Below are 110,379 nucleotides of genomic sequence, written 5' to 3'. Positions count from 1 at the left end.
AACCTGGGCTTCCTGCGGGTTCTGCGCGTGCTCAGGCTGCTCAGGACCTTCCGGCTGGCCGAACGCCTGGACCGGGCGACCGCTGGGCTGGACGTGAACACCCGCATCGTGCGCGCGGCCGCCAACCTCGCCGCGTTCATCTTCGTGGTCACCAGCCTCGTCTGGGTGTGGGAGCATGATCGCAACGACGCTCTGAACACCTACGTGGACGCGCTCTATTTCACGATCACCACGCTGACGACCACGGGATACGGCGACATCACCCTGACCGACCGCGTGGGTCGTCTGATGACCATCGTCATCATGCTGTTCGGGGTCGGCCTGTTCCTGCGGCTGCTGCAGGCGCTGTGGCAGCCCAACAAGGTCGAACAGCCCTGCGCCACCTGCGGGCTGAAGCTGCACGACCGTGACGCGAGCCACTGCAAGCATTGCGGCGACACGATCTATATCGAGACCGAGGGCGATACCTGACCGGCCCCGCGGTGCCGCCCGCTTTGTTCACCCCGAAATGATCTGGGGCCGTCCGGCCCGGCGCCATAACCGCGCGTCCTGCACCGGGGTCTATCACCGCACAACGAAAAAGGGCCGCGCACCGCGCGGCCCTTTCGGATTTCGGATGGGTGGTCCTTACAGCTTCTGAAGGAGCGCGTTCACCGACTCCTTGGCGTCGCCGTAGAACATGCGCGTGTTCTCCTTGAAGAACAGCGGGTTCTCGATGCCGGAATAGCCGGTGCCCGAGCCGCGCTTGGACACGAAGACCTGGTTGGCTTCCCAAACGTGAAGCACCGGCATCCCCGCGATGGGCGAGTTCGGGTCGTCGTTGGCCGCCGGGTTCACGATGTCGTTCGAGCCGATGACGATCACCACGTCGGTGTCTTTGAAGTCCTCGTTGATCTCGTCCATTTCCAGCACGATGTCGTAGGGCACCTTGGCCTCGGCCAGCAGCACGTTCATGTGCCCCGGCAGACGGCCCGCCACCGGGTGGATGGCGAAGCGAACGTTCTTGCCCTGGTCGCGCAGCTTGGTGGTCAGCTCGCTCACCGCCTGCTGGGCCTGGGCCACCGCCATGCCGTAGCCCGGCACGATGATGACGCTGTCGGCTTCCTTCAGGGCGTCGGCCACGCCGTCGGCCTGGATGGCCACCATCTCGCCTTCGACCTCCTGCTGGGGGCCGCCCGCGCCGCCGAAGCCGCCCAGGATGACGCTGACGAAGTTGCGGTTCATGGCCTTGCACATGATGTAGCTGAGGATCGCACCGGACGAACCCACAAGCGCGCCCACGACGATCAGCAGGTCATTGCCCAGGCTGAAGCCGATGGCCGCCGCCGCCCAGCCGGAATAGCTGTTCAGCATCGACACCACGACCGGCATGTCGGCCCCGCCGATGCCCATGATCAGGTGGTAGCCGATGAAAAGCGCAGCCACGGTCAGGATCAAAAGCGGGAAGAACCCGCCGCCGCCCAGGTACCAGAACAGGCACAGAAGCGAGAGCGCGGCAGCGCCGGCGTTCAGCATGTGACCGCCGGGCAGCTTGGTCGCGGCGGTGTTCACCCGGCCCGCCAGCTTGCCGTAGGCGATGACCGAGCCGGTGAAGGTCACCGCACCGATCCAGATGCCCAGCGCCAGCTCGACCCGCAGGATGTTGACCTCGACCGCCGTTTTCTTGGCAACGATCTCGGCGAAGCCGCGGAAGCCGTCTGCCACCGCCTGCGCCGCATCGCCCAGCGGCCCGTAGGTCGGCTGCGGGAAAGCCACGCCGGCCTCGGCGAAGGCGGCCGCCACGCGGCCGATCTCGATATGGGCGTTCAGGCCCACGAAGACCGCCGCAAGACCCACCAGCGAGTGCATGGCCGCCACGAGTTCGGGCATCTGGGTCATCTGCACGCGCTTGGCCAGCACCATGCCGATGGCCGCCCCGCCCGCGATCAGGATCAGGGACAGCAGCCACAGGCCGGAGCCGGGGCCGAAGAACGTCGCCAGAACGGCGATGGCCATGCCGATGACGCCGTACCAGATGGCGCGCTTGGCGCTTTCCTGGTCCTTCAGGCCGCCAAGCGACAGGATGAACAGGACGGCTGCGACGACATAGGCCGCGGTCGTGAATCCGTATTCCATTGCGCGCGCCCCCTTAAGACTTCTGGAACATGGCAAGCATCCGGCGTGTCACCAGGAAGCCGCCGAAGATGTTGATACCGGCCATGAACACCGCCAGCGCGGCGAGGATCGTGACCAGGATCGAGCTCGACCCGATCTGGGCCAGCGCGCCCAGGATGATGATGGACGAGATCGCGTTGGTCACCGCCATGAGCGGCGTGTGCAGGCTGTGCGCGACGCCCCAGATCACCTGGAAGCCCACGAAGCACGACAGCGCGAAGACGATGAAGTGCTGCATGAAGGACGCGGGCGCGATGGTGCCCAGCAAAAGCACCAGCACGGTTCCGACGGCCAGCAGGCCGACCTGTTGCTGGGTCTGCTTGCGGAAGGCGGCAGTCTCGGCGGCGGCCTTCTCTTCCTTCGTGGGCTCTTTCTTCTTTTCCTGCTTGGGCTTGGCAGGGGACGGGTTCTCGCGCTTGGGGGGTGGCCAGGTCACCTCGCCCTTGTGGGTGATGGTGCTGTCGCGGATCACCTGGTCGTCCATGTCGTGGACGATCTGGCCGTCCTTCTCGGGCGTCAGGTCCGCCATCATGTGGCGCACGTTCGTCGCGTAAAGCGTCGAGGACTGCTTGGCCATCCGGCTGGGGAAGTCGGTGTAGCCGATGATGGTGACGCCGTTGTCGGTGACGATCTTCTCGTCCTTGACGGTCATCTTGCAGTTGCCGCCCTTCTCGGCGGCCAGGTCGACGATGACGGATCCCGGCTTCATGGCCTTGACCATGTCCTCGGTCCAGAGCTCGGGCGCCTCGCGGTTGGGGATCAGCGCCGTGGTGATGACGATGTCGATCTCGGGCGCCTGCTCGCGGAACAGGGCCAGCTGCTTCTCGCGGAACTCGGGGCTGGAGGGGGCTGCGTAGCCGCCTTCGCCCACGCCCTCGGTGTCCTCGAAATCGAGGAACAGGAACTCGGCGCCCATGGATTCGATCTGCTCGGCCGTCTCGGGCCGCACGTCGAAGGCGCGTACGATGGCGCCCAGCGACGTGGCGGTGCCCAGCGCAGCCAGGCCGGCCACACCGGCGCCGACCACCAGGATCTTCGCCGGCGGCACCTTGCCCGCCGCCGTGACTTGGCCGGTCAGGAAGCGGCCAAAGTTGTTCGCGGCCTCGATCACGGCGCGGTAGCCGGCGATATTGGCCATGGACGACAGAGCGTCCATCTTCTGGGCGCGGCTGATGCGCGGCACCATGTCCATGGCGATGAGCGTGGCGCCCTTCGCGGCGGCCTTCTTCATCAGCTCTTCGTTCTCTGCGGGGTAGAAGAAGCTGATGAGCGTCTGCCCCTCGCGCAGCATCTCGACCTCTTCTTCCGAGGGCGGACGCACCTTGGCGACGACATCGGCGGCGTCGAACACTGCCTTGGCGCTGTCCAGCACCTCGACCCCCGCGTCGCGATAGACGTCGTCGGCGAAATCGGCCTTGGCGCCGGCGCCCGACTGGATGACGCACTCATGCCCAAGCTTTTGAAGTTGTTCGGCCGAGGCCGGCGACAGGGCGACACGCGCCTCGCTTGGCTGGTGTTCCGTAATGACACCGAATTTCATCGCGGCCCTCTCCTTCTCGTGATCGAAAAACGAACTCCGAACCTGACTATAGCGTGCGCCGGGTCAAGGCAACGCCCCGGCGGCGACGCTTTCAGATCCAGCGACGGGTGCCGGCCGCCCAGGCTTGGAACGCATCGCCGAAAGCAGCGGCAAGGCGGTCTTCCTCGGCGCGGATGAACCGCCAGGTGACGATCGCCACGAAGAGGGGCACCAGGATCACCCCCCAGACCGCGCCGGTCCACGCGACGGCCCCCGTCAGAACCAGCGCATCGCCCAGGTAAATGGGGTTGCGCGACACGCGGAACGGCCCGCCCGTGACCAGCGCGGCGGGCGCTTGGTGGGGGATGGGGGTGGTCCGGGCCGCCACCATGACCGCGACCGCCCAGGCCATCAGCAGAAGGCCCGCGACGATCAGGGCGGTGCCCAGCACGTCCCAGACGCGGCCCGTGACCTGCGGCCCCGTATCGCGTCCCAGCCAGAGCGCGGTCAAATGTCCCGCCAGCCAGACCGGGGGAATGTCGATCCATTTCAATCCCATCTTGCGCCCTTTCCCGGCCTTCGCCACTTTGTCGGCGATTTCACGGGAGGGATCCATGACTGATCTGAACGGGCGGCACGCGGTCGTCACCGGCGGCGGCAGCGGCATCGGGCTTGCCATCGCGCGCGCGCTGGCAGGGGCAGGCGCCGCAGTCACCATCACCGGCCGCCGCGAGGCCGCGCTGCGCGACGCGGCCGCGGCGACACCGGGTCTGCACCCGCTGGTCATGGACGTCACCGACGAGGCATCGGTCGTCGACGGATTCGCCGCCGCCGTGGCCGCCCGCGGCCCTGTCTCGATCTGCGTGGCCAATGCGGGCATCGCCGAGGGACGCAACCTGGCCAAGATGGACCTAGCCTTCTGGCGCAAGATCCTGTCCACCAACCTCGACGGCGCGTTCCTGACCCTGCGCGAGGCGATGAAGTCGATGCACGACCAGGACTGGGGCCGGGTCATCGCGGTCAGCTCGATCGCGGGGGTGCGGGGCCTCAAGGGCGCGCCGGCCTACACCGCGTCCAAGCACGGCGTGATCGGCCTGATCCGGGGCCTGAGCGAGGATTACATGCGCAGCCCCATCACGTTCAACGCCATCTGTCCCGGCTATGTCGATACCGATATCGTCACCCGCAACACCGCCGAGATCTCGGCCCGCGCCGGGCTGAGCGAGGAGGAGGCGCGGCAGACCATGATCCGCGCCAACCGCCACAAGCGCCTGATCGACGCGGACGAGATCGCGGCGGCCGCCCTTTGGCTGTGCGATCCACGCTCGGGCAGCGTCAACGGCCAGTGCATCGAGATCAGCGGGGGCCAGACGTGACCACCGATTTCGCCCTGACCCGCAGTTATTTCGAACTGCCGGAAGGTGTCGCCTACCTCGACGGCAATTCGCTGGGACCCTTGCCCAAGGCGGTGACCGGCACGCTGGACACCACGCTGCGCAAGGAATGGGGGCGCATGGCCATCGGCGGGTGGAACCGCGCCGGCTGGATGGAAATGCCCGCGCGCCTGGGCGACCGGATCGGCGCGCTGATCGGGGCCGCACCGGGCACCGTGACACTGGGCGACACCTTGTCGATCAAGGTCTACCAGGCGCTGTCGGCCGCGATCCAGATGCGGCCCGGCCGGCGCAAGATCCTGAGCGATTCCGGCAACTTCCCCAGCGATCTTTACATGGCGCAGGGCCTGATCGACGCGCTTGACCGCGATCTGGAACTGGTGGTCGTCGATCCCGAGGACGTGCGCGATCACCTGTCCGAGGATGTCGCCGCGCTGATGCTGACCGAGGTGGACTATCGCACCGGGCGGCGCCACGACATGGCGGCGCTGACCGAGGCCGCCCATGCCGACGGGATCGTCACGATCTGGGACCTTGCCCATTCGGCGGGTGCTCTGCCGGTAGACGTGGCCGGCTGCAAGACCGAGTTCGCGGTCGGCTGCACCTACAAATACCTGAACTCCGGCCCCGGCGGCCCGGCCTTCATCTACGCCCGGCCCGACATCGCCGACGGGATCCGCCCGGCGCTGGCGGGATGGCTGGGCCACGACGCGCCCTTCGCCTTCGAGCCCGACTATCGCCCCGCGCCCGGCATCGCGCGCATGCGGGTGGGCACGCCGCCGATCCTGCAGATGGCCGCGCTGGACGCCGCGCTGGACGTGTGGGACGAGGTCGACATGGACGACCTGCGGGCCCGCGCGCTGGAACTGGGCGACCGGCTGATCGACGGGGTCGCCGCCGCCTGCCCCGAGCTGGTTCTGGCCACGCCGCGCGACCCCGCCCATCGCGGCAGCCAGGTCAGCTTTCGCCACCCGGACGGCTACGCGATCATGCAGGCGCTGATCGCGCGGGGCGTCGTCGGCGATTTCCGCGCGCCCGACATTTTGCGTTTCGGGATCACGCCCCTTTACATCGGCGAGGGCGAGATCGACCGCGCCGTGGAGATCCTGTCCGATATCATGGCGCGGAAATCCTATGACCGCCCCGAATTCCGGACCCGCAACGCGGTGACCTGACCGCGCTCAGCGCCGCAGCGTCGTGCCGCGCCGTGGGCAGGTGACCGTCCCGGCGGCCGTGTCCCACGCCATGGGCCAGGTGCGCCGGCCACCATCCGGCAAAGGGGAATAGACCTCGACATGCAGGTGCGGGGCCGCGGAATAGCCGGTGTCGCCGGACAGCGCGAGCACTTCGCCCGCCGCCACAGGCTGCCCCACGCGCACCCGTGCGCTGTCCTGCGCAAGGTGGCCGTAAAGCGCGACGGTGCCGTCGTCGTGCAGGATCAGCACGCGGTTGTCCTGTCCCATCTGCGCGCGGTCCAGACCGCCCGCGCTGCGATCCATCCGCAGGCCCACCACCCGGCCCGCACGCGCGGCCAGCACCGGTGTGCCCTCGGGCAGCGCGAAATCCACCGCCTGCCCCGCCGCCCCGCGATGGGACATCCAACCGTCGCAGCCCTGGGCCACCTGGGCGCCGGGCAGATCGAACGGCAGGACATACAGCGCGACGGGATCGGGCCGGGCCGAGGGCGCGCCGTGAAGCCACCTGTAGTCGTAGCGCCAGTCGCCAGCGCCCCCGCCGGGCCAGCTGATCCGCGCGAGATCGGCGCGGCCCCCGGGCGGCAGAACCCCGCGGCCCGGCCCGGCGACTTCCGCGTCCGGGGCCGTCACCGTCACCGCCACGGTCAGCGGCGCGTGGCCCCCCCGGTTGACGGCGGCGATGGTGATCGCGCCCGCGTTTGTCTCGACCGAAAGGCAGAGCGGACCGTCGCACCGCTCGGCCGCGTCAACGCCCGGCGACACCGCGGCAATCGCCGCAACCACCGCCACGGCGCGAAAAAACCCGTGAACCGAACCGGCGCGTGGTAGGTTCCAACCATGACGCCGCCGTCGAAAGGATCCCACGGCATGAGATACGCCACGATCGCCGCGCTGTGGCTCGGCGGCGCCGCCATGGCGCAGGACACGTCCGAGGATATCATCGCGCTGGCCGAAGAGGCGGGCATCGGCGGGCTGGGCCTTGCCCCCTGCCGCGACGTGACCGGGCCCGAGAACGCGCCGCTTCTGGCGCAGGCGGGCGACTGGATGCTGGGCTACATGGCGGGCCGCATCGACGCGGGCGAGACGCTGGTCGAGGGCGAGCCGCTGTCGGCGGCCTCCAGCATCGACATCGTCACGTCCATCGCCACCTTCTGCGTGCAGAACCCCGACGCCACCGTGCTTGGCGCGGCACGGCGCTATGGGCAGCGCGTGTTCGGGACCGAGCCGGTGGATCGCCAGTTCGAGGACGCACCGTCCGAGGTGCCGCGGCCCGCGGCGCGCCCCGAAAGCATCGAGGAAGAGGCGGCCGAGGAAGAGACCGCGTCGGACGCGGACGACACCGAGGCGACCGAAGCGGCCGACGAGCCCGCCGCGGACTGACGCCACGGGCCGGCGGATCAGGCGATCCGGCGCAGCGGGTGCGGCCTGCGCCCTTCCGCCCAGGCGCGCACGGCGTCGCCGAACGCCTCGAACAGCGGGCGCGACACCGGGTCGGCGGCGGCGTTGTACTCGGGGTGCCACTGCACCGACAGCGTGAAACCCGGCGCGCCGTCGATATAGGCCGCCTCGCAGGTCCCATCGGGCGCGAAGCCGTCGATGACGAAGCGCGGACCCGCGTCGATCACACCCTGTCCGTGCAGGGTATTGGTCATCACCTCGCGCGATCCCAGCAGCCGGTGGAACGGCCCGCCCTCGCTGAAGCGAACGGTGTGGCGCAAGGCGAATTTCTCTTCGATGGTGCCGTCCGGCGGCATGCGGTGGTTGTCGCGGCCCGGAAGATCCCGGATCTCGGGGTGCAGGGTGCTGCCCATGGCGACCGCCACCTCCTGGAAGCCGCGGCAAATGGCGAAGAAGGGCTGGCCGGTCTCGACGCAGGCGCGCACCAGCGGCAGGGCGATGGCGTCGCGCGCCCGGTCGAAAGTACCATGCGCCTCGGTCTCGGGATGACCGTATTCGTCGGGGTGCACGTTGGGCCGCCCGCCGGTGAACAGGAAGCCGTCGCAGGTGGCCATGAGCTCCTCGACCGAGGTCAGGCGCGGGTCGGCCGGCACGATCAGCGGCACGGCCCCGGTCACGTTGGCGATGGCGTCGCTGTTCATCAGCCCGCCGCCGTGGATCTCGTAGCTGTCGTTGATCAGGTGATGATTGCCGATGATGCCGACCAGCGGACGCTTCATGGTGGGGCTCCTTTCGCGATGGCGTGTTCTAACAGAGCCATCGGAGCGATCCAAGCCGCCACCCTGTCGCGCCGCCGACCGAAACGGCAAACGCCCGGAAATTGAGCCTAGCTGGAGAAGTTTCGGCTGTCCTTGATCTGATCCCAGGCCCAGACGACCTCGCTCAGCTGTTCCTCGTGTCCGCGGTCGCCGCCGTTCATGTCCGGGTGCAGCACCTTGATGAGCGACTTGTAGGCCTTGCGGATCTCGGTCTTGGTCCAGTGATCCTTGGCCTCGAGAATCTCGATCGCGCGGCGCTCGGTGGGCGGCAGGCGGCGGGTCGTTCCGCCGGTGGTGGACTTGCCGGGGTTGCGGGTGGCGTTGTCGCCCAGCACCTGGTGGGGGTCGTCCACGCCCAGTCGCGCCCAGGCGCGCTGTTCGTCGGACTTGCGGCCGAAGGGCTTGGTCTTGCGGCCCCAGACGCGATCCTGGTCGACCTGGTCGGCGAATTCATCCTCGGTCGTGCCGTTGAAGAAGTTCCACTTTAGATTGTACTCGCGCACGTGTTCCTTGCAGAACCACAGGTACTCGTCGAGGTGATCCGGCGATTTGGGGGCGCGGTACTGGGCCGATTCTTCGCAGCCAGGGTGCTCGCAGACCCGGTTCGACGTCTCGAAGGCGCCCGACATCCCGCGCTTGCCGCGCGGGTTCTTTTTCTTCGCGGACGAAACCCTGATGTCGAAGCCGAAGGGATCGTTTTTCGCCATGACCGCTCCTTTCCAGCTCGGAGCAGAGATATTAGAGAAAGATCCGTCGAGGTGAAGAGGGGAGTGGCCCGGAAAATGGCAGTCGAAGATGAAATCCGCCTAAAACTTGAAGACGCCTTCGCGCCCCGCGCGCTGACGGTAAAGGACGACTCGGCGGCCCATGCGGGCCACGCGGGCGCGCCGGCCGGGGGTCAGAGCCATTTCAACGTGGTGATCCGTGCGGACGCCTTCGCCGACATGTCGCGCATCGCGCGGCACCGGGCCATCCATGCGGCGCTTGGCCGCGACCTGGTCGGCCGGATCCACGCCCTCGCGCTTGACGTGGACGGGTAACTCAGCCGCGGTCCGGCCCCGGGACGGGGTGCAGGTCGCCCTCGGGCGTGCGCTTGGCGCTCAGACCGCGTCCGCCCTGCGGCGCGCGGCTGTAGGGGGCCTGCGATATCTCGGTCGCCAGCGCCTCGGGCGTGTCGGGCTCGTTCCGGGCGACGGGATCGGCGCGGCGTGGCGCGGCCGTCTCGACCTCGGCCGCCGGGGCCTGTTCGGTTTCGACCCAGCGGCGGTAGACCAGAACGGTCACGGCCGAGACCGTGGGCTTGCGCAGCAGGCCGCGGCGCGCCTCGACGTTGAGGGTCTCACTGCGCTGAAATTCCCAGCCCGCCAGCCCCTCGGCATTCAGCGACTCCTCCATCGCCAGCGCAAAGCGCGCGTCGACGCCTTTTACGCCCTTCACGCGGGGGGCATCGGTCCGCGCGGGCACGACACGGTATTCGTAGTAGGACATCGGGCGGCACCTTTCGCGATCTGCTTGGCGCGTCTCTATCCAAGAACTGGGGCGCGCTGTCCAGACCCGGGACGTATGGGCGCAGGAACCTGCCGGTCGAACGGGACTTGTCCCGGCAACAGCCGAATTGGAGACACCCATGGCCTACAAGATCCTCGGGCTCGGGGCGCTGACCGCGCTTCTCGCCTGCCAGCCCGCACCGCCCGGATACGGCGTCGACCCGCAGAAACTGCCGGCGGAACGCGTCGCGTCGCCGTCCGACGGGTTCTACCACTCGGACGACTGAACCGGTCCACGGAACAACGGCCGACCACGCCGCATTGGGCCGGTAACGACAGACGACGAAAGGACTGAATTGATGACACGACTGATCCTCGCCCCTGCCGCCCTCGTGACCCTCCTGGCCGGCTGCATGAACGACCCGGTTCCGCTGAACGACGGCGACACCGTCCCGGTCGGCGAAGAGCTGGCATCGCCCAGTGACGGCATCGAGACCGAGTACAACTGATCGCCGGATCGCTTCGATCCATCCGGAAGGAACCATTCGGACGTTCGTTCGCTTAGGGGCGAAACGGAAAGGACAGTTTTATGACCCGTAGTTTGATGATTTTCGGCTTTCTCACGGCAACGCTCGCCGGTTGCATGAACGATCCGGTGCCCGCGAGCAGCGTGGTCGAGCCCGCTCCCGAGGAGCTTTCCGAGCCGACCGATGGCCTGATGAACGAGAACCAGGTCGAGTAATTCCGGGCTGCTGTCAGCCTGTTCGTGTTCTTTAACGAGTCGGGGCGCGCCACTTGGCGCGCCCTTTGTCTTTGCGCTCAGCCGTTCAGCTTCGTCGCCACGATCTGGTTGACCACCTTGGGGTTCGCCGTCCCGCCCGTGGCCTTCATCACCTGCCCCACGAACCAGCCCGCGAGCTTCGGGTTCGCCTGCGCCTTTTCGACCTGCGCGGGGTTTTCGGCCATGATCTTCTCGACCGCGGCTTCGATGGCGGCGGTGTCGGTGACCTGCTTGAGCCCGCGTTCGTCGACGATCTTCTCGGGGTCGCCGCCGTCGGTATAGACGATCTCGAACACGTCCTTGGCGGTCTTGCCCGAAATCTCGTCGGCCTTGATCATGCGGATGATCGCGGCCAGCTGCGCGGGCGCCACCGGGCTTTCGGTGATCGCGCGATCGTCTTTCTTCAGGCGACCGAACAGCTCGTTGATGACCCAGTTCGCGGCCAGCTTGCCGTCGCCCGCATCCTTGGCCACGGCCTCGAAATAGGCGGCATCGTCGACTTCGGCGGTCAGGACCGACGCGTCGTACTCGGTCATGCCGTAATCCAGCACGAAGCGCGCGCGCTTTTCGTCCGGCAGTTCGGGCAGCGACGCGGCGATGTCATCGACCCAGGCCTGCTCGATCTCCAGAGGCAGCAGGTCGGGGCACGGGAAATAGCGGTAGTCATGCGCCTCTTCCTTCGACCGCATGGACCGCGTCTCGCCCTTGTCGGGATCGTAAAGGCGTGTCTCCTGCACGACCGCGCCGCCATCCTCGATGATGGCGATCTGCCGGCGGGCCTCGTAGTCGATGGCCTGCTGGATGAAGCGCATGGAGTTCATGTTCTTGATCTCGCACCGCGTTCCGAGATGCGAGAAATCCTGCGTTTCCTGATACTTCTCGTAATCGCCCGGCCGGCAGACCGATACGTTGACGTCGGCGCGCAGGTTGCCGTTCTGCATGTTGCCGTCACAGGTCCCGAGATAGCGCAGGATCTGGCGCAGCTTGCCGACATAGGCGGCGGCCTCTTCCGGGCCACGGATGTCGGGGCGGCTGACGATCTCCATCAGCGCGACGCCGGTCCGGTTCAGGTCCACGAAGGACATGGTCGGGTCCATGTCGTGGATCGACTTGCCCGCGTCCTGTTCCAGGTGAATGCGCTCGATCCGCACCAGCCGCGCCACGCCGGGCGCCATGTCGACCAGCACTTCGCCCTCGCCCACGATGGGATGGTAAAGCTGGCTGATCTGGTAGCCCTGCGGCAGATCGGGATAGAAATAGTTCTTGCGATCGAAGGCCGAGCGCAGGTTGATCTCGGCCTTCAGACCCAGCCCCGTCTTCACGGCCAGCGCGACGCAGCCTTCGTTGATGACCGGCAGCATGCCCGGCATGCCCGCGTCCACGAAGGCGACGTTGCTGTTGGGCTCGGCCCCGAAGGCCGTCGAGGCGCCCGAAAACAGCTTGGCCTTGGACGCGACCTGGGCGTGAACCTCGAGCCCGATCACCAGTTCCCAGTCCTCCTTGGCGCCCTGGATCACCTTCGGCTTGGGGGTTTCGTATGTCAGGTCGAGCATGGGGGCCTCGTGGCATGGGTCGCGAAGTTGCGCCTGAATAGGCCCGGCGGCCCGGCGCGACAAGGCCCCGATGGGCGGGAAAGCGCCGTTCGCTGCACCGCAGCGTAGCCAGGTTGGGCCGAATCGGGCTAAGGGCGCCTCGATCAACAACCCAAGGGTTCCCGAGAATGTTGCGACACCTCGCCATTGTGATGTTTTTGCTACTACCGGCCTGTGCGCAGATCAGCGGCCAGCGCGAGGCCGAGCCGACCGCCGAGTTGCCGGTCACCCGGTGGGATTTCCGCCCCGAATCCGAGATCTGGACCCAAGCGACGCTTCAGGCCCTGACCGAGCACGGCGCCGCCCTGCCCGCGATGGTTCCCGCCGACTACGCCGAGTGGTGCCCCGAATACGCCGCGCAGACCCCCGAGAATCGCGCCGCTTTCTGGACCGGCCTGCTGTCGGCGCTGGCCAAGCACGAAAGCACCTGGCGGCCCGAGGCCGTTGGCGGCGGCGGGCTGTGGTACGGCCTGACGCAGATCGATCCGCGCACGGCGCGGGCCTATAACTGCGATGTCACCTCGGGACAGGCGCTGAAGGACGGCGCGGCCAACCTGCGCTGCGCGGTGCGGATCGCCGCCGCCCAGGTGTCCAAGCGTGGCACCATCAACCGTGGCATGCGAGACTGGGGTCCGTTCCATTCGGCCGCCAAGCGCGCCGAGATGGCCGCCTGGACCCGGGCGCAGCCCTATTGCCAGGCGCCCGAGCCCAAGGACCCCTTCACCAATCTTCTCGACCGGCTCTGAGCCCGGTCGGCAACCCCTTGCCGCGCCGCCCTTTTGTGCGGCGGCGCGGCGTGGACGGCGGCACCGAATAGGTTAGCTTGCCGATCATGCGCCTGATACTCGCCCTTCTCGTTGCCGCCCTCGTCCTGCCCGCCCGGGCCGAGACCGTCCGGCCGCTGGCCCGGCCGACATTCGACCCCATTCCCGTCACGCGCTGGGATCATCGGGACGAGGCCGGCCGCTGGAGCCGAGCCGCGTTGCAGGCGCTGCGCAACCACGGCGAGCCGCTGGTCGAGATGGAGCCCGAGGACATGGCGCGATGGTGCCCTGGCTATGCCGGCGCCCCGCCCGACGCGCGCCGCGCCTTCTGGGTGGGCTTCCTGTCGGCGCTGGCGCACTACGAATCCACCCACAAGCCGCGCGCCGTGGGCGGCGGCGGCAAGTGGTTCGGCCTGTTGCAGATCGCGCCCGCCACCGCACGCGGCTACGAGTGCCGCGCGGGCAGCGGCGAGGCGCTGAAGGATGGGCCGGCCAACCTGAGCTGCGCGATTCGAATCATGGCCGAAACCGTGCCGCGCGACGGCGTCATCCACGCCCGCGAGCCGCGCTGGAGCGGCGTTTCGGCGGATTGGGGCCCCATGCGGTCCAGCACCAAGCGGGCCGCGATGCGCAACTGGCTGCGCGGCCAGGACTATTGCCAATTGCATGTCAGCATGCGCCCCAGGCTGCGCCCGAAGCCGGATAGCCACATCATGGGGCCGATCCGTCCGGCGCTGCGCCCCGCCCCGCGGCTGGCGACTGCGGTGGGACCGACCGCCCCGCTCTGACGCTTAGGCCGAGCCGGGGCCGCTTCCGGCGCGGCTGAGCGCGAGGGGGCGGCGCGAGGCATCCAGCAGGCTGACCGACGGCGCATGCCGCCCGCCCAGCGCCAGGGTGGCGCGGCGCAGCATCTCGATCGCGGCCTCGGATTGCGCCGGCAGGGCATTGGGCGAGATCGGTTCGCCCACGGTGACGCGGAAGGGCTGGCGCGACTTGTTCAGCGTCTCGTGGAACAGGGTGATGTCCCGCAGCGACGGGTGGATCAGGTCGAACAGGTAGAACAGCGCCGAGTTGCGCGCACGGATGTTGATCGGAATGATCGGCACCTCGAACTTGCGCGCGATCATCGCCGCCGATGCCATCCAAGGGCGCTCGAACAGACGCAATCCCCGTCGCTTGGCCAAGCGGCCCGAGGGGAAGATGATGCCCAGCCGGTCTTCCTTCATGGCCCGCATCGTCCAGGCCATCGTCTCGCGCGCCTTGCCGTGGGTCCGCTTGTCGTGGCGCCATTCGACGGGCGCGATCATCGACTCGAGCTGGGGGACGACCTTCAGGATGTCCACGTTCGCGTAGAAGAAAAGGTCCGGGCGCAGGGGGCTGAGCAGATGGTGGAGAACGATGCCGTCCGCGATCCCGGTGGGGTGGTTGCACACCACCATGGCGGCACCGGCGCGGGGGATGTTGTGCTGACCGCTGATGCTGACATCGCGTGCCAGCAACCCGCCCATGCGATCCATGAGCGCGGGGCCCGACCAGGTCTCCATCTCCTCGGCAAGCGCGACGGTGCGGTCATAGCTCAGCATCCGGTTCAGCGCGGCGCGCGCCAGATCGACTCCGGGTCCGCCCCGGCCAAGCCAGGCCGCGCGTTCGAGGATTTGCTGGTCTATGCGCTCTTTCACGCCCATGAGATGCCACCCGACCTTAACGGTACCATGACAAATGGCCCGGCGGCGTCGCAATGACAACCGCCGGGCCCATTCCGGGTGGAATTCACGGGTTTACCGCCGATCGCGGCATACCGGCGTCAGGCGGCGTGATCGCGGGCATCGCCAGCCTCGACCGCCTCGATGATCGCGCGGCAGAACGCGTCCAGGTCACCGGGATTGCGCGACGTGATCAGGTTGCCGTCCTGCGCCACGGTTTCGTCCACGACCTCGGCGCCCGCGTTGCGCAGGTCGGTGCGGATCGACGGATACGCGGTCAGGCGCTTGCCCTTCACCAGGCCCGCTTCGATCAGCAGCCAGGGCGCGTGGCAGATGGCCGCCAGCGGCTTGCCGGACATGCCGAAGTCGCGGATGCGCGCGACGGCATCTTCGTTCAGGCGCAGCACGTCGGGGTTGATCTGGCCACCCGGCAGGACCACGGCGTCATAATCCGAGATGTTAGTCTCGGAGATCTTAACGTCGGCGGCGACCTTCTCGCCCCAGTCGGTCTCGTCCCAACCGGTGATGGCGTCGCCGTCGGGGGTGGCCACGTGTACCGTGGCGCCCGCCTCGGACAGTTGCTTCTTCGGCTCCATCAGCTCGGACTGCTCGAAGCCGTCCGAGGCGATGATGAGGATTTTCGCGGTGTCGATCTTGGGCATGTTTGCCTCCGTTCGCGTTCGTTTGAAACTTGTAAACAGAACGGATCCGACGGGCTGTGGTTCCAGCCGCAAAACGCCTCAATTCGCGCCCGCGCACAGAATCCTTTCGACCATCTCGGTGCTGTCGCGCGACAGGTTCGGCACCGCGCGGATCCGCTCCAGCGCCTCGCGGATCATGTCCTGCCGGTCGGCGTCGTATCGGCGCCACGTCTCGAACAGCGTGGTCATGCGCGCCGTGGTCTGCGGGTTCACCGGGTCGAGCTTGCACAACCACTGCGACACCAGCGCGTAGCCCCGACCGCTGGCGTCGTGGAAGGCAGCGTGGTTCATCCCCAGCGCGCCGATCACCGCGCGGAACCGGTTGGGGTTCTTCCAGTCGAAGGCGGGGTGATCGACCAGCGCCTCGGCCGCGTCCAGCGCCAGGTCCGCCGGTGCCGCGCTCACCTGCACCGAGAACCACTTGTCCAGCACCAGCCGGTCGTCCTGCCAGCGGTCATGGAACGCGGCGAGCGCGTCGTCCGCCGCGCCGATCTGGACCAGCGGAAGCAGCGCGCCCAGGCTGTCGGTCATGTTGTCCGCCGCATCGAACTGCGCGCGCGCCAGCGTGCCGCCGTCCAGCCGGCTGAGCAGGCCCAAAGCGGTGTTGCGCAGTGCGCGCCGCCCGGCCTGCGCGGCATCGGGGGCATAGGGCGACAGGTTCGCCAGCCCGCCATACAGATCGCTCAGCGGGTCTTTCAGCTCGGCCGCCCTGGCCTTCTGCATCCGGTCCCGCGCAGCGGCGATGGCGGCGGGGTCCGGCACCTGCCCGGCATCGGCCAGCCCCTGTGCCATGTCGTCGTCGCTGGGCAGGCCCAGCACCATGGCGCGGAACGAATGATCCAGCGTGTCGTCGGTCAGCACCGGGGCCAGCCCGGACAGGTAGGCCGGATCGGGCGCCGCGCCGTCCGTGATCATCCGCATCAGCGCGTCCTTGGCCAGGGCGCGCCCCGCCTCCCACTTGTTGAAGGGATCGGTGTCATGGGCCAGCAGCAAGGCGCGGTCCGCGTTGTCCAGGTCATGGCGCAGGATTACCGGCGCGGAGAATCCGCGCAGGACCGACGCCACCGCGTCATCGGTGCCGATGTCGAAGCTGGCGGTCTGATGCGCCTCGGTCAGCTCGACCAGGGTGGATGGCAGAACCTCGCGCCCGTCGCGGGCGATGGCGCCCACGACCACCGGGATGACCTGCGGCGCCTTGTCGGGCTGGCCGGGCGTCGCGGGCACCTCCTGCCGAAGGTGCAGCGTCAGCGTCCCGTCGGCCACGCGGCTGTCCACGGTGACACGCGGCGTGCCTGCCTGCGAATACCACAGCTTGAACTGGGACAGGTCGCGGCCGGTCGCATCCTCGAAGACGGTCAGCCAGTCCTCGATGGTGCAGGCCTGCCCGTCGTGGCGGTCGAAGTAGAGCGCCAGCGCGCGGTCATAGGACTCGTCGCCCACCAGCCGCTTGAGCATCCCGATGACCTCGGCGCCCTTCTCGTAGATGGTGGCGGTGTAGAAGTTGTTGATCTCGATATAGCTTTCGGGCCGCACCGGGTGCGCCAGCGGGCCGGCATCCTCGCGGAACTGGCGGGCGCGCAGCATCTGGACGTCCTCGATCCGCTTGACCGCGTGCGAGCGTTCGTCGCCCGAGAACTGCTGGTCGCGGAACACGGTAAGACCTTCCTTCAGGCACAGCTGGAACCAGTCGCGGCAGGTGATGCGGTTGCCGGTCCAGTTGTGGAAATACTCGTGCGCGATGATGGCCTCGATCCTGGCATAGTCGCCGTCGGTTGCCGTCTCGGGGCTGGCCAGGACGTAGCGGGCGTTGAAGATGTTCAGGCCCTTGTTCTCCATCGCGCCCATGTTGAAGTCGTCCACGGCGACCACGTTGAACACGTCGAGGTCGTAGGCGCGGCCGTATTTCTCCTCGTCCCAGCGCATCGACCGCTTCAGCGCGTCCATGGCATAGCCGCAGCGATCCTCGTCGCCCGGACGCACCCATATGTTCAGCGCAACGTCCCGCCCCTCCATCGTTTTGAAGCAATCGGAATGGGCGACAAGATCGCCCGCGACCAGCGCGAACAGGTAGCTGGGCTTGGGGTGCGGGTCGTGCCATTCGGCCCAGTCGGCGTCGCTGTCGCCCGGGTTGCCGTTCGACAGCCGCACCGGCAGGTCCGAGTTCACCCGTACGGAAAACGGCGCCATCACGTCGGGCCGGTCGGGGTAATAGGTGATCTTGCGAAAGCCCTCGGCCTCGCACTGGGTGCAGAACATCCCGTTCGAGATGTAGAGCCCATCCAGTTCGGTATTGGCCGACGGATCGATCTCGACCTCGCATTCCCACACGAAGGGCGCGTCGGGCGTATCGACCTCGAGCCCCGTGGGATCCACGCGCGGCGCGACCGGCGTGCCGTCGATGGCCGCCGAGATAAGCGTCAGCTTCTCGCCGTCCAGCCGCAGCGGGCCGGAGGGGCCGTCGGGATTCGGCCGGAACGCGATGCGCGACCGGACCCGCGTGGCCGAGGGGTGCAGGTCGAACGCCAGCGTGACCGTCTCCACCACGTGGCTGAAGGGGGCGTACTCGGCCAGGCGCACGGGGCGCGGCGCAGCGTCTTTCATTGTGGGCTCCTTGGATCCGGAAACATGGGAACGACTGGGCGCGCGGGACGTTGGGCAGTTTTGCCTGCATCCCGTGCGGGCCTGTTACTTATGGAAGAAGTCAAAGACATGTCTGCCCCCGATACTGACGTCAAGAAACAGCAACGTCGCCACAAGTTCCCCCTGGTCGGAATGGCGTGGATGGTCGTTTGGGCCGCCGTCCTGCTGATCGGGTTGATCGTCTATCTCAGCCTGAGCGGCAACGAGCCCGGCAACGAAACCCCCATCGACGAAGAATCCGCGACCGAGTAAGACCGCGTGGCCAAGGCCCGGTCGAAAGCGGATCTTCCGCAGAAAATCTGCGCGACCTGCGGCAGGCCATTTGCCTGGCGCAAGAAGTGGCGGCGCGACTGGGAGCAGGTTAAGTACTGCTCGGACCGCTGCCGGGGAGAAGCGAAACGCGCCCGCGCGACAGATGACAACGAATAGACGGAGGATACATGACGAACCGCATCCAGCGTGCCGAGCTTTCGGTGGCCGAAGACCTGGCGACTTTCGCCGAAAAGCACGCCCTGCCCGGGACGGGCGTCTCGCCCGATGATTTCTGGAAGGGCCTGTCGGACCTCGTTCACGACCTCGGCCCCAAGAACGCCGCGCTTCTCGAAACGCGTGAGAAAATGCAGGCGACGCTGGACGAGTGGCACCGCAGCAACCGCGGCAAGGTGACGGACCAGGCCGCCTACAAGGACATGCTGCGCGAGATCGGCTACCTGGTCGAGGAAGGTCCCGATTTCACCATCGGCACCGACAAGACCGACCCCGAGATCGCGGATGTCCCCGGCCCGCAGCTGGTCGTGCCGATCATGAACGCGCGCTATGCGCTGAACGCCGCGAACGCGCGGTGGGGCTCGCTCTACGATGCGCTTTACGGCACCGATGCCCCGGGCGACCTGCCGCAGGGCGGCGACTACGACCCCGAGCGGGGCAAGCGCGTCATCGCACGCGCCAAGCAGATCCTCGACGACGCCGCGCCGCTGGCCAGCGGCAGCCACGCGCAGCTCGTGGGCTACAAGATCGCCGAGCAGGGGCTCGAGGGCCTGTACCTGAACGACCAGGACTGGCGCGCCGCGGATGCCACGCGCAAGGATCCGAACAGCCGCCCGGCGGGCACCACCCCCGAGGTCGAGCACACGATCCCGCTGGCCGACCCGACGCAGTTCGTCGGCTACCGCGGCGACGCCGATGCGCCGACCTCGATCCTGCTGCGCAGGAATGGCCTGCATATCGAGATCGTGCTGGACCGCGACCACCAGATCGGCGCCAGCGACCCGGCCGGCGTGGCCGACATCCAGCTGGAATCGGCCATGTCCGCGATCATGGATTGCGAAGACAGCGTTGCCGCCGTTGACGCGCCCGACAAGGTGCTCGCCTACGGCAACTGGCTGGGCCTGATGAAGGGCGATCTGTCCGAGAAAGTCACCAAGGGCGGCAAGACCTTCACCCGCGTTCTCAACGACGACCGCGTCTTCACGGCGCCCCATGGCGGCGAGGTGCGGCTGAAGGGCCGCGCGCTGATGCTGGTGCGCAACGTGGGCCACCTGATGCGCAACCCCGCCATCCTCGACCGCAACGGCGACGAGGTGTTCGAGGGGCTGATGGACGCGGCCTTCACCACGCTGATCGCCATGCACGACCTGCAACGCGCGGGCGGCAACTCCGAGCACGGCTCGGTCTACGTGGTGAAACCCAAGATGCACGGGCCCGCCGAGGTCGCCTTCGCCGACGAGATTTTCACCCGGGTCGAGACGATGCTTGGCCTGCCCGCCAACACGGTGAAGCTGGGCATCATGGACGAAGAACGTCGCACCTCGGCCAATCTCAAGGAATGCATCCGCGCCGCCAGCGACCGGGTGGCCTTCATCAACACCGGGTTCCTCGACCGCACCGGCGACGAGATCCACACCTCGATGGAAGCCGGCCCCATGGTGCGCAAGGGCGAGATGAAGAACTCGGCCTGGATCAAGGCCTACGAGGATCGCAACGTCGATATCGGGCTGGCCTGCGGGCTGAAGGGTCGCGCGCAGATCGGCAAGGGGATGTGGGCCATGCCCGACCTCATGGCCGACATGCTGGAACAGAAGATCGGCCATCCCAAGGCGGGCGCCACCTGCGCCTGGGTCCCCTCGCCCACCGCCGCCACCCTGCACGCGCTGCATTACCACCAGGTCGATGTCCACGCGGTGCAGGACGACCTTGCCAAGGGCGGTCCGCGCGGCAGCCTGGACGATCTGCTGACCATCCCGCTGTCGGACGCCAACTGGTCCGAGGACGACATCACCTCCGAGATCGAGAACAACGCCCAGGGGATCCTCGGCTACGTCGTGCGCTGGGTCGACCAGGGCGTCGGCTGCTCGAAGGTGCCCGACATCCACGACGTGGGCCTGATGGAAGACCGCGCCACCTGCCGGATCTCGTCGCAGGCGCTGGCCAACTGGCTGCACCACGGCGTGGTCACCGAGGAGCGCGTCATGGACACGATGAAGAAGATGGCAAAGGTCGTGGATCGCCAGAACGAGGGCGACCCGAGCTACATTCCCATGGCGCCGTCCTACGACACCATCGCGTTCAAGGCCGCGTGCGACCTTGTGTTCAAGGGACGCGAACAGCCCGCGGGCTACACCGAGCCGGTGCTGCACGCCCGGCGGCTGGAACTGAAGGAGAGCCAGGCATGAGCATCACATCCGAACAGGCCCTGAAGGCCGTGACCGAAACCCTGACCGAGGGCGTGAGCCGCGGGCTGAAGCCGCTTTCGGCCATCGTGCTCGACGCGGGCGGCCATCCGCTGGCCTTCCAGCGGGCCGATGGCGCGTCGCCGGGCCGTTACGCCATCGCCCATGGCAAGGCCTACGGCGCGGTGATGCTGGGGATGACCGGGTCGGCCCAGATGAAGCGGGCCGAGGACCAGCACTATTTCATGACCGCCGCCAACGGCGTGTTCGGCGGCGCGGTTGTGCCGGTGCCGGGCGGGATCCTGATCCGCGATGATGCAGGTGCCGTGATCGGGGCGCTTGGCGTGACCGGCGACACGTCGGACAACGATGCCGAGGCCGGTCTGGCCGCGCTGAAGGCCGCCGGCCTGTCGGGCGAGGCCTGAGACGATACGGTCGGGGCGGCGCACGGCCGCCCCGCGCCGGGCTGTGTCAGCCCACCACCGGCGCGCCGTCACCCGCGGGCCGGAACACCATGGAAATGCCGTTGATGCAGTGCCGCTTGCCGGTCGGCGGGGGACCGTTGTCGAAGATATGGCCAAGGTGCGATCCGCAGCGATCGCAATGCACCTCGGTCCGGGTGCCTAACCAGCCGGGGTCGGGCTTGGTGGCCACGGCATTGTCCATCGCCTGGTAGAATGACGGCCAGCCGGTGCCGGAATCGAACTTCGTCTCGGACCGGTAGAGCGCCTGGTCGCAGCCCTTGCAGTGGTAGACGCCCTCGGCCGTGATCTCGTTCAGGGGCGAGGTATAGGCCCGCTCGGTTCCTTCCTCCCGCATGACCTCGTACTCGCGCGCGGTGAGCAGGTCGCGCCATTCGTCCGCCGAGCGGGTCACCTCGAAGGTGCCGTCGGATTGCGCGCATCCCGCGACCGGAACCAGGGCCATGGCCGCCGCCCCGCTGAGGAAATGTCGCCTGTGCATGTGTTCTCTCTCCCGCAAAACTCCTGCGGGTGTAACGTATAAGGTCCGGCGGCGGTTGCCTCGGGCCCTCGCGCAGGCGTGATCGGGCGTCAGCGCGGCGTCACCTCGGCCACGGCCAGGATCTCGCCGGTGGGTCCGACCTCGTCCGTCGACCCGCCGGGCGGCTCGACGCTGACGGCAAATCGGCCCTGCGGGATCCGCTGCCCCCAGAACGGGATCACCGGCACCGAAAGCGAGCCGTCATCGGGCAGCACGCCCACGGCGTGGGGCGGCTGGTCCTCGGTCAGAAGCCACAGTTGCAGCACCCGCCCCTCGGGCGCCTGCCCCGCGGCGCGGGTCACCGTCAGCTCGGCCGCGTCCGGGTCGTAGCTTGCCGTCACCAGCAGGTCCTCGCTTTCCGAGGTCACGTCGGCGGCGAAGCGCGGCCCCGGTTCGGGGCCCAGCAGCGGCGTGGCGACCATGAAGGCCAGCGCGACGGCGGCGGCAACGCCCGCACCGCCCAGCAGGCCCACGAGGAAACTGCGCCGCCGCCCGGCCGCGAACCGCGGCTCGCGCTTCGGCGCGCGGGGCGCCGTTTCGGCCGCCAGCCGCTGCCGCAGGCCGGCGGGCGGTGTCTCGGACGGGATCTCCTCGGCCATGGGCACCAGCCGCTCGGACCACTCGGCCACCAGCGCGCGGAAGGCGCCGTCGGTCCCGAGCCGCGTCTCGGCCGCGCTGCGCTCGGCCGGATCCAGCAGGTGCAGCACGTACTCGGCCGCAAGCACCTCGTCGGGGCGGTCGTTTTCCGGGCTGTCGCTGTCGTCGCGGCTCATCGGCTCAGGCACTCTCTCAGGCTTTGCAGGCTGCGGCGCAGCCAGGTTCTCATCGTGTTCAGCGGCACGTCGAAGCGCCGGGCCAAGTCGTTGTAGGACTGGCCGTCCAGGTAGGCCCCGCGCACCGCGTCGGCGCGCCGGGGATCGAGTTCACCGAGACACTCGGCGATCCGCCGCGCCTCGCCCGCCGCGATGGCCGACGCCTCGGGGCCGGGCCCCGACGCCGCCATCCGCTCCAGCGCGCTGTCGTCGTCGGTCGACGGCTTTCGGGCGCGCAGTCGGTCGATGGCGGCGTTGCGCGCCACCGTGATCAGCCACGTCATCGGGCTGAGCCCGTTGGCCGTGTAGCGGTCGGCGTTGCGCCAGACCTTCAGAAACACCTCCTGCAAAACGTCCTCGGCCTCGGCGCGGTCATTCAACACACGCAGGCACACACCGAAGAGTTTCGCACTGGTCGCGTCATAAAGAGACAAAAATGCCGTCCGGTCGCCCCCGGCCACCGAGAGGATCATGTCCTCGACATCTGAAATGCTGCGCGCCACGATCCGCCCTTGTTCCTCACCCGGTCATCCACTGCGGGACCGAGTTGAACAAATGCGCGGGGCGGTGACCAGAGCCAATCCCCGCGATCCCCTTTTCCTTGCGCGGGCGCAGGATATGTTGCACCACGCGCGCAACGCCGACCGCGGCCCCCGCACGCCCCCGACGAGAAGGATTTCCCATGCCCGACGGCAGCATTGACATCGACGCCAAGCCCACGCGCGAGATCTCGGTCCGCGAGGTTTTCGGCATCGACAGCGACATGAAGGTCCAAGGGTTCGACGACGCATCGGACCGGGTGCCCGATATCGACAGCACCTACCGCTTCGACCCCGACACGACCTTGGCCATCCTGGCCGGGTTCCAGTACAACCGCCGCGTCATGATCCAGGGCTATCACGGCACCGGCAAGTCCACCCATATCGAGCAGGTGGCGTCGCGGCTGAACTGGCCCTGCGTGCGCGTGAACCTGGACAGCCACATCAGCCGGATCGACCTGATCGGCAAGGACGCCATCAAGCTGCGCGACGGCAAGCAGGTCACCGAGTTCCAGGAAGGCATCCTGCCCTGGGCCCTGCGCAACCCCACCGCCATCGTGTTCGACGAGTACGACGCCGGCCGCGCCGACGTGATGTTCGTGATCCAGCGCGTCCTGGAAGTGGACGGCAAGCTGACGCTGCTGGACCAGAACAAGGTCCTGACGCCGCATCCCTATTTCCGCCTGTTCGCCACCGCCAACACGGTGGGCCTGGGCGACACGACCGGGCTGTACCACGGCACCCAGCAGATCAACCAGGGCCAGATGGACCGCTGGTCGCTTGTGGCGACGCTGAACTACCTGGACCACGATGCCGAGGTCGAGATCGTCCTGTCGAAGCTGCCGGGCTACGACTCCGACGACGGCCGCAGGACGGTCGGGCAGATGGTGACCGTGGCGGACCTGACCCGCACCGCGTTCATGAACGGCGACCTGTCCACGGTCATGTCGCCCCGGACGGTCATCGCCTGGGCGCAGAACGCCAACATCTTCAACGACGTGGGCTATGCCTTCCGGCTGTCCTTCCTCAACAAGTGCGACGAGCTGGAGCGCGAGACCGTGGCCGAGTTCTACCAGCGCTGCTTCGACGAGGAGTTGCCGGAAAGCGCCGCGTCGCTGAGCCTGGGCTGAGAACCGGCCCCGGGGCCGGTGCGAGAGGCGCCGCCTCTCGCGCTCTCCGAGGTATTTTTGGAAAGATGAAGGGGCGGACGCTTGGTGCCCTGCCCCGCACCTTCTAGATAAGGCGTATGAGCAAGCCACCCGACAATCCCTCCGATCCGTTCAAGAAGGCGCTGGCCGAGGCCACGCGCGTCCTGGCCGACGATCCCGAGATGGGCGTGACCTACTCGGTCGATCCGCCGGGCATGAACAATGACGGGCTGCGCCTGCCGCAGATCAGCCGCCGCATGACCCGCGACGAGGTCCTGCTGGCGCGCGGCACCGCGGACGGCTACGCGCTGCGCCGCCGGCACCACGACGCGGGGACCTTCAACCACTACGCGCCGCAGGGCCAGATGGCGCGCGACCTTTACGAGGCCATGGAGCATGCCCGCTGCGAGGCGGTGGGCGCCCGCACCATGCCCGGCACCGCGGGCAATATCGACGCGCGCATCGCGGTCGAGGCGTCGCGCAAGGGCTACGACAACGTGGGCGAGCGCGAGGAGGTGCCCCTGTCGGTCGCGGCCGGCTACCTGATCCGGCAGATGGCCACCGGGCGCGACCTGCCCGAGGGCGCCGAGCAGGCCGCCGGATTGTGGCGCGAGTTCTTCCAGGGACAGGCCGGCCCCACGCTGGAGGGGCTGCAGGGCAACCTGGCCGACCAGGCCGCCTTCGCCCGCATGGCACGCCAGATCATCGACGACCTGGGCTACGGCGACCAACTGGGCGATGACCCGGACGCCGAGGATACCGACGACGAGGCGACCCCCGAGGACGAGCCCCAGGACGGCGACGAGCCCGACAGCACCGGCGACGAGGACGAGGCCGACAGCCAGGAGGCGGACGCCGCCCAGAGCCAGGAGCAGACGCAGGACGCCGCCCAGGCCGAGATCTCGATGGACGACGAGGCCGACATGGAGTCGGGCGAGGAGCAGGAGGTGCCCGAGGGCGACGCCCCGACCGAGCCGCCGCCCCCGCCGCCCGTGTCCGAGGCCGATCCCGGCTACGAGGTGTTCGACCAGGCCCACGACGAGATCATCCGCGCGGAAGAGCTGGCCGAGCCGGCCGAGCTCGAACGCCTGCGCGCGTATCTCGACAAGCAGCTCGAGCCCATCAAGGGCGCTGTGGGGCGTCTGGCCAACAAGCTGCAGCGACGGCTTCAGGCCAAGCAGAACCGCAGCTGGGAGTTCGATCTCGAGGAAGGCACGCTCGACGCGGGACGCCTGGCGCGAGTCGTGGCCAACCCCACCACGCCGCTGAGCTTCAAGGTCGAGAAGGACACCGAGTTCCGCGACACGGTGGTGACCATCCTGCTGGACAACTCGGGCTCCATGCGCGGGCGGCCCATCAGCATCGCCGCGATCTGCGCAGACGTGCTGTCGCAGACACTGGAACGCTGCGACGTCAAGACCGAGGTGCTGGGCTTCACCACCCGCGCCTGGAAAGGCGGTCAGGCGCGCGAGGCATGGCTGAACGCCGGGCGGCCGCAGCGGCCCGGGCGCCTGAACGACCTGCGCCACATCATCTACAAGGGCGCGGACGCGCCGTGGCGGCGGGCGCGCACGAACCTTGGCCTGATGATGAAAGAAGGCCTGCTGAAGGAAAACATCGACGGCGAGGCGCTGGAATGGGCGCACAAGCGGCTGGTGCAGCGGCCCGAGGCGCGCAAGATCCTGATGGTGATCTCGGACGGGGCCCCTGTGGATGACAGCACGCTGTCGGTGAACCCCGCGAACTATCTCGAAAAACACCTGCGCGACGTGATCGCCATGGTCGAGCGGCGCAAGCAGGTCGAGCTGATCGCCATCGGCATCGGCCACGACGTGACCCGCTACTACAGCCGCGCGGTCACGATCACCGATGCCGAGCAGCTGGCCGGCGCCATGACCGAGCAGCTGGCCGGCTTGTTCGACAGCGACCCGCGCAAGCGGGCGCGCGTGCTGGGCATGAAGCACGCGGGGTGACGCGCCGGACGCGCGGAAAGGACTGGGATGTTTCAGGATTTCACCGTCACGGCGCGGCCCGAGCAGGGGCCGCCGAGATTGGCCGCGCTGCGAAAAACCATTTCGGAACAGGGGCTTGACGCATTCCTTGTGCCCCGGGCCGACGCGTACCAAGGCGAATATGTCTCTGACCGCGACGCGCGTTTGCAATGGCTGACGGGCTTTACCGGCTCGGCCGGGATCTGCGTCGTGACAGCCGAGCGTGCCGCGGTCTTCGCCGATGGCCGCTACACCCTCCAAGCCCGCGCGCAATGCGCCGACGACTTTGAAATCGTGGACTTTCCGGCTGAGCGGCCCGGCCCCTGGCTGGCAGATATCCTGCCCGAGTCGTCGGTCGTTGGTCTCGACCCGTGGCTGCACACCCGCGCCGAGGTCGAGGCGCTGGAAAGAGCGCTCGCCCCGCGCAACATCGCGCTGCGCCCTGTGGATAACCCTGTGGACGCGATCTGGGACGACCAGCCCGGCCCGCCTCTGGGGGCGGTTTCCGCCTATCCCGACGACCTGGCCGGGGCCACCCGCGCCGAGAAATGCGCGCGCATCGCCAAGGACCTGCGCGATGCCGGGCAGGACTGGGCGGTGCTGAGCCTGCCCGACTCGATCGCGTGGCTGCTGAACATCCGCGGCAGCGACATCCCCCGCATCCCGGTCGCCCATGGCTTCGCCCTGGTCGAGGCGGCGGGCGGCGCCGTCCGGCTGTTCATGGCACACGAAAAGCTGCGCGACGTGGAGATGGACGGTGTCGACGTGCTTCCGCCCGACGGGTTGGTCGCCGCGCTGGCCGCGCTCGACGGCGTGGTGCGGGTGGACCGGGACAGCGCGCCGCACGCCGTAGGCCTGGCGCTGGAAAACGCGGGCAGCCGCGTGGACTGGGCGCCCGATCCCTGCATGCTGCCCAAGGCCTGCAAGAGCGCGGCCGAGATCGCCGCCACGACCGAGGCGCACCTGCGCGATGGCGCGGCAATGTGCGCGTTCCTCGCCTGGCTGGAGGGGCGGCTCGACGGGGTCACGCAGGGCGAGACCCTCACCGAGATCGACGTGGCCACCGCGCTGGAAGGCTTCCGGCGCGCCACCAACGCGCTGCGCGATATCAGCTTCGACACCATCGCCGGCACCGGGCCGAACGGGTCGATCACCCATTACCGCGTGAATACCGAGAGCAACCGCGCGGTCGCGACGGGCGACCTGCTGCTGGTGGATTCGGGCGGGCAATACGTGGACGGCACCACCGACATCACCCGCACGGTGGCCGTGGGACCGCCCGACGCCGAGCAGGTGGCGGCGTTCACCAGGGTGCTGAAGGGCATGATCGCCGTGAGCCGGGCACGCTGGCCGCAGGGCCTTGCCGGTCGCGACCTCGACGCGCTGGCACGTGCGCCTCTCTGGATGGCGGGTCAGGATTACGGCCACGGTACGGGCCATGGCGTCGGCGTCTACCTGAGCGTTCACGAGGGGCCGCAGCGTCTGAGCCGGATGAGCGAGGAGCCGCTTCGGCCCGGCATGATCCTGTCGAACGAGCCGGGCTATTACCGTGCGGGCGCCTGGGGCATCCGGATCGAAAACCTGGTCGTGGTCCGCCCTGCCCCGCCCATCGACGGCGGTGACCCGGGGCGCGACATGCTGGACTTCGACACGCTGACCTGGGTGCCCATCGACCGCCGCCTGATCGACGCCGATGCCCTGTCGCCGGGCGAGCGGGCCTGGATCGATGACTACCACGCCGGCGTCTACGAGCGCTTGGCCCAGCGGGTCGAGCCCGGTGTGGCCGATTGGCTCCGGACGGCGACGGCCCCCCTCTGATCCGCGCGACGGGGCGGCGTTGTCAGACGCGAGGGATCTGCTAGGGTCCGCCCCAAGGAACACGAGGCAGGGAGGCGCGGCATGGCCGGCAACATGACCATCGAGACGGCAGAAGGCACCTGGGTCGTACGCGCGGGCGGCGCCGTGCTGGGCGAATCCGCCGACGCGCTGATCTTGCGCGAGGACGGCTACGAGGATGTCGTCTATTTCCCACGCGGCGACCTTGCCATGGCGTTTCTGGACCCCTCGGACAAGAAAACCACCTGCCCGCTGAAGGGCGAGGCGACGTATTTCCACATCCAGACCAAGAGCATGACGCTGAAGGACGCGGCGTGGAGCTATGAGACGCCGACCGAGGGTGCCGAGGCGATCGCCGGGCACCTCGCCTTCAAGGACGAGGGCGTGACGGTCGAGCAGCTGTAAGGTTTCGACAGGTCAGGAATGTTCCTCGGCCGCCGTGGCGGCCAGCGCGCGGTTGTAGGCGCGCAGGGCATCCACGTGGAACAGCGCGCCCAGCACCTCGGGCGGCTCGCCCTTGGCGCCGATCCGCACCACCGGCAGGAACAGGCGGCTGGTCTCCTCGAACAGCGGCATCGCCTCTTCCAGCGTGGCGTCGCCCTCGACGTGGACGCCGGCCTCGATCGCGTCCCAGATGTCCTTGCGCGGGGCCGCGTGGGGGTGATCGGGTCCGCGCATGACGTTCTGCACCCGGAACATGGACAGAAGGTAGGCCTGCGGCCCCTTGCTGAGATGGATGTTGCGGTTCTCCAGCTGGGTCAGGAAGAAACTGCGATCCACCAGCCGTGACGCCAGCGCGGTCGAGGTGCTGACCGCCACCATCACCGCCAGCCCGGTCTGCCAGTCGCCCGTCAGCTCGAACACGATCAACGTGGTCGAGATCGGCGCGCCCAGCACCGCCGCCGCCAAAGCCCCCATGCCCGCGAGCGCGTAGAGCGTTTCGGCCCCCGAGACATCCGGAAAGATGCTGGTGGCCACCAGCCCGAAGCCGAGGCCCGTCAGCGCGCCCAGCATGAGCGAGGGCGAGAAGACGCCGCCCCCCATGCGTCCCCCCATGGTGATGGCGACGGCGGCCGTCTTCACCACGGCCAGCACCATGACCTCGTGCAGCAGCAACTGCCCGGTCAGCGCCAGCGACGTGGTCTCGTAGCCCACGCCGATGATGGCGGGAAACTCGATGGCCAGCAGGCCCAGCAGCAGACCGGCCAGCATCGGGCGGCTCCAGCGTGGCAGGCCCAGCTTCTCGCGGCCTGTGCTGGCGACCCGGTCCGTCCAGAAGATCGCGTGCATCAGGATGACGGCGACCAGTCCGCAGACCAGCCCCAGCAGCAGGAAGGCGGGAAGCTCCTGGTAGAAGGTCAGCACCCCGTCCTCGATCAGCCTGAACTCGGTCACGTCGCCGAACTCCAGCCGGTTGATGACCGTTCCGGCCGCGCTGGCGATGACGATGGGTGCGAAGGCGTGCACCGCGAAGTGCCGCAACACGACCTCGAGCGCGAAAAGCGCCCCCGCGATGGGCGCGTTGAAACTGGCCGACACGGCGGCGGCCACGGCACAGCCCAGAAGGTCGCGCGCGGTGATCCCGTTGGCCCGGATCAGGTTGTTGACCCAGGTGGCGATGACGGCAGCCAGGTGCACCACCGGCCCTTCCCGGCCCGACGACCCGCCCGACCCCAGCGTGATGAGAGAAGACGCGGCGCTGGCCAGTCCCGCCTTTACCTCGACCCGTCCGTCGTAAAGCGCGGCCCCCTCAATCACGTCGGCAACCGAGCGCACGCGCCCGTCCTTGGTGAAGTGATTGAGGATCAGCCCCACCACCAGGCCGCCGCAGACCGGGTAGGCCACGATCAGGTACCACGGCAATTCCTGCGCGAAGCTGGTCAGCGCCGAGATGTCGTCGGTGCCGTAAAGCGTTGCCTGCAGCCAGTTGATGCCCTTGCGGAAGAACAGCGCGGCAAAGCCCGAGGCGACGCCGACGGCCAGCGCGATGAACCAGAACTGGATCTGGCCGGGACCGCGGTTGCGCAAGACCCGCCAGCCGTCACGGCAGGCGCTGAGCGTGGTCTGTGTCAACGACCAGTTCTGAGGCCCGCGGCCCGTCTCCATCTTCCCCACATCCCGGTTTGCCCCGCGGGGCCGGTGATGCATCTTTCCTAGGCGATACGCCCCCAAGGGAAAAGGCGATTTGCCCATGCAGGACCCGTCCGAGATGCCCCGTGCCTTTGCCGCCGCGTGGAACGCGCGCGATGCGGGCGCGCTGGCCGCCCTCTTCGCCGCGGATGCGGATTTCGTGAACGTGGTCGGGCTCTGGTGGCACGACCGCGAGGCGATCCGGGCGGCCCACGATTACGGGCTGCGGGGGATGTTCCGGAACTCGACTTTGAAGATTGGCCGGGTGAAGCACCGCGACCTCGGGGACGTGGCCGTGATCCACGCGCGCCTGCACCTGGCCGGGCAGGTCGCGCCGGATGGCAGCGCGGCGGACCGTCGGTCCACGGTCATCACCTTCGTGATGCACCGGCGGGATGGCGAATGGCTTTGCGTCGCGGCCCAGAACACCGATATCGTCCCCGGCGCCGAAAGCCACGTGGCCGGCGACGGCGTCCTCAGCCCCGCCGACTACCGCTAGCTGGCCGCCAGAAGGGCGCGCGCGGCGTCGCGCGCCGCTTCAGTGATGCTGTCGCCGGCCAGCATCCGCGCGATTTCGTCCACCCGGTCGCCGGTATCCAAAGGCACGACGCGCGAGGTCGTGATCCCGTCCGCCACGTCCTTGGCCACGCGCCAGTGGTGGCGCCCGAGAGCGGCCACCTGCGGCGAGTGGGTGACGACCAGCACCTGTCCGCCCGACGCCAGCGCGGCCAATCGGCGCCCCACCGCGTCGGCGGTCGCACCGCCCACGCCGCGGTCGATCTCGTCGAATATCAGGGTCAGGCCGCTGTCGGTGCCGGTCAGGCAGACCTTCAGCGCCAGCAGAAAGCGCGACAGCTCGCCCCCGGACGCGATCTTGCCCAGGGGACCCGCAGGCGCGCCGGGGTTGGTGGCGACGGTGAATTCCACGGCGTCCCGCCCCAGCGGGCCCGGCGTCGCATCGGAGAACCGCGTCTCGAACTGGGCGCGCTCCATCTTGAGCGGCGCAAGCTCGGCCGCCATGGCGCCGTCCAGCGCCGCGGCCGCCGCCTGCCGCGCCTGAGAAAGCGCGGTCGCGGCGGCGTCGTAGGCAGCGTCGGCTTCGGCAAGTTCTTTCTCGAGATCGGTGATGTCGTCGGCGCCGCCGTCCAGGGCGGACAGACGCTCGCGCAGGGTGTCACCAAGCTCGGGCAGCGCGTCGGGCAGGACGTTGTGCTTGCGGGCCAGGCCGCGGATCGCGAACAGCCGCTCCTCCACGGCCTCCAGCTCGCGCGGGTCGAACTCCAGCGTGTCCAGCGCTTCGGAGACGCCCTGCTCGGCCTCGGCCAGGGCATCCAGCGCGCGTGCCAGGGACTCGAGCGGGGCATCCAGCGCGCCGTCGGCCTGGGGCGCCGCGGCTTCCAGCCAGCGTTGCGCGTCGATCATCGGCCCCTCGGCGCCATCACCGCCAAGGGCCTGCAACGCACGCGTGATGTCGTCGCCGATGCGCTGGCCCGCCTGCATCTGGCGACGGCGCGCATCCAGCGTCGCATCCTCGCCCGCCTCGGGCGACAGCTTGTCGAATTCTTCGACCGCGTGTCGCAGGAAGTCCTCTTCCGCCCGGAGCGCATCCAGCCGTTCGCGCGCGGCCGCCAGCTGGCGCGCGATGTCCGCGCGGGCCCGCCACGCCGCGCGGGTGGTTTCCAGCAGGTCGGGCCGGTCGGCATAAGCGTCCAGAAGGGCGCGGTGCCCCTTCGGATCCAGCAGGCCCCGGTCGTCGTGCTGGCCGTGCAGCTCGACCAGCGTATCGCTCAGCCGGCGCAGCACATCGCCCGACACGCGGCGGTCGTTGATCCAGGCGGTCTTGCGGCCGTCCTGCGCGTTCACGCGGCGCAGGACCAGCTCGTCCTCGATCTCGATCCCGGCCTCGTCCAGCACGGCCCGGCCCGGGTGCCCGCTCGCCAGGTCGAAGACCGCCGTGACCTCGCCCCGCTCGGCGCCCTGGCGCACCAGGTCGGCCCGGCCGCGCCAGCCCAGAACGAAGCCGAGCGAATCCAGCAGGATCGACTTGCCCGCCCCGGTTTCGCCGGTCAGCACGTTGAGACCCGGCTGGAAATCGAGTTCCAGCCGGTCGATCAGAAGCATGTCGCGGATATCCAGGGCGCGCAGCATCGTCACTGTCCAGAAAGGTGAGGCGTGCGGTGGACTACAGCCACTCGCCGCGCACGACCTGGCGATAGACCGTCCGCAGCCACGAGTCGCCGCGCGGCTCGGGCGACAGGCCCTGCCCGGTCAGAAGGGAATAGGCATCGTCGTACCAGGGCGTCGACTGGTAGTTGTAGCCCAGGATCGCGCCCGCCGTCTGCGCCTCGTCTGTCAGGCCCAGCGACAGGTAGGATTCGACCAGCCGGAGCAACGCCTCGGGCGTGTGGGTTGTGGTCTGGAAATCCTCGACCACGACGCGGAACCGGTTCACGGCGGCGGCGAAATGATCGCGCTTGAGGTAGTAGCGCCCGATCTCCATTTCCTTGCCGGCCAGGTGGTCGAAGGCCAGGTCGAATTTCAGGATGGCCGAGCGGGCATATTCGCTGTCGGGATACTGTTCGATCACAACGCGCATGGCCTGGAGCGCCTGGAAGGTCAGCCCCTGGTCCCGGCCCACGTCGTCGATCTGGTCGTAGTAGCTCAGCGCCAGCAGGTATTGGGCGTAAGCCGCATCCTCACCGCCCGGGTAGAAATCCAGGTAGCGCTGCGCGGAATTGCGCGCCTCTTCGTAGTCGCGATCGCGGTGATAGGCGAAGGCCTGCATCACCAGCGCGCGCTTGGCCCATTCGGAATAGGGATAAAGCCGCTCGACCTCGCCGAAGAAGAGGGCCGCGTCCTCGGGGTCGTTATCCTCGAGCTCGAATTCGCCCCGCTTGTAGATCTCTTCGGCCGAGAAGCTTTCCAGCGGTTGATCGCGCGAGGTGAAGGCGTCGCCGCCGCAGCCCGCAAGAACCGCGCCAAGCCCCACCAAGCCAAGATATCGAGTGATCGCCATCATGCGTCGTGCAGCCCCTGCCCCCGGATGCGCGGTCGGAACGCGCCCTTTGGGCGATGGTCTAGCACAGAAAAATCCGGTGCAAAACGGGTAAGCACGGCCCCCGCTCCGGGCTGTGGCTTACGCGGCCAGCCGAACCAGGTCGCGCGGTCCCGCACCCGCCCCCGGAAGGCGCGCGGCAAGGGTGGCATCGGCCTCGACCAGCCGCGCGGCGCCGGGCCGCGCGAACAACGTGCGCAGCAGGGCATTGGTCATCGCGTGGCCCGAGCGCACGCCGGTATAGCGGCCCAGGATCGGCGCGCCGGCCAGCGCCAGGTCGCCCAGCGCGTCCAGCATCTTGTGGCGCACGGCCTCGTCCTTGTGGCGCAGGCCGCCGGGGCTGAGCACGTCGGCGCCGTCGACGACCACCGCGTTTTCCAGAGTCCCGCCAAGGGCAAGACCGCGCGCGCGCATGGCGTCCACGTCCGCCTGGCGGCAGAAGGTCCGGCTGTCGGCCAGTTCGCGGACGAACGCGCCGTTGGCGATGCGCAGGCACTTGTCCTGGCGGCCGATGGCGGCGTCGGTGAAATCGATGTGGAAGTCGATCTCGAAATCGTCGCTGGGCTCCAGCCGGGCCCAGGCGGGACCGTTGCGCACCTCGACCGTCTCGAGGATCCGCAGCGCCATGACCGGCGCGTCGAACCGCTCCAGCCCCGTCTCGAGGATGGCGGCGACGAAAGGCGCGGACGAGCCGTCGAGGATCGGCAGCTCGGGACCGTCGACATCGATCGTCAGGTTGTGGATGCCGCAGCCGGCAACGGCGGCCATCACGTGCTCGACCGTCGAGACGTCGACGCGGTCGGCATTGACCAGACGGGTGCAGAGCTCGCCCTGCTCGACCTGTGCCCAATGGGCGGGGATCAGGGCGTTGCGGCCCGACACGTCGGTGCGGCGGAACCAGATGCCGAAATTCGCGGCGGCCGGGCGCAGGGTCATGCGCACGTTGCGGCCCGAATGCAGGCCCACGCCGTCGAAGCTGATCGCTTTTTTCAAAGTTGTCTGCATCTTGCCCCACTTTCGCCGGTATACCGGTCTCCGGTCAGTCTGACTTAGGCGCGGGGGCGGCGCCGCTCAATTCAAGCTTTGCAACGTTGGTGTAACAGCGGCATCCCCGGGTCGGCAGAATTTCGCCGAGAGGCGCTTGGGGCCACCCAAACACCTGTTTTCGAACGAAAAAGGGCCGGTCTGCACCGGCCCTTCGTTCACGAAATATTAGGCTTTTCAGTTCGCCTGGCGCCGCAGGAAGGCCGGGATTTCGATCCGGTCCTGGTCGTTCGGCGTCTCGTCCTGGCGCGGCGCGGCCTGGGTGCGCGGCTCGGCACGGCGGGCCGGCATGGCACCCGAGGGGGCCGAGCGCTCGGTCGTTTCGGGCTGGCCGGTCATCCGACCGATCAACGAGTTGATCCCGAAACGCGGGCGCGCCTCGCCGCTCGACGGCTGGGGGGCGTGGCCACGCGGCGCGGCCTGGGGCTGACCACCGTGCTGCGGCGCGGGCGGCGCCTTGCGAACGGCCTGCTCCAGACGCGCCAGCGCCTCGGAGGACGGCTGGCCGGGCACCGCGGTGCGAACGGGCGCGGCGGGCGCCTCGGCCACGGGCTCGGGGCGGTAGGCCGGCGCGGGCAGCTCGCCCTCGTCCCGGTCATCGAACAGCTCGGACGCGGGGGATTTCTCGGCGCGGCGCTGCTCCCAGTCGGCGAAGAAGTCGGGCTCGTCCGCGGCGGCACGCTCGGCGGGCTCGGCCACGGGCTGCGGGGCCGGCGCTTCGGCCCGGACGGGCTCGGGGCGGGGCTGCGGCGCGGGGGCAGGCTCTTCGCTGCGGGCGGGCGTGGTCAGCGGCTCGGACAGGCGGCGGCGCGGCACCGGGGTGTCGGCCACCTGGGCCACGGCGTCGATGCCGGTCGCCACGACGCTGACGCGCATGCGGCCTTCCATGTGCTCGTCCAGGGTCGAACCGACGATGATGTGCGCGTCCTGGTCGACCTTCTCGCGGATGACGTTGGCGGCCTCGTCCAGTTCGAACAGGGTCATGTCGTAGCCACCGATCACGTTGATCAGCACGCCCTTCGCGCCGTTCAGGCTGATCTCGTCCAGCAGCGGGTTGGCAATTGCCAGCTCGGCGGCCTTCAGCGCGCGATCTTCGCCCTCGGCCTCGCCGGTGCCCATCATGGCCTTGCCCATCTCGTCCATGACCGAGCGGACATCGGCGAAGTCGAGGTTGATAAGGCCCGGGCGGACCATCAGGTCGGTCACGCCCTTCACACCCTGGTATAGCACGTCGTCGGCGAGGCCGAACGCGTCGGTGCAGGTGGTGTTCTCGTTGGCGAGACGGAACAGGTTCTGGTTGGGGATGATGATCAGCGTGTCGACCATCTTCTGCAGCGCCTCGATGCCCTCTTCGGCCTGGCGCATCCGCTTCGAGCCCTCGAACTGGAAGGGCTTCGTGACGACGCCGACGGTCAGAACGCCAAGCTCGCGCGCGGCCTGGGCGATGATCGGCGTGGCGCCGGTGCCGGTGCCGCCGCCCATGCCGGCGGTGATGAAGCACATGTGGCTGCCGGCCAGGTGATCGACGATCTCCTCGATGCTCTCTTCCGCGGCGGCGGCGCCCACGGCGGACCGCGCGCCCGCGCCCAGGCCTTCGGTGATCTTCACGCCCATCTGCACCTTGGTGGTGGCCATGGACTGCTGGAGCGCCTGGGCATCGGTATTGGCGACGACGAACTCGACCCCGTCGAGCTGCTTTTCGATCATGTTGTTGACCGCGTTGCCACCGGCACCGCCGACACCGAACACGGTGATGCGAGGCTTCAGCTCGTCACGCTGAGGAACCGAGAGATTCAGAGTCATGTTTTTGTCCGCCTGTAGTTTCTGCCCCGGACTGCCGACCGGGATTTCGCCGTTTTGATTGCCCCCGATTCTATCGCCACATTTCTGTCACGTCACCCGCTATTGTTCGAATTCTCCAACATTTTTCATGGCTTACGGGCGCCGAAAACAGTTAATCCAATTTATCAAGAACGCACTGTTACCAGTTGTCTTTGAACCATTTTACGGCGCGGCGGAGCGATCTGGCGGGATAGCCGTCGGCAGGAATCTCGAAATCCCACCACTCGTCTTGCGGGTGAGCCGCGAACAGGCACAACCCGACGGCGCTGGCGAAGGCGGCGCCGGTGGCCTTTTCGGGCAGTCCGGCGACCCGTAGCGGACGTCCGATGCGGACCTGTTGCCCGAGAATCCGGGGCGCCAGGTGATCGAGACCGGGAATCTGGCTGGACCCGCCGGTCAGCACGATCTGCTGACTCGGCAGATGCTCGAATCCGGCGGCGTCCAGACGGGTCCGGACCTCCTCCAGAATCTCCTCGACCCGGGGACGCATGATGCCGATCAGCTCGGCCCGGCTGGCGGTGCGCTGGTCGCGGTCCCAGTCGCCGGTCTCCTCGCCGCCCAGCGCGATCATCTCGCGGTCGTCCATGGAGGTCGCGACCACCCCGCCATGCAGGGTCTTCAGCCGCTCGGCCGTGGCAAGGGAGACCTGCAAGCCCTTGGCGATGTCGCTGGTGATGTTGTCGCCGCCCATGCGGACGCTGTCGGCGAAGATCATGTGCTTCTTCATGAAGATCGACAGGCCGGTGGCCCCGCCGCCAAGGTCGACGCAGGCGGCGCCCAGTTCCTGCTCGTCCTCGACGAGGCTGGCGATCGCGCTGACATAGGAGGACGACGCCACGCCGGCCAATTCCAGGTCGCAGCGCTTGAGGCAATGGATCAGGCTCGCCACGACCTTGCTGTCCACCGTCAGCAGGTGCATGTCGCAGGCCAGCGTGTTGCCCATGTGTCCGCGCGGATCGCCCATGCCGCTGCGGTGATCCAGTGCGAAGTTCACGGGCTGGGCGTGCAGCACCTCGCGATCCTCGCCGAAGGGCGGGACGTCGCAGGCGGCCATGCAGCGCGCCACGTCCTGTTCGGTCACCGGCCCGCCGCCCACGTCGATCTGGCCCGCCAGGCCATAGCTGCGCGGGTCGCCCCCCGACAGCGTCGCGATGACGTGGTCGACCCGGATCTGCGCCATTTTCTGCGCGCCCTGCACGGCGGTGCGGATCGCGCGCTCGGTCTCGGGCATGGTGTCGACCTCGCCGAAGCGGACACCGCGCGAGCGGGTGGTCGCCGCGCCGACGATGCGGAAGGTGCCCTGCCCGGCCATGGGACCGACACCGTCCGACGCGCGGAACTGGTCCGGACCGTCGATCCGAAGCACCAGGCACGCCACCTTCGAGGTGCCCACGTCCAGCACCGCGATCACGCCCCGCTGCATCGCCGCCTTGCGCATGGCGCGCATGGCGCGCTGCGACTGGTAGAGATCCGTCATGCCTAGTCGTCCCCTAGTTCTATCATTTTTATCTGCCGCATGGTTTGCGCCGCCTCGGGCGCCAGCCGCACGGTCGGACGGCGCGGGTTGCGCATGTCGACTACCCGCACCTCGCGCGCCAGAAGGTCCTGCGCCTCGTCCACGGCGATGACCTGCTCCAGCGCGCCGACCGGCGTGCGTTCGGGCAAAAGGATGCGCTGACCACGGTCCAGCACGACCGTCCAGCGCCGTTCGCCCACCCGCAGAAGTCCCCGCAGGCGGGTGCTGAGCGGCTCGGCCGCGGCCACCAGTTCCAAGGCCTCGGCCGCCGCGCGGTCGGCACCGCGCCCGATGATGAGCGGAAGGTCCGGCCGCGCGCCCCGCTGCAGGATCGTCGACACGCGGTTGCCGCCGACATCGACAAGGTCCAGCCCGCGCGGGTTGCGCCACACCAGCGCGGGCACCCGCTGTTGCACCTGTATATGCAGCACGCCGCCCGGGCGAATGCGCAGGTCGGCGCGTTCGACCGCGTCCAGCCCCGCGACCGTCGCCTGCATCTGGGCCAGGTCGAGGTCGAAGGACGACATGGGGAAGTCCAGCGGCAGGATCTCGCGAATATCTTCCGAGATGTCGGGGCTCGCGCCGTCGATGGCCATGAGCTTGACCATGAACTCCTCGCGGCTCTGGATCTCGGTCTTCACCTGCTGCCACCACAGGCCCATGGCGTCGCGCCGGTCCTGGTCCGACAGGGCCAGCACGCCGATCAGGACCATGATCGCCGTCGGCAGACCGAAGACGAAGCCGCGCCGCACACCGGGCGTGAGCATCAGCCGCTGGAGGCGATACGCCAGGCGCGAGGGCGCCGGGTCGCGGGGGGCCGCCTGGCCTACCTGAGACATGAGGCGTCCTTCACCATCCAGTCGCAGAGCGCGCCGAATTCCATGCCCGCGTGTGCCGCCTGTTCGGGCGTGAGCGACGTGGGCGTCATGCCGGGCTGCGTGTTCGTCTCGAGCAGGATCAGCCCGTCGCGGCCGCGCGCCTCGTCCCAGCGGAAATCGGTCCGGCTGACACCGCGGCATCCCAGCGCCGCGTGCGCGCGGAGCGCATAGTCGAGGCAGGCCTCGGTGATCTCGGGCGGCACCTGCGCGGGGATCACGTGGCGCGATCCGCCTTCGACATACTTGGCGTCGTAGTCGTACCAGCCGTCGGTCAGGATGTCGGTCACCCCCAGCGCCCGCGCCGGTCCCTGGGGGCCGGCACCCAGCACGGTGGTCGTCAGCTCGCGCCCCGGCGCGAAGCGTTCGACCATCACCAGCTCGGGCATGTCGTCCGACAGGGCGGGCGGGCCGTTGGTATCGGCCGGCACCAGGTAGACGCCCACGCTGGAGCCTTCGTTGAAGGGCTTCACCACGTAGGGCGGGTCCATCACGTGGGCGCGGCGGACGTCCTCGCTCCGGGCCAGCAGCGACGGCACCACCGGCAGGCCCGCGCGGCGATAGGCGTCCTTCGAGCGTTCCTTGTCCATGGCAAGCGCCGAGGCCAGCACGCCCGAATGGGTATAGGGCAGGCCCATCCATTCCAGCAGGCCCTGCACGCAGCCATCCTCGCCCCAGCGACCGTGAAGCGCGTTGAAAACCACGTCCGGCGAGATTTCGGACAGGCGCAGGGCCAGGTCGGCGCCAGCGTCGACCTCGATCACCTCGTACCCCTGCCCCGACAGCGCAATCGCACACTCGCGCCCCGACGACAGCGAGACTTCACGCTCGGCCGACGGACCGCCCATAAGGACTGCCACCTTGGGGTTTGCCCTGCTCGACATACCCGCTCTCTGTGCCTCTGGCCCGGCGTTGCGGGCCTTATTATTCTGCGTCGCGGCTTGTGTTTTGTCCGCGTTCACCGGCAGTCGCGGGTTCACCCACGCGCCGTACTTCCCACTCTAGACGAATCGCGCTGGTTTGAAAGACCTTTTGGCGAACATGCTCGCCGAGATTTTCCAGATCTGCGGCAGTTGCGCCACCCGTGTTGATCAGGAAGTTCGGGTGCTTCTCGGACATTTGCGCCCCGCCGATCCGCGCGCCGCGCAGCCCCGCGTCGTCGATGACCTTCCAGGCCTTGAGCTCGTGGGTGTCGTCGTCGCGGCCGGTGCTGCTGTGGCCCGCCGGGTTGCGGAAGGTGGACCCCGCGGTGCGGTCCTTCGTGGGCTGGGTGGCGTCGCGCTTGGCCAGCTGGTCTTCCATCCGCGCGGTCAGCGTGTCGGGATCGCCCGCATCGGCCCGCAGGCGCGCATGTGTGATGACCCAACCGTCGGGAAGCTCGGAATGGCGATAGGCCAGCTTCAGTTCGGCCGCCGGGATCGTCACGACCTCGCCCGCGCGGGTGACCGCGTCGACCTCGATCAGGTGGTCGGCGACATATGTGCCGTAGCAGCCCGCGTTCATCCGCACGGCGCCGCCGATGGCCCCGGGGATGGTGCGCAGGAAGGTCAGGTCGCGTCCCGCCGCCGCGGCCTTGCGGGCCACGTGGGCGTCCAGTGCGCCCGCCCCGGCCGTGACCACGTCGCCCTCGATCGAGACGTCCATGAACGGCCGGCCCAGCCGGATCACCACGCCCCGCACGCCGCCGTCGCGCACGATCAGGTTGCTGCCGACCCCCATGGGAAAGACCGGGATCTCGGGCGGCAGATCGCGCAGGAAATCGGCCAGGTCCGCGACATCGGCGGGCTGAAACAAGATATCGGCCGGGCCGCCGACGCGCAGCCAAGTCAGCTCGCTCAGGTCGCGGTCCGGGGTCAGGCGCCCGCGCACGGCGGGAAGGGATCGGGTCAGGTCCATGCGCCCGTGCCTATGCCATGCGCGCAGGCGATTCCAGTGGTCCCGTGGCGAGGCGGGGCTGGTCCCGCGGCCCGCGCCGTGGCAATGAGGCGCCATGCTGGTTTACAAGATTTTCCGCCCCGCCGAATGGGACAAGCTGCAGCGCGACGGCGCGACCGACGGCGCGCCCATCGATGTCTCCGACGGCTATATCCACCTGTCCAACGCCGAGCAGACGCCCGAGACCCTGTCCAAGCATTTCGCGGGTGCCGAGGGGCTGATCCTCTGCGCGGTCGAGACCGATACGCTGGGCGACGCCTTGAAGTGGGAGCCGTCGCGCGGCGGCGCGCTGTTCCCGCATCTCTATCGCCGGATGGAACTGGGCGACATCAGGTGGCACGCGCCCATCGGCCATGACGGCACCCGTCATGTCCTGCCGGACCGGATGGCATGAGCCCGCTCGAGCGGCTGGGCCTGCGCGCGCTTCGAGCGTTCGACCCCGAGCGCGCCCATGGCCTAGCGCTCTCGGCCCTGCGCGCCGGGTTGGCGCCCTCCCCCGGCCCCGTGACATCGCACCGGCTGCGCGTGTCGCTGGGCGGGCTCGACCTGCCCAACCCCGTGGGGCTGGCCGCCGGGTTCGACAAGAACGCCGTTGCGCTGGCCCCGCTGGCCCGGGCCGGCTTCGGCTGGCTGGAGGTCGGGGCCGCCACCCCCCGCGCGCAGGAGGGCAACCCGCCCCCGCGCCTGTGGCGGCTGGCCGGGGACCGGGCCGTCATCAACCGCTTCGGCTTCAACAACGAAGGGGTCGACGCCATCGCCGCCCGCCTGGCGGCCGCGGCGACCGGCGTGCCGCGCGGGCTGAACCTGGGCGCCAACAAGGACAGCGCCGACCGCGCCGCCGATTTCGCCGCCGTGCTGACCCGCGCCGGGCCACATATCGATTTCGCGACCGTCAACGTGTCGTCGCCCAACACCGAGAAGCTGCGCGACCTGCAAGGGGCCGAGGCGCTGGCCGCGCTGCTGGCCAAGGTGATGGAGGCGAACGCGGCCCTGGCGCGGCCCCTGCCCGTCTTCGTCAAGATTGCACCGGACCTGTCGGATGCCGACCTGGCCGATATCGCCCGCGTGGCTGGGGATGCAGGTCTGTCGGGGATCGTCGCCACCAACACCACCCTGTCGCGCGACGGGATCGATCCGCGCCATGCCGAAACGCCCGGCGGCCTGTCCGGCGCGCCGCTGTTCGAGCGGTCGACCAGGGTGCTGGCGAAACTGTCCACGCTCACCGCCCTGCCGCTGGTGGGCGTGGGGGGCGTCAGTTCGGCCGAGGAGGCTTACGCCAAGATCCGGGCCGGCGCGACGGCGGTGCAGCTTTATTCCGCGATGGTGTTCCAGGGGATGTCGCTTGTGGCCGAGATCGCACGGGGTCTCGACGACCTGCTGGTGCGCGACGGGTTCGACAGCGTGGCGCAGGCGGTGGGGACCGACCGCGACCGCTGGCTCTAGTGCGCTAGCCGACCGAGCGTTCGAGGTCCGGGTATTTCCAACCCAGCGTCGCGCCCCGGAACACGAAGCTCAGCAGGAACGCCATCCACAGCCCGTGATTGCCGAAGGCCGGGACCAGTGCCACCGCCGCCACGGCATAAAGCGCCGCCGAGATCACCATCATGTTGCGCATGTCGCCCGTGCGCGTCGCGCCGATGAAGATGCCGTCCAGCATCCACGCCGCGCAACCCAGCACCGGTGCGGCGACCATATAGGGAAGGTAGGCACGCGCCTCGGCCCGCACGGGTTCGGCCGTCGTCATGATGTCGATGACCAACCCGCCAGCGACCGCGAAAACCACCGCCAAAACGACGCTCGAAACGCCGCCCCAAAAGCTTGCCACCACCGCCCCGCGCCGGAACAGGTCGCGCCGCCCGGCGCCCAGCGCGGCGCCGACGATCGCCTCTGCCGCGAAGGCGAAACCGTCCATGGCGTAGGCGGTGATCTGAAGGAATTGCAGCAGGATCTGGTTGGCTGCCAGCGGCACGTCCCCGAAGCGCGACCCGGTGAACAGGAAGCTCACGAAGATCGCCTGCAACAACAGCGACCGCAGGAGGATATCGCCGTTCACCTGCGCGAAGCGTTTCAGGCGCGCCGGGTCCGCCACCCGTGTCCAGTCACGCCAGGCGGCCGTCGCGAAGGCGTCGCGGCACAGCCACAGCCCCAGCGCGAGGCCCGACCATTCGGCGATGAAGGTGGCCCAGGCCACGCCGGTGACGCCCCAGCCGAGGCCCAGCACGAACCACAGATCCAGCCCGATGTTCAGCCCGTTCATGGCAACCTGTACCGCCAGCACGCCGCGCGTGCGTTCCGCGGCAATGAGCCATCCGGTAATCGCGTAGATCGAGATCAGCGCGGGGGCAGAGAACACGCGCACCGCCATGTAGTCGCGGGCCAGTGCCTCGACCTCGGTGCTGGCGGGCGACACTATGAAGGCCAGCCAGAAAAGCGGGATCTGCAACGCGATGATCGATACGCCCGCCATCAGGCCGATGCCCAGCGCGCGGCTGAGGATCACCGCCGCCTCGGCCCCGTCGTTCCGGCCCAGCGCCTGGCTGGCGAAGCCGGTCGTTCCCATGCGCAGGAAGCCAAAGATCCAGTAGATCGCGGTCAGGATCACAGCGCCGATGCCCACGGCTCCGATGGGCGCGGCCTCGCCCAGCTGCCCGACGACTCCGGTGTCCACGATGCCCAGGATCGGTACCGTCGCGTTCGAAAGTACGATGGGCAGCGCCACGCCCAGAACGCGCGCATGGGTGACCGGTCGGGCCGTTGCCTCGGTCATGCGCGGGAGGCGCGAAATCGACCGCCGGTCATAGCCAGCCCAATCTCACCCATCCTCGCGCGCCTGGGGCATCAGGAAGTGCCCGGTGGCCTGCGCGAACAGACGGTCGCGATTGTCCTGCCATGCTTCGACCTGCACGCTGGCATAGCGCCGGCCCGACCGGTTGATCTTCGCCCGGGCGTAGGCGTCGCGCGGCAGGCCCGAGCGCAGGTAGTCGATGGTCAGGTCGATGGTCTTGGGCATGCGCGGCAGGTTCCCCTGCTCCAGCGCCTCGGCATCGATGCGGCCCGACTCGATCTCGTCCCAAAGCCGCGACCAGGCCAGCGCGATGGTCGCCGTGGTCTCAAGGAAAGCAGCGGTCGCGCCCCCGTGCAGCGCGGGAAGCATAGGGTTGCCGATCAGTTTCTCATCGTAGGGCAGGATCGCGGTCAGTTCGTCCCCGCGCCGGTCGAAGCGGATACCGAGATAGCGCAGGTACGGAATGCCGCCGACCAGGGCGTCCAGCGCGGCATCGCGGCGGTGCTTGACGACCTGTACCGGTTCGGGCTGCGGACGGCGGCTCATCGTTGCTTCCCCCGCTCCAGCGTGAAGGCGCCGGTGGCGGTGGCCACCGGGTTCACGTCGTCATCGTCCAGCGCCCGCGCCCGCACGAAGGCGACCGACCGCGTCACGTGATAGCATTCGGCCACCGCGCGGACCGTCTGGCCGGGCGTCGCCGCGCGCATGTAGTCGATGCGCAGGTCCAGCGTGGCGGTCCCGGCGGGCTGGCTGCCGTGCAGCATCACCGCCGCCCCGCCACAGGTATCCATCAGCGCCGAGACCGCACCGCCATGGATGACGCCCGAGGCCGGGTCGCCGATGAGCTTTTCGTCATAGGGCATGCGGATCTCGGCCCGCCCGTCGCCCGTGGCGACGAGTTCCATTCCAAGGTCGCGGGAATGGGGAATGGCGGCGATGAACTGGCGGGCGATCCGCTCGGCGTTCTCGGACATGGTTTGAACGGGGCCTCCGTCGCTCGGGTTCGGCCCTTCATTGGCCTTTGCCTGTCCGCCCGCAAGGCAAAATCGCGGGCGGCCCACCCGGCATAGCTCCTGCCGCGCGCCGCGGCGATTGAACCGCCCGGCCACCCGCCCTAGGTTGTCCCTTGCGAAAGGGAGGTCGCGTCCGTGTCCGAAGAACGCCTGAATTTCAAGGAAATGTGCGCCAAGTTCGACGTCACGCCGCGGACCTTGCGGTATTACGAGTATATCGAACTGTTGCAGCCCATTCGCGAAGGCCGCGCGCGCTTCTACGACCCGCGCGACGTCGCCCGGATGAAGCTGATCCTGCGTGGTCGCCGCTGGGGCTTTTCGCTGGAGGAGATCCGGCAATGGCTGCTGATCTACGACAAGCAGGGCACCGAGGCGCAGATGCGCGAATGGGTGAAGCTCGCCGACCGGCAGCTCGACAGCCTGCGCACCGAGCTCGAGCAGATGCAGAAGGCCATCGACGAGCTGCAGGAGAACCGCGACCAGGTGGCCGACAGCCTGGGCTGACCGCTCTGTCGCCCGGCTGAACCGTGGGGCGTGCGTCACCCGCCGCCGCCAATGCTCGCGACCGTCGGCGCTGCCTCTCCTCTGAAAAGTAAGCATGCCAGATCCGGCGAACACGGCCCCGCTGTGCAGTGCTATTGCACCTCCTCCACCAGCGCCGCCTCCCCTCCCCAAGCCGCATGGCGAAATGACGTGACGTTTGCCTTACGTGAACGTCAATGTGACTTGCGCCCACGCGCCGACCTTCGCAAATACTTCGCCAGATACACGCCGACGCTGCCCGAGAGACCGATGACCGACGACGACCTGATGACCATTCGCCAGATGTGCGACACCTTCGAGGTGACCCCCCGCACGCTGCGATTCTACGAATCCAAGGAACTGCTTGCCCCCAAACGCGAGGGGCAGAAGCGGCTCTTCACCCGCCGCGACCGCGCGCGCCTGAAGCTGATCCTGCGCGGCAAGCGCTTCGGCTTCAGCCTGGAAGAGATCCGCCAGCTTCTCGACCTCTACGAGATCGGCGACGACCAGGAGACCCAGCTGACCCAGGCCCGCGCCATCGCGCAGAACCGCCTGGAAGACCTCAAGGCCCGCCGGGTCGATCTGGAAGAGGCCATCGCAGACCTCGAGGAACAGATCGCCTGGGGCGAGGAAACCCTGCAAAAACTGCGCCGCAACCCGGCCGCCTGAGACATACGCCCGAGGAGGAACCCCCATGCCCACCTACACCGCCCCCGTCAAAGACCTGCAATTCGTCATCCATGACATGCTGAAGGCCTCCGAGGCCGCGACCCCCGGCTACGACGAGCTGGACCGCGACTTCACCAACGCCGTGCTGGAAGAGGCCGGCAAGCTTTCCGAGAACGTCCTGGCCCCGCTGAACACCGTCGGTGACGAGGAAGGCTGCAAGCTGGAGAACGGCGTCGTGCGTACGCCCAAGGGCTTCAAGGACGCCTACGACCAGCTGTGCGAGGGCGGCTGGATCGGGCTGGACTGCGACCCCGAATACGGCGGCCAGGGCATGCCCTACCTGCTGAACTCGGCCGTGGGCGAGATGTTCGTCTCCGCCAACATGGCGCTCAACATGTACCAGGGTCTGAGCCACGGCGCCTACAACGCGATCCACACCCACGGCTCGGACGCGCAGAAGCAGACCTACCTGCCGAAGATGGTCGAGGGCACCTGGTCGGGCACCATGAACCTGACCGAGCCGCATTGCGGCACCGACCTGGGCCTGATCCGCACCAAGGCCGAGCCGCAGGACGACGGCACCTACAAGATCACCGGCTCGAAGATCTGGATCTCGGCCGGCGAGCACGACATGACCGACAACATCATCCACCTGGTGCTGGCCAAGATTCCCGGCGGCCCCGAGGGCGTGAAGGGCATTTCCCTCTTCATCGTGCCGAAGTTCCTGGTGAACGAGGACGGCTCGCTGGGCGAGCGCAACAGCCTGTCCTGCGGCGGTCTGGAAAAGAAGATGGGGATCCACGGCAACGCCACCTGCGTGATGAACTACGACGGCGCGACCGGCTACCTGATCGGCGAGATGCACAAGGGCATGCGCGCCATGTTCACCATGATGAACGAGGCCCGGCTGGGCGTCGGCATCCAGGGCTACGCCCAGGGCGCGGTGGCCTACCAGAACGCGCTGGGCTTCGCCCGTGATCGCCTGCAGGGCCGCGACGTGACCGGCGTGAAGAACCCCGATGGCCCCGCCGACCCGATCATCGTGCACCCCGACGTGCGCCGGAACCTGATGGACCAGAAATCCTTCGTCGAGGGCGCCCGCGCCTTCGCGCTGTGGGGCGCGTCACTGATCGACAAGGCCCACCGCGAGAAGGACGCCGAGGCCGAGGCGCTGATCTCGCTGCTGACGCCGGTGATCAAGGGATTCCTCACCGACAAGGGCTTCGAGACCACCGTGCTGGCGCAGCAGACCCTGGGCGGATCGGGCTTCACCCGCGAATGGGGGCTCGAGCAGTTCGTCCGCGATGCGCGCATCACCATGATCTACGAGGGCACCAACGGCATCCAGTCGCTGGACCTGGTGGGCCGCAAGCTGGGCCTCAACGGCGGCAAGACGCTCATGGGCTTTTTCGAGATGATCAAGACCTTCATCAAGGAGAACGAGGGCAACGAGGCGCTGAAGGCCGACTTCCTCGACCCGCTGAAAGCCGCGTCGAAGGACCTGCAGGCGGCGGGCATGTACTTCATGCAGAACGGCATGAAGAACCCCAACAACGCGCTGTCGGGCAGCTACGACTTCATGACGCTCTTCGGCCACGTGTGCCTGGGCTTCATGTGGGCCCGCATGGCCAAGGCCGCGCAGGAGGCGCTTGACGCCGGCGCGACCGACACCGAGTTTTACGAGACGAAAATCGCCACCGGCCGCTACTACATGGCCCGCCAGCTGCCCGCCACGGCGACGCACCTGGCGCGGATCAACTCGGGTGCCGCGCCGGTCATGGCGCTGGATGCCGCCAACTTCTGAGGCGCGGCCGAAAAGGAACAGGAGGCCAGATGCCCAAACGCTTTCGCCTGACCCGCCGCATACCCGTCGCCATGACCGAGGACGGGTACAGGCGGCTGCGGAAATTCGCCGCCGAGGCGGGGCTGGACGAGGGCGAGGCGCTGAGCTTCCTGTTCGAGCATTTCGACAGCGTGACCAACAAGGAAAACCTGACGGCGCGGCTGCGGCTGTTCAACTCGGAACTCGATGCGCGCAAACGCTAGGCGTCGCGCGGGCCGGGACCCGGGGCCGCCTCCGGCGGAGGTATTTGGGGAAAGATGAAGCGACTGACGGTCCAGCCCGATCCCGCGGCACGACCCGGTGTCGCACGGCAGGACCGGAGCTTCACCTTTCACGGCCATCGGCTCCTCAGCCTGTACCGCGCTCCAAGGGTCACGCACCAACCTTAACGAAGGATGAATCCGGCCACTTCATCTTTCCGAAAATACCTTGCGGGGGGTCCGGGGGGCGTAAAGCCCCCCGGTGCCTCGCCAACCGGGAGAGAGCATGACCATAGACCTCCATTGCTTCGGCGAGTCCGGCAACGCCTACAAGGTCGCGCTGGCGCTGGACCTCGCGGGCCTCGACTGGCGGCCCGTCTTCGTCGACTTCTTCAAGGGCGAGACCCGCAGCGACGCCTGGCGCGCCGAGGTGAACCCCATGGGCGAGGTGCCGGTGCTGCGCGACGGCGAGCTGACCCTGACCCAGTCGGGCGTCATGCTCGATTACATCGCCGAGACCAGCGGAAAGCTGGGCGGCGAGCGGCACGAGGTCCTGCGCTGGATGTTCTGGGACAACCACAAGTATTCCACCGCGATCGGGATGACGCGGTTCCTGATGAACTTCCTGCCCGAGGACAAGCGCCCGCAGCCCGTGATCGATTTCCAGCTGGGCCGCCTCAAGGCCGCCCACGCCGTGCTGAACGCCCACCTGCAGGGGCGCGACTGGGTGGTCGGACGGGACGTCACCATCGCGGACCTGAGCCTCGGTGGCTATCTCTTCTACCCGGAACCCTTCGGTTTCGACCGGGCCGACTGGCCCGAGATCGACCGCTGGCTGAGCAACATCCAGTCCCTGCCGGGCTGGAAACACCCTTATGACTTGATGCCGCGTGCCTACGCGGCCTGAGGAGGACCCCATGACCGACGCCTTTATCTACGACGCCGTGCGCACCCCGCGCGGCAAGGGCCGCAAGGACGGCGCCCTGCACGAGGTGACCTCGGCGCGCCTCAGCGCGGGCGTGCTGAACGCGCTGAAGGATCGCAACGGCCTGGACGGCCACGCGGTCGAGGACGTCATCTGGGGCAACGTCACCCAGGTGGGCGAACAGGGCGGCTGCCTGGCGCGGACGGCCGTGCTGGCCTCGGAGCTGGACGAGCGCATCCCCGGCGTCGCCATCAACCGCTTCTGCGCGTCCGGCATGGAAGCCGTGAACATGGCCGCCAACCAGGTCCGCGGCGCCACCGGCCAGCGCGGCGGCGTCGGCTACATCGCCGGCGGGGTCGAGATGATGGGCCGCGTCCCCATGGGCAGCGACGGGGCGGCCATCGCCGTCGATCCGTCCATCGCCATGAACACCTATTTCGTCCCCCAGGGCATCAGCGCCGACATCATCGCGACCGAGTACGGCTTCAGCCGCGACGACGCCGATGCGCTGGCGGTGGAATCCCAGAACCGGGCGGCGGCCGCCTGGGCCGACAACCGCTTCGCCAAGTCGATCCTCGAGGTGAAGGACCAGAACGGCCTCACCATCCTCGACCGTGACGAGTACATGCGTCCCGGCACCGACATGCAGGCGCTGGGCAGCCTCAACCCGTCCTTCAAGGACATGGGCGAGACCATGCCGGGCTTCGACAAGATCGCGCTGATGAAGTACCCGCACCTGGAGCGGATCAACCACATCCACCACGCCGGCAACAGCTCGGGCATCGTGGACGGCGCCGCGGGCGTGCTGATCGGCGACGCCGAGTTCGGCAAGGCCAACGGCCTGAAGCCCCGTGCGCGCATCCGCGCCACCGCCAAGATCGGCACCGATCCGACGATCATGCTGACCGGCCCGGTCCCGGTGACCGAGAAGATCCTGGCCGATCACGGCATGAATATCGGCGACATCGACCTCTTCGAGGTGAACGAGGCCTTCGCGTCCGTGGTGCTGCGCTTCATGCAGGCGTTCGACATCGACCACGGCAAGCTGAACGTCAACGGCGGCGCCATCGCCATGGGTCACCCGCTGGGCGCCACCGGGGCGATCATCATCGGCACCCTGCTGGACGAGCTCGAGCGGTCCGACAAGGAAGTCGGGCTCGCCACCCTCTGCATCGCGTCCGGCATGGGCGCGGCCACCATCATCGAACGCGTGTAAGGAGCCGGAACCATGACCGATTTCACCATGAAGACCGGCGACGACGGCGTCGCCATCATCACCTGGGACGTGCCCGGCAAGTCCATGAACGTGCTCAGCCTCGAAGGCTGGGACGAGCTGGACGCGCTGATCGACCAGGCGCTGGCCGACGACGCCGTGAAGGGCGTGGTCATCACCTCCGGCAAGAAGGATTTCGCCGGCGGGATGGACCTGAACGTCATCGCCAGGATGAAGACGTCGGCGGGCGACGACCCCGCCAAGGGCCTGTTCGAGGGCCTGATGCGCAGCCACGGCATCCTGCGCAAGATCGAGCGTGCGGGCATGGACCCCAAGACCAACAAGGGCGGCAAACCCATCGCCGCCGCCCTGCCCGGCACCGCGCTGGGCATCGGTCTCGAAATCCCGCTGGCCTGCCACCGGATCTTCGCCGCCGACAACCCCAAGGCCAAGATCGGCCTGCCCGAGATCATGGTCGGCATCTTCCCCGGCATGGGCGGCACCACCCGCGTCAGCCGGATGATGGGGGCCATGCAGGCGAGCCCCATCCTGCTGGAAGGCAAGCTGAACGATCCGAAGAAGGCCAAGTCGCTGGGCCTGATCCACGAGGTCGTGGACGACCCCGTCGCCGCGGCGCGCGAATGGGTGCTGAACGCCAAGGACACCGACATCGTGAAGCCGTGGGACCAGAAGGGCTTCAAGTTCCCCGGCGGCGCCCCCTATCACCCGGCGGGCTTCATGACCTTCGTCGGCGCCAGCGCCATGGTCAACGGCAAGACGCAGGGCGTCTACCCCGCCGCCAAGGCGCTGCTGTCGGCGGTCTACGAAGGCGCGCTGGTGCCCTTCGACACCGCCATCAAGATCGAGGCGCGGTGGTTCACCTCCGTCCTGATGAACCCCAGCAGCGAGGCGATGATCCGCTCGCTCTTCATCAACAAGGAAGCGCTTGAAAAGGGTGCGAACCGCCCCGAGGCGCCCGACCAGACCGTCAAGAAGGTCGGCATCATGGGCGCCGGCATGATGGGTGCGGGCATCGCCTACGTCTCGGCCAATGCCGGGATCGAGGTCGTGCTGATCGACCAGGAACAGGCCGCCGCCGATCGCGGCAAGTCCTATTCCGAGGACATCCTGGACAAGGGCATCAAGCGCAAGAAGGTCACCGAGGAGAAGAAGACCGAGGTCCTGGGCCGCATCACGGCGACCACCGACTACGACGCGCTGAAGGGCTGCGACCTGGTGGTCGAGGCGGTGTTCGAGGATCCGGGCATCAAGGCCGAAGTGACGAAAAAGGTCGAAGCCGTGGTCGGCCCCGACTGCATCTTCGCCACCAACACCTCGACCCTGCCCATCGGCGAGCTCGCCAAGGCGTCCGAACGCCCCGAACAGTTCATCGGCATCCACTTCTTCAGCCCCGTGGACAAGATGATGCTGGTCGAGATCATCAAGGGTGCCCAGACCGGCGACCGTGCCGTGGCCAAGGCGCTGGACTACGTGCGCCAGATCCGCAAGACGCCGATCGTGGTGAACGACGCGCGGTTCTTCTACGCCAACCGCTGCATCATCCCCTACATCAACGAAGGGGTGCGCATGGTGAAGGAAGGCGTCGAGCCCGCGCTGATCGAGAACGCGGCCAAGATGCTGGGCTTCCCGCTGGGTCCGCTTCAGCTGGTCGACGAGACCTCGATCGACCTGGGCGTGAAGATCGCCAAGGCCACCAGGGCCGCCATGGGCGACGACTATCCGGACGAGGCCGTGGACGAGGTGCTGTTCTGGATGGCCGACCAGGGCCGCATGGGCCGCAAGTCCAAGTCGGGCTTCTACGCCTACGCCGAGGACGGCAAGCGCGTGGGCCTGTGGGAGGGCCTGGGCGACAAGTATGCCGTGGCCGATGACCAGCCCGAGCTGACCCGCGTGCAGCATCGACTGATGATGGCCCAGGTGCTGGAGGCCGTCCGGGCGTTCGAACAGGGCGTGCTGGAAGACATCCGCGAGGGCGACGTGGGCGCCATCCTGGGCTGGGGCTTCGCGCCGTGGTCGGGCGGTCCGTTCAGCTGGCTGGACATCATCGGCGCCGCGAAGGCCGTCGAGATCTGCGACACGCTGACCGCCGAGTGCGGGGCGCGGTTCACCACGCCCGAGCTGCTGCGCGACCTGGCCAAGGGGGGCGACAGCTTCTACGGCCGGTTCGGCGACGGCGCGGCGATGGAAGCCGCCTGACGCCCCAAGGCGTCACCGCACCACCAAACGGAAAAGGCCGCGTCCTCGGACGCGGCCTTTTTCATCGGGACCTTGAGGGGGGACAATCCCGATGGGGAAAGCTTTCAGTTCTCGTCCGCGTAGGCCATGTCGCGGCGGCGTGCCTCGTCCTCGGCGATGATCCGGGTGAGGTCCGTGGCCCGCTCGATCGGCAGAAGCGAATAGGTTTCGGACGTGCCCTCGTCATCACCTGCGGAAAGCGACGTGTCGGCGGGGCACAGGAACAGCGCGCCGATATTGGCGAAGACCAACTGCTCGGTCTCGAAATAAAGCGTCACGATCTCGGTGCTGGCGTCCGGCAGTTCGCGCCGGATGCCGCGGAACCCTTCCAGCGCCTCGGCGGCCATGAGCGTGAAGGGATCGCCGAAAATATCCTCGGCCGCGTCCGATTCCAGCATCACCGGCTGCTCGGGCAGCAGCTGCATGGGGGTCTGGTTGCCCAGCGCCTCGACCGGGACCGACAGCGGCCACTGCTTGCGCGGGCAGGCCTTGGCCTTGGACCACAGCTTGGAATGCTCGACGCGCGCCACTTCCTGCAGGCCGCCGTCGAAGGTCAGCACGCGGTCGCCCGGCTTGACCTCTTCGATGGGGCGCCAGCCGATGGTCGTGGCCACGCGCGTGCCCGCGATGATCCCGATACGGGGGCTGTCACCAGCGGTTTCGGACCCGTCGGACGTGTCGGCCTGGGGGCGGGAAAAGGATGACAGCTTCATTTTGAGGCTCCAATTGCAATCGCAAGACTCCGCCGGATGGGACGGATTGATTCACTTTTGACGCGTAATTCGCGCGGCATTTGGCCCCGAACCGGGCGAGAATGCGGCATCCGCCAATTTTCGGGAAGGTCGCGGTAAATTCACCGGATTGTCGCGGCTGACGTGTCGCTCAGAAACGGTAGCCGAACCTCTGGATGTCCTCGGCCGAGATTTCCCCGACGATTTCGCGCGTCGACTCGTCGTAATAGCCACGATAATCCCGCGCCCTTTGGGACGCATTGGCGCGCGTTATCAGCCCCAGGCGCATGTCCAGCCGCGATTCGACGGCCGCAAGGTCATCCTCCAGAGTCTCGAGCCGCAGGAACAGCGTGTCGACTTCGCGCCCGTCCGAAAGCGTCACGTAGGTGCGCGCCGCATCGCCGCGCATGCTGTCGCGCGTGTGGGGGTGGGCGACGAAACCGGGGAAGTCCAGCTGGCCCGCCAGCGCCACGGCCGGGTGGTCGAACCGCTGGGCCTTCAACCAGTGGTAGTAGCTGACCATCCGGTCCCACGGGTTGCGCACGATCGCGAAGACGAACATGCCGGTGATTTCGTCGGGCGTCAGGATCCCCTCGATGTCGGCCAGGCGCGAATGCTTCCACAGCCGGCCCCGGGGGGCGAGATCCTTCAGCCGCCCGCGCCGCCGGACGGCCTTGGGCGTGTCGCCGATCAGGATGTCGTCCCTCATCGCCCGGTTCTCGAGCGCGAGGCTGAGCGCCGTGCCACCGGTCTTCGGGATGTGGACGAAGATATAGCCGCGGCCGGGCGAGATGATCATGGTATTCCGGGGCTTTCGGGGCTTTGCTATCGTTCTAGGTGACGCGATAGTTTCACGACGGTCGTCAAAGACAAGGGGGATGCCATGGGCTGGATGCAGGACGAGACGGGGCTGGACAAGACACGCGCCAACCACGTGCCGCTGACCCCCCTGTCGCATCTCGCCCGCGCGGCGCGTGTCTTTCCTGGCAGGGAGGCGCTGATCGACGGGCCCCTGCGCTGGAGCTATGCCGAATACCACGCCGACACGTCGCGGCTGGCCTCGGGGCTGAAGGCGGCGGGCATCGCCTCGGGCGACGTGGTGTCGACCATCCTGCCCAACGTGAGCGCGCAGGCCATCGCCCATTTCGGCGTGCCCGCCTGCGGCGCGGTCCTGAACACGATCAACACCCGGCTGGACGTGGCTACGGTGTCCTACATCCTGTCCCACGGCGGGTCGCGCATGGTGCTGGTCGACAGCGACCAGGTGGCCCTGGCCGAGGCCGCCATCGACCAGATGGACGGCCCCCCGCCCCGCATCGTCGAGGTGCCGGACCGCGCGCGCGGCCACCGCGCCACCGGCCGCCACATGACGTGGGACGACCTGCTGGCCAGCGGCACCCCGGACGCGCCGTGGGACATGCCGCAGGACGAATGGGAAAGCCTGGCGCTGAACTATACCTCGGGCACCACGGGGCGGCCAAAGGGCGTCGTCTATCACCATCGCGGCGCCTACCTCATGACCATGGGCACGGTCGTCAGCTGGCAGATGCCGCTGTTCTCGCGCTTCCTGACCATCGTGCCGCTGTTCCATTGCAACGGCTGGAACCACACCTGGATGATGCCGATGCTGGGCGGCACCGTGATCTGCTGCCGCGACATCACGGCCCGCGCGATCTACGACGCCATCGCGGACGAGGGTGTCACGCATTTCGGCGGCGCGCCCATCGTGCTGAACACCATCGTCAACGCCGACCCCGAGGATCGCCGCGACTTCGACCACACGGTCGAGGTCTTCACCGCCGGCGCGCCCCCCGCCCCCGCGACGCTGGGCGCCATCGGCAAGCTGGGCTTCCACGTCATGCAGGTCTACGGCCTGACCGAAACCTACGGCCACGTGACCGAATGCCTGTGGGATCCCATGTGGGACGGCATGGAGGACGAGGCCGAGGCCGCGAAGAAGGCCCGGCAGGGTGTCGCCATGCCCATGATGGAAGAGATCGAGGTGCTGGACGAAGCGCACCGCCCCGTGCCCCATGACGGCGTCACCCAGGGCGAGATCGGCATTCGCGGGAACTGCGTGATGAAAGGCTATTTCCGCAACCCCGACGCCACGGCCGAGGCCTTCGCCGGCGGCTGGTTCCACTCCGGCGACATCGCGGTGCAGCATCCCGACGGCTATATCCAGATCGCCGATCGCGCCAAAGACATCATCATCTCGGGCGGCGAGAACATCAGCTCGGTCGAGGTCGAGGGCTGCCTCATGGGCCACCCCGCCGTGTCGCTCTGCGCGGTCGTGGCCAAGCCCGACGACAAGTGGGGCGAGGTGCCCTGCGCCTTCGTCGAGCTGAAGAAGGGCGCGCAGACCGACGAGGCCACGCTGATCGCCTTCGCGCGCGAGAAGCTTGCCGGGTTCAAGACGCCCAAGCGCGTGGTGTTCACCGAGCTGCCCAAGACGTCGACCGGCAAGATCCAGAAGTTCGAGCTGCGCCAGGCCGCGAAGACATTGTGAGGCCCGCAATTCCCCCAGCCCCGCATATTGGCGCGCCTGTATCATGACCGTTCTCAGTGAATACGCCCGGCTCGAGGCGAGCGGCCTCTGGCGTGAAAGCCCCGAATCGCAACGGCGCGACGTGGTGGTGTCCATCGGTGACGCGACGCTCAAGATCACCGATATGAGCGACCGGCCCCTCGCGCACTGGTCCCTGCCCGCCGTCGAGCGGCGCAACCCCGGCGCCGTGCCCGCGCTGTTCGCGCCCGGCCCGGACGCGGGCGAGACGCTTGAGCTGGACGACAGCGACATGATCTCGGCCATCGAACGGGTGCAACGGGCCGTCGAGCGCCGGCGGCCCCGGCGCGGCTGGCTGCGGACCGGTGTGCTGGCGGTGGTGCTGGCCGGCCTGCTTGCGGGCGGCGTCCTGTGGCTGCCCGACGCGCTGGTGCGCCACGCCACGGCGGTGGTGCCCGAGGCCGTGCGCGCCGATACCGGGCGCAGGCTGCTGGCGCAGATCACCCGCGTCGCGGGCGAACCCTGCGCCAACCCCGCCGCGCGGTCCGCGCTGGCGCAGCTGTCGTCGCGGGTGCTTGGCCCCGGCAGCGGGCGGCTTGTGGTCCTGCCCGGCGGCCCCGAGACGGCCGCGCACCTTCCCGGCCGCCTGATCCTGCTGAACCGCGCCCTGATCGAGGATTACGAGGCCGCCGAGCCCGTCGCCGGATACATCCTGGCCGAACTTGCGCGGGCCGAGATCCGGGACCCCATGGCGCGGCTCCTGGAATTCGCGGGTCCCATGGCCGCCGTGCAGCTTCTGACCCGGGGCGAGGTCCCCGACGACACGTTGCGTCGCTATGCCGAGCACCTGTCAACCAGCCCGCGCGCACCCTTGCCGGTGGCGACCTTCCTCAGCCGCATGTCGCAGGCGCAGATCCCCGTCGCGCCCTATGCCTATGCCGAGGACATCACCGGCGAAACCACCGTCGCGCTGATCGAGGCGGACCCGGTCACGCCCGAGACCGCGCGCCCGGTCCTGACCGACGGGCAATGGGTCGCGCTGCAGAATATCTGCGCCCGCTGAGGCACCGGGGCGACCGCCCGGTGGCCCGAGCCCGTTTTCGGACGGCTGCCGTCCGAGAAGACGGCCCGCGACGCGACTCGCCAGACACATTCACGGCGACCCCGCCCGTCCGCGCCGGGACAGGCACATGCCGCGCCCACGGCAAAGGCAGGCTCATCGTTACGCCGCGCGCAGCGCCAATCCGTCGGGCGCGCGACGCGGCCTAGCGGACGAAAGCGTCCGAGAAGCCCTGCGCGCGGGCCACGCCCAGCGCACGTGACAGCGCCGCCCGGTCACTGAACGGACCGGCCAGCACGCTGCGGTAGGCCGTGCCGCCGCGCCGGACGTCCTGCATCCGCACCGGCAGGCCCGCCGCCTGCAAGCGCCGCGCCGTCGCCTGCGCGTTGGCGGGGTTGCCGAAGCTCGCCACCTGCACGTAGCGCCCGCCGGCCGCCTTGGGCTGGGACGGCGCCGGGGCGGCGCTGCGGGTGGCCGGCGCGGACTTGCTGGACATGACGACCTTGCCATCGGCACGGGTGCGCAGCGCGCTGCGCGGCACGATCTGGCGCTGGCCGTCGGTGATGATCGTCACGAACTTGCCGCCGCGCAGGTCGGCGCGCTGCTTGTCGTAATCGGTGTAGGGATAGACCAGGTAATGATACCGGTCGGTGACGTCGCGTCCGCCGGCCGTCTTCAGCCGCCGCGGCACGGTCTGGGTCCAGACCAGCGCGGTCTGCAGGGCACCGCTGAAGGTCTGCTTGCCGCGGTCGGGATTCAGGCGGTCGTCGTCCCAGGCACGGCGATAGCCCGGGGGCGTCCGGACCGCCGGGACACTGGGCACGCGGATGCGGTCGCCCGGCTGAAGCTCGAACACCTCGGACGGCGCGCCGACACGCGGTGTTGTCGCCACGCTGCGCGGCGCGGTGGCCACGCTGCGGCGGGCGTTGGGGGTCACGGGCTCGGCGGCCAGTTCCGAGGACGACAGGTTGCGCGCGGCGCGGTAGGGCATGGGGCGAAGTCCATCGGTGGACCCGGCGCGCGGCGGGGTCGGCGCCTGCGCGGTGCTGCGCGGGGTCGGCGTCGCGATGGTCCGCGGGGCCGTTGCCGTGCTGCGCGGCGTGGGCGTCGCCAGGACGCGGGGGGCTGCCGGGGCGGGTGCGGCGGCAGCGGTGTTGGTCTGCGCCGGCGCGGGATCGGGGATCACCGGAAGCTCGGCGCGGGCCGTGCGCCGGAACTCGGTCGGCTTGAAGCCGCACAGCACGCGGCGGTTCCCGGTGACGCGGGGCACCCAGCTGGTTTCGCCGATGGCGCCCGCACGAACATAGACGCAGCCCCGGCTATCGACGAACTGGCGGCCGTTGAAGCCCGCGGGCGGAAACTCGGCCGGCGGGCCGGCATCGGCCAGGTCGGTGCGCAGATCCTGCGCGAGGCTCGTGGTGGCGACGCCCGACAGCGCCAGCGACAGCGACAGGCAAACGGTTCTCAGCATGGTGTCCCCCCGGACTCTAGGTGCATGGCGATACGATGCACGGGGGGCGTCGGGGGGTAAAGGGCGCGGCGCGCTATTTCGTACCGAACATGCGGTCCCCGGCGTCGCCAAGGCCCGGCACGATATAGCCTTTCTCGTTCAGCCGCTCGTCCAGCGCGGCGGTGACGATGGGCACGTCCGGATGCGCCTGCTTCATCCGCTCGACGCCTTCGGGCGCGGCCAGCAGGCACAGGAAGCGGATATCCTTGGCGCCGGCATCCTTCAGTTTCTGGATCGCCGCGGCCGAGCTGTTGCCGGTGGCCAGCATCGGGTCCACCGCGATGACGACACGCTCGGACATGAGATCGGGCACCTTGAAGTAATATTCCACCGGCTCGAGCGTTTCCTCGTCCCGATAGAGTCCTACGAACCCCACCCGCGCCGAGGGGATCAGCTCGAGCATCCCGTCCAGCAGGCCGTTGCCCGCGCGCAGGATCGAGATCAGCGCCAGCTTGCGGCCCGCCAGTTTCGGCGCGTCCATGGGCTGGATCGGGGTGTCGATCCGGGTGGTCGTCAGCGGCAGGTCGCGCGTGATCTCGTAGGCCAGCAGCTGGCTGATCTCGCGCAGAAGCTGGCGGAACACGGCGGTCGAGGTCGCCTGGTCGCGCATGATGGTCAGCTTGTGCTGGATCAGCGGGTGTTCGACGACGGTCAGGTGCTGGGTCATGTGCGGTCCTTCGGCGGGCGTGTTCGGGTTGCGGGGCCGGGCTTAGCCCGCATCGATCCGCTTGAGAAGGGCCGCGCGGGTGTCTTCGTCGCAGAAGGCCGCGCGCGCGGCGGTGCGGTTGATCTCGGCGAACATCGTGTCGTCCCAGCCGAACAGGTCCGACAGGTGGGCGTATTCGTCCCGCATCGTGGTGTGGAAGAACGGCGGATCGTCGGTCGACACGGTGACCGGCACCCCGGCCGCACGCAATTCGTCGATGGGATGGTCGCGCCACTTGCCGTAGACGCCCAGCGCGATGTTGCTGCCCGGGCAGACCTCGAGCGTGATGCCGTCGCGCGCCAGCCGCTCGACCAACCCCGCGTCGCGGATGGCGTGGACGCCGTGGCCGATGCGGCTGACCCGCAGATGATCCAGCGCGTCGCGTACCGAGGTGGGGCCGCCCCACTCGCCTGCATGGGCGGTCAGGCCCAGCCCCGCCTCGCGCGCCATGTCGAAACTGTAGGTGAAATCGCGCGGGTGGCCCGCCATCTCGTCGCCCGCGATACCGAAGCCGGTGATGAAATCGCCGGCGGTCTCGGCGGCGCAGCGCGCGGCCTCTTTCGCGGCGTCGGGGCCGAAATGGCGGATACAGGTGACGACGCCCCGCATCTCGACCTCGGGCACCTCGCTAGCCGCTTCCTGTATCGCGGCGAGGTAGTCGCGCCAGGCGCCCAGGTCACGGCCGCCGCAGAAATCGGGCGACAGGAACGCCTCGGTGTAGATGACGCCTTCCTCGGCCGACTGCGCCAGCACCGCGCGGATCAGCCGCGCGAAGTCCTCGGGCGTTTGCAGCACGGTGCAGGCCGCCTCGTAGACGCGCAGGAAGTCGTTGAAATCGCGGTAGGCATAGCGCCCCTGGCCATCGAAGATCGACGACAGGTCGACGCCCTTCTCGGAGGCGAGACCGCGGATGAAGGCGGGCGGCGCCGCGCCTTCCAGGTGCAGGTGAAGTTCGATCTTCGGGATCACAGGAAGCTCCTTCCCGGGCCGGTGTCCGATAGGCCCAGATGGGTTGCGATGCTGGCGGCCACGTCGACGAAGGCGCAGTGGCCGATCTCGCCAGCGCCCGTCCCCGCGACCAGCACCGGCACCCGTTCGCGGGTGTGGTCGGTGCCGCGCCAGGTGGGATCGTTGCCGTGGTCGGCGGTGATGACCAGGATGTCATCGGGATCGAGCCGCGCGACCAGGTCGGGCAGCGCCGCGTCGAACCATTCCAGGTGCCGGGCATAGCCGTCGGGATCGCGGCGGTGACCGTAGGCGCTGTCGAACTCGACGAAATTGGCGAAGGTCAGGCTGCCCGGCGCGGCATCGTCCATCCGCGCGCGCAGGTGGTCGAGCAGTTCCGCGTCCGAGCCCTTGGCCCGCGTGTCGATCCCCTGCATCGAGAAGATGTCGGCGATCTTGCCCACGGAATGCACGTCGCGGCCCGCGTCCTTGGCCCAGTTGCACAGCGTCGGAGCAGGCGGCGCGATGGCGAAGTCGCGGCGGTTGGCCGTCCGGGTGAAGCCTCTATCGGCATCGCCCAGGAAGGGCCGCGCGATGACCCGGCCCACCCGCATGGCGTGCAGATCGGGCGCCAGCGCGGCGCAGAGGTCGATCAACCGGTCGAGGCCGAAGACCTCTTCGTGGGCGGCGATCTGGAATACGCTGTCGGTCGAGGTATAGCAGATCGGACGGCCCGTCCGCATGTGCTCGGCACCCTCTTCCTCGATGATGTTGGTGCCCGAGGCATGTCGGTTGCCGAGAATGGCGTCGCAGCCCGCGAGCGCGCAGACCTTCTCGACCAGCTCGGGCGGGAAGCAGGGATCTTCCTTCGGGAAGAAGGTCCATTCCCACGGCACCGGCAGCCCGGCAAGCTCCCAGTGGCCCGAGGGCGTGTCCTTGCCCGGCGAGACCTCGGTCGCCGCGCCCCAACGCCCCTGCGGCCCGGCGCCGAGACCCGGCGCGTCGAGGCCCGAGGCGAGCGTCACCGCCCGGCCCAGCCCCAGCGCGTCGAGATTCGGCAGACGCAAGGGCCGGTCGCCGTCCGCCAGCGCCCGGGCGATGTGACCCACGGTATTGGCTCCTTCATCGCCGAACGCGTCCGCATCGGGCGCGCCGCCGATGCCGACCGAATCGAGCACCACCAGGAAAGCCCGCGCGCTCATCGGAGGGCTCCCACCTGATGGCCCGTGCCGGGCAGAAGTATTTGGGGACCAGTGATGCAAGGGGGCTGTGCGATGTTCACGCGATCCGCTCCGCGATCAGGGTTGTGGCGTCCGGGGCCTTGTCCGACAGGGTGAGCGCCTCCAGCACCGCCGCCGCGGCCCGGTCGGCGGCGGCCTCGTCCGCGGCGTGGACGCGCGCCAGCGGATCGCCCTTGGCGAGCCGCGCGCCCAGCGGCGCGATGGCGTCCAGACCCACGGACGGGTCGATCGCATCGCCGTCACGCGCGCGCCCACCACCCAGCGCCACCACCGCCTGGCCCAGCGCAGTCCCGTCGGCCTTGGCGAGGTAGCCGTCCGTGGGGGCGGGAATGTCGCGGATCACCGGCGCGCGCGGCAGCACCGCGTCCCACGTCTGCGCGAAATCCGAGGGGCCGCCCTGCCCCGCCACCATGGCGGCGAAGCGCTCCATCGCGCGTCCGTCCGTGATCGCCTGGGAGATGCGCGCGGCGCCGTCCTCGGGGCTTTGCGCCAGGCCCGCCATGTGCAGAAGCTCGCCCCCCAGCGCGGCGGTCACGCGGGCGAGCCGGCTGTCGGACTCCCGGCCGTCGAGCACGGCCATCACCGCCCGGATCTCGGTCGCGTTGCCCATGGCCGGGGCCAGCGGCTGGTCCATCGCGGTGATGAGCGCGCGGGTGGGCAGGCCCGCGCCGGTCGCCGTTTCGACCAGCACCCGGGCCAAGTCCCGCGCCGCCGCCGGATCGCGCATGAACGCGCCTGAGCCGCATTTCACATCCAGAACCAGCGCGCCCAGCCCCGCGGCCAGTTTCTTCGACAGGATCGAGGCGCAGATCAGGTCCACCTGGTCGACCGTCGCGGTCACGTCGCGGATCGCGTAGAGCCGCTTGTCCGCCGGCGCGATCGCTCGGCTGGCCGCCACGATGGCGGTGCCGGTGTCGCGGACGACCCGCTCGAATGCGTCATGGTCCAGCGCGACCGACAAGCCGGGGATAGCTTCGAGCTTGTCCAGCGTGCCGCCGGTGTGTCCCAGCCCGCGGCCCGAGATCATCGGGACGAAACCGCCCAGCGCCGCCAGCGCGGGGGCGAGGATCAGCGAGACCGGGTCGCCGACGCCGCCGGTGGAATGCTTGTCGACCACCGGACCCGGCAGGTCCCAGGTCAGCCGGTCCCCGCTGTCGGCCATCCCGGCGGTCAGCGCGACGCGCCCCGCCTCGCCCAGCCCCGGGCCCCGGCAGACGCCCATGGCGAAGGCGCCCGCCTGGGCATCGGTCACCTGCCCGTCGGCAAGCCCGGCGGCGAACGCGGCCAGGTCGGCGGCCCCGGGCACGTCACCGCGGCGCAGGCTGGCGAGGGTGTCGCGGACGCTCACGCGCGGTCCATGTGGCCCGCGTCGAAGGCACCCGGCAGCAGGTCCGCCACGGTCGTCTCGAGAACCTGCCCGTCGGTCGTCGCCAGCGTCACGGGCACGGTGCCATCCGCGAACTCGGCCAGCTTCTGACGGCAGCCGCCGCAGGGCGGCACCGGCGCCGGGCAATCGGCGATGACGGCAATGGCGGCGATACGCTTGTCGCCCGCCGCGACCATGGCCGCGATCGCCCCCGCCTCGGCGCAGGTGCCTTCGGGGTAGGCCACGTTCTCCACGTTGCAGCCGCGGTGCAGGTTCCCCTCGGTCGAGCGCAGGGCGGCGCCCACCTTGAACCTGGAATAGGGCGCATGGGCGTTTTCACGCACGGCGCGGGCGGCGGACAGCAGATCTTCGGTCATGGCGGACAATCTGATCCGGCCGGTGGGGCTTGGCAAGCGGAACCCGGGTCGCGCGCCGCGCATTTCCCCCATGACGCAAGGTGAGGAGACCGCGATGAGCGACGACCAGAAGAAACACAGCCCCATGGACGTGGCGTCCTTCCCCGTCGGCGGCGCCGTCGAGTCCGGTGAAAACCCCCATGGCAACGAGCCCATGACCGAGGTTCAGGCGGCCCAGCTGCGCGAGCTGTGCGAGAAAAAGGGCGAGGCTTTCGACGCCACCCTGACCCAGGATCAGGCCGACGCCCGGATCGCGGCGCTGAAGGACGACTGATCCGACAGCAGCGGCGCATGCGGAACCCGCTGGCGCGCCATCCGTTGGAACAAATACAGAACAATTTCCGACGGAGAGACACGATGACCGACACGACCGACACCCCCAAGGCGGACGCCCCCGGCAATGCCGACAAGCCCGTGGATGCTTGGGTGACCGGGGACGAGATGATGACCGGCGCTCAAGCATCGTACCTCAAGACGCTGTGCGAGGAAGCGGGCGAGCCGTTCGACCCCGACCTGTCCAAGGCCGATGCGTCCAAGGCCATCGACCGGCTGCAAGAAAGCACCGGGCGCGGAACGGGCTGAACGCTTGCCGCGCGGGCGCTTCGGGGCGTAGCCTTCAGCGGTATCGCACCGCGCGGAGGCTGCCGTGGATCTCGTGCCCCTCATTTTCTACGGCGTGATCTGCGCGCTGCTCGGCGCGTTGCTGCCGCAAGGCATGCGGACCGGAGCCCGGCTGGGCCTTGGCGCTGCGATCGGCGTGGCGGCGGCCGCGCTTCTTCCGATCTTTCGCTCGGCGCTGGGAGTGTAACGCGCGCCCTTCCCACGGGGAACGCGACACCGTATCCCAAGGCAAACACCACCGCGGAGGGCAGAGATGGACGAGGACAAGAAACAGGCGCTGCGCGCGGCCGCGCTGGAATATCACCGCCATCCGCAGCCCGGCAAGCTCGAGATCCGCGCGACCAAGCCGCTGGCCAACGGGCGCGACCTGGCGCGGGCCTATTCGCCGGGGGTGGCCGAGGCCTGTCTCGAGATCAAGGCCGACCCGACGACGGCCCGGGACTACACCGCGCGGGGCAACCTCGTGGCCGTGGTCAGCAACGGCTCGGCCGTTCTGGGTCTTGGCAACATCGGCGGGCTGGCGTCCAAGCCGGTGATGGAGGGCAAGGCCGTCCTTTTCAAGAAATTCGCCAATATCGACTGTTTCGATATCGAGCTGAACGAATCCGACCCCGAGCGGCTGGCCGACATCGTCTGCGCGCTGGAGCCGACCTTCGGCGCCATCAATCTCGAGGACATCAAGGCGCCCGACTGCTTCATCGTCGAGGAGCTTTGCCGCCAGCGGATGAACATTCCCGTGTTCCACGACGACCAGCACGGCACCGCCATCGTCGTCTCGGCCGCCGCGACCAATGCCCTGCTGCTCGCCAAGAAAAGCTTCGACGAGATCAAGGTGGTTTCGACGGGCGGCGGCGCGGCGGGGATCGCCTGCCTGAACATGCTGCTGAAACTCGGGGTCAAGCGCGAGAACGTGTGGCTGTGCGACATCGAGGGGCTGGTCCACGAGGGCCGCGAGGCCGAGATGACGCCGCAGAAAGCCGAGTATGCCCAACCCGGCGGGCCGCGAAAGCTGGACGACGTGATCGACGGCGCCGACCTGTTCCTGGGGCTGTCGGGACCGAACATCCTGACGCCCGAGATGGTCGGGCGCATGGCCGAGCGGCCGATCATCTTTGCGCTGGCCAACCCCACCCCCGAGATCGACCCCGAGGCCGCGCGCGAGGTGGCGCCGGACGCGCTGATCGCCACGGGCCGGTCGGATTTTCCGAACCAGGTCAATAACGTGCTGTGTTTCCCGTTCATCTTCCGGGGCGCGCTGGACGTGGGAGCGACCACCATCAACGACGCCATGAAGATTGCCTGCGTCGAGGGTATCGCCGAACTCGCCCGCAAGACCACCAGCGCCGAGGCCGCCGCCGCCTACAAGGGTGAACAGCTGACCTTCGGCCCCGATTACCTGATCCCCAAACCCTTCGATCCACGGCTCATGGGGGTCGTCGCCCGCGCGGTGGCCAGTGCCGCGATCGAGTCCGGCGTGGCCGAACGGCCGATCGAGGATCTCGACGCCTACAAGCGCCGGCTCGACAGCTCAGTCTTCCGCTCGGCGCTGATCATGCGGCCCGTCTTCGAGGCCGCCGGGACCGCCGAGCGCCGTATCGTCTTCACCGAGGGCGAGGACGAGCGCGTGCTGCGCGCGGCCCACGCCATGCTGGAAGAGACCACGGACAAGCCCATCCTCATCGGCCGCCCCGAGGTGATCGAGCTGAGGGCCGAGCGGGCGGGTCTCCAGATCCGGCCGGGACAGGACTTCGACATCGTGAACCCCGAAAACGATGCCCGTTACCGCGATTATTGGCAGACCTACCACAAGATCATGGAACGGCGCGGCGTGACGCCAGACCTGGCGAAGGCGATCATGCGCACCAACACCACCGCCATCGGCGCCGTCATGGTGCAGCGGGACGAGGCCGACTCGATGATCTGCGGGACGTTCGGGCAGTACCTGTGGCACCTGAATTACATCAGCCAGGTGCTGGGCACGAAGGACCTGCACGCGGTGGGCGCCCTGTCGCTGATGATCCTCGAGGACGGGCCGCTCTTCGTGGCCGACACCCACGTGAACCCGCAGCCCACGCCCCAGCAGATCGCCGACACGGTGGTGTCGAGCGCGCGGCACGTGCGCCGCTTCGGGGTCGAGCCGAAGATCGCGCTGTGTTCGCATTCGCAGTTCGGCAATTTCGACTGCGACACCGGGCTGCGGATGCGCGCCGCGCTCGAGATCCTGGACAGCCAGCCGCGCGACTTCTGCTACGAGGGCGAGATGCACGCCGACGCCGCGCTCGACGGCGAGCTGCGGGCCCGCATCTTCCCGTCCAGCCGGATGGAAGGCGCGGCCAACACGCTGGTCTTCGCCAATACCGACGCCGCCTCGGGCGTGCGCAACATCCTGAAGATGAAGGCGGGCGGGCTCGAGGTGGGGCCGATCCTCATGGGCATGGGCAATCGCGCCCATATCGTCACCAGCTCGATCACCGCGCGCGGCCTTCTGAACATGTCGGCCATCGCCGGGACGCCGGTGGCGCATTACGGCTGAGCTTGCACCGGCCGGAGGGTCGCACCGCTGGCGGAAAGGATGTGTTTCGGGGCGCGTCGCGCCGGCCGGGCGCCACGTCCCGGCCGGTCTTGCAGGAGGTTTCGACAGACCCTCAGCGGGCGGGTTTCGATCCTTTCTTCTGCTGTTGCTTCGCGGGGGACGGGTCGGCCGTCGGCGCCGGTGGCGCCGGGCGGGCCTGCTTCATCTTCTTTTTCGGGGACTTGTCGGGCATGATCTTCGATCTCCGGGTCCGGGCCGTCGCGGACATGCGTGGCCCTGGGTACAGGATGCCCCCTGCACCTCCGGCCCGCGCGATCATCCGCGTCGTCGGTGTCGCATTCAGACCTCGGCATTAGAAATCGGCGCCTGTTAGCGATGCCATCCCGGGACCGTGCTTGTCGCGGCGGCGCGGGGCGGCATAATCCGCCCCGATCAGGGGAGGAGACCACATGACCAGCTACGCCGAGACTTACGCCGCCTGGAAGGCAGACCCGGAAGCCTGGTGGATGGAGCAGGCGCGCGCGATCCACTGGGACAGTTTCCCGACCCGCGCGCTCGATGACACCGCCAGCCCGATCTACAACTGGTTCGGCGACGGCATCACCAACACCTGCTACAACGCCGTGGACCGTCACGCCGAGGGCGGGCGCGCCGACCAGGCCGCCCTGATCTGGGACAGCCCCGTGACCGGCCAGAAGAAGACGATCACCTACGCCGAGCTCAAGGACCAATGCGCGCGGCTGGCCGGCGCGCTGAAGGCGCAGGGGGTCGAGACCGGCGACCGGGTCATCATCTACATGCCCATGGTGCCCGAGGCCGTCGTCGCCATGCTGGCCTGCGCGCGGATCGGCGCCATCCACTCGGTCGTGTTCGGCGGCTTCGCCTCGGCCGAGCTGGCGACCCGCATCGACGACGCCAAGCCCAAGGCCATCATCGCGGGATCCTGCGGGATCGAGCCGTCGCGCACCGTGGCCTACAAGCCGCTGCTGGACGGGGCCATCGACCTGGCCGCCCACAAGCCCGAGTTCTGCATCATCTTCCAGCGCGAGCAGCTGCGCGCCGACCTGATCGCCGGGCGCGACCTGGACTGGGACGAGGTGCAGGAAGACGTGACGCCCGCCGACTGCGTCCCGGTGCGCGGCGACCACCCCTGCTACATCCTCTACACGTCCGGCACGACCGGGCAGCCCAAGGGCGTGGTGCGCGCCACCGGCGGGCACCTTGTCGCGCTGAACTGGACGATGAAGGCCGTCTACAACGTCGACCCGGGCGAGGTCTTCTGGGCCGCGTCGGACGTGGGCTGGGTCGTCGGCCACAGCTACATCTGCTACGCGCCGCTGATCCACGGGAACACCTCGGTCGTGTTCGAGGGCAAGCCGGTGGGCACCCCCGACGCGGGCACCTTCTGGCGCGTCATCGAGGAACACGGCGTGAAATCCTTCTTCACCGCCCCCACCGCCTTCCGTGCGGTGCGGCGCGAGGATCCGGACGCGACATTCCTGCAAAACCATGACCTGAGCGGCTTGCGCGCGATCTACCTCGCCGGCGAGCGTGCGGACCCCTCCACCATCGAATGGCTGCAGGACAAGACCGGCAAGCCGGTCTACGACCACTGGTGGCAGACCGAAACCGGCTTCCCCATGGTCGCCAACCCCGTCGGGATCGAGCCGCTGCCGGTCAAGATCGGCTCGCCCACCGTGCCGATGCCGGGCTACGACGTGCGCATCCTGGGCGAGGACGGCCAGGAATTGCCCGCGGGCGAGCTGGGGGCCATCGCGGTCAAGCTGCCGCTGCCGCCGGGCACGCTGCCGGGCCTGTGGAACGCCGAGGAGCGATTCAAGTCCGCCTACCTGAACGCCTTCCCCGGCTATTACGAGACCGGCGACGCCGGCCGGAAGGACGAGGACGGCTATATCTGGATCATGGCGCGCACCGATGACGTCATCAACGTGGCGGGGCATCGCCTGTCCACCGGCCTGATGGAGGAGGTGCTCGCCACCCATCCCGACGTGGCCGAATGCGCCGTGGTGGGCGTGGCGGACGACCTGAAGGGACAGCTGCCCATGGGCTTCCTGACGCTGACGCGCGGAGTCAACCGCGACCACGCCGAGATCTGCCGCGAATGCGTGCAGCTGGTGCGCGACAAGATCGGCCCGGTCGCCGCCTTCAAGCTGGCCGTGGTTGTCGAACGCCTGCCCAAGACGCGGTCGGGCAAGACACTGCGTGCGACCATGGCCAAGCTCGCCGACGGCGACACCGTGAAGGTGCCCGCCACCATCGACGATCCCGCGATCCTGGATGAGTTGCGCGAGCGTATCGCGGACCTGGGCTACCCGAAGACCTGATCACCTCGGGCCATCGGCGCAGGCCGGTGGCCCGCTCTCTCGCGCTCGCCTCTGCCCGACTACCGGCAGTACGGTCCCGACCGATAGCTGGCCGTGTCGAAGTGGAAGTGGTCCTGGTGGAACCGGTCGGACTCAGGCCCCAGCACCGTGCCGAACGGACCGCAGGCCCCGCCGTGCAACCGGCGCAAAAGCCGCCCGCGGCGGTAGGTCGACCAGTGATCCAACACCGAGATCCGTTCGCCATCCCTGAGGCCGATGGCCGAGATGTCGATGGCCCGCCCGCGCCCGTGCTCGGAGATCCGCGCGCCGGACTGGTTGTTGCGGGTGCGGCAGGCGTAATGCGCGGCAACGTCCAGCGAACTCAGGCCCCCGCCGCGCCGCCCGACCGCGGGCTTGGCCACGTCGTCGACCCAGACCCGCAGGGACCGCGCCGCGGAACAATCCAGCAGTGCCGATTGCGACAGGACAACGCCCGCAACGCTGCTGACGCGCACGGGATTCTCGATGCCGCAGGATCCCGCGCCGCCAACCGGTTCGGCCAGCTGGCCGCGGATGGCGGGATCGCCGCAGAGCGCCTGGCCCGGCAAGGACGCCGCGTCCCGGCTCGCCAGGTGAATCACGCGGCTGCCGCAACTGCCCAGAACCAGCAGCGCGGTCAAAGCCAACAAGACGCGTCTCATCGCTTGCCTCCCCCGCGGCCGAAGTCCGGCGTCGCGGTATCCTGTCCCGCATCGATGATGCCGCGCCGGATCGCCCGGGTGCGAGTGAAATAGTCGTGAAGCATCTCGCCATCGCCGGTGCGGATGGCGCGTTGCAGGGCGAAAAGCTCCTCGGTGAAGCGGCCCAGGATTTCCAGTGTCGCGTCCTTGTTGGTCAGGAACACGTCGCGCCACATGGTCGGGTCGCTGGCCGCGATCCGGGTGAAGTCGCGGAAGCCGGCGGCCGAGTACTTGATGACCTCGCTGTCGGTGACGCGGCGCAGGTCATCGGCCACGCCCACCATGGTGTAGGCGATCAGGTGTGGCGTGTGGCTGGTCACGGCCAGGACAAGGTCGTGGTGATCGGCATCCATGACCTCGACCCGCGCGCCCATCTCGGTCCAGAGCCTGGCCAGCCGGGCGATGGCATCGGGGTCGGCCCCGTCGTCGATGAGCAGTGTGAAGCGGTTCTCGAACAGCTCGGCAAAGCCCGCTTCGGGGCCCGATTGCTCGGTCCCGGCAAGGGGATGGCCCGGGATGAAGTGGATGCCGTCGGGGATGTGCGGAGCCACGGCGTCGATGACGGCGCGCTTGACCGAGCCCACGTCGGTCACCGTGGCGCCCGGCGCCAGGTGGGGCGCGATCTCGATGGCGATGGTCTCCATCGCGCCGACGGGAACGCACAGGACCACGAGGTCGGCATCCTCCACGGCCTCGGCCGCCGTTTCGCACACGCGGTCGCACAGGCCGCGCTTCAACGCGACCTCGCGCGTCGCGGCGGTGCGGGCGGTGCCCACGATCTCGCCCGCGAGGCCCGCGCGCTTCATGGCCAGCGCCATTGAGCCCGCGATCAGCCCCAGCCCGATCAGCGCGACCCGTTCGTAGACCGGCGGATGGCTCACCCGTCCTGGCCCTTGAACTGCCCGATGGAATGGACGACCCGGCGGCACGACGCCTCGTCGCCCACGGTGATGCGCAGGCAATTGGGCAGCTTATAGCCCGCCACCTTGCGCACCAGCAGCCCGTCGGCGCGCAGATGCGCCTCGCAGGCATCAGCTTCGTCGGCGTTGTCGAAGCGCGCCAGAACGAAATTCGCGGTCGAGGTGTCGGACATGACGCCGATCTCGGCCAGCGCCTTGGCCATCCAGGTGCGCATGCGGGCATTCTCGGCGCGCGAGCGGTCGACGAATTCCCGGTCGCGCACGGCGGCCTCGGCGGCGGCCAGCTGCGCCTCGCCCAGGTTGAATGGGCCGCGCACCCGGTTCAGCACGTCGATCACGTGGGCCGGTCCATAGGCCCAGCCGACCCGCAGGCCGCCCAGCCCGTAGATCTTCGAGAAGGTGCGCGTCATCACGACATTCTCGCGCTTGTCCACCAGCTTGGCGCCGCCATCGTAGCCGTCGACATACTCGGCATAGGCGCCGTCCAGCACCAGCAGCACGTGATCGGGCAGCTCGGCCGCAAGGCGGCCCATCTCGTTGCTGCCCAGCATGGTGCCGGTGGGATTGGCGGGGTTCGCGACGAAAACCAGACGGGTGCGGAAGCTCACGGCGTCGAGGATGGCGTCCACGTCGACCTTGCGCTCGTGCTCGGGGACCTCGATCGGCGTGGCGCCCGAGGCCAGCGTGCTGATGCGGTACATGGCGAAGCCATGCTCGGTGTGGATCACCTCGGTGCCGGGGCCGGTATAGGCCTGGCAGATCATGTGGATGATCTCGTCGCTGCCCGCGCCGCAGATGATGCGCGCGGGGTCCAGGTGATGCACCTCGCCGATGGCCTGGCGCAGGCTCATGTGGTCGGTGGACGGGTAGCGGTGCAGCAGGTGCGCGGTCTTGCGCAGTGCTTCGCGCGCCGACTCGGGCGGGCCCAGCGGGTTCTCGTTCGACGACAGCTTGACCACGTCGCTGACGCCCTCGGCATGGCTCGCCCCGCCCTGGTAGGGCGCGATTTCCATGATGCCGGCCTTGGGCTCGATGGCGTGTGTCATTGTGGCTGTCCTTCCCGTGTCCCGCACCTTCTAGCGTTGCGGTCCGAGCCTGACCAGACGCGTTTGGACGCGGATCGGGAATTGAGTTTTTGGGAAACAGTGAGGCCCCGCCGGGACCCTGCGGCTGACCGCCGGCTGGCGGTGCCGGCGCGAAGGTTCCCCGGTGCCTCGTCCCGGAACACGCGGCGCGCTGGCGGACACGAAAAGGGCCGCCCCGGCGGGACGGCCCTTGGAAATTCTTCGGTCTTCGCGCCCTTAGTTCTGGGCGTAGAATTCGATGACCAGGTTCGGTTCCATCTGCACCGGGTAGGGCACATCGCCCAGGCTGGGCACGCGGGTGAAGGTGGCGGTCATCTTCGAGTGATCCACGTCCAGGTAGTCGGGAACGTCACGCTCGGGCAGGCCGGCGGCTTCCAGCACCGAGGCGAGCTGCTTCGACTTCTGGCGCACCTCGACCACGTCGCCTTCCTTGACGCGGTAGGAGGGGATGTTCACGCGCTTGCCGTTCACCAGCACGTGACCGTGGTTCACGAACTGGCGCGCGGCGAAGACGGTCGCCACGAACTTGGCGCGGTAGACGACGGCGTCCAGGCGCTGCTCCAGCAGGCCGATGAGGATCTCACCGGTGTCGCCGCGGCGACGCTCGGCTTCGGCATAGATGCGGCGGAACTGCTTCTCGGTCAGGTCGCCGTAATAGCCCTTGAGCTTCTGCTTGGCGCGCAGCTGGATGCCGAAGTCGGACATCTTGCCCTTGCGGCGCTGGCCGTGCTGGCCGGGGCCGTATTCGCGGCGGTTCACCGGCGACTTGGGGCGACCCCAGATGTTTTCGCCCATGCGGCGGTCGATCTTGTACTTGGCAGACGTGCGTTTGGTCACGGCTGATCTCCTTTTGTCATGTCAAAAGGGCGTTGTCCTTTGCCTTGGGAGCATTCCCGCCGCCGACAGGCATCCCCTTGCGGGGGCCACCAACACCAATGAGCGGCGGCTTATACGCGCCCTGCGGACAGTGTCAATGCGTCCGACCGGGCGCCTTGCAGAAGGATCGCGGCCTCGGCCGGACCCAGCGTGCGGCGGGCCAGATCGCCGTAGCTTTCGGGGTTGGCGGGAAGTCCCGGAACGGCCCGTTCCAGCGCAACCCGGTCAGCGGGCGCCAGCGCGTCGAGATCCGCGTCGGCGGGGTGAAAGCTCTCGGACGCGATCCCGTTGGCGAAGATCACCTGGTGGCGCTCCATCAGAATGTGGACATAGCGCACCGACCGCGAGGAATGGTCGACCAGGATCGTCCGGTCGTTCACCAGGTCGCGCGCGGCGACCAGGACCTCGGGCGTGTTGAACAAGTCGCGCGCCGCCTGCCCGCCCACAAGGATGCGGTGCCGGGGCGACACCAGCAGGTCGCCATCGGGCATCCCATCTGCCATGGCGTGGGCGCGCAGTCGGACCGGGCGCAGGTGCGGCGCGGCCGCCAGCCGCGCGCCCGACAGGGTCGTCTCGCCGATCCACAGGATCTCCTGCGCCCCGTCGTCGCGGGTCATGATCCGGTCGCCCACACACAGGTCTTCGACCGGACGGTATCCATCCGGCGTCAGCAACGGCGTTCCGGAGGTAAAGCAGATCACCCGTGGATCGGGTCGCATCAGGCGCGACGGGGACGGTTCCGGCGCACGGACGACCCAGAGATCGCGGCCGCGCGGCGGCAGGGAACCCTGCGCCATCAGAAGCGGCTGAGCCGCAAGCGCCGTTTCTATCAGGGCGAGACGCCAGACCTGGCGTCCGTCAGTGACCGTGAAGGCACGGTCGGGGTCGAGATGCGCCGCCTCGGGGTCCAGTGGTTCACCGATATCGACAGCCGCGCGCCGCAGCATGCGATGCGCAGCTCGCGCCGCGCGCCGCCCGAGATCAGCTTGTCCTTCATGGCCCCTGAGGACCAGTATATGGTTCGTGTCGTCAACGCACACCGCCTCGCCGGTCCATGACCAGCATGCTCCGGCCAAAAGCGCCGTGGGTGGCGGCGCTCGAAGCCCGTCGAGTTCCGTTTGCGACCAAGCGATGACGAACGTGCCCTTGGCTATCGTCACGTTCCGGCCTGCCTCTGTCTTTTCCGCGCTTTTTGCGCGTGTTATCCGGTGACCTTAACACGGGCCACGTCAGCCGGTGCCATTGTCATTTGACATTGCGGCAGCCTGTGGCCGGCGCCCCACAATCGCCTTTGGCGTGCGAGGCTTTCCCCCTTGGACCCGCGGGGGCCTCCGGGCTATCTGCGGGATCGAGGGCAGCCCCGAAGCGGGGCACCCGACCGGGGGGAGTTGCGATGGACATATGCGAGACGAAGACGAGCCTGCGCAGCTTTCGCGCGGCATTGCCCGGCAAGGTGGGGCTGGTGCCGACCATGGGCGCGCTCCACGAGGGGCACCTGAGCCTGGTGCGCCGCGCCCGGGCCGAGAACGACCACGTGATCGCCACCATCTTCGTGAATCCCACGCAGTTCGGACCCAACGAGGATCTCGACACCTATCCCCGCGCGGCCGAGGCTGACCTTGCGCTCTTGCGGGCCGAGGGCGTCGATGCCGTCTTCACCCCCGCCCCGGCCGAGATGTACCACCCCGACGCGCAGACCGTCGTCGAGACCACGCAGCTGGCGAAGATCCTGATCGGTCGCCTGCGGCCCGGCCATTTCCGGGGCGTGGCTACGGTGGTCACCAAGCTGTTCAATATCTGCCAGCCCGACGCCGCCTATTTCGGCGAGAAGGACTACCAGCAGTTGCAGGTGATCCGCACCATGGTGCGCGACCTCGACATCCCCGTGCGCATCGAAGGCGTGCCCACCATGCGCGAGGCCGACGGGCTGGCCATGTCGTCGCGCAACCTGCGCCTGACGCCCGAGGCGCGGGCCGCGGCCCCTGCCCTGCATGCCGCGCTGTCGGCCGTCCAGGGACGACCCGGCCTGTCGGTGGGGCGGATGCGCAAGCTTCTGCGCGAGATCCTGGAGCGGGCCGAAGGCGCCGAGATCGCATCCATCGATATCCGCGACGCCGCGACCCTGGCCCCCGTGACCGGCACGCCCGATACGCCGGTCGTGGTGCTTCTGGCCGTTCGCTTCGGTCCCGTGCTACTGATCGACAACCGCGTCATAGCCCCCGTGAAGGACCGCCCATGAGCTCAGAGCCGCAAAAGCCCGTCCGCCGCATCACCGCGCCGCAGATCGCCGCCCGCAAGGCGGGCGAGCCCATCGTGTCGCTGACCTCGTACCACGCGCACACCGCGGCGATCGTGGACAAGCACGCCGATTTCATCCTGGTGGGCGACAGCCTGGGGATGGTGATGCACGGGATGGAGACCACCGTGGGCGTGCCCATGGACCTGATGATCATGCATGGACGCGCCGTGGTGCGCGGCACCCAGCGGGCGCTGATCGTCGTCGACATGCCCTTCGGCAGCTACGAGGAAAGCCCCAACGTGGCCTTCCGCAACGCCGCCACGATCATGAAGGAAACCCAGTGCGGCGCGGTCAAGCTGGAAGGCGGCGCGCGCATGGCCGAGACCATCCACTTCCTCACCCAGCGCGGCATCCCGGTGATGGCCCATATCGGCCTGACCCCGCAATCCAGCCACACGCTGGGCGGCTTCAAGACGCAAGGCCGGGACGAGGACAGCTGGCCCCTCCACATCCAGGACGCCAAGGCGGTGGCCGAGGCCGGCGCCTTCGCCCTGGTCGTCGAGGGCGTGGTCGAGCCGCTGGCCGACCAGATCACCCGGGCCGTGGACATCCCGACCATCGGCATCGGCGCGTCGAAGAATTGCGACGGGCAGATCCTGGTGCTGGAGGACATGCTGGGCCTGGGCGACCGCCCGCCGAAATTCGTGAAGGTCTACGGCAACCTCGGCGCCGAGATCGAACGCGCTGTGTCGGCATACGCGGGCGAGGTGCGCGATCGCAGCTTCCCCACCGATGACCAGGTCTACAAGACCAAGCCGCCGCAGGGCTGATTGACCGGACGGCGACCGCACTAGGTCAACCAGGGCTAACGACTGATGACCCGGGAGGCCTTATGTATCGCCGTTCTTTCCTTGCCCTCGCTTCTGCCGCGACCCTGTCGGCCTGTGTGCCCGGCCCGCGCTCCAACCCGCTCAGCCGGGCCGAGGCACGCAACCTGCGCTTCAACGACATCACCGTGAACACCGGCGGCACCGCCTACCTCACGAACGCGGCGGGCGAATATCGCAACCAGCTGGCGCCCACGCTCGAAGCAGAGCTCAGGCAGGAATTCAGCGACCGGATCGGCGCCGACGGCACCGCGCAGATCATCGTGGACATCTCGCGCCTGAACCTCGCCGACAGCTTCCGCACCGCCACCGGCGGCGACCAGTCGCGGCTGACCGGATCGGTGCGGATCGTCACCGGCGGCGCAACGGTGGCGAGCTACCCGCTCGACGTGACGGCCGGCGAAGCCGCCGAGACGCGCACCGGCGTGCTGATCGGCGCCGCGATCAACTCTCGCGCGCGGTTCTTCCGCCGCCTGACCAACAGTTTCGCCGCCGAGACCTACCAGCTGGTCACCGCCTGATCCGCCAGCGGGCGCGGCCCTTACCCTAGCGCAACAGCGCAACGGCCTCCCACGGCTCGAGCGTGACGCGGCCTTGCAAGCCCCTTCGGGCCGCGTGGGTATGAACGACGGGCCGACCCGACCCGCACAGGGCGTCGGGCAGCTCCAGCGCCTGCGCCTCGCCCGTCAGGTTGATCAGGACCGCCAGCCGCCGTTCGTGCCACCCGCGGGTGAAGGCGAAGACGGCCGGATGATCCTCCAGGTAGGCCTGGAAGCCGCCGTGGATCAGCACCGGCAGCTCGCGGCGCAAGCCGATCAGGTGCCGATAGAAGGCGAACAAGCCGTCCGGGTCGGCCCGGTCGGCGGCGACGTGCACCTCGCGGCTGTTGGGGTTCAGCGGCATCCACGGCGTCCCGGCGGTGAAGCCGGCGCCCGGCCCCCCATCCCATTGCATCGGCGTCCGGGCGTTGTCGCGGCCGTTCAGGTTCACGCCCTCCATGAATTCGGCATGGGTCAGGCCATTCGCCATGAATCCCTCGTACTGGCCATGCGCCTCGAGGTCCTCAACATCGGCCAGCGACGCGGCGCGGGTGTTGATCATGCCGATCTCCTCGCCCTGGTAGACGAAGGGCGTGCCGCGCAGCAGGTGCAGCATCGCCGCCAGCGCCTTGCCGGACGCCACCCGTCCTACACCGTCGTCGCCGTAGCGCGAAATGTGGCGCGGCAGGTCGTGGTTCGACAGGAACAGCGCATCCCAGCCGTATTCGCGCAGGTGGGTCTGCCACGCCGTGATTTCGCGCTTCAGCATCAGGGGCGTGACCTCGCGCGGGCGGAACTTGTGGAATTGCGGGTCCCAGCCCAGCTTCACGTGGTCGAAGTGAAACATCATGGCCAGCGGCGTCGCGTCCGCGACGTATTGCAGGACGGTGTCGCGGCTGACGGCCCAGCTTTCGCCCACGGTCAGCAGGTCGCGCCCCTTCAGAACGCGGTCATGCATCTCGCCCAGCCGGTCCCAGATATGCGGCCCCTCGTCGAACAGGCCGCGATCCACGTCCTTGCCGATCAGGTCGATCACGTCCATGCGGAAGCCCGCGATGCCGCGGTCGATCCACCATTCCATCATGGACCAGATCCGGTCGCGCAGGTCGGGGTTGTCCCAGTTCAGGTCGGGCTGACCGGGGCTGAACAGGTGCAGGTACCACCGGTCGACCGCCGCGACATAGGTCCAGGCCGGGCCACCGAAGATCGCGCGCTTGTCGGTGGGCGGCAGTCCGCCCGGTCGCCCTTCGCGCCAGACGAACAGGTCATGCTCGGGCGCGTCGCGCGATGCGGCAGCCGCCTTGAACCAGGCGTGCTCGTCCGAGCAGTGGTTGACCACCAGGTCCATGACGATGCCGATGCCGCGGTCACGTGCCTCGGTCACCAACCGGTCGAAATCTTCCAGCGTGCCGTATTCGTGGTGAATCGCCTGGTAGTCGCTGATGTCGTAGCCGTTGTCGCGCTGGGGCGAGGCATAGACGGGGCTGAGCCAGATGAAACCGACCCCGAGATCGGCCAGGTGGTCCAGCCGCGAGATGATGCCGGGGATGTCGCCGACCCCGTCGCCGTCACTGTCGCAGAAACTGCGCGGGTAGATCTGGTAGCCGACCGCGCTCTTCCACCACGGTGACGCAACGTCATTTCGTGCGCCTGCGGCGGTTGCCAGCGCGTCATTCGGCCCGCTGGCGCCGTGGGTCTTCGCTCGCTCGCCGGTGGTCACTGCTTCTGGCCCCTCAAGATATTTCGGTTTTCTTATTAATCCGGAACGCCTTGCGGCATTGGCCGGAATCGCAAACCGACGGTGTGTCCCGCCCTGCCGGTCCACATGGATCACCTGCCGAAAAAGTCCCGTCGATCGGTGAACCTTCAAGGCGGCACCGGGGTCGATCGCCGCCGGAACCGTGGCCGAACGCGCCGACTTCCGACCTTCGCAGCGCTTTACGGGGAGGCTGCTACCTCTTTAGGTTGCACCGAGATTATGTATTGCCCAGTCGTTACCCGGGATTTCGAGTCATGACTTTTACCGAGATCGCGCATGCCCTCAAGCTGGCCGAAGCGCATCTGGCCGCTGCGCTGCGCGATTCAACATCGGCTCGCACCCATGCACGCCTGCTGCGCCGGGTGGCCGAGTTGACGGACGCCGCCGAAAGGCACGAGCCCGAGAGCACCGCCGAACTGCGCGACATGGTCGCCTTTTTCGTGCGCCGATCCAGCCGACAATACCAGGACGTGTCCGAGAGCCGTGATCTCGACATCGCGCTGAGACTGTCGAACCGGCTGAGCGCCCTCGACCTGCCACAACGGGCGGGACCGGCCGCCCAGGGGCGGCGCCGTCCGGCAAAGCTGGACTCTAGTGTCGCCGACCCGGACGAGCTGGCCTCGTTCCTGGCCGCCAGCACCGACCGCATGGTCGCCATCGGGCCCTCGGAACGCTACCTGGCGGTCAGCCCGGCCAATGCCCGGTTCCACGGCTCGACCCCGGCGCGCATGCTGGACTTGCACATCACCGAGATCATCGGGCTGTCCCGCTACGAGACGCGCGCCGCGCACGCGCTGCGTCGCAGTTTCGCCGGCGAGCCGCAGGTCTATGTCTACCCGCTTCCGGCGCCGGGTAACGGGCCGCGGCTGATCCGGTGCGAGATGGACCCGATCCGCGACCGCATGGACCAGGCCTATTGCACGCTGATGCGGATGACGGACATCACCGACGACGCGGCCGCTGCGCCCCAGCGGCCCGCGGCCTAAAGGACGCCCGGCACGACCTGGTCGGGCGGCCGGTGGCCGTCGGCGAAGGTCTTGATGTTCAGCAGCACCTTCTCGCCCATTTCAAGCCGCCCCTCGCGCGTGGCCGATCCCATATGCGGCAGAAGGACGACATTGGGCTGTTCGCGCAGCCGGGGGTTCACCTCGGTCCCGTGCTCGAACACGTCCAGTCCGGCGCCCGCGATGGCGCCCTGCTCCAACGCGCGGGCGAGCGCATTCTCGTCGATGACCTCGCCCCGCGAGGTGTTGACCACCACCGCCGAGGGCTTCAGCAGCGCGATGCGCCGGGCATTGAGCAGGTGGAAGGTGCTGGGCGTGTGCGGGCAGTTGATCGACAGCACGTCGATCCGGCTGAGCATGTGGTCGAAACTGTCGTGATAGGTCGCCTCGAGCGCCTCCTCGATGGGGGCGCGCAGGGGGGTGCGGTTATGGTAATGCACCGCCATGCCGAAGGCGCGGGCGCGCCGCGCCACCGCCTGGCCGATCCGCCCCATGCCGAGGATGCCAAGCCGCCGCCCGGCGATGCGCCCCCCGAGATAGGCATTGGGCGCCCAGCCCTCCCACGCGCCCTGCTGCATCACCGACAATCCCTCGGGGATGCGGCGGGTCACCGCCAGCAGCAGCGCCATGGTCATGTCGGCGGTGTCGTCGACGGTCACGCCGGGGGTGTTGGACACCAGGATGCCACGTTGCCGCGCGGTGGCGACGTCCACGTTGTCGACCCCTGCCCCGTAATGCGCGATCAGCTTCAGCCGCGGACCGGCGCGCGCCAGCAGCGGGCCGTCGATCCGGTCGGTGATCGTGGGAACAAGGACATCCGCATCGGCCACGGCGGCGGCCAGCTCGTCGCGCGTCATGGGGGCGTCGGTGTCGCGCAGGCGCACGTCGAACAGCTCGGACAGCCGCGACTCCACCGCCTCGGGCAACCGTCGCGTGACAACAACACTCAGGCGTCCATCTCCCATGCCCGTGGCCTCCGGCTTTCGTTCCGACGTCGTTTGGCGCAAACTGACCGCTAATGGGGCAAGGCACAAGCCGTAAGGCGGCCACCGAAGACCCCGGCAGGACGCGGAACCGTCCAAGGGCAATGGCAGCTCGAGCAGGCAGGCGAATGGCAGCGAAATCGGTGTGGGCGGCATGGGCCGTCGCGGTGCTTCTCCTGGTGGTCGTCACCGGGCAGGTCATGGCACAGAGCCCCCAGGGTCCCCTTCTGGGCGCGTCCGGCCGCGGGCCGGTGACGCAGTTGCCGATGCCGCGCTTCGTCTCGATGAAGGCGACCGAGGGCAACGTGCGCCGCGGCCCTTCGCTCAGCCACCGGATCGACTGGGTCTATCGCCGCAAGGACCTGCCCCTGATGATCGTGGCCGAGCATGGCCACTGGCGCCGGGTCCAGGATCGCGACGGCCAGGGCGGCTGGGTGCATTACTCGCTGCTGTCCGGGGTCCGCACGGTGCTGGTCGAGGCGGACGAGGCGCCCATGCTGCTGAAGCCCGCCGACGGGACCCCCGAGAACGCCCGCGCCCAGCGCGGCGTGGTCGCGCGCATCGACAGGTGCCTGCCCGAATGGTGCCGGATCCGCGCGGGCGGACATCGCGGCTGGGTGCGCAAGGCGCATCTGTGGGGCGTCGGCCCGAACGAGGTGATCGACTAGGCCCGTCGCGCTTGCCAGTCGGACCTGCCCTGCCCTAAACCCCGACGCCATGGCACGCCCGAGTCCCGACAGACTGAACCTGATGGCGACCGGCGCCTCCGTCTCGGTGGCGCTGATCCTCGTCGCGGCCAAGCTCTGGGCCTTCGGGACGACCGGATCGGTATCGGTGGCCGCGTCGCTGGCGGACTCGGGGCTCGACCTGATGGTGTCGCTCGGCGGGCTGGCGGCGGTGCGCTACGCCCAGCGCCCGCCGGACGATGACCACGCCTTCGGACACAGTTCGGCCGAGGACCTGGCCGCGCTGGGGCAGTCGGCCTTCATCCTGGTGTCGGCCGGGGCCATCGCCGCCGTGGCGCTGGGGCGGCTGTTCGCCGACACCGAAACGCCGATCGCGAATGCCGGCGGCGGGATCGCCGTGATGATCCTGTCGGTGGCGCTGACCGCGGCGCTGGTCGCGTTCCAGACATGGATCGCGCGCGAGACCGGCAACCGCGTCGTGCTGGCCGACCGGCTGCATTACCTGGGCGACCTGGTGCCGAACCTGGGCGCCCTGGCGGCGCTGGCGGCGGCGGCCCAGTTCGGGCTCTACGCGCTCGACAGCGTGATCGCGCTGGGGGCGGCGGCCATGCTGGCGATCGGCGCGCTGCGCATCGGCGTGGGGGCCTGGAACGCACTCATGGACCGGGCCGCGCCCACCCACATGATACGCGGGATCGAGACGCTGGCCGAGGACTGGCCGGGGATCGACGGCTTCCATGACCTCAAGACCCGGACGGCCGGCAGCCGGGTCTTCGTCAACCTGCACGTGGAGATCCGGGGCGACCTGCCCCTGACCGAGGCGCACGATATCGGCGCCGCACTGCGCCGGGCCATCGTCGAGCGCTATCCGAACGCCGACGTGATCATCCACAAGGATCCGGTGCGCACGAAAAAGGCCCCGGACGATGCCGGGGCCTGAAGCTTGCAATTAGCGATGACGTCAGCCGATCAGTGGACGCTGACCGGCGCCATGTCGTTCTGCCGCGCCACGGTGAACGCCAGCGAGCGGTCGGCCACAAGCGCCAGGCGGTCGCCGTCGGCGTTGTGAACGGCGTAGATCTCGTCCAGTTCGCCCGCCTGCTCGCGCAGTTCCTCGGGCAGGTCCGACACCGATACCGGGCGGACATAGACGATATTGTCCTCGGACGCGTTGTGATCGATCAGTCCGGCAAATTCTTCGGTCATTCTTCACCCTCCTTCTGGGTCCGACGGGACGCCTTGGTGCTGGACGCCCCCCCGATGGGGATAGTGCGGACGATGCTGTCCTGCGGCGCACGCTCCAGATCCAGGTGCAACAGCCCATGGCTGAGCTTGGCACCCGTCACGTCAACGCCGTCCGCCAGCACGAAGGTCCGTTGGAACTGCCGCGACGCGATGCCGCGATGCAGGAACACGCGATCGGCCTCGGGTTCGGACTGGCGTCCGCGCACCACCAGTTGCCGGTCCTCGACTGTGATGGACAGGTCGTCCTCGCCGAAGCCGGCCACGGCCAGCGATATGCGGTAGGCCCGCTCGCTCACCTGTTCGATGTTGTAAGGGGGATAGCCGCCGGCATCCGTCTTCGCCGTCCGCTCGACCAGCCGTTCCAGCTGCTCGAAGCCCAACAGGAAGGGATGCGATCCCAAAGCCATTTTCGTCATGCCACGTCCTTCGTAAAGCGATCGTGCCTGTGGTACGGCCCCGTGATCGGCGGCCGCTTGCCACGAGATATGGGGGCGGCGGGCGCGCTCGCAAGGGGCGCTTGCCCGGCCCGCGCAAATGGCGCACTCTGCACCCATGAACGGCCCGCCCCCGAAAAACCCCTTGCGCATGGACGAAGAGCAGGTGCTCCGCGTCCGGCTGGAAGTGCTCAAGCGCGAGCACCGGGACCTCGACGATTCTGTCCGCGCGCTGCAGGACAAGGGCACCGCCGACATGCTGACGCTGCAGCGGCTCAAGCGGCGCAAGCTCGCGCTGAAGGACCAGATCGCCGCGATCGAGGACCGCATCTTCCCCGACATCATCGCCTGATCGCCGCAACCGCGCGGAAGGTTGTAGCATCAGGGGCCCCTGCCCCGCCGACCCCGAAATATTTTGCGACCGGCAAGGCCGGGACGCACGCCATGGGCCGCCGAAGCCCTTGCCCCTTCATCTTTCCCGAAATACCTCGGGGATGCGGGGGCTGGCCCCCGTCCTGTTTGCCAGTTTGCGAGGACAGCGGCCCATGACACCACCCGTCGGCATCATCATGGGCAGCCAGTCCGACTGGCCCACCCTGCGCGAAGCGGCCGAGATCCTCGACGCGCTTCAGGTAGGATACGAGGCGCGCATCGTCTCGGCCCACCGCACGCCGGACCGGCTGTGGGACTATGGCCGCGGCGCCGTGGACCGCGGATTGCAGGTCATCATCGCGGGCGCCGGGGGGGCCGCGCACCTGCCCGGCATGATGGCGTCGAAGACCCGCCTGCCGGTGATCGGCGTGCCCGTGCAGACCCGCGCGCTGTCGGGGGTCGATTCGCTTTATTCCATCGTGCAGATGCCCAGGGGCTTTCCCGTGGCGACCATGGCGATCGGGGCCGCGGGCGCGGCCAATGCCGGGCTGATGGCGGCCGGTATTCTCGCGCTCGGCGATCCGGCCCTGGCCGAAAGGCTCGACGCCTGGCGCCGCGCACTGTCCGACTCGATCCCCGAGGAGCCGCAGGATGACTGACGCCCTTCCCCCCGGATCGACCATCGGCATCCTCGGCGGCGGCCAGCTGGGCCGGATGCTGTCGGTGGCCGCCAGCCGCCTCGGCTACAAGACCTGCATCTTCGAGCCGGCCGGCGACTGCCCCGCCTCGCACGTGGCGAATTTCCACCTGAAGGCCGGATACGACGACGCCGAGGCGCTGGCCCGTTTCGCCGAGGCCACGGATGTCATCACCTACGAGTTCGAGAACATCCCCACCGATGCGCTGGATATCCTCGAGCGGCATCGCCCCATCCGGCCCGGCCGCGAGGCCCTGCGCGTGAGCCAGGACCGGCTGGTCGAGAAGGACTGGCTGGCGGATCTGGGCCTGACCCCCGCCCCCTATGCCGACGTGCCGGACCGTGCCGCGCTGGACGATGCGCTCGCCCAGATCGGGACGCCCGCGATCCTGAAGACACGGCGCTTCGGCTATGACGGCAAGGGGCAGGCGCGGATCGACACCCCCGGCGACGCCGACGAGGCGCTGGACTCGATGAACGGCGCGCCCGCGGTTCTGGAAGGCTTCGTGGCGTTCCAGCGCGAGATCTCGGTCATCGCGGCGCGCGGGCTGGACGGCTCGGTCGCCTGCTACGATCCGGGCGAGAACCTGCACGAGGGCGGCATCCTGCGGCGCACCACCGTGCCCGCCGCCATTCCCCACGCGCTGGCCACCGACGCGGTGCTGCTGGCCGCGCGCATTCTCGGGGCGCTGGACTACGTGGGCGTCATGGGGATCGAGCTGTTCGTGACCGACAGCGGCCTCGTGGTGAACGAGATCGCCCCGCGGGTGCATAACTCGGGCCACTGGACCCAGAACGGCGCCACGGTCGACCAGTTCGAGCAGCACATCCGCGCCGTAGCCGGCCTGCCGCTGGGCGACGGAGGCCGCCACGGGGACATCGAGATGGAGAACCTGATCGGCGACTACGCGGACGCGCTGCCGGGGATCCTGGCGGACCCGGCCTCCGCGCTGCATCTCTACGGCAAGGCCGAAGCGCGCCCGGGCCGCAAGATGGGCCACGTGAACCGCCGCCGCTGAGGCCCGCCCGCCCCTACAGGTTCGACCGGTCGAACGAGCCGTCCTTCAGAAAGGCGATGACCTGCGCGATGACCAGGGGGTTCACCATCATGAAGGTGTGGGTGACCGGCAGCACGATGTGATCGTCCATGCCCGCGATGCGGGTGGACGCGACCGAGACCTTGCCGTCATCCGGTCCCTCGATCAGCGTCGAATAGAGGGGGTTCAGCGACCGGTCCCCAGCGATCACCCCCAGTTCGAACCGCGGCAGGTCCAGCCGGTTGGGATAGCTGCCCGCGCCCGTGCCCAGCTGCAGGCCCGCCTCGCCGTTGATCCACTCGAACGGCCCTAGCTCGCCGAAGACGTCCACCAGTTCGCTGCCCTGGTTGGGCGGCCCCAGCATCACGACGCGGCCCATCTTGGCCGGGCGATTGTCCTCCAGCCAGGCGCGCACCAGGATGCCGCCCATCGAGTGGGTCACGAAATGCACGCGCCGGTCGCCACAGGCGGCCACGGCTTTCGGCACGATACCGGACACGAGCGTCTCGATCGGGGCCTCGGTCGAAGGATACCCCGCGTTGACGGTGCCGTAGCCTTCCAGGCGCAGGGCCTCGGCCATGACCAGCATCGACGCGCTGGTCCGCGCCAGACCGTGCAGCAGCACCACGCATTCACCGTTGACCGCCCGTTGCACCGGCGACACCTTGCCTTGCGCCAGGCCGAGGGCTGGCATCAGGGCCACGAGGAGAATGATGATGAACCGCATGGGGGGCAGATAGGCGCGACGCCGCGCGATACCAGTGCGGATCAACCCCGCCGGCCCATCAGGCCCAGGGCAATCCCGCCGACCACCAGGCCCGACGCCACGACGAGCCGCGGACCCACGGGCTCGGACAGGATCAGCGCCCCGCCCAGCACGGCGATCACCGGCACGCTCAACTGCCACAGCGCGGCGCGGGTGGCGCCCAGTTGCGGCACCACCGCGTACCACAGCGCATAGCCCAGCCCCGACGTCACCGCCCCCGACACCAGGGCCAGCGCCACGCCGCCCGCGTCCAGCGACAGGGGCGCGGGACCCAGCGCCATCGCGACCAGAGCCAGCGGCACCGCCCCGAGAAACGCCGCCGCCGTGGCGGAAATCGGGTCCGACACGCCGCGCCCCAGCAGCGAATAGATTCCCCAGCCAATTGCGGCCGCCGCCATGGCGAGCCCGTGGATCAGCGAGACGCCCCCGCTCCCGCCCGGCCAGAACATCAGGGCAAGCCCCGCCAGCGCCAGCGCGGACCCGGCCCAGCGCCGCGCCGGAACCGTCTCGCCGGAGAGGATCGCGCCGGCGAACATGGTGACCTGCACCCCGCCGAACAGGATCAGCGCGCCGGCGCCCGCGTCGAGCCGACCGTAGGCGAGGGAAAACCCGATGACGTAGACGGCCAGCATGACCGCGCCCGGACCGCGCAGGCGCCGCAGCCAGTCGCCGCGCCGAAGCGCGGTGGCGATGACGCCCAGGACGACGGCGCCCGCCAGGACGCGCAGGGCGGCAAAGCTCAGCGCATCGTTGCCGCCGCCCAGCAAGGCGGCACGGTTCAGAACCGAATTGGCGGCGAAGGCCACCATGACCAGAAGGGTGAGAAGCGTCAGGCGCATGTCATCCCCTCACCGGTGCGGATGCCGCAGGGGCCCGGCACAACACGCTCGGTCATCACTGGTCTGCAAATACCTACTCCGACGCTCACAAAAAACGGGGGGCCCCGAAACCGAGGCCCCCCGCCCTGCAGATGCAGGCAAGATCTTCGATCCGAAGATCTCTTACATCATGCCGCCCATGCCGCCCATGTCGGGCATGCCGCCACCGGCACCGGCGCCTTCCTTCTGCGGCTTGTCGGCCACCATCGCTTCGGTGGTGATCAGCAGGCCGGCGATCGAGGCGGCGTCCTGAAGCGCGTGACGCACGACCTTCGCGGGGTCGATGACGCCGAACTTGAACATGTCGCCGTATTCCTCGGTCTGGGCGTTGAAGCCGAACTTCGGATCGTCCGATTCGCGGATCTTGCCCGCGACGACCGAGCCGTCGACGCCCGAGTTCTCGGCGATCTGGCGCAGCGGCGCTTCGAGCGCCTTGCGGACGATCGAGATGCCGATGTCCTGGTCGCCGTTCTCGCCCTTCAGGCCGTCGAGCGCCTTGGCACCCTGCACCAGGGCAACACCGCCGCCGACAACGACACCTTCCTGAACCGCGGCGCGGGTGGCGTTCAGCGCGTCATCGACGCGGTCCTTGCGCTCCTTCACCTCGACCTCGGTCATGCCGCCCACGCGGATGACGGCCACGCCGCCGGCCAGCTTGGCCACGCGCTCTTGCAGCTTCTCGCGGTCGTAGTCGCTGGTGGTTTCCTCGATCTGGGTGCGGATCTGGCTGACGCGCGCTTCGATCTCGGACTTCTCACCGGCACCGTCGACGATGGTGGTCTCGTCCTTGGTGATCGACACTTTCTTGGCGGTGCCAAGCATGTCCATGGTGACGTTTTCCAGCTTCATGCCCAGGTCTTCGCTGATGACCTGACCGCCGGTCAGGATCGCGATGTCCTGCAGCATGGCCTTGCGGCGATCGCCGAAGCCCGGCGCCTTCACGGCAGCGATCTTCAGGCCGCCACGCAGCTTGTTCACCACGAGGGTGGCCAGCGCTTCGCCTTCAACGTCCTCGGCGATGATCAGCAGGGGCTTTTGCGACTGGATGACCGACTCGAGCAGCGGGACCATGGGCTGCAGCGACGAGAGCTTCTTCTCGTGCAGCAGGATCATGCAGTCGTCCAGCTCGGTGATCATCTTGTCGGGGTTGGTCACGAAGTAGGGCGACAGGTAGCCGCGGTCGAACTGCATGCCTTCCACGACGTCGGTCTCGGTCTCGAGGCCCTTGTTCTCCTCGACGGTGATGACACCCTCGTTGCCGACCTTCTGCATCGCGTCGGCGATCTGGCGGCCGATCTCGCTCTCGCCGTTGGCCGAAATGGTGCCGACCTGGGCGACTTCGTCCGAGTTCTCGACCTTGCGGGCGGCGGCCTTGATGGACTCGACGACCTTGGCGGTGGCGAGGTCGATACCGCGCTTCAGGTCCATCGGGTTCATGCCGGCGGCGACCGACTTCATGCCTTCCTTGATGATGGCCTGGGCCAGCACGGTGGCGGTGGTGGTGCCGTCGCCGGCCTCGTCATTGGTGCGGGAAGCGACTTCCTTCACCATCTGGGCGCCCATGTTCTCGAACTTGTCCTCGAGTTCGATTTCCTTGGCGACCGACACACCGTCCTTGGTGATGCGGGGCGCGCCGAAGCTCTTCTCGATGACGACGTTGCGGCCCTTGGGGCCCAGCGTAACCTTGACCGCGTTGGCCAGGGTGTTCACGCCCTTGAGCATCTTGTCACGGGCGGAAGTGTCGAATTTGACGTCCTTGGCAGCCATGATGACTCCTCTCTGACTTTATCTGGGGTGGATAGATCGAAGAAACGGGTCGCTTAGGCGATGACGCCCAGGATGTCCGATTCCTTCATGATCAGCAGTTCTTCGCCGTCCAGCGTGATCTCGGTGCCCGACCACTTGCCGAACAGGATCTTGTCGCCTTGCTTGACGTCCATGGCGACGCGCTTGCCGTCCTCGTCACGGGCGCCGGCGCCCACGGACACGACTTCGCCCTCGGCGGGCTTTTCCTTGGCGCTGTCGGGGATGATCAGACCGCCCTTGGTCTTCTCGTCGCTTTCGACACGGCGGACCAGCACGCGGTCATGCAGGGGGGTAAATGCCATCTCTGAACGCTCCTCTGAGTTCATTGTTGTTCGCGTTGGCACTCACTAAGCTCGAGTGCTAACGGAGGCTGAGATAGGCACCGCGAGCGGCCCTGTCAACTGGATCGGAGTGCTGAAAATGCAGGGGCCAGCAATTGGGCCCGCAGGTAGGAAATCATTTGTTTTTCATGCCCTGCGCCCGGGTCTTCGCGTGCGATGGCCCAGAGGTGCAAGCCCGCACGCCATGTTTTTTCTTGCGCGGTCGCGGACCCACGCGAGAAACTGGAGAACCGAACCCGGGAGGCATCCATGAAACACCTGGCCGTCGCACTCTTCGCGCTGTGCCTCGCATCGCCGGTCGCCGCGCAGGACAGCTTTACCGTGACCTTCGACGCGGGGAATTACGGCACGATGATCGAGGGCGAGATCACCGGCACCGGCTACGCCGATTACCGCCTGAGCGCGGCTGGGGGGCAGACGATGTTCGCCGAACTGGAAGTGGCCGGGACCGACGGGCACGGCAGCGTGTATTTCAACATCCTGCCGCCCGGCAGCGACGACGTGGCGATCTTCATCGGCTCGACCGAGGGGCGCACGGCGCAACTGACCCTTCCCGAGGACGGGACCTATACCCTGCGCGTCTACCAGATGGGCAACGACCGCGACGCGGGCGCGACGAGCGCGTTCCGCGTGGACCTGTCGATCCAGTAGCGTGGCCGCGCCCGCCTGCTAGTCGTTGATGTCGGTATCCCAGCGCTTCACCTGTCCGCGCCGCACGCCAATGACCCGGCGCAGCGCAATCCACGCGACAAGCGACGCCGCCGCGAAGACCACGAGGGTGACGAAAACCGACCCGCCCAGCCAGCCGAGCCACAGCGCGCCGGCCACAACCAGCGCGCCCAGGGCAAAGCCCAGAAGGATGAAGGTCGGAATCACGAGCTCCAGCAGGGCCAGCAGACCGCCCGCCACGATCCAGACCCACCATTGGTCCCACAATCCCATCAGCCGCGCCCCTTCAGCAGCTTGAAGGCGTCGCCGAACGCCTCGAGCGCCTGCGCGGGCACGACGATCGTCTGTTTACCGGTCCCCTGCCCCAGCGCCTGCAGGGCCTCGACCTGTTTCAGCGCGACCTGGTACTGCGCGGCCTCGAGCCCATTCTGGGCGATGGCGGCGGCGACGACCTGGGTCGCATAGGCCTCGGCATCGGCCGACACGCGGCGGGCCTTGGCCTCCTGCTCGGCGGCGTAGAGCTCGGCATCGGCGGCCAGCTCAACGGCGCGTTTCTGGCCCTCGGCCTCGGTCACGGCAGCGCGGCGGGCGCGCTCGGCGTTCAGCTGTTGCAGCATGGCCGCGCGGGTGGCTTCGTCGAGATTGACGTCCAGCACCTCGGCGCGGGTGACCTCGATCCCCCAGTCGTCGACCATCATCTCGACCTGCTCGCGCACTTTGCCGATCAGCTCGGAGCGGTTGGACTGCACCTGGTCCAGCTCGATCTTGCCGATCTCGCTGCGCACGATGCCGGCCACCGTCGTCGCGATGGCGCCGTCCACGTCGCGGATGCGGTAGACGGTCTTCTCCGGCTCGGTGATGCGGTAGAAGACGCTGGTTTCGACCTTCACCAGCACGTTGTCGGCGGTGATCGCGTCCTGTTCGGCGTTGGGCAGCTGACGTTCCAGGATGCTGATCTTGTGGGCGACACGATCGAGGAAGGGGACGATCAGGTTGATCCCGGGACCCAGCACGCTGCGCAATCGTCCGAACCGCTCGATCACGAATTTCTGGCTCTGCGGGACGATCTTCACGCCCTTCAGAACGGTGACGACCAGCAAAACGGCGACGATCAGCAGGACCGCGTTCTCGCCGATCAGGGAAAGGAGAATGTCTTCGACGTTCACGGCTATTGTCCGATTTGTGAAATAATCATCCCTCTTTAGACGCCTCGGATGTCAGAAATATGGTATTTCTGCCATTCGGGCTGAGGTCGTAGAGACCTGTGCCAATCCGGTCGAACCAGCCGTGGTGGTTGTCCCGCATCATTCGCGTGGCCTGTTCGACCCCTGTTGCGCGTGCGACCGCGGCGCCCTTCGACGGGCCGTTTTCCGCCAGGAAATGCGCGCAAGCCAGCGCGTCCTGCCGGTAGGCGGTCATGAGGCCCTGCCGCGTTCCGCCACCGACATTGGGGTCCCCTTCCAGCCGCGCGAACTCGCGCAACAGCCGGCCCTTGCGCCTGGGCAGCTTGCGAGGGGTGAAAGGCGCCGGGTCGCAATGAACGCAGACCAGGTCACCGCGCACGGTGATCAGGCCCAGTCCCAGCCGACGGCACAGCCGCAGCTGAGCCTTGGGCACACCGCCCTTCTTCCAGGGCACCGCCAGGTATACCCAGTCGCTGATCGCCTGCCGGTCGACGCCCTGGTTCACCAGCGACAGCGTGAAGCCCAGCTTCATCTCGACCAGCACCGGATCCTCGCCGCCGCGGCAGGCCACCAGGTCGACGGCGCCGATCTCGCCCTTCACCTCGTAGCCCTGCGATTGCAGGAAGGCCTTCAGGGGCGGGTAGAGATCGGTCTCGCGCGTGGGCATGCACCCGGTCTAGCGCAGGCGCGGCGCGGGGGGAATCGCGGATCGGCCAAGGTCCCGTGACAAGGGGCACGCGGCCCCCTATACACGCGCCGCAAACGGCATTTCACAAGGGAAGACCCCATGAGCACCCTGGTTTTCGGCCACAAGGCCCCCGACACCGATTCGACCGGATCGCCCATCCTGTGGGCGTGGTACATGAACGAGGTCCTGGGTCATTCGGCCGAGGCGGTCCTGCTGGGCGAGCCCAACACCGAGGCCGCGTGGCTGCTGCAGAAATACGACCTGCCGAAGCCTCGGATCATCGACGACGTCGAGGACGGCCAGCGCGTGGTGATCGTCGACACCAACAACCCGGCCGAGCTTCCTGCAAATATCGCGAATGCCGATATCCGCCGCATCATCGACCACCACCGCCTGGTGGCCGGCCTGTCCACCAAGGGCCCCATCGACATCACGGTGAAGCCGCTGGCCTGCACCGCCACCATCATGCACGAACTGATGGGGGACGACGCCGCCAAGATGCCCGAATGGGCCAAGGGCACGATGCTGGCCTGCATCCTTTCGGACACGCTGGCCTTCCGCTCGCCCACCACGACCGAGACCGACAAGGCGCTGGCCGAGTCGCTGGCGTCGGACCTGGGCGTGCAGGTCGAGATCTTCGCCTCGGAGATGTTCGCGGCGAAGTCCGACGTGTCGGCCTTCTCGGATGCCGAATTGCTGCGCATGGACAGCAAGGAAGCCGAGATCGACGGCAAGACCTTCCGCGTGAGCGTGCTGGAAACCACGTCGCCCGACCAGGTCCTGTCGCGCAAGGACAGCCTGATGAGCGCCATGGAAACCGTGGCCAAGGAAGACGGCGTCGACCAGGTCCTGCTGTTCGTGGTCGATATCCTGAAAGAGGAAGCCACGATGCTCATCCCCAACGACATGGTGCGCAGCATGGCCGAGAAGAGCTTCTCGACCGTCTGCGGCGATGCCGATTACGTGGTCCTGCCCGGCATCATTTCGCGCAAGAAGCAGATCATGCCGAACCTCACGCTGTAACCCGGCCACGCATCACGACACGGACGAACCGGCGCGCGGGCCCTCCGCCGCCGGTTTTTTTTATGGGGCCCCGGCCTGTTGCCTCGTCCGGGCACCGCCCCCGCGCCTTCCCATTCCGCGCGCCGCGTGCCAAGGCTTGGCGCGACCGAGCAAGCGAGGCCCCCATGACCCAGATCATCACGTCCCTGTCGCAGATCCAAGACGATTACGACGCGCTGTTTTGCGACCTGTGGGGCTGCGTCCATGACGGGGTCCGGGCCCTGCCCGCCGCGGTGGCGGCGCTTCAGGCGTTCCGCGCCGCCGGTGGCACGGTCGTGTTGCTGACCAACGCGCCGCGCCCCCGCGCCTCGGTGGCCGAGCAGATCGCTGGCATGGGCGTGCCGGACGACGCGTGGGACACCATCGCCACCTCGGGCGACGCGGCGCGCAGCGCCATGTTCAGCGGTGCCGTGGGCTCCAAGGTGTATTTCATCGGCGAGGGCCGTGATCACCCGTTCTTCGAGCCGCTCAACATCGTGTCCGACCCCGTGGACATCAGCATGGTCCCGATGGACCAGGCCGACGGCGTGGTGGTCACCGGCCCGTTCGATCCCAACCAGCCGCCCGACGTCCTTCGGCCGCAACTGCTCGAGGCGAAGACGCGCGGGCTGAAGATGCTGAATGCGAACCCCGACATCGTCGTGGACCGGGGCGACCACCGGGAATACTGCGGCGGCGCGGTGGCGCAGCTTTACGAGCAGATGGGCGGCACGGTCCTGTCCTTCGGCAAGCCGCATCCGCCGGTCTACGACCTCGCCCGGCGCCGCCTGGCCGAGCTGGGCGACGGCGTGCCGGACGAGCGGATCCTGGCCGTGGGCGACGGCATCGCCACGGACGTGAAGGGCGCGCTGCTGGAGGAGTTGGACGTCCTGTTCGTCAGCGGCGGGCTGGCCGCGGCCGAGACCGAGACCGAGACGAAGACGGATCCCGATCCGGCCAAGCTGGAAAGCTACCTGAACGAGCACCAGATGAACCCGCCCTACACCATCGGCTACCTGCGCTGATCGGGGCGCCATCCCGGCATTTCAGACCTTTGTCCTGGTTCGGCAGCCCCGTGGGGGCTTGCCTTTTCGCATCCGCGGCGTAATTAAGTTGCGCAATGGACGTAAAGTGCGTTATTTGATTGCGCGCCCGATTTTAAATACGGAAGGGACCTTGGCCATGCTGGACCACACGACGATCAGCACGATCTTCATCGAGGACATGAAGGTGGGCCAGATGCGCGCGCTGGAGAAGAAGATCACCGACCGCGACATCGAACTGTTCGCCGAGGTGTCGACCGACAAGAACCCCGTGCACCTGGACGACGCCTATGCCGGCGGCACTATGTTCAAGGGGCGCATCGCACACGGAATGCTGACCGCGGCGCTGATCTCGGCCGTGGTGGGCGAACAACTGCCCGGTCACGGCACCGTCTACCTGCGGCAGAACATGGCGTTCCTCGCGCCCGTCCGCCCCGGCGATACCGTGCGGGCCGAGGTCGAGGTGCTGGAGATCGACCGCAAGCGCAATCGCGTGAAGCTCGCCACGCGCTGCCTGGTGGGCGAGACGCTGGTGCTGCGCGGCGACGCGCTGGTCATGGCACCGTCGCGCAAGGCCTGAGCAAGGGCCAAGCGGCGACGACCTGCGACCGGGCCGACCCTTGCGGTCGGCAGGCGCCGCCGCTATCCGCAGCCCTATGCGGATCCTTCGTGACATCGCCGCCATCCCCGACGACGCGCGCGGCGCCAGCGCCGCGATCGGCAATTTCGACGGGGTGCATCGCGGCCACCAGGCGGTCATGTCCATCGCCCGCGACCGCGCGCGCGACGCTGACGTGCCCTTCGGGATCGTCACGTTCGAGCCACACCCGCGCGAGGTCTTCGCGCCGGACGCCGACCCCTTCCGCCTGATGAACGCCGAGGCGCGGGCCCACCGGCTGGAAAAGCTGGGGGTCGATGTCCTGTATGAACTGCCCTTCGACGCGCGGATGATCGCCCGCACGCCCGAGGCATTCGCGCGCGAGGTGCTGTCGGACGGGCTCGGCCTTAGCCACGCGGTCACCGGCGCGGATTTTCGGTTCGGCAAGGGGCGTGCGGGCGATGGCGCGGCCCTGGAAGCCCTGGGCGCACAACTGGGCTTCGACGTGACGCTGGCCAGCCTGCTGCGCGAACAGGGCGACGGGATCTCGTCCACCCGCATCCGGCAGGCCCTGAGCGACGGCGATCCGCGCCTGGCCGCCACGATGCTGGGCCACCTGCACCGGATCGAAGGCCCCGTCCTGCACGGCGAGAAGCGCGGGCGCCAGCTGGGATACCCCACCGCCAACATGTCCATGGACGGGCTGCACCTGCCCCGTTTCGGCGTCTACGCGGTGACCGTCGACATCACCACCGGACCCGACCGGGGCAGCTATGGCGGCGTCGCGTCGCTGGGCGTGCGGCCCATGTTCGGTGTGAACACCCCCAATCTCGAAACCTTCCTGTTCGACTTCAAGGGCGACCTCTACGGCCAGCACCTGTCGGTGGGGCTGGTCGAGTTCCTGCGCGGCGAGGAACGCTTCGACGGGATCGAGGCCCTGATCGAGCAGATGGACCGCGACAGCGACCGCGCGCGGGCGGTGCTGGCATGAGCGATCCGATCCGCCGCAGCGTCGGGCGCCCCCGCTTCTGGGAACGCTACCCGCTGGACGAGCTGTCAAAGGCCGAGTGGGAGGCGCTCTGCGACGGCTGCGGCAAGTGCTGCCTCAACAAGCTCGAGGACGAGGACACGGGCGAGGTCGCCCTGACCCGCGTGGCCTGCCGCCTGTTCGACGACGCCACCTGCCGCTGCGCGCAATACGACATCCGTAAGCAGTTCGTGCCGGAATGCGTCGTCCTGACGCCCAAGACCCTGCCCGACGCTGCCTACTGGATGCCGCGCACCTGCGCCTACCGGCTGCTGCACGAGGGCAAGCCGCTTTACGACTGGCACCCGTTGATCTCGGGCGACCCGCAGTCGGTGCATGACGCCGGCGTGTCGGCCCAGCACATGACCGTGCCCGAGTTCGAGGTGCCCGAGGAAGACTGGGAAGACCACATCATCGAGGAGCCCACCTGATGCATTTCGCGTCCGACAATTCCGGCCCCGCGCATCCGAAGGTCATGCAGGCGCTGATGGACACCAATGACGGCTACCGCATGCCCTATGGCGCGGCTGGCGAGATGGCGGCGGTGCGCGACCGCATCCGCGAGGTGTTCGAAGCGCCCGAGGCGGCCGTCTACCTGGTCGCGACCGGATCGGCCTGCAACGCGCTGATCCTCGCGACGCTGTGCCAGCCGTGGCAGGCCGTCTTCTGCTCCGAGGTCGCCCATATCGAGGAGGACGAATGCGGCGCGCCCGAGTTCTTCACCGGCGGGGCGAAGCTGGCGCTGGTGGAGGCGCCCGACGCGATGATGACGCCCGAGGCCCTGCGCGCGCGCATCGACCGGACGGACCAGGGCGTGGTCCACGGCGTGCAGCGCGGCCCGGTCTCGCTGACCACGGTGACGGAACGCGGGACGGTCTATTCACTGGATCAACTGCGCGGGCTGGCGGGCGTCGCCAAGGACTACGACCTGCCGGTGCACCTGGACGGCGCGCGCTTCGCCAACGCGCTGGTGACCGCCAACCACAGCCCCGCCGACATGACCTGGCGCGCGGGGATCGACGCGGTCAGCCTCGGCGGCACCAAGAACGGCCTGCTTGGGGTCGAGGCGGCGGTCTTCTTCGACCCGGCCCACGCGTGGGAGTTCGAGCTGCGGCGCAAGCGGTCGGGGCACCTCTTCTCCAAGCACCGCTATCTCAGCGCGCAGATGCTGGCCTACCTGACGGATGACCTGTGGCTTGAAACCGCGCGCGCCGCGAACGCCGCCTGCGCGCGGCTGGTCGCGGGCCTGCGGGCGCTGGACCATGTCGCGCTGCGGCATCCGCCACAGGCCAACATGATCTACTGCGCGTTCCCGCGCGGGCTGCATCGCAAGGCGAAAGAGGCCGGCGCCCAGTTCTATTCGCTGGGCGCGCTCGACGGCGACGATGACGAGATGCTGGGCGCGCGGCTGGTCTGCGACTGGTCGGCCAGCGACGAGAACACCGACCGCTTCCTGGAAATCCTCGGCGCCTGAGGCCCGGCTAGCCGGCAGCCAGGTGGTCGCGGATCAGCGTGGCGACCGCTTCGGGATGGGTCAGGGGGGCCATGTGACCCGCGCCCGGCACCGTGACCGGCCGCGCCTGCGGCATCCGCGCGGACAGCGCGTCGTGGATCGCCGCGATGACCGGCGCGGCCCGTTCGCCCGCGACCAGCAACGTCGGTGCCTTGGCCCGCTCCAGCCAACCGGGATGCATCAAGCCGCCGCTGTCATGCTCGATCCCGTCGGACGCGGCCGGGATCAGGTGGATGCGGTCCACCATGGCCTGCCGCTGCGCCGCCGGGAGCTTGTCGAAGGCGCGGTCGTCGCCCCATTGCGCGGTGAACAGGCGCGTGGCCTCGACCCGGTCGCCCCGCGCCATCGCCTCGGCGAAGGGCTGGAAGCCGGCGCGATGCCTCGCGTGCGCCTCGGTCCCGCGGGCGGCGGCGAAGAACACCGGTTCGACCAGCACCACGCGGCGCACGAGGTCCGGCCGCTCCACCGCCAGTCGCAGGGCCACGGTCGCCCCGAAGGAATGACCGATGAGGTCGGTCGGCCCGTCGCAGAAGCTCTCGGCGATGCGTGTGGACAGGGCGTGGATGTCGCCATCGCGCTCGGACCAATCGCCCGAGCGCCCGTGCCCCGGCAGGTCGAACGCGATGGCCGTCACCTCCTGCGACAGGCGCTCGATCACCGGGGTCCACGCGCGGTGCGACGCCAGCGAGCAGTGCAGGAACAGCGCGCGCTGTGGCCCGCTGCCATACGTCTGGTGCGCGACCGGGAAGCCCGCGCGGGTGTCGTGGATCATGCCCGGCCCAGCGCCCAGTCCAGCTGGTCGAGCCTGTCCTGCCCCCAGAACCGCTGGTCGTCGTTGGTGATGTAGAACGGTGCGCCGAAGACGCCGGCGGCCACCGCGTCTTCGAGGTTGCGGGCATAGGTCTCGGCCCCGGTCAGCAACCCGCTATCGGCCAGCTTGGGGTCGAAGCCGTGGGCCGACAGCACGTCGCGGATCACGTCGTCCTCGGCGATGTTCTTCTCCTCGGCCCAGCAGGCCCGGCCGATGCCGTGCACCAGCCCGCCCAGGTCGCCGCCGCCCGCCGCCTGCGCCGCGATGATCGCGTAGGAAGAGGGCGCCGGGTTCGTGGGAAAGAAGGCCGGCTTCACGTTCAGGGGCAGGCCCGCCATGTCGGCGGTGCGGCGCAGGTCCTGAAGCCGGTATTCCTGGCGGTTCGGGTGCCGCTCGCCGGGGGGCGTGCCGCCGGTGCGCGAGAACAGCCCGAGGATGTCGAGCGGCTTGTAGGTGATCGTGTACCCATGCTTGTCCGCGATCTCCTCGAGCCGGGTTCCGGCGAGGTAGGTGAACGGGGAAATCGTGGCGAAATAGTAGTCAATCCGCGCCATTACGGGGCCTCGCTGTCCGGGTAGGTTTGCCGCAGCCTAGGCCCGTGCTAGGCGGTGTCAACGCGGGCGAATCCGTCCCGATGCTGCCAAAGGTCCGCCCATGCCCACCCCGTCCGAACCCAAGCTCATTTCCGGTAACGCCAACCAGACGCTTGCAAAGGCCATCGCGCGGCGGATGTCGATGCACCGGGGCATGAATATCGGGCTTTGCGACGCGCGGGTCGAACGGTTCAACGACGCCGAGATCTTCGTCGAGGTCTACGAGAATGTCCGCGGCGAGGACATGTTCCTGATCCAGCCCACGTCGAACCCCGCGAATGACAACCTGATGGAACTGCTCATCATGTCGGACGCGCTGCGCCGGTCCTCGGCCGCGCGGATCACCGCCGTGATCCCCTATTTCGGCTACGCCCGCCAGGATCGCCGCACCAAGGCCCGCACGCCCATCACGGCCAAGCTGGTCGCGAACATGATCGTCGAGGCGGGGATCGAGCGGGTGCTGACCATGGATCTCCACGCGGCGCAGATCCAGGGCTTTTTCGATATCCCGGTCGATAACCTCTACGCCTCGCCTGTCTTCGCGCTGGACATCAAGGACGCCTTTCGCGGGCACCTGGACGACGTGATGGTAATCTCGCCCGATGTGGGTGGCGTCGCCCGCGCGCGCGAACTGGCCAAGCGCATCGGCGCGCCGCTGGCCATCGTCGACAAGCGGCGCGAACGCGCCGGCGAGGTGAGCGAGATGACGGTCATCGGCGACGTGACCGACCGCACCTGCATCATCGTCGACGACATCGTCGACACCGCCGGCACGCTCTGCAAGGCGGCCGAGACGCTGCTGAGCGCCGGCGCGAAAGAGGTTCACGCCTACATCACCCACGGCGTGCTGTCCGGACCGGCCGTCAGCCGGGTCACCGACTCGGTCATGAAGTCGCTGGTGATCTCGGACAGCATCGAGGCGACGGCGGCGGTGAAGGCCTGCGACAAGATCCGCATCGTGCCCATGGCGCCGATGTTCGCGCAGGCCATCCTGAACATCTGGCACGGCACGTCGGTCAGCAGCCTGTTCGACCCCGACACGCTGGGCCCGATCTACGAGGGGCTCTACGCCACCGAGTAGGCGGGCAGGACGACGGGGCCGCCGCTGCCCGGACTTGCTGAGGACGCGAGTCCGCGGTCGGAGGATACTGGCGTCATCAGCCCTTTGCCCGGGCAATCGTCGCGTCGCTTTGCGTATTCCTTCCGGGCCACCGCTGTCACGCGGTTGCGCGACGACCGGCCGGCCGCTGGGCACTGCCATCGTCGAATGCGGCGTGAGGGCGACGGGACGCCCCCACTCACAGGATCAGAGTGCGCCGATGAGCAGGCCGAGGGCCATGATCGCCACCATGAAGGCCATGAGTTTTGCGAGATACCAGGGGCTGGGCTCACTGGGGTTCAGATCGGACCAGACCTTGCGCATCGTGCCACGAATATCGCGCATGGGGTGTTCCTCCGGGGTTTGGTGGAGGGTCAACGGATCGCCCAAGGGCATGTTCCACATGCGCGGTCGGACCGCACCGCGCGCCGGGTGCGAAGCAGATGAGGTCCTTCCAAGGGAGCCGGACTACGACCAGGGCCCCTTGCGCTGCCCCCGCCCCGCCCGCGGGATGCGGCTGCCCGAGACCGGCTGCGCCCTCGGCGCCGTGCCGCCGCCCGCCAGTTCCCGCAGCGCGGCGACTCGATTCTCGGTGGCAGGGTGGGTGGCGAACAGGCTGTCGTGCTTGTGGGCGTGCAGCGGGTTGATGATGAACATATGCGCGGTGGCCGGGTTGCGTTCGGCCGCGTGGTTGTCGATGCGCGCGGCGCCCGACGCGATCTTCTCCAAGGCCGACGCAAGCCACATGGGCTGACCGCAGATCTCGGCCCCGGCCTTGTCGGCGGCATATTCACGTGTGCGGCTGATCGCCATCTGCACCAGCGCCGCGGCCAGCGGCGCGAGGATCATCATGGCGATCGTCCCCACCAGCCCGAGCCGTTCGCGCGAGCCGCCGAAGAACAGCGCGAAGTTCGCCAGCATGGAAATCGCACCGGCGAAGGTCGCGGTGACGGTCATGATCGCGGTGTCGTGGTTGCGGATATGGGCGAGCTCGTGGGCGATGACGCCCGCGACCTCTTCGCGCGACAGGCTGCGCACCAGCCCCGCGGTCACGGCGACGGCGGCATTCTCGGGGTTGCGGCCCGTGGCGAAGGCGTTCGGCTGGGCCGTGTCGATGTAATAGAGCTTGGGCATGGGCAGCCCGGCATTTCGCGCCAGTTCGGCCGTCATGTCGTGCAGGCCCATCCGGTCCCCGGGCGGGATCGGCTGGGCATTGTGCATTCGCAGGACCATCCGGTCCGAGTTCCACCAGCTGAACGCGTTCATCCCCGCTGCGACCACCAGCGCGATCAGCGCGCCGCCGGTCCCCCCGATCAGGTAGCCCACGCCCATGAACAGCGCGGTCATCGCCGCCATCAGGATCGCAGTCTTCGCATAACCCATGGGACACCCCGGAAGCAGTCGGTTGAAGGTAGCAAAAATATGGAGGCGCCCGGCGCCTTTGCAAGCGGCCGATCGGCGCGCGGCAGGCGCCCGCGGACCGTGGGACAGGCCGCCGCGTCACGCATTCTTCATTGCCCCGGCGTGTTGACGGCCGGGCGGCCCGCCACAATTCTCCCTTCAACCGCGCAGCCCACCGGGGGCCGCGCAGACGGCCAAGCACCGCCGCGAACGGCGGCCCACGGCCCCGTCAGGAGGAGCTCACCCATGAAGCGTCACATCACCATCGCCGGCATCGCCGCCACCACCGCCCTGACAATCGCCGGCACCGCCCGGGCGCAGGACAGCTGCGGCGAAGTCTCGATCACCGAGATGGACTGGGCCTCGGCCGCCATCGTCACCAATGTCTCGGTCTTCCTCATGGAACAGGGCTATGGCTGCGACGTCACCGTGGTGCCGTCCTCGACCACCGCGGCGCTGGTCTCGGTGGCCGAGACGGGCGAGCCCGACATCGTGACCGAGGTCTGGCCCAACGGGAACCCGTCCTACGACCGGCTGTCGGAAGAAGGCCGGATCGTCACGGTCGCCGACGTGCTGTCCGACGGCAGCCGCCAGGGCTGGTACGTCCCGACCGCGCTGGTCGAGGAACACCCCGAGCTCGCCACGCTCGAGGGCGTGCTGGCGAACCCGGACCTGGTCGGCAACCGGCTGCATTCCTGCCCCGACGGCTGGGCCTGTCGCTATTCGACCGAGGCGCTGGCCGAAGCCGTGGGCGCCAAGGAGGCCGGGATCGAGGTCTTCCAGCACGGCTCGGGCGAGACGCTGGCCACCTCCATGGCCGCGGCCGTCGAGAACGACGACCCCTGGCTCGGCTACTACTGGGAGCCGACGGCGATCATCGGCAAGTACGACATGACGCTGGTCGACCTGGGCGAATACGATTTCGACACGTTCGAGTGCAACCAGGACCCCGATTGCGAAACCAACGGCGTCACCGCCTACCCCAGCACGCCGGTCTATACCGTCGTCACCACCGATTTCGAGGACGAACACCCCGAGCTGACCGAGCTCATGTCCAACGTGTCCTTCACCAACGACCAGATAGGCGCCGTGCTGGCCTGGCAGGAGGACAACAGCGCCTCGCCCGAGGAAGCGGCGGTGTATTTCCTGCGGGAATACTCGGATGTCTGGCAGGCCTGGGTGAACGACGCCGCGCGCGAGCAGTTGTCGGCCCTGATCGAGTGAGGGACGATCCGTCCCCCGTAAGATAGGGCTGACCCGGACGCAGGGCGACGCCTTCGGTGGCGGTCGGGGGGGTGTTGTGCGGACCCTCCCGCCCTTCGCCGCACCTGCTCGGATTTCGCTGCACCCGCGAAGAGTGGGGGAAGAGAGGGCGGGAAGTAGACATTCTCCGCAAATGCCAAATCTCAGGGCGTGATCAGGTGAAGCTGACATTGAAAACGCGCTTTCCTCTACCCTGTCGCAAGGCAGATCCGAGCCCAAAGTTCTTATTGCTGCACTATGCCCGGACGTCTGCATTTCACAAAGGAACTGACTTTGGAGATGCGTAGACGAAGCCGAAACTACACCAAGCAACCTGCGCCGAATCAAGGCGTCAGTTTATTTTCATCGGCTAATTCAGGATCTATATTGTCGATCAGCATATTTGAAAGAACAATGTCCACCGCCAGCAAGAGGCCGTCTGCGTTCGTGACATCGTCTAGAATCTTAGCCGTGAGCCTGAAGCTTTTTCTGGGATTGTGGACTAATTCGTGACGCAGGGAAAACAGTCTCTTCAAGCCTTCTAAGTACTCCGGTTCAAAGGTCACGACAGTTTCTGGTCTGTCTTTCATACGGATTTTTAGGCCAATTGCTTCACCCCAAAGACCTTTACCCAGAAATTTGGAGAATACCTTGTCAATCTTTTCTGCGTTTTGGAATGACGCATCACTCGATATCAATTCAAGTGGGTGTATCTGTCTTTGATAGATATCGATCAGATCGTTGATGTCGTACTTTGTCGGATGAATATGCTTTAGCTTGGGGATGAAAAAATCTGGGTCGCACTGCTTGAAGATGGCATCCAACATGTCTCGGAAGTATACCTCTACATGAGTCACGAAAGTAATAACTGTTGATCGCTCCAATAGCTGTCGGTGACCTTCTTCTTTGCCACTATCGATCAAGTCTCGACCTGCTGCTAAGCATTGGTCGGCAGCCTCTCGTAGATTGAGATAAGGACGCGAGTGCCGAAGCGCTCTTATCTCTCGGTTTGTGACTACTTGATCAAAATCTGGCATTCAATCCTCCGGCCGATTTGAAATCTATGGTCTTCGTGATGGGTGCGAAAGACAAGTGGGTAGAACAATTGCGGGTCTCAATAAAATCGATCAAAAAGGCCCAGTTTTACAGAGCTTCGAGTAAACGCCTGCTTCGGCGGAGACCCAATCGTTGCCCGCCACATCAAGAACGGCCGCCTCGTCGGCGTTCATGCCCTCTGATCGCGTACGGACTTCGCGCTTGCAGCGAACGGCAGCTTTGCGGGCTGCGACCGGAGCATCCAACGATCACGCTCAAGGTCGGCTCTGGGCCGGTCACGGCAGGCGCAGCCATGCTGCAACTGCGAACTCACTCCAGACAGACCCAGTCAGTTTGGACTCGATGCAGCCCTTCATCGCGGACAACATCGTCGTATACCGGCGCCCCCTACCCCTTCCGGAACCGCCTCAGGATCTCGTCCGTATCCTCGCCGCAATAGGGCGGGGCGCGGTCGTAGCGCACGGGCGTGGCGCTGAATTTCAGGGGGTTGCCCAGCAGCCGGACCGCGCCCTTGGCGGTGCCGGGCTTGGTCATCTCGATCACCATCTCGCGGGCTTTGGCCTGCTCGGATGTCAGCGCCTGTCCCACCGTCTGCACCGCCGAGGCGGTGACCGACCGCGCTTCGAGCCCCGACACCACGTCCTCGACCGACCGCGACCGCATGGCCGGGATGAGGACGTCCATCAGGCTTTCGCGGTGTTCGGTGCGTGCGCGATTGGTGGCATAGCGCGGGTCGTCCGGCAGCTGCGGCAGGTCCAGGAAGTCGCAGAACCGCACGAACTGGCGGTCGTTGCCCACGGCGACCACCACGTGCCCGTCCGCCGCCTCGAACACCTGGTAGGGCACAATGGCGGGGTGTGCGTTGCCGTGGCGCTTGGGCTCGGTCTCGGTCTCAAGGTAGGTGGTGCCCACGTTGATCAGCCACGCCATCTGCGCGTCCAGCAGGCCGATATCGATGTGCTGCCCCTGCCCCGTCCGGTCCCGGTGGCGCAGGGCGGCCAGGATGCCCGAGCTGGCGTAAAGCCCGCAGATCACGTCGGCCACGGCGACGCCCACCTTCATGGGTTCGCACTCGGGTTCGCCGGTCAGGGACATGATGCCGCCATAGGCCTGCGCCATCAGGTCGTATCCGGGGCGCGCGGCGTTCGGCCCCGTCTGCCCGTAGCCCGAGATCGAGCAATAGACGAGCCGCGGGTTCAGCGTCAGCATCGCGTCGGCGTCCAGCCCGTATTTCGCCAGGTTCCCCGGCTTGAAGTTCTCGACCAGGATGTCCGCCTCGGCCGCCATGGCGCAGATCGCGCGCTGGCCTTCTTCCGACGCGAGGTCCACCGCGACCGAGTACTTGTTGCGGTTGGCCGACAGGAAATAGCCCGACAGGTCGGTCTCGCGGCCCGCGGGGTCCTTCACCGATACCGGCCCCCAGTGGCGGGTGTCGTCGCCCCCGGTCGCCGGGTTCTCGATCTTCCACACCTCGGCGCCCATGTCGCCCAGAAGCTGCGTGCAGGTGGGCCCGGCCAGCACCCGGCTGAGATCCAGAACCTTCACCCCGTCCAGCGCACCCGCCATGCCGTGACTCCTCCCTTGCATCGCGCCTTGGCTACAGCGTCGCGCCCTCCTGCGCCAGCCGCTCCGACAGGTCCTGCACGACGGGCGCTTCCGCGGGGCCGGCCCGGCTGGGACCGGTCTCGGGCCGCTCATTCCCCCGCAACGGATCTGCCGGGCGGCGCTTCGCAGGGCGGTCGAGCAGGCTTGCATCGGTCGCGAACCGGCGAAACGCCGGTCCAGCGGGTCACGACACCTCCCGCGAAACCGCTTGAACAGCCGTCCTGTTCAAGCAACCCTATGGGCCGGTCGTGGCCCCGCGGGGAATGTCTGCGAAGCCCCGGTCGCCCCCGGCCCGGGCGGTCAGCGGCCGGCGACAGAACTTGGAAATGAATGCCCCTCGAGAAACCACTCCGCGACGACCTGAAGCGCGCCATCGTTGCGCTGCACGTCTTCACCGTCACCCGTCTCAACAAGACCATGGCGAGCCTGCGCCGGGTGCGCGGGCCGGTGCGCTATACGCCCCTGCGGCCCGAAGATGCGCGGGACGTGCGTCTGTTCGACGACTTCCCGGCCGTGGTCTCGTGCGATTACGCACTGGCCCCCAGAACCGTCGGCGGCCACCATCCCGCCATCGACGTGCCGGACGGATGGACCCCGGACCCCGAAGCCCCGCTCGACGCCGCATTGCCGTATCCCTGGGACGCGGAATACCTCGACCGTCAGCCGTTCCAGCCGGTCAAGCTCTGGCGCAACGCCATCGCCCTGAACCGCTACATCGCGACCGCGCCCGACCCCGCGCAAGCGGCAAAAGCCCGGACGCTCGCGGCCCAGCTCGTTGCCCGCATGCGGGACTACACGGTCTGGCAGGATGGCGAGGCGTTCCTGGAAAACAGGTTCACGGATCCGCACCAATCCATCGTGCCCCCGGCCCCCTGGGTCAGCGCCATCGCGAACGCCTTCGCGCTCATGGCATGCCGGCAGCTGGACCACGTCCTTGACCTGGAAGACGACATCGAGGGCTACGGCAAAGCGTTTCTCAGGCCCCACCAGATGGGGGCGACTCCCCCTGATCGCTGGATCACGGTGCGTGACAAGCGGGGATACCTCTGGTTCGACGAGTACCCCCTGCCTCGGGGCAAAACCACGCGGGTCAAGAACGGCCATATCTTCGCGGTTCTCGCGCTCCACGAATTGTCCCTTCACGACCCTCGATACAGGCCCCTCGTGCAGGCCGGGGCCACCACCATCGACGCCTACGCCCTGTGCTTTCGACGCAAGAAACTGCGCAGTCGGTATTGCCTGCGCTATTGGAGGAAGCCCGATTACCTGGCCCACCGCGCCATGCGCCAGCTCTATCAGCTCTACGAGCTGACCGGAGACGCCGCGTTCCTGGATTACGGCGACCAGTTCCTCGCCGACTTCTCGGTCGGCATGACGGATGAGCTGAAGGCCGTGGTTGCCGCCAGCCGCGAGACCGCCACGACCCGAAGAAAGACCCATGAAACCGTCGCCGCAGACAGGACGAGCACACGCGCCGCAAGGTGATCGGCGTCTCCGGCCCGTGCTGCATCGGTGACCGTCCGGTTGGGCCATTGCAAGCGATGCGGCCCTACTGTGCACGCCTCGGTCGTGCCTCCACGCAGCCCCACGAGGCCCCCTTATCGGGCGCCGGCACCCTGTCCGCGCGGTCAAAGTCGCGTCCTGTCACCTCGAAAATCCTTTGTTATCAAAGCCCCCACGCCGGCGCGAGAAAGTTCAAAAAACTGGTTGTGTTTCCAATCGCTTACGGGCTAGACCCATCAGCGGAGACGTGGCCGAGTGGTCGAAGGCGCTCCCCTGCTAAGCGAGCATACTTTACCGACAAGTCGCTGATTTTCAGCGGCTTTTTTGTTTGCCTAATCTCCGATTCCCAAATCTTGCCCATCATGGCCGGAAGTCCCAACCGTGGGCAAGGAGCCGGTCGCCCAGATCATCCGGGGCCTCCTTGCGATAGTGCATCGCCATCTGCGGATCCGACCATCCGCCCCGGTCGATCAAGAGAGCGAGATCGCCGACTTGCGCGCTGAACCATGTCGCCCATGTGTGGCGCAATGTGTAGAAAACGACTTCCTCGGACGCGCGCAGCCCGGCCGCAGCGCACAGCTTGTGGAACTGTTCGATGAGATGAGTGCCATGTTTTCCATCGGTGAGTATCGGGCGACCGGTCGGCGTCAGGAAAACGAGACCATCGTCAGGCAGCGGGTGCATGAGTTCGAGGGACCGATCGGGCACACGGACCAAGCGCCGGCGATACTCGGTCTTGCCAGCTCCTTTCTGAACGCCTCGAACGAGGACCTGCTGCGTCGACCAGTTGCAATCCCCGGCCCGTATGACGTGCGTCTCGCCCGGCGCGGCTCCGGTGCCGAGCTCGAAGGCGATCAGTTTCAGAAGACGCCGTTCCGGGTCCCGCAGGCCGGCCGTCTCGGGCTCTTGGGCCACCCGGATCAGACTCTCGGCCTCCTCCAGGGTGAGCGTACGTTCGCGCCGCGAGGGTTCCCATTGTCGCGGCCTCTGGCCGAGAGCAAAGTTGATCACCGCGTTCGCCGGCACCAGCACCTGCCGCTGCGCCGTCCTGTCAGTGGTCCATGTCGACCGTTTCAAATCGACCATGGCCTGGTCCAACATGAACGACGTGATCTCGTCGACCCCACTAAACGGCCCAAAATAGTCCGTGAGTTCCTCCACCTCCTTCTCATGCTTTCCGAAGCGCTCGACATAGAGCCGCCCCGCGTCTTGGAAACTGGGATAAGGCGAAAGCTCCCGCGCCCACGCTGCTTCGTGCACGCCCTTGGCGACCTCGATGGCTATTTCAGCCGCCTCGAAATCGCGGACCCCCGTAGAACGACGATACCTCTGCCCTTCGACATAGAAGTCGTAGCAATATGACCGGCCATTTCAGAACGGATGCCAACAGGCTGTTTCTTTGAGTTTTCCCATTTCAGTAATTCCATTAACGCTTCAATGTGCTGCCGATAGAAACGGACATTCCCGCGGTGAACTGTCTCGATATCGCGAGAGCGGCGATACGCTTTCCTGAGATTGAAGAGCGTTCTGACCTTTATCCCGAGTACTTGTGCGGCCTCTTCCCGCGTCAGAGGTGCTTCCTTCCATTCCGCCCCGCCAGAATTGCGGCAACTACCGCAATGTGGACAGTGTTCAATCTCAGAGTTCGCAGTCATGGTCTCAGTCGTTCTCTCACGGTGCTCCCACATGCAGAAGATGCAGGTCGTTGTTTTCCTTGAACCAGGAAGGGCCGAGGCGTCCCTGGCTGTAAAGGGGGCGAAGCAGAGAGGCGGGAATTTCACTGCGTCTGGACGGACAGAAGGACGCGACAGCGGGCCTCCGCAGGAAGGCCGGAAAAAATCGTAACGCTCACGGATATATGGTCGGAAATTTCCGCCCAAGGAGGACTCCAGGACCCAATTTGCGCTCGTCCGAGAGGCTGAAACGACCGCCAAGGGCGCTCAGGGTGTCGGGTTATCGCGGGAGACAACAGATTTTCTGTGGTGCAGAAGTCGTCTTTTCCGGGGATGACCTATCGACGGGGCCGTTTTTTCCGAGCTTTCAAATAAGAATTTCTCCAGACGTGCGGGTAGCATCTCCCGGACAGAGAAATGGCACTCTGCGCCGTTCCAGAGTTGCTGGTCGGTTCGAATTCCAGTCATCATGGCAGAGGCTTGCAGCGCGATGCGTCAATTTTCGGACAGGTTGGTTGTCAAGTTTTTTCCGAGCGCCTCAGGTGGCCGACTGGCCCCTTTAGGTTTTTCTGGTCACAATGTTGCCGGGCCAGCAGGCAGAGGCAAACGGCACGTAAGGCGGCAACGCACCTTGCTGTGAAGGCAACACCCGACGCCAGGCTGCGCGATTACCGTCCCCGGAAATTTTTCGCGTCATAGCAAGGAAAAAACTAAGAGATCTTCTTTGACAACCACCGGTTTGCAACCCTTAGAACTGCCAGTTTTGAATAGCCACGTGTACTATCTGAACATCGGACCAGCACCAAAATTTTTTCCGTTTCAAGCATGGTCCGCAATATCGGCGACCTGTAACAAATCGTGATCTCGCGGGACTGCCTATCTCATTCTTGACAGCGGACTGATATCCGCGAACCCGAGGTCCATACCGAATCGGGCGCATCCCGCAGCAGTCGAACCCGGGTCTTCAGTTGACCGTTTCGACGGCTTTCGCGTGTTTCAAGATGATGTCCTGCACCTCGCCCGGCTTGAACGCGACATCCCAAGCCCAGCGTCCGAAACCGCCTGCTGCGTTGATCGCCTTTACCCATTCTCTCAACGCGTCCCGCTTCGCCTTGTTCTGAGGGCTGTCTGTGTCCTTGATCTCGAGCGCGAGGATCGTGCCACCAGAAAGTCGGACCAGGAAGTCCGGGACGTATCGCCGCCGGGAGCCCGCCCACATGTAGTAGATCTGGAAACCGAGGTGATCGTTCTTGACGTATGGCTGGGACTTTCGCCCCGAGGATAGTGAGCCGGTTCGTTTCGGTGAGCTCATATCGGTTCGGTTTCGTTCAGACGAGCCAAACTGATCTTCTCTGCAGGCCTGACGCCCGGCTTGGGCTCATACTTCTTCAAAGACAGTCGCCATGGATGCTGTCGTCATCAATGGGAAAAAAGGAGGCACAATTGGCTTCATCGAGAAAGACACTGCTCAAAGCTCCGATTTCAATATCTATCTCCACCGAGGAAGCATTGGATTGCCTGCACGGGTACCTCGACTGTGAGCTAACTGGATTGGAGGATCTTCTCGATATCACGGACTGCGAAGATGCGATTGACGACATATGCACATTAAGCAAAATCAATTTGGATCACTTTTGCGAACCTCTCGATACAAGGCGAAAGCTTGAGCTCGCAAAGCCGTGTCTAACGCGACTTCACGAGAGGGTGCGTCATATCCCGAGGGACGATCCGGACGCCCGCACTGCATCCACAGTACTCGACAAGTGGTTAAATAGCGCAGAGGAGCTGTTGCAGGAAATAATCGATATTATTTACCACTCTCTCAACGCACGAAATGCAGCGCCAATCGGAAAAAGCAAGATTTTGAGCCGATGACCGGCCCTCCAGAGCCTTACGCGAGTAGCCGCGCAACCGATGAAAATCAAGCTGCGACAAGACCCCGCCCAGTTTCGGTCCACAGCCGACCCTCGAGGCGGAGATTTTCGCTGCGGCGCGGCTTAACCGAACCGGCTATTCGTCCATTGCGCAGAATTTTCACGGGCCCGATGACCGGAGTGCGGTCCTTTCTGGCGTTCGCCGAGAGTGCTCTGATGACGCCGCAACTACTCGGACCGTAAGGAGGAAGGGCAGAGCCGACGTTCGCTACGCCAGAGGTAAATGGCCGGTTCGACGACGGGATCCCGCATGTGGCGAGCGAAGGCGCGCCGCTGCAGCTCTCTCGGAGCAGTTCGCCGTAGCTTGCTCTTGCGGCATCGATCGAGCAAGCGGAAGATGACGGGAGGCAGTGCACTATGGCTCACTGTGATAGGCTTCGCTCACCGCCGGTGAAGCCAGCCAGACAGGCATCCAAAATCGTAAGTGAATGCTGCAAGAGCGCCGCACTTCTCTGCGGCTCGAAGAACCGGCCGTTGAACTTGCCGCCATGGAACAGGTTGTTTCTCACGCGGCGCACGTAGATCAGCACCCTGTCAGATTGAAGATCGGTCTGTGGCGCTGACACGCTCCATCCCAGAACGCCGCCTTCCACGACCTGCTTTTTCGGTGGATGTTCGAGCATATAGGCGATCGCTGCCGCAACACTCTCGTTCGTCGGCTCTTCGAAAATCCCGGCAACGGACTCGGCAAAACTGCGCCAGTTGGCTTCCGCCGCGCCCTCACCTCTGTGGAACTCGGCAGCCTTCAGGGCATACTCGAAGCGCGCGAAGGTCTTGAACAGCTCTGCCGCGAGTGCGTCCGGGTCGTTACCGGGCATCAGATATATCGCCTGTAATCAGAGCTCACAAACTGTCCTTCACCGATATATTTGAGGACCTCGCCGACCTTGCGTGCAGCCCTGATCGGGATCGGGTCCTCGGGCTCGAGCAGGTCGAAGCATCCTTCATTGCCCCACTCATCTTCACCGACCTCATCGAGGAAAAGGATCGCGCGCAGCTGGAGAAGCAGGCGCCGGAGACGGCGGGTGATCGACCCGGGCTGTTCCAGACCGTCACGGATCGCGTTGAGGAGCCGCGCGCCGTGCCGGTCTGCGAGCAGAACGGCTGCATTGCCGAGCGCCTCGTCGTGATGAGAGAAAAACTCCCTCAGTGCCAGCTCGCCTGCCGACATCGAGCGGGCTTCCTTGCCAGTGGTTACTCTCGAATGAAACATGGAGACCTCCTTGTGATTGTTTCGTCCGGGCTTCGTCCCGGGTCAGGAAGGAGGGGAGGTCCTTTGCGCTGTCCGTCGCTGTGTCTCGCGCCGCGGCCGGAGGGCGCCAAATCAGCGAGCGGTCAGATGTTGGATGGTCACTGCTGCGGGACACCTCGCTTGTTTCGTCTGTCACAAGCGAGATTGGCCGGATGCCCCGGAGGCGAAGTATTTTTCCGGGTAGTAATGAAAAAATCTGCTTCTTTCCCGCGGCGTCTTCGCGGGCGCGCGCAGCAATCGGAACATCTAAATCCGGGTGTAAAATGCCGTCCCGATTAACACGGGGATGACACCTACGTGCACGAAGTGTTCAAGGACAACACCTTAGCCTCAGGACTCATAGCCAGTAGATGACGATAGCGGCGAGAGCGATGGCTGAGAGGAAGACTTTTGGGCATGTCACCGCTCAGTTTTTTTGGCGGTGAATCACGCACTTCCGCTCAGATCAATGGGTCCTGAGCCTAGGCACGATGGTGTCGAAAGGCATTGTCTGTTATGGACCAGCGGCCCCGTGTTGCAAGGTGAACCCAAATTTCCAACTCCTGCGCCAAGGAATCCGGAATTGCGACTTTCTCGGCGCGTTCTGGCCGAACGAAGCCGATGGACTGTGCTGGCAGGATACGCTGGATACGACGATCCCCGAGCACTCGGGACTGGTCGATTAGGTCGAGCGCCTCTACGACAGCGTCCTTTGCCGCTTTCGTGGGAGCCGATCGGTAAAGGCAAGAAGCGACGTCCGGGTCAATATCGATTACCCGGACATCCAGCTTTCTGGCAGTATCCGCACAACTTTGGATGCAGATGAGCTGCTTCGGATGAAGCTCGAACGGTGAGGGAGAGCCCTTCTCTGCGATTTCCCACAGCACAGCCAGAAGCGTGGCCCAATCGTCGTGCCGCGCCCTGCGCTCCTTCTGAGCCGCGATGATGCCGGTCGCGCCATTGATCGCCGCCGAGACGTTGCGCTTCCAGCGCTTGGCCGCGCAGAAGGTCTTGCCCCAGGAGCGATCGTAGTCCCTGTTTGGAAACCTGCTCTGAAACTGCTTCGCGCAAGCTGGAATTCGGTCAGGCGTCCGACCGATCAGCCTTGCCGCTTTTCGGACGGCTTGTGCATAGGTTCGCCGAGTAACCCTGTTTAGGCTCAGGACTCATAGCCAGTAGATGACGATAGCGGCGAGAGCGATGGCTGAGAGGAAGACTTTTGGGCACCGGTCGTATCGCGTTGCAACG

The 110,379-nt window shown here is 67.7% G+C and carries 114 protein-coding genes and 2 pseudogenes (1 of these 116 only partly in view); 54 read left to right on the top strand and 62 right to left on the bottom strand.

The genetic code is table 11. From position 1 onward, the window contains the following. Positions 1–471, top strand: the 3' portion of a protein-coding gene (locus tag BUB76_RS12230; RefSeq protein WP_073129074.1) for a potassium channel family protein. Its footprint begins 294 nt before the window's first position; only the last 471 of its 765 coding nucleotides appear in the window; the start codon falls outside the window, past its left edge; the stop codon is at positions 469–471. Between the two features lie 156 nt (positions 472–627). Here the strand turns inward: BUB76_RS12230 and BUB76_RS12225 are convergent, their stop codons facing one another. The 3 genes from BUB76_RS12225 to BUB76_RS12215 form a co-directional block, all read right to left on the bottom strand. Then, positions 628–2,115, bottom strand: coding sequence for an NAD(P)(+) transhydrogenase (Re/Si-specific) subunit beta (locus BUB76_RS12225; protein WP_073129073.1), 1,488 nt, complete (start codon positions 2,113–2,115; stop codon positions 628–630). A 13-nt stretch (positions 2,116–2,128) separates the two neighbouring features. Next, complete coding sequence (locus BUB76_RS12220; protein WP_073129072.1) at positions 2,129–3,694, bottom strand: Re/Si-specific NAD(P)(+) transhydrogenase subunit alpha; 1,566 nt, start codon at positions 3,692–3,694, stop codon at positions 2,129–2,131. Between the two features lie 91 nt (positions 3,695–3,785). Next, positions 3,786–4,232, bottom strand: a complete 447-nt coding sequence (locus tag BUB76_RS12215) for a methyltransferase family protein (RefSeq protein ID WP_175550312.1) — start codon at positions 4,230–4,232, stop codon at positions 3,786–3,788. A 55-nt stretch (positions 4,233–4,287) separates the two neighbouring features. Here BUB76_RS12215 and BUB76_RS12210 point away from each other — a divergent pair, with 55 nt between their 5' ends. Together BUB76_RS12210 and kynU are read left to right on the top strand one after the other, a co-directional pair. After that, the gene (locus tag BUB76_RS12210) at positions 4,288–5,049 is read left to right on the top strand and encodes an SDR family NAD(P)-dependent oxidoreductase (RefSeq protein WP_073129071.1); all 762 of its coding nucleotides are present in this window, start codon (positions 4,288–4,290) and stop codon (positions 5,047–5,049) included. Next, the gene (gene kynU, locus BUB76_RS12205) at positions 5,046–6,242 is read left to right on the top strand and encodes a kynureninase (protein WP_073129070.1); all 1,197 of its coding nucleotides are present in this window, start codon (positions 5,046–5,048) and stop codon (positions 6,240–6,242) included. The genes BUB76_RS12210 and kynU overlap by 4 nt, the downstream gene beginning before the upstream one ends. A gap of 6 nt (positions 6,243–6,248) precedes the next feature. On the opposite strand, the gene BUB76_RS12200 is transcribed toward kynU, so the two are convergent. Continuing rightward, entirely contained in the window at positions 6,249–7,025 is a 777-nt protein-coding gene (locus BUB76_RS12200; RefSeq protein ID WP_139250865.1) for a M23 family metallopeptidase, read from the bottom strand. Positions 7,026–7,130: 105 nt separating this feature from the next. On the opposite strand from BUB76_RS12200, the gene BUB76_RS12195 reads away from it, so the two are divergent. Continuing rightward, positions 7,131–7,643 carry a hypothetical protein gene (locus tag BUB76_RS12195; protein ID WP_073129068.1) on the top strand — a complete coding sequence of 171 codons (513 nt, stop codon included), beginning with the start codon at positions 7,131–7,133 and terminating at the stop codon, positions 7,641–7,643. Between the two features lie 17 nt (positions 7,644–7,660). Here the strand turns inward: BUB76_RS12195 and BUB76_RS12190 are convergent, their stop codons facing one another. After that, complete coding sequence (locus BUB76_RS12190; protein ID WP_073129067.1) at positions 7,661–8,440, bottom strand: gamma-glutamyl-gamma-aminobutyrate hydrolase family protein; 780 nt, start codon at positions 8,438–8,440, stop codon at positions 7,661–7,663. A 107-nt stretch (positions 8,441–8,547) separates the two neighbouring features. Further along, on the bottom strand, positions 8,548–9,186 hold the full coding sequence (locus BUB76_RS12185) for a DnaJ domain-containing protein (protein ID WP_073129066.1): 639 nt from the start codon (positions 9,184–9,186) through the stop codon (positions 8,548–8,550). A gap of 75 nt (positions 9,187–9,261) precedes the next feature. Between BUB76_RS12185 and BUB76_RS12180 the strand changes: the two genes are divergently transcribed. Continuing rightward, positions 9,262–9,519 carry a BolA family protein gene (locus tag BUB76_RS12180; RefSeq protein ID WP_073129065.1) on the top strand — a complete coding sequence of 86 codons (258 nt, stop codon included), beginning with the start codon at positions 9,262–9,264 and terminating at the stop codon, positions 9,517–9,519. A gap of 1 nt (position 9,520) precedes the next feature. Here the strand turns inward: BUB76_RS12180 and BUB76_RS12175 are convergent, their stop codons facing one another. Beyond that, complete coding sequence (locus tag BUB76_RS12175; RefSeq protein WP_073129064.1) at positions 9,521–9,967, bottom strand: hypothetical protein; 447 nt, start codon at positions 9,965–9,967, stop codon at positions 9,521–9,523. A gap of 139 nt (positions 9,968–10,106) precedes the next feature. On the opposite strand from BUB76_RS12175, the gene BUB76_RS17990 reads away from it, so the two are divergent. The 3 genes from BUB76_RS17990 (at position 10,107) to BUB76_RS17980 (ending at position 10,708) form a co-directional block, all read left to right on the top strand. Next, positions 10,107–10,253, top strand: coding sequence for a hypothetical protein (locus BUB76_RS17990; RefSeq protein ID WP_175550311.1), 147 nt, complete (start codon positions 10,107–10,109; stop codon positions 10,251–10,253). A gap of 72 nt (positions 10,254–10,325) precedes the next feature. Next, positions 10,326–10,475 (top strand): hypothetical protein, encoded by a 150-nt coding sequence (locus tag BUB76_RS17985; protein ID WP_175550310.1) that lies wholly within the window; start codon positions 10,326–10,328, stop codon positions 10,473–10,475. A gap of 80 nt (positions 10,476–10,555) precedes the next feature. Next, positions 10,556–10,708, top strand: coding sequence for a hypothetical protein (locus BUB76_RS17980; protein WP_175550309.1), 153 nt, complete (start codon positions 10,556–10,558; stop codon positions 10,706–10,708). A 77-nt stretch (positions 10,709–10,785) separates the two neighbouring features. Here the strand turns inward: BUB76_RS17980 and gatB are convergent, their stop codons facing one another. After that, on the bottom strand, positions 10,786–12,300 hold the full coding sequence (gene gatB, locus BUB76_RS12170; RefSeq protein WP_073129063.1) for an Asp-tRNA(Asn)/Glu-tRNA(Gln) amidotransferase subunit GatB: 1,515 nt from the start codon (positions 12,298–12,300) through the stop codon (positions 10,786–10,788). Between the two features lie 167 nt (positions 12,301–12,467). Between gatB and BUB76_RS12165 the strand changes: the two genes are divergently transcribed. Both BUB76_RS12165 and BUB76_RS12160 read left to right on the top strand, forming a co-directional pair. Then, positions 12,468–13,085: a lytic transglycosylase domain-containing protein gene (locus tag BUB76_RS12165; RefSeq protein ID WP_073129062.1), complete on the top strand. Its 618-nt coding sequence runs from the start codon at positions 12,468–12,470 to the stop codon at positions 13,083–13,085. An 86-nt stretch (positions 13,086–13,171) separates the two neighbouring features. Continuing rightward, positions 13,172–13,891 carry a transglycosylase SLT domain-containing protein gene (locus BUB76_RS12160; protein ID WP_073129061.1) on the top strand — a complete coding sequence of 240 codons (720 nt, stop codon included), beginning with the start codon at positions 13,172–13,174 and terminating at the stop codon, positions 13,889–13,891. Positions 13,892–13,894: 3 nt separating this feature from the next. Here BUB76_RS12160 and BUB76_RS12155 read toward each other — a convergent pair whose 3' ends face one another. The 3 genes from BUB76_RS12155 to pepN form a co-directional block, all read right to left on the bottom strand. Further along, complete coding sequence (locus tag BUB76_RS12155) at positions 13,895–14,788, bottom strand: lysophospholipid acyltransferase family protein (RefSeq protein ID WP_073129060.1); 894 nt, start codon at positions 14,786–14,788, stop codon at positions 13,895–13,897. A gap of 119 nt (positions 14,789–14,907) precedes the next feature. After that, a complete protein-coding gene (locus tag BUB76_RS12150) occupies positions 14,908–15,468 on the bottom strand; it encodes a type 1 glutamine amidotransferase domain-containing protein (RefSeq protein WP_073129059.1) in 561 nt (186 codons plus the stop codon). Positions 15,469–15,546: 78 nt separating this feature from the next. Beyond that, positions 15,547–18,108, bottom strand: a complete 2,562-nt coding sequence (gene pepN / locus BUB76_RS12145) for an aminopeptidase N (protein WP_073129058.1) — start codon at positions 18,106–18,108, stop codon at positions 15,547–15,549. 108 nt (positions 18,109–18,216) lie between these two features. Between pepN and BUB76_RS17685 the strand changes: the two genes are divergently transcribed. From BUB76_RS17685 to BUB76_RS12130, 4 genes are read left to right on the top strand one after another with little or no spacing between them, the layout of a single operon-like run. Continuing rightward, on the top strand, positions 18,217–18,399 hold the full coding sequence (locus BUB76_RS17685) for a hypothetical protein (protein ID WP_091846190.1): 183 nt from the start codon (positions 18,217–18,219) through the stop codon (positions 18,397–18,399). Between the two features lie 6 nt (positions 18,400–18,405). Continuing rightward, positions 18,406–18,576, top strand: a complete 171-nt coding sequence (locus tag BUB76_RS12140) for a DUF2256 domain-containing protein (protein ID WP_073129057.1) — start codon at positions 18,406–18,408, stop codon at positions 18,574–18,576. Between the two features lie 11 nt (positions 18,577–18,587). Next, the gene (locus tag BUB76_RS12135) at positions 18,588–20,819 is read left to right on the top strand and encodes a malate synthase G (protein ID WP_073129056.1); all 2,232 of its coding nucleotides are present in this window, start codon (positions 18,588–18,590) and stop codon (positions 20,817–20,819) included. Continuing rightward, positions 20,816–21,241: a GlcG/HbpS family heme-binding protein gene (locus tag BUB76_RS12130; protein ID WP_073129055.1), complete on the top strand. Its 426-nt coding sequence runs from the start codon at positions 20,816–20,818 to the stop codon at positions 21,239–21,241. The genes BUB76_RS12135 and BUB76_RS12130 overlap by 4 nt, the downstream gene beginning before the upstream one ends. 46 nt (positions 21,242–21,287) lie before the next feature. Here BUB76_RS12130 and msrB read toward each other — a convergent pair whose 3' ends face one another. From msrB to BUB76_RS12115, 3 genes are all read right to left on the bottom strand, one after another. After that, entirely contained in the window at positions 21,288–21,779 is a 492-nt protein-coding gene (gene msrB / locus BUB76_RS12125; RefSeq protein WP_073129054.1) for a peptide-methionine (R)-S-oxide reductase MsrB, read from the bottom strand. Between the two features lie 89 nt (positions 21,780–21,868). After that, positions 21,869–22,591, bottom strand: a complete 723-nt coding sequence (locus BUB76_RS12120) for an anti-sigma factor (protein WP_073129053.1) — start codon at positions 22,589–22,591, stop codon at positions 21,869–21,871. Next, the gene (locus tag BUB76_RS12115) at positions 22,588–23,103 is read right to left on the bottom strand and encodes a sigma-70 family RNA polymerase sigma factor (RefSeq protein WP_073129052.1); all 516 of its coding nucleotides are present in this window, start codon (positions 23,101–23,103) and stop codon (positions 22,588–22,590) included. Before BUB76_RS12115 ends, BUB76_RS12120 begins: the two co-directional genes overlap by 4 nt. Positions 23,104–23,312: 209 nt before the next feature. On the opposite strand from BUB76_RS12115, the gene cobS reads away from it, so the two are divergent. The 4 genes from cobS (at position 23,313) to BUB76_RS12095 (ending at position 28,549) form a co-directional block, all read left to right on the top strand. Beyond that, positions 23,313–24,299, top strand: a complete 987-nt coding sequence (gene cobS, locus BUB76_RS12110; RefSeq protein ID WP_073129051.1) for a cobaltochelatase subunit CobS — start codon at positions 23,313–23,315, stop codon at positions 24,297–24,299. Between the two features lie 116 nt (positions 24,300–24,415). Then, complete coding sequence (gene cobT / locus BUB76_RS12105; protein WP_073129050.1) at positions 24,416–26,290, top strand: cobaltochelatase subunit CobT; 1,875 nt, start codon at positions 24,416–24,418, stop codon at positions 26,288–26,290. Positions 26,291–26,317: 27 nt separating this feature from the next. Next, a complete protein-coding gene (locus BUB76_RS12100) occupies positions 26,318–28,126 on the top strand; it encodes an aminopeptidase P family protein (protein WP_073129049.1) in 1,809 nt (602 codons plus the stop codon). Positions 28,127–28,207: 81 nt separating this feature from the next. Next, positions 28,208–28,549: a DUF427 domain-containing protein gene (locus BUB76_RS12095; RefSeq protein ID WP_073129048.1), complete on the top strand. Its 342-nt coding sequence runs from the start codon at positions 28,208–28,210 to the stop codon at positions 28,547–28,549. Between the two features lie 12 nt (positions 28,550–28,561). Here BUB76_RS12095 and BUB76_RS12090 read toward each other — a convergent pair whose 3' ends face one another. Continuing rightward, complete coding sequence (locus BUB76_RS12090; protein WP_073129116.1) at positions 28,562–30,250, bottom strand: chloride channel protein; 1,689 nt, start codon at positions 30,248–30,250, stop codon at positions 28,562–28,564. 85 nt (positions 30,251–30,335) lie between these two features. On the opposite strand from BUB76_RS12090, the gene BUB76_RS12085 reads away from it, so the two are divergent. Further along, on the top strand, positions 30,336–30,773 hold the full coding sequence (locus BUB76_RS12085; RefSeq protein ID WP_073129047.1) for an SgcJ/EcaC family oxidoreductase: 438 nt from the start codon (positions 30,336–30,338) through the stop codon (positions 30,771–30,773). Here the strand turns inward: BUB76_RS12085 and recN are convergent. From recN to murB, 8 genes are all read right to left on the bottom strand, one after another. Further along, a complete protein-coding gene (recN, locus tag BUB76_RS12080; RefSeq protein ID WP_073129046.1) occupies positions 30,770–32,422 on the bottom strand; it encodes a DNA repair protein RecN in 1,653 nt (550 codons plus the stop codon). The two genes, BUB76_RS12085 and recN, sit on opposite strands and share 4 nt — an antisense overlap. A gap of 34 nt (positions 32,423–32,456) precedes the next feature. Further along, a complete protein-coding gene (locus BUB76_RS12075) occupies positions 32,457–33,290 on the bottom strand; it encodes an outer membrane protein assembly factor BamD (RefSeq protein ID WP_373280054.1) in 834 nt (277 codons plus the stop codon). Positions 33,291–33,410: 120 nt separating this feature from the next. Beyond that, a complete protein-coding gene (lpxC, locus tag BUB76_RS12070) occupies positions 33,411–34,334 on the bottom strand; it encodes a UDP-3-O-acyl-N-acetylglucosamine deacetylase (RefSeq protein ID WP_073129044.1) in 924 nt (307 codons plus the stop codon). A 216-nt stretch (positions 34,335–34,550) separates the two neighbouring features. After that, positions 34,551–36,176, bottom strand: a complete 1,626-nt coding sequence (gene ftsZ, locus BUB76_RS12065; protein ID WP_073129043.1) for a cell division protein FtsZ — start codon at positions 36,174–36,176, stop codon at positions 34,551–34,553. A gap of 178 nt (positions 36,177–36,354) precedes the next feature. Continuing rightward, a complete protein-coding gene (gene ftsA / locus BUB76_RS12060) occupies positions 36,355–37,692 on the bottom strand; it encodes a cell division protein FtsA (RefSeq protein WP_073129042.1) in 1,338 nt (445 codons plus the stop codon). Positions 37,693–37,694: 2 nt separating this feature from the next. After that, a complete protein-coding gene (locus BUB76_RS12055) occupies positions 37,695–38,570 on the bottom strand; it encodes a cell division protein FtsQ/DivIB (RefSeq protein WP_073129041.1) in 876 nt (291 codons plus the stop codon). Further along, the gene (locus tag BUB76_RS12050; protein ID WP_236737912.1) at positions 38,558–39,454 is read right to left on the bottom strand and encodes a D-alanine--D-alanine ligase; all 897 of its coding nucleotides are present in this window, start codon (positions 39,452–39,454) and stop codon (positions 38,558–38,560) included. The genes BUB76_RS12055 and BUB76_RS12050 overlap by 13 nt, the downstream gene beginning before the upstream one ends. Before the next feature lie 76 nt (positions 39,455–39,530). Beyond that, the gene (gene murB, locus BUB76_RS12045) at positions 39,531–40,502 is read right to left on the bottom strand and encodes a UDP-N-acetylmuramate dehydrogenase (RefSeq protein WP_073129040.1); all 972 of its coding nucleotides are present in this window, start codon (positions 40,500–40,502) and stop codon (positions 39,531–39,533) included. Positions 40,503–40,596: 94 nt separating this feature from the next. Here murB and BUB76_RS12040 point away from each other — a divergent pair, with 94 nt between their 5' ends. Together BUB76_RS12040 and BUB76_RS12035 are read left to right on the top strand one after the other, a co-directional pair. Continuing rightward, a complete protein-coding gene (locus BUB76_RS12040; protein ID WP_073129039.1) occupies positions 40,597–40,935 on the top strand; it encodes a DUF952 domain-containing protein in 339 nt (112 codons plus the stop codon). Further along, positions 40,932–41,984: a quinone-dependent dihydroorotate dehydrogenase gene (locus BUB76_RS12035; RefSeq protein ID WP_073129038.1), complete on the top strand. Its 1,053-nt coding sequence runs from the start codon at positions 40,932–40,934 to the stop codon at positions 41,982–41,984. Before BUB76_RS12040 ends, BUB76_RS12035 begins: the two co-directional genes overlap by 4 nt. Before the next feature lie 4 nt (positions 41,985–41,988). Here BUB76_RS12035 and BUB76_RS12030 read toward each other — a convergent pair whose 3' ends face one another. From BUB76_RS12030 to BUB76_RS12020, 3 genes are read right to left on the bottom strand one after another with little or no spacing between them, the layout of a single operon-like run. After that, positions 41,989–43,308 (bottom strand): MATE family efflux transporter, encoded by a 1,320-nt coding sequence (locus tag BUB76_RS12030; RefSeq protein WP_073129037.1) that lies wholly within the window; start codon positions 43,306–43,308, stop codon positions 41,989–41,991. Positions 43,309–43,353: 45 nt separating this feature from the next. Beyond that, positions 43,354–43,872: a PaaI family thioesterase gene (locus BUB76_RS12025; RefSeq protein ID WP_073129036.1), complete on the bottom strand. Its 519-nt coding sequence runs from the start codon at positions 43,870–43,872 to the stop codon at positions 43,354–43,356. Next, positions 43,869–44,300, bottom strand: coding sequence for a PaaI family thioesterase (locus BUB76_RS12020; protein WP_073129035.1), 432 nt, complete (start codon positions 44,298–44,300; stop codon positions 43,869–43,871). The genes BUB76_RS12025 and BUB76_RS12020 overlap by 4 nt, the downstream gene beginning before the upstream one ends. A 174-nt stretch (positions 44,301–44,474) precedes the next feature. Between BUB76_RS12020 and BUB76_RS12015 the strand changes: the two genes are divergently transcribed. The 7 genes from BUB76_RS12015 to BUB76_RS11985 all read left to right on the top strand — a co-directional run bounded on the left by BUB76_RS12015 (position 44,475) and on the right by BUB76_RS11985 (position 51,928). Next, positions 44,475–44,843, top strand: a complete 369-nt coding sequence (locus BUB76_RS12015; protein ID WP_073129034.1) for a MerR family transcriptional regulator — start codon at positions 44,475–44,477, stop codon at positions 44,841–44,843. 288 nt (positions 44,844–45,131) lie between these two features. After that, a complete protein-coding gene (locus BUB76_RS12010; RefSeq protein ID WP_073129114.1) occupies positions 45,132–45,530 on the top strand; it encodes a MerR family transcriptional regulator in 399 nt (132 codons plus the stop codon). Between the two features lie 25 nt (positions 45,531–45,555). Next, on the top strand, positions 45,556–47,334 hold the full coding sequence (locus BUB76_RS12005; RefSeq protein ID WP_073129033.1) for an acyl-CoA dehydrogenase C-terminal domain-containing protein: 1,779 nt from the start codon (positions 45,556–45,558) through the stop codon (positions 47,332–47,334). Between the two features lie 29 nt (positions 47,335–47,363). Continuing rightward, positions 47,364–47,576 (top strand): hypothetical protein, encoded by a 213-nt coding sequence (locus BUB76_RS12000; RefSeq protein WP_073129032.1) that lies wholly within the window; start codon positions 47,364–47,366, stop codon positions 47,574–47,576. Positions 47,577–47,859: 283 nt separating this feature from the next. Further along, positions 47,860–48,480, top strand: a complete 621-nt coding sequence (locus BUB76_RS11995; RefSeq protein WP_073129031.1) for a glutathione S-transferase family protein — start codon at positions 47,860–47,862, stop codon at positions 48,478–48,480. 10 nt (positions 48,481–48,490) lie between these two features. Continuing rightward, positions 48,491–49,714, top strand: a complete 1,224-nt coding sequence (locus BUB76_RS11990) for an acetyl-CoA C-acetyltransferase (RefSeq protein WP_073129030.1) — start codon at positions 48,491–48,493, stop codon at positions 49,712–49,714. Positions 49,715–49,726: 12 nt separating this feature from the next. Next, positions 49,727–51,928: a 3-hydroxyacyl-CoA dehydrogenase NAD-binding domain-containing protein gene (locus BUB76_RS11985; RefSeq protein ID WP_073129029.1), complete on the top strand. Its 2,202-nt coding sequence runs from the start codon at positions 49,727–49,729 to the stop codon at positions 51,926–51,928. A gap of 104 nt (positions 51,929–52,032) precedes the next feature. On the opposite strand, the gene BUB76_RS11980 is transcribed toward BUB76_RS11985, so the two are convergent. Next, the gene (locus BUB76_RS11980) at positions 52,033–52,680 is read right to left on the bottom strand and encodes a Hint domain-containing protein (protein ID WP_073129028.1); all 648 of its coding nucleotides are present in this window, start codon (positions 52,678–52,680) and stop codon (positions 52,033–52,035) included. Between the two features lie 169 nt (positions 52,681–52,849). Further along, on the bottom strand, positions 52,850–53,497 hold the full coding sequence (locus BUB76_RS11975; protein WP_073129027.1) for a sulfotransferase family 2 domain-containing protein: 648 nt from the start codon (positions 53,495–53,497) through the stop codon (positions 52,850–52,852). 84 nt (positions 53,498–53,581) lie between these two features. Here BUB76_RS11975 and BUB76_RS11970 point away from each other — a divergent pair, with 84 nt between their 5' ends. Together BUB76_RS11970 and BUB76_RS11965 are read left to right on the top strand one after the other, a co-directional pair. Beyond that, positions 53,582–55,207: an AMP-binding protein gene (locus tag BUB76_RS11970; RefSeq protein ID WP_073129026.1), complete on the top strand. Its 1,626-nt coding sequence runs from the start codon at positions 53,582–53,584 to the stop codon at positions 55,205–55,207. Between the two features lie 43 nt (positions 55,208–55,250). Next, positions 55,251–56,267 carry a hypothetical protein gene (locus tag BUB76_RS11965; protein WP_073129025.1) on the top strand — a complete coding sequence of 339 codons (1,017 nt, stop codon included), beginning with the start codon at positions 55,251–55,253 and terminating at the stop codon, positions 56,265–56,267. Positions 56,268–56,469: 202 nt separating this feature from the next. Here BUB76_RS11965 and BUB76_RS11960 read toward each other — a convergent pair whose 3' ends face one another. The 6 genes from BUB76_RS11960 to BUB76_RS11935 form a co-directional block, all read right to left on the bottom strand. After that, a complete protein-coding gene (locus BUB76_RS11960) occupies positions 56,470–57,735 on the bottom strand; it encodes an SPOR domain-containing protein (RefSeq protein ID WP_073129024.1) in 1,266 nt (421 codons plus the stop codon). A gap of 73 nt (positions 57,736–57,808) precedes the next feature. Beyond that, a complete protein-coding gene (upp, locus tag BUB76_RS11955; RefSeq protein ID WP_073129023.1) occupies positions 57,809–58,441 on the bottom strand; it encodes a uracil phosphoribosyltransferase in 633 nt (210 codons plus the stop codon). 42 nt (positions 58,442–58,483) lie between these two features. Continuing rightward, entirely contained in the window at positions 58,484–59,449 is a 966-nt protein-coding gene (locus BUB76_RS11950) for an adenosine deaminase (RefSeq protein WP_073129022.1), read from the bottom strand. Further along, positions 59,446–60,627, bottom strand: a complete 1,182-nt coding sequence (locus tag BUB76_RS11945; RefSeq protein WP_073129021.1) for a phosphopentomutase — start codon at positions 60,625–60,627, stop codon at positions 59,446–59,448. Before BUB76_RS11945 ends, BUB76_RS11950 begins: the two co-directional genes overlap by 4 nt. Positions 60,628–60,703: 76 nt before the next feature. After that, complete coding sequence (locus BUB76_RS11940; protein WP_073129020.1) at positions 60,704–62,014, bottom strand: thymidine phosphorylase; 1,311 nt, start codon at positions 62,012–62,014, stop codon at positions 60,704–60,706. After that, on the bottom strand, positions 62,011–62,409 hold the full coding sequence (locus tag BUB76_RS11935; protein WP_073129019.1) for a cytidine deaminase: 399 nt from the start codon (positions 62,407–62,409) through the stop codon (positions 62,011–62,013). The genes BUB76_RS11940 and BUB76_RS11935 overlap by 4 nt, the downstream gene beginning before the upstream one ends. Positions 62,410–62,503: 94 nt before the next feature. On the opposite strand from BUB76_RS11935, the gene BUB76_RS11930 reads away from it, so the two are divergent. From BUB76_RS11930 to BUB76_RS11910, 5 genes are all read left to right on the top strand, one after another. Further along, positions 62,504–62,722: a DUF3072 domain-containing protein gene (locus tag BUB76_RS11930; RefSeq protein WP_073129113.1), complete on the top strand. Its 219-nt coding sequence runs from the start codon at positions 62,504–62,506 to the stop codon at positions 62,720–62,722. A gap of 83 nt (positions 62,723–62,805) precedes the next feature. Then, on the top strand, positions 62,806–63,030 hold the full coding sequence (locus BUB76_RS11925) for a DUF3072 domain-containing protein (RefSeq protein WP_073129018.1): 225 nt from the start codon (positions 62,806–62,808) through the stop codon (positions 63,028–63,030). A gap of 64 nt (positions 63,031–63,094) precedes the next feature. Beyond that, the gene (locus BUB76_RS17975) at positions 63,095–63,256 is read left to right on the top strand and encodes a hypothetical protein (RefSeq protein ID WP_175550307.1); all 162 of its coding nucleotides are present in this window, start codon (positions 63,095–63,097) and stop codon (positions 63,254–63,256) included. Positions 63,257–63,322: 66 nt separating this feature from the next. Beyond that, on the top strand, positions 63,323–65,602 hold the full coding sequence (locus BUB76_RS11920; protein ID WP_073129017.1) for an NADP-dependent malic enzyme: 2,280 nt from the start codon (positions 63,323–63,325) through the stop codon (positions 65,600–65,602). Between the two features lie 449 nt (positions 65,603–66,051). After that, entirely contained in the window at positions 66,052–67,947 is a 1,896-nt protein-coding gene (locus tag BUB76_RS11910) for a propionyl-CoA synthetase (protein WP_073129015.1), read from the top strand. 59 nt (positions 67,948–68,006) lie between these two features. Here BUB76_RS11910 and BUB76_RS11905 read toward each other — a convergent pair whose 3' ends face one another. The 6 genes from BUB76_RS11905 to BUB76_RS18300 form a co-directional block, all read right to left on the bottom strand. Then, positions 68,007–68,627 carry an extensin-like domain-containing protein gene (locus tag BUB76_RS11905; RefSeq protein ID WP_073129014.1) on the bottom strand — a complete coding sequence of 207 codons (621 nt, stop codon included), beginning with the start codon at positions 68,625–68,627 and terminating at the stop codon, positions 68,007–68,009. Then, positions 68,624–69,547, bottom strand: a complete 924-nt coding sequence (locus tag BUB76_RS11900) for a prephenate/arogenate dehydrogenase family protein (RefSeq protein ID WP_073129013.1) — start codon at positions 69,545–69,547, stop codon at positions 68,624–68,626. The genes BUB76_RS11905 and BUB76_RS11900 overlap by 4 nt, the downstream gene beginning before the upstream one ends. Further along, entirely contained in the window at positions 69,544–70,632 is a 1,089-nt protein-coding gene (gene hisC, locus BUB76_RS11895; RefSeq protein ID WP_073129012.1) for a histidinol-phosphate transaminase, read from the bottom strand. The genes BUB76_RS11900 and hisC overlap by 4 nt, the downstream gene beginning before the upstream one ends. A 255-nt stretch (positions 70,633–70,887) precedes the next feature. Next, positions 70,888–71,508, bottom strand: coding sequence for a 30S ribosomal protein S4 (rpsD, locus tag BUB76_RS11890; RefSeq protein ID WP_073129011.1), 621 nt, complete (start codon positions 71,506–71,508; stop codon positions 70,888–70,890). Between the two features lie 110 nt (positions 71,509–71,618). After that, on the bottom strand, positions 71,619–72,344 hold the full coding sequence (locus BUB76_RS11885) for a Hint domain-containing protein (RefSeq protein ID WP_308417677.1): 726 nt from the start codon (positions 72,342–72,344) through the stop codon (positions 71,619–71,621). Between the two features lie 32 nt (positions 72,345–72,376). Then, entirely contained in the window at positions 72,377–72,544 is a 168-nt protein-coding gene (locus tag BUB76_RS18300) for a hypothetical protein (protein ID WP_308417676.1), read from the bottom strand. 396 nt (positions 72,545–72,940) lie between these two features. Here BUB76_RS18300 and panC point away from each other — a divergent pair, with 396 nt between their 5' ends. From panC to BUB76_RS11870, 3 genes are all read left to right on the top strand, one after another. Continuing rightward, entirely contained in the window at positions 72,941–73,786 is an 846-nt protein-coding gene (panC, locus tag BUB76_RS11880; protein ID WP_073129009.1) for a pantoate--beta-alanine ligase, read from the top strand. Next, the gene (gene panB, locus BUB76_RS11875) at positions 73,783–74,616 is read left to right on the top strand and encodes a 3-methyl-2-oxobutanoate hydroxymethyltransferase (RefSeq protein ID WP_073129008.1); all 834 of its coding nucleotides are present in this window, start codon (positions 73,783–73,785) and stop codon (positions 74,614–74,616) included. Before panC ends, panB begins: the two co-directional genes overlap by 4 nt. Positions 74,617–74,678: 62 nt before the next feature. Continuing rightward, positions 74,679–75,194 carry a hypothetical protein gene (locus BUB76_RS11870; RefSeq protein ID WP_073129007.1) on the top strand — a complete coding sequence of 172 codons (516 nt, stop codon included), beginning with the start codon at positions 74,679–74,681 and terminating at the stop codon, positions 75,192–75,194. 25 nt (positions 75,195–75,219) lie between these two features. Here the strand turns inward: BUB76_RS11870 and BUB76_RS11865 are convergent, their stop codons facing one another. Next, the gene (locus BUB76_RS11865) at positions 75,220–76,932 is read right to left on the bottom strand and encodes an alpha-glucosidase (RefSeq protein WP_236737911.1); all 1,713 of its coding nucleotides are present in this window, start codon (positions 76,930–76,932) and stop codon (positions 75,220–75,222) included. Positions 76,933–77,225: 293 nt separating this feature from the next. Here BUB76_RS11865 and BUB76_RS11860 point away from each other — a divergent pair, with 293 nt between their 5' ends. Continuing rightward, the gene (locus tag BUB76_RS11860; protein WP_073129006.1) at positions 77,226–77,957 is read left to right on the top strand and encodes a PAS domain-containing protein; all 732 of its coding nucleotides are present in this window, start codon (positions 77,226–77,228) and stop codon (positions 77,955–77,957) included. Here BUB76_RS11860 and BUB76_RS11855 read toward each other — a convergent pair. After that, a complete protein-coding gene (locus BUB76_RS11855) occupies positions 77,954–78,940 on the bottom strand; it encodes a 2-hydroxyacid dehydrogenase (protein ID WP_073129005.1) in 987 nt (328 codons plus the stop codon). The two genes, BUB76_RS11860 and BUB76_RS11855, sit on opposite strands and share 4 nt — an antisense overlap. Before the next feature lie 218 nt (positions 78,941–79,158). On the opposite strand from BUB76_RS11855, the gene BUB76_RS11850 reads away from it, so the two are divergent. Beyond that, a complete protein-coding gene (locus BUB76_RS11850) occupies positions 79,159–79,626 on the top strand; it encodes an SH3 domain-containing protein (RefSeq protein WP_139250869.1) in 468 nt (155 codons plus the stop codon). 82 nt (positions 79,627–79,708) lie between these two features. Next, positions 79,709–80,584, top strand: a complete 876-nt coding sequence (locus BUB76_RS11845) for a cation diffusion facilitator family transporter (protein WP_236737910.1) — start codon at positions 79,709–79,711, stop codon at positions 80,582–80,584. Positions 80,585–80,613: 29 nt separating this feature from the next. On the opposite strand, the gene BUB76_RS11840 is transcribed toward BUB76_RS11845, so the two are convergent. Both BUB76_RS11840 and BUB76_RS11835 read right to left on the bottom strand, forming a co-directional pair. After that, positions 80,614–80,850 (bottom strand): DUF1150 family protein, encoded by a 237-nt coding sequence (locus tag BUB76_RS11840; protein WP_073129002.1) that lies wholly within the window; start codon positions 80,848–80,850, stop codon positions 80,614–80,616. After that, positions 80,847–81,305, bottom strand: a complete 459-nt coding sequence (locus tag BUB76_RS11835; protein WP_073129001.1) for an Hsp20 family protein — start codon at positions 81,303–81,305, stop codon at positions 80,847–80,849. The genes BUB76_RS11840 and BUB76_RS11835 overlap by 4 nt, the downstream gene beginning before the upstream one ends. A 136-nt stretch (positions 81,306–81,441) precedes the next feature. Between BUB76_RS11835 and BUB76_RS11830 the strand changes: the two genes are divergently transcribed. The 3 genes from BUB76_RS11830 to BUB76_RS11820 all read left to right on the top strand — a co-directional run bounded on the left by BUB76_RS11830 (position 81,442) and on the right by BUB76_RS11820 (position 83,411). Beyond that, the gene (locus BUB76_RS11830; protein WP_073129000.1) at positions 81,442–81,675 is read left to right on the top strand and encodes a YdcH family protein; all 234 of its coding nucleotides are present in this window, start codon (positions 81,442–81,444) and stop codon (positions 81,673–81,675) included. Between the two features lie 193 nt (positions 81,676–81,868). Further along, the gene (gene purE, locus BUB76_RS11825) at positions 81,869–82,354 is read left to right on the top strand and encodes a 5-(carboxyamino)imidazole ribonucleotide mutase (protein WP_073128999.1); all 486 of its coding nucleotides are present in this window, start codon (positions 81,869–81,871) and stop codon (positions 82,352–82,354) included. Further along, positions 82,347–83,411: a 5-(carboxyamino)imidazole ribonucleotide synthase gene (locus BUB76_RS11820; RefSeq protein WP_073128998.1), complete on the top strand. Its 1,065-nt coding sequence runs from the start codon at positions 82,347–82,349 to the stop codon at positions 83,409–83,411. Before purE ends, BUB76_RS11820 begins: the two co-directional genes overlap by 8 nt. Before the next feature lie 13 nt (positions 83,412–83,424). On the opposite strand, the gene BUB76_RS11815 is transcribed toward BUB76_RS11820, so the two are convergent. From BUB76_RS11815 to BUB76_RS11800, 4 genes are all read right to left on the bottom strand, one after another. Further along, positions 83,425–84,123, bottom strand: a complete 699-nt coding sequence (locus BUB76_RS11815) for an alpha/beta fold hydrolase (protein WP_073129111.1) — start codon at positions 84,121–84,123, stop codon at positions 83,425–83,427. A gap of 74 nt (positions 84,124–84,197) precedes the next feature. Then, the gene (locus BUB76_RS11810; RefSeq protein ID WP_073128997.1) at positions 84,198–85,034 is read right to left on the bottom strand and encodes a DMT family transporter; all 837 of its coding nucleotides are present in this window, start codon (positions 85,032–85,034) and stop codon (positions 84,198–84,200) included. Positions 85,035–85,196: 162 nt separating this feature from the next. Beyond that, positions 85,197–86,840 (bottom strand): chaperonin GroEL, encoded by a 1,644-nt coding sequence (gene groL / locus BUB76_RS11805; protein ID WP_073128996.1) that lies wholly within the window; start codon positions 86,838–86,840, stop codon positions 85,197–85,199. A gap of 53 nt (positions 86,841–86,893) precedes the next feature. Then, complete coding sequence (locus tag BUB76_RS11800; protein WP_073128995.1) at positions 86,894–87,181, bottom strand: co-chaperone GroES; 288 nt, start codon at positions 87,179–87,181, stop codon at positions 86,894–86,896. 288 nt (positions 87,182–87,469) lie between these two features. On the opposite strand from BUB76_RS11800, the gene BUB76_RS11795 reads away from it, so the two are divergent. Further along, positions 87,470–87,871 (top strand): hypothetical protein, encoded by a 402-nt coding sequence (locus tag BUB76_RS11795; protein WP_073128994.1) that lies wholly within the window; start codon positions 87,470–87,472, stop codon positions 87,869–87,871. Between the two features lie 18 nt (positions 87,872–87,889). On the opposite strand, the gene BUB76_RS11790 is transcribed toward BUB76_RS11795, so the two are convergent. Genes BUB76_RS11790 through BUB76_RS11780 form a run of 3 tightly spaced genes read right to left on the bottom strand, consistent with a single transcriptional unit; the run spans position 87,890 to position 89,740 of the window. Further along, positions 87,890–88,162: an NfeD family protein gene (locus BUB76_RS11790; protein ID WP_073128993.1), complete on the bottom strand. Its 273-nt coding sequence runs from the start codon at positions 88,160–88,162 to the stop codon at positions 87,890–87,892. Further along, entirely contained in the window at positions 88,162–89,055 is an 894-nt protein-coding gene (locus BUB76_RS11785) for an SPFH domain-containing protein (protein WP_073128992.1), read from the bottom strand. The genes BUB76_RS11790 and BUB76_RS11785 overlap by 1 nt, the downstream gene beginning before the upstream one ends. 25 nt (positions 89,056–89,080) lie before the next feature. Next, on the bottom strand, positions 89,081–89,740 hold the full coding sequence (locus BUB76_RS11780; RefSeq protein WP_073128991.1) for a DUF2161 domain-containing phosphodiesterase: 660 nt from the start codon (positions 89,738–89,740) through the stop codon (positions 89,081–89,083). Between the two features lie 120 nt (positions 89,741–89,860). Here BUB76_RS11780 and BUB76_RS11775 point away from each other — a divergent pair, with 120 nt between their 5' ends. The 6 genes from BUB76_RS11775 (at position 89,861) to BUB76_RS11750 (ending at position 94,944) form a co-directional block, all read left to right on the top strand. Next, a complete protein-coding gene (locus BUB76_RS11775; RefSeq protein WP_073128990.1) occupies positions 89,861–90,784 on the top strand; it encodes a manganese-dependent inorganic pyrophosphatase in 924 nt (307 codons plus the stop codon). A gap of 164 nt (positions 90,785–90,948) precedes the next feature. Then, positions 90,949–91,827 carry a TIGR01459 family HAD-type hydrolase gene (locus BUB76_RS11770; protein WP_073128989.1) on the top strand — a complete coding sequence of 293 codons (879 nt, stop codon included), beginning with the start codon at positions 90,949–90,951 and terminating at the stop codon, positions 91,825–91,827. Between the two features lie 157 nt (positions 91,828–91,984). Further along, positions 91,985–92,425, top strand: a complete 441-nt coding sequence (locus BUB76_RS11765) for a MaoC family dehydratase (protein ID WP_073128988.1) — start codon at positions 91,985–91,987, stop codon at positions 92,423–92,425. Positions 92,426–92,501: 76 nt separating this feature from the next. Beyond that, on the top strand, positions 92,502–93,434 hold the full coding sequence (locus BUB76_RS11760) for a bifunctional riboflavin kinase/FAD synthetase (protein WP_073128987.1): 933 nt from the start codon (positions 92,502–92,504) through the stop codon (positions 93,432–93,434). Then, complete coding sequence (locus tag BUB76_RS11755; protein WP_073128986.1) at positions 93,431–93,901, top strand: YcgN family cysteine cluster protein; 471 nt, start codon at positions 93,431–93,433, stop codon at positions 93,899–93,901. The genes BUB76_RS11760 and BUB76_RS11755 overlap by 4 nt, the downstream gene beginning before the upstream one ends. Continuing rightward, positions 93,901–94,944 carry a threonine aldolase family protein gene (locus tag BUB76_RS11750; protein WP_073128985.1) on the top strand — a complete coding sequence of 348 codons (1,044 nt, stop codon included), beginning with the start codon at positions 93,901–93,903 and terminating at the stop codon, positions 94,942–94,944. The genes BUB76_RS11755 and BUB76_RS11750 overlap by 1 nt, the downstream gene beginning before the upstream one ends. Before the next feature lie 7 nt (positions 94,945–94,951). On the opposite strand, the gene BUB76_RS11745 is transcribed toward BUB76_RS11750, so the two are convergent. Both BUB76_RS11745 and BUB76_RS11740 read right to left on the bottom strand, forming a co-directional pair. Then, on the bottom strand, positions 94,952–95,755 hold the full coding sequence (locus BUB76_RS11745; protein WP_073128984.1) for an alpha/beta fold hydrolase: 804 nt from the start codon (positions 95,753–95,755) through the stop codon (positions 94,952–94,954). Then, positions 95,752–96,348 carry a 2-hydroxychromene-2-carboxylate isomerase gene (locus BUB76_RS11740; protein WP_073128983.1) on the bottom strand — a complete coding sequence of 199 codons (597 nt, stop codon included), beginning with the start codon at positions 96,346–96,348 and terminating at the stop codon, positions 95,752–95,754. Before BUB76_RS11740 ends, BUB76_RS11745 begins: the two co-directional genes overlap by 4 nt. 100 nt (positions 96,349–96,448) lie before the next feature. Between BUB76_RS11740 and BUB76_RS11735 the strand changes: the two genes are divergently transcribed. After that, positions 96,449–97,468, top strand: a complete 1,020-nt coding sequence (locus tag BUB76_RS11735; RefSeq protein ID WP_073128982.1) for a ribose-phosphate pyrophosphokinase — start codon at positions 96,449–96,451, stop codon at positions 97,466–97,468. A 225-nt stretch (positions 97,469–97,693) separates the two neighbouring features. Here BUB76_RS11735 and BUB76_RS17970 read toward each other — a convergent pair whose 3' ends face one another. Together BUB76_RS17970 and htpX are read right to left on the bottom strand one after the other, a co-directional pair. After that, on the bottom strand, positions 97,694–97,831 hold the full coding sequence (locus BUB76_RS17970; RefSeq protein WP_175481760.1) for a hypothetical protein: 138 nt from the start codon (positions 97,829–97,831) through the stop codon (positions 97,694–97,696). Positions 97,832–97,954: 123 nt separating this feature from the next. Beyond that, positions 97,955–98,869, bottom strand: coding sequence for a zinc metalloprotease HtpX (gene htpX / locus BUB76_RS11730; RefSeq protein ID WP_073128981.1), 915 nt, complete (start codon positions 98,867–98,869; stop codon positions 97,955–97,957). 264 nt (positions 98,870–99,133) lie between these two features. Between htpX and BUB76_RS11725 the strand changes: the two genes are divergently transcribed. After that, positions 99,134–100,111 carry an ABC transporter substrate-binding protein gene (locus BUB76_RS11725; protein WP_073128980.1) on the top strand — a complete coding sequence of 326 codons (978 nt, stop codon included), beginning with the start codon at positions 99,134–99,136 and terminating at the stop codon, positions 100,109–100,111. A 362-nt stretch (positions 100,112–100,473) separates the two neighbouring features. Here BUB76_RS11725 and BUB76_RS17680 read toward each other — a convergent pair whose 3' ends face one another. Both BUB76_RS17680 and BUB76_RS11720 read right to left on the bottom strand, forming a co-directional pair. Continuing rightward, positions 100,474–101,166, bottom strand: coding sequence for a HEPN domain-containing protein (locus BUB76_RS17680; RefSeq protein WP_139250862.1), 693 nt, complete (start codon positions 101,164–101,166; stop codon positions 100,474–100,476). 406 nt (positions 101,167–101,572) lie between these two features. Further along, positions 101,573–102,751 (bottom strand): CaiB/BaiF CoA transferase family protein, encoded by a 1,179-nt coding sequence (locus BUB76_RS11720; protein ID WP_073128979.1) that lies wholly within the window; start codon positions 102,749–102,751, stop codon positions 101,573–101,575. A gap of 369 nt (positions 102,752–103,120) precedes the next feature. On the opposite strand from BUB76_RS11720, the gene BUB76_RS11715 reads away from it, so the two are divergent. Beyond that, entirely contained in the window at positions 103,121–104,275 is a 1,155-nt protein-coding gene (locus BUB76_RS11715) for a D-glucuronyl C5-epimerase family protein (RefSeq protein ID WP_073128978.1), read from the top strand. Positions 104,276–104,653: 378 nt separating this feature from the next. Here the strand turns inward: BUB76_RS11715 and BUB76_RS11710 are convergent, their stop codons facing one another. The 5 genes and pseudogenes from BUB76_RS11710 to BUB76_RS17675 all read right to left on the bottom strand — a co-directional run. Continuing rightward, complete coding sequence (locus tag BUB76_RS11710) at positions 104,654–105,553, bottom strand: tyrosine-type recombinase/integrase (RefSeq protein ID WP_073128977.1); 900 nt, start codon at positions 105,551–105,553, stop codon at positions 104,654–104,656. A 1,377-nt stretch (positions 105,554–106,930) separates the two neighbouring features. Continuing rightward, positions 106,931–107,224 (bottom strand): annotated as a pseudogene (locus BUB76_RS11705) (hypothetical protein); the annotation flags it as partial. Positions 107,225–108,262: 1,038 nt separating this feature from the next. Then, complete coding sequence (locus BUB76_RS11700; RefSeq protein ID WP_073128976.1) at positions 108,263–108,718, bottom strand: hypothetical protein; 456 nt, start codon at positions 108,716–108,718, stop codon at positions 108,263–108,265. Next, entirely contained in the window at positions 108,718–109,113 is a 396-nt protein-coding gene (locus tag BUB76_RS11695; RefSeq protein ID WP_139250861.1) for a hypothetical protein, read from the bottom strand. The genes BUB76_RS11700 and BUB76_RS11695 overlap by 1 nt, the downstream gene beginning before the upstream one ends. A gap of 1,184 nt (positions 109,114–110,297) precedes the next feature. Further along, a pseudogene (locus tag BUB76_RS17675) lies at positions 110,298–110,379 on the bottom strand (IS5/IS1182 family transposase); the annotation flags it as partial.

Source organism: Palleronia salina (assembly GCF_900141995.1).
Lineage (GTDB): Bacteria > Pseudomonadota > Alphaproteobacteria > Rhodobacterales > Rhodobacteraceae > Palleronia > Palleronia salina.
Note: the sequence above shows the minus strand (reverse complement) of the source record. Positions and strands in the feature narration are given on the sequence as shown.

Excerpts from the sequence above, each read along its gene's own strand:
- BUB76_RS12225 (WP_073129073.1), bottom strand. The coding sequence starts at position 2,115 with ATGGAATACGGATTCACGACCGCGGCCTATGTCGTCGCAGCCGTCCTG.
- BUB76_RS12220 (WP_073129072.1), bottom strand. The coding sequence starts at position 3,694 with ATGAAATTCGGTGTCATTACGGAACACCAGCCAAGCGAGGCGCGTGTC.
- BUB76_RS12215 (WP_175550312.1), bottom strand. The coding sequence starts at position 4,232 with ATGGGATTGAAATGGATCGACATTCCCCCGGTCTGGCTGGCGGGACAT.
- BUB76_RS12210 (WP_073129071.1), top strand. The coding sequence starts at position 4,288 with ATGACTGATCTGAACGGGCGGCACGCGGTCGTCACCGGCGGCGGCAGC.
- BUB76_RS12195 (WP_073129068.1), top strand. The coding sequence starts at position 7,131 with ATGAGATACGCCACGATCGCCGCGCTGTGGCTCGGCGGCGCCGCCATG.
- BUB76_RS12190 (WP_073129067.1), bottom strand. The coding sequence starts at position 8,440 with ATGAAGCGTCCGCTGGTCGGCATCATCGGCAATCATCACCTGATCAAC.
- BUB76_RS12185 (WP_073129066.1), bottom strand. The coding sequence starts at position 9,186 with ATGGCGAAAAACGATCCCTTCGGCTTCGACATCAGGGTTTCGTCCGCG.
- BUB76_RS12180 (WP_073129065.1), top strand. The coding sequence starts at position 9,262 with ATGGCAGTCGAAGATGAAATCCGCCTAAAACTTGAAGACGCCTTCGCG.
- BUB76_RS12175 (WP_073129064.1), bottom strand. The coding sequence starts at position 9,967 with ATGTCCTACTACGAATACCGTGTCGTGCCCGCGCGGACCGATGCCCCC.
- BUB76_RS17990 (WP_175550311.1), top strand. The coding sequence starts at position 10,107 with ATGGCCTACAAGATCCTCGGGCTCGGGGCGCTGACCGCGCTTCTCGCC.
- BUB76_RS17985 (WP_175550310.1), top strand. The coding sequence starts at position 10,326 with ATGACACGACTGATCCTCGCCCCTGCCGCCCTCGTGACCCTCCTGGCC.
- BUB76_RS17980 (WP_175550309.1), top strand. The coding sequence starts at position 10,556 with ATGACCCGTAGTTTGATGATTTTCGGCTTTCTCACGGCAACGCTCGCC.
- gatB (WP_073129063.1), bottom strand. The coding sequence starts at position 12,300 with ATGCTCGACCTGACATACGAAACCCCCAAGCCGAAGGTGATCCAGGGC.
- BUB76_RS12165 (WP_073129062.1), top strand. The coding sequence starts at position 12,468 with ATGTTGCGACACCTCGCCATTGTGATGTTTTTGCTACTACCGGCCTGT.
- BUB76_RS12160 (WP_073129061.1), top strand. The coding sequence starts at position 13,172 with ATGCGCCTGATACTCGCCCTTCTCGTTGCCGCCCTCGTCCTGCCCGCC.
- BUB76_RS12155 (WP_073129060.1), bottom strand. The coding sequence starts at position 14,788 with ATGGGCGTGAAAGAGCGCATAGACCAGCAAATCCTCGAACGCGCGGCC.
- BUB76_RS12150 (WP_073129059.1), bottom strand. The coding sequence starts at position 15,468 with ATGCCCAAGATCGACACCGCGAAAATCCTCATCATCGCCTCGGACGGC.
- pepN (WP_073129058.1), bottom strand. The coding sequence starts at position 18,108 with ATGAAAGACGCTGCGCCGCGCCCCGTGCGCCTGGCCGAGTACGCCCCC.
- BUB76_RS17685 (WP_091846190.1), top strand. The coding sequence starts at position 18,217 with ATGTCTGCCCCCGATACTGACGTCAAGAAACAGCAACGTCGCCACAAG.
- BUB76_RS12135 (WP_073129056.1), top strand. The coding sequence starts at position 18,588 with ATGACGAACCGCATCCAGCGTGCCGAGCTTTCGGTGGCCGAAGACCTG.
- BUB76_RS12130 (WP_073129055.1), top strand. The coding sequence starts at position 20,816 with ATGAGCATCACATCCGAACAGGCCCTGAAGGCCGTGACCGAAACCCTG.
- msrB (WP_073129054.1), bottom strand. The coding sequence starts at position 21,779 with ATGCACAGGCGACATTTCCTCAGCGGGGCGGCGGCCATGGCCCTGGTT.
- BUB76_RS12120 (WP_073129053.1), bottom strand. The coding sequence starts at position 22,591 with ATGAGCCGCGACGACAGCGACAGCCCGGAAAACGACCGCCCCGACGAG.
- BUB76_RS12115 (WP_073129052.1), bottom strand. The coding sequence starts at position 23,103 with ATGATCCTCTCGGTGGCCGGGGGCGACCGGACGGCATTTTTGTCTCTT.
- cobS (WP_073129051.1), top strand. The coding sequence starts at position 23,313 with ATGCCCGACGGCAGCATTGACATCGACGCCAAGCCCACGCGCGAGATC.
- cobT (WP_073129050.1), top strand. The coding sequence starts at position 24,416 with ATGAGCAAGCCACCCGACAATCCCTCCGATCCGTTCAAGAAGGCGCTG.
- BUB76_RS12100 (WP_073129049.1), top strand. The coding sequence starts at position 26,318 with ATGTTTCAGGATTTCACCGTCACGGCGCGGCCCGAGCAGGGGCCGCCG.
- BUB76_RS12095 (WP_073129048.1), top strand. The coding sequence starts at position 28,208 with ATGGCCGGCAACATGACCATCGAGACGGCAGAAGGCACCTGGGTCGTA.
- BUB76_RS12090 (WP_073129116.1), bottom strand. The coding sequence starts at position 30,250 with ATGGAGACGGGCCGCGGGCCTCAGAACTGGTCGTTGACACAGACCACG.
- BUB76_RS12085 (WP_073129047.1), top strand. The coding sequence starts at position 30,336 with ATGCAGGACCCGTCCGAGATGCCCCGTGCCTTTGCCGCCGCGTGGAAC.
- recN (WP_073129046.1), bottom strand. The coding sequence starts at position 32,422 with ATGCTGCGCGCCCTGGATATCCGCGACATGCTTCTGATCGACCGGCTG.
- BUB76_RS12075 (WP_373280054.1), bottom strand. The coding sequence starts at position 33,290 with ATGGCGATCACTCGATATCTTGGCTTGGTGGGGCTTGGCGCGGTTCTT.
- lpxC (WP_073129044.1), bottom strand. The coding sequence starts at position 34,334 with ATGCAGACAACTTTGAAAAAAGCGATCAGCTTCGACGGCGTGGGCCTG.
- ftsZ (WP_073129043.1), bottom strand. The coding sequence starts at position 36,176 with ATGACTCTGAATCTCTCGGTTCCTCAGCGTGACGAGCTGAAGCCTCGC.
- ftsA (WP_073129042.1), bottom strand. The coding sequence starts at position 37,692 with ATGACGGATCTCTACCAGTCGCAGCGCGCCATGCGCGCCATGCGCAAG.
- BUB76_RS12055 (WP_073129041.1), bottom strand. The coding sequence starts at position 38,570 with ATGTCTCAGGTAGGCCAGGCGGCCCCCCGCGACCCGGCGCCCTCGCGC.
- BUB76_RS12050 (WP_236737912.1), bottom strand. The coding sequence starts at position 39,454 with ATGGGCGGTCCGTCGGCCGAGCGTGAAGTCTCGCTGTCGTCGGGGCGC.
- murB (WP_073129040.1), bottom strand. The coding sequence starts at position 40,502 with ATGGACCTGACCCGATCCCTTCCCGCCGTGCGCGGGCGCCTGACCCCG.
- BUB76_RS12040 (WP_073129039.1), top strand. The coding sequence starts at position 40,597 with ATGCTGGTTTACAAGATTTTCCGCCCCGCCGAATGGGACAAGCTGCAG.
- BUB76_RS12035 (WP_073129038.1), top strand. The coding sequence starts at position 40,932 with ATGAGCCCGCTCGAGCGGCTGGGCCTGCGCGCGCTTCGAGCGTTCGAC.
- BUB76_RS12030 (WP_073129037.1), bottom strand. The coding sequence starts at position 43,308 with ATGACCGAGGCAACGGCCCGACCGGTCACCCATGCGCGCGTTCTGGGC.
- BUB76_RS12025 (WP_073129036.1), bottom strand. The coding sequence starts at position 43,872 with ATGAGCCGCCGTCCGCAGCCCGAACCGGTACAGGTCGTCAAGCACCGC.
- BUB76_RS12020 (WP_073129035.1), bottom strand. The coding sequence starts at position 44,300 with ATGTCCGAGAACGCCGAGCGGATCGCCCGCCAGTTCATCGCCGCCATT.
- BUB76_RS12010 (WP_073129114.1), top strand. The coding sequence starts at position 45,132 with ATGACCGACGACGACCTGATGACCATTCGCCAGATGTGCGACACCTTC.
- BUB76_RS12005 (WP_073129033.1), top strand. The coding sequence starts at position 45,556 with ATGCCCACCTACACCGCCCCCGTCAAAGACCTGCAATTCGTCATCCAT.
- BUB76_RS12000 (WP_073129032.1), top strand. The coding sequence starts at position 47,364 with ATGCCCAAACGCTTTCGCCTGACCCGCCGCATACCCGTCGCCATGACC.
- BUB76_RS11995 (WP_073129031.1), top strand. The coding sequence starts at position 47,860 with ATGACCATAGACCTCCATTGCTTCGGCGAGTCCGGCAACGCCTACAAG.
- BUB76_RS11990 (WP_073129030.1), top strand. The coding sequence starts at position 48,491 with ATGACCGACGCCTTTATCTACGACGCCGTGCGCACCCCGCGCGGCAAG.
- BUB76_RS11985 (WP_073129029.1), top strand. The coding sequence starts at position 49,727 with ATGACCGATTTCACCATGAAGACCGGCGACGACGGCGTCGCCATCATC.
- BUB76_RS11980 (WP_073129028.1), bottom strand. The coding sequence starts at position 52,680 with ATGAAGCTGTCATCCTTTTCCCGCCCCCAGGCCGACACGTCCGACGGG.
- BUB76_RS11975 (WP_073129027.1), bottom strand. The coding sequence starts at position 53,497 with ATGATCATCTCGCCCGGCCGCGGCTATATCTTCGTCCACATCCCGAAG.
- BUB76_RS11970 (WP_073129026.1), top strand. The coding sequence starts at position 53,582 with ATGGGCTGGATGCAGGACGAGACGGGGCTGGACAAGACACGCGCCAAC.
- BUB76_RS11965 (WP_073129025.1), top strand. The coding sequence starts at position 55,251 with ATGACCGTTCTCAGTGAATACGCCCGGCTCGAGGCGAGCGGCCTCTGG.
- BUB76_RS11960 (WP_073129024.1), bottom strand. The coding sequence starts at position 57,735 with ATGCTGAGAACCGTTTGCCTGTCGCTGTCGCTGGCGCTGTCGGGCGTC.
- upp (WP_073129023.1), bottom strand. The coding sequence starts at position 58,441 with ATGACCCAGCACCTGACCGTCGTCGAACACCCGCTGATCCAGCACAAG.
- BUB76_RS11945 (WP_073129021.1), bottom strand. The coding sequence starts at position 60,627 with ATGAGCGCGCGGGCTTTCCTGGTGGTGCTCGATTCGGTCGGCATCGGC.
- BUB76_RS11935 (WP_073129019.1), bottom strand. The coding sequence starts at position 62,409 with ATGACCGAAGATCTGCTGTCCGCCGCCCGCGCCGTGCGTGAAAACGCC.
- BUB76_RS11930 (WP_073129113.1), top strand. The coding sequence starts at position 62,504 with ATGAGCGACGACCAGAAGAAACACAGCCCCATGGACGTGGCGTCCTTC.
- BUB76_RS11925 (WP_073129018.1), top strand. The coding sequence starts at position 62,806 with ATGACCGACACGACCGACACCCCCAAGGCGGACGCCCCCGGCAATGCC.
- BUB76_RS11920 (WP_073129017.1), top strand. The coding sequence starts at position 63,323 with ATGGACGAGGACAAGAAACAGGCGCTGCGCGCGGCCGCGCTGGAATAT.
- BUB76_RS11910 (WP_073129015.1), top strand. The coding sequence starts at position 66,052 with ATGACCAGCTACGCCGAGACTTACGCCGCCTGGAAGGCAGACCCGGAA.
- BUB76_RS11905 (WP_073129014.1), bottom strand. The coding sequence starts at position 68,627 with ATGAGACGCGTCTTGTTGGCTTTGACCGCGCTGCTGGTTCTGGGCAGT.
- hisC (WP_073129012.1), bottom strand. The coding sequence starts at position 70,632 with ATGACACACGCCATCGAGCCCAAGGCCGGCATCATGGAAATCGCGCCC.
- BUB76_RS11885 (WP_308417677.1), bottom strand. The coding sequence starts at position 72,344 with ATGGCGCAGGGTTCCCTGCCGCCGCGCGGCCGCGATCTCTGGGTCGTC.
- BUB76_RS18300 (WP_308417676.1), bottom strand. The coding sequence starts at position 72,544 with ATGAAGGACAAGCTGATCTCGGGCGGCGCGCGGCGCGAGCTGCGCATC.
- panC (WP_073129009.1), top strand. The coding sequence starts at position 72,941 with ATGGACATATGCGAGACGAAGACGAGCCTGCGCAGCTTTCGCGCGGCA.
- panB (WP_073129008.1), top strand. The coding sequence starts at position 73,783 with ATGAGCTCAGAGCCGCAAAAGCCCGTCCGCCGCATCACCGCGCCGCAG.
- BUB76_RS11870 (WP_073129007.1), top strand. The coding sequence starts at position 74,679 with ATGTATCGCCGTTCTTTCCTTGCCCTCGCTTCTGCCGCGACCCTGTCG.
- BUB76_RS11860 (WP_073129006.1), top strand. The coding sequence starts at position 77,226 with ATGACTTTTACCGAGATCGCGCATGCCCTCAAGCTGGCCGAAGCGCAT.
- BUB76_RS11855 (WP_073129005.1), bottom strand. The coding sequence starts at position 78,940 with ATGGGAGATGGACGCCTGAGTGTTGTTGTCACGCGACGGTTGCCCGAG.
- BUB76_RS11850 (WP_139250869.1), top strand. The coding sequence starts at position 79,159 with ATGGCACAGAGCCCCCAGGGTCCCCTTCTGGGCGCGTCCGGCCGCGGG.
- BUB76_RS11845 (WP_236737910.1), top strand. The coding sequence starts at position 79,709 with ATGGCGACCGGCGCCTCCGTCTCGGTGGCGCTGATCCTCGTCGCGGCC.
- BUB76_RS11840 (WP_073129002.1), bottom strand. The coding sequence starts at position 80,850 with ATGACCGAAGAATTTGCCGGACTGATCGATCACAACGCGTCCGAGGAC.
- BUB76_RS11835 (WP_073129001.1), bottom strand. The coding sequence starts at position 81,305 with ATGACGAAAATGGCTTTGGGATCGCATCCCTTCCTGTTGGGCTTCGAG.
- BUB76_RS11830 (WP_073129000.1), top strand. The coding sequence starts at position 81,442 with ATGAACGGCCCGCCCCCGAAAAACCCCTTGCGCATGGACGAAGAGCAG.
- purE (WP_073128999.1), top strand. The coding sequence starts at position 81,869 with ATGACACCACCCGTCGGCATCATCATGGGCAGCCAGTCCGACTGGCCC.
- BUB76_RS11820 (WP_073128998.1), top strand. The coding sequence starts at position 82,347 with ATGACTGACGCCCTTCCCCCCGGATCGACCATCGGCATCCTCGGCGGC.
- BUB76_RS11815 (WP_073129111.1), bottom strand. The coding sequence starts at position 84,123 with ATGCCAGCCCTCGGCCTGGCGCAAGGCAAGGTGTCGCCGGTGCAACGG.
- BUB76_RS11810 (WP_073128997.1), bottom strand. The coding sequence starts at position 85,034 with ATGCGCCTGACGCTTCTCACCCTTCTGGTCATGGTGGCCTTCGCCGCC.
- groL (WP_073128996.1), bottom strand. The coding sequence starts at position 86,840 with ATGGCTGCCAAGGACGTCAAATTCGACACTTCCGCCCGTGACAAGATG.
- BUB76_RS11800 (WP_073128995.1), bottom strand. The coding sequence starts at position 87,181 with ATGGCATTTACCCCCCTGCATGACCGCGTGCTGGTCCGCCGTGTCGAA.
- BUB76_RS11795 (WP_073128994.1), top strand. The coding sequence starts at position 87,470 with ATGAAACACCTGGCCGTCGCACTCTTCGCGCTGTGCCTCGCATCGCCG.
- BUB76_RS11790 (WP_073128993.1), bottom strand. The coding sequence starts at position 88,162 with ATGGGATTGTGGGACCAATGGTGGGTCTGGATCGTGGCGGGCGGTCTG.
- BUB76_RS11780 (WP_073128991.1), bottom strand. The coding sequence starts at position 89,740 with ATGCCCACGCGCGAGACCGATCTCTACCCGCCCCTGAAGGCCTTCCTG.
- BUB76_RS11775 (WP_073128990.1), top strand. The coding sequence starts at position 89,861 with ATGAGCACCCTGGTTTTCGGCCACAAGGCCCCCGACACCGATTCGACC.
- BUB76_RS11770 (WP_073128989.1), top strand. The coding sequence starts at position 90,949 with ATGACCCAGATCATCACGTCCCTGTCGCAGATCCAAGACGATTACGAC.
- BUB76_RS11765 (WP_073128988.1), top strand. The coding sequence starts at position 91,985 with ATGCTGGACCACACGACGATCAGCACGATCTTCATCGAGGACATGAAG.
- BUB76_RS11760 (WP_073128987.1), top strand. The coding sequence starts at position 92,502 with ATGCGGATCCTTCGTGACATCGCCGCCATCCCCGACGACGCGCGCGGC.
- BUB76_RS11755 (WP_073128986.1), top strand. The coding sequence starts at position 93,431 with ATGAGCGATCCGATCCGCCGCAGCGTCGGGCGCCCCCGCTTCTGGGAA.
- BUB76_RS11750 (WP_073128985.1), top strand. The coding sequence starts at position 93,901 with ATGCATTTCGCGTCCGACAATTCCGGCCCCGCGCATCCGAAGGTCATG.
- BUB76_RS11745 (WP_073128984.1), bottom strand. The coding sequence starts at position 95,755 with ATGATCCACGACACCCGCGCGGGCTTCCCGGTCGCGCACCAGACGTAT.
- BUB76_RS11740 (WP_073128983.1), bottom strand. The coding sequence starts at position 96,348 with ATGGCGCGGATTGACTACTATTTCGCCACGATTTCCCCGTTCACCTAC.
- BUB76_RS11735 (WP_073128982.1), top strand. The coding sequence starts at position 96,449 with ATGCCCACCCCGTCCGAACCCAAGCTCATTTCCGGTAACGCCAACCAG.
- BUB76_RS17970 (WP_175481760.1), bottom strand. The coding sequence starts at position 97,831 with ATGCGCGATATTCGTGGCACGATGCGCAAGGTCTGGTCCGATCTGAAC.
- htpX (WP_073128981.1), bottom strand. The coding sequence starts at position 98,869 with ATGGGTTATGCGAAGACTGCGATCCTGATGGCGGCGATGACCGCGCTG.
- BUB76_RS11725 (WP_073128980.1), top strand. The coding sequence starts at position 99,134 with ATGAAGCGTCACATCACCATCGCCGGCATCGCCGCCACCACCGCCCTG.
- BUB76_RS17680 (WP_139250862.1), bottom strand. The coding sequence starts at position 101,166 with ATGCCAGATTTTGATCAAGTAGTCACAAACCGAGAGATAAGAGCGCTT.
- BUB76_RS11720 (WP_073128979.1), bottom strand. The coding sequence starts at position 102,751 with ATGGCGGGTGCGCTGGACGGGGTGAAGGTTCTGGATCTCAGCCGGGTG.
- BUB76_RS11715 (WP_073128978.1), top strand. The coding sequence starts at position 103,121 with ATGCCCCTCGAGAAACCACTCCGCGACGACCTGAAGCGCGCCATCGTT.
- BUB76_RS11700 (WP_073128976.1), bottom strand. The coding sequence starts at position 108,718 with ATGCCCGGTAACGACCCGGACGCACTCGCGGCAGAGCTGTTCAAGACC.
- BUB76_RS11695 (WP_139250861.1), bottom strand. The coding sequence starts at position 109,113 with ATGTTTCATTCGAGAGTAACCACTGGCAAGGAAGCCCGCTCGATGTCG.